Origin of the sequence: Aliivibrio finisterrensis (assembly GCF_008933155.1) — a bacterium.
GTDB lineage: Bacteria > Pseudomonadota > Gammaproteobacteria > Enterobacterales > Vibrionaceae > Aliivibrio > Aliivibrio finisterrensis.
In genome coordinates, this window is record NZ_WBVP01000003.1 from 173,015 (window position 1) to 288,357 (window position 115,343).

At 39.1% G+C, this 115,343-nt stretch carries 92 protein-coding genes, 1 tRNA gene and 2 pseudogenes (2 of these 95 running past the window's edge); 68 read left to right on the forward strand and 27 right to left on the reverse strand.

The features are described 5' to 3' along the window. On the forward strand, positions 1–80 hold the 3' portion of the coding sequence (locus tag F8B77_RS04030; protein ID WP_099047787.1) for a hypothetical protein. The gene continues 58 nt to the left of window position 1, outside the view; only the last 80 of its 138 coding nucleotides appear in the window; its start codon lies beyond the left edge, outside the window; its stop codon occupies positions 78–80. A 37-nt stretch (positions 81–117) separates the two neighbouring features. On the opposite strand, the gene F8B77_RS04035 is transcribed toward F8B77_RS04030, so the two are convergent. From F8B77_RS04035 to F8B77_RS04045, 3 genes are read right to left on the reverse strand one after another with little or no spacing between them, the layout of a single operon-like run. Beyond that, complete coding sequence (locus F8B77_RS04035) at positions 118–1,986, reverse strand: metallophosphoesterase family protein (RefSeq protein WP_151653933.1); 1,869 nt, start codon at positions 1,984–1,986, stop codon at positions 118–120. 52 nt (positions 1,987–2,038) lie between these two features. Continuing rightward, positions 2,039–3,478, reverse strand: a complete 1,440-nt coding sequence (gene phrB / locus F8B77_RS04040; RefSeq protein WP_151653935.1) for a deoxyribodipyrimidine photo-lyase — start codon at positions 3,476–3,478, stop codon at positions 2,039–2,041. Next, positions 3,468–4,412, reverse strand: coding sequence for a YbgA family protein (locus F8B77_RS04045; protein ID WP_151653937.1), 945 nt, complete (start codon positions 4,410–4,412; stop codon positions 3,468–3,470). Before F8B77_RS04045 ends, phrB begins: the two co-directional genes overlap by 11 nt. Before the next feature lie 149 nt (positions 4,413–4,561). Between F8B77_RS04045 and tyrR the strand changes: the two genes are divergently transcribed. From tyrR to F8B77_RS04060, 3 genes are all read left to right on the forward strand, one after another. Then, positions 4,562–6,109 carry a transcriptional regulator TyrR gene (gene tyrR / locus F8B77_RS04050; RefSeq protein ID WP_151653939.1) on the forward strand — a complete coding sequence of 516 codons (1,548 nt, stop codon included), beginning with the start codon at positions 4,562–4,564 and terminating at the stop codon, positions 6,107–6,109. A 9-nt stretch (positions 6,110–6,118) separates the two neighbouring features. Further along, the gene (gene rimJ, locus F8B77_RS04055; protein ID WP_151653941.1) at positions 6,119–6,676 is read left to right on the forward strand and encodes a ribosomal protein S5-alanine N-acetyltransferase; all 558 of its coding nucleotides are present in this window, start codon (positions 6,119–6,121) and stop codon (positions 6,674–6,676) included. Positions 6,677–6,804: 128 nt separating this feature from the next. Then, a complete protein-coding gene (locus F8B77_RS04060) occupies positions 6,805–7,014 on the forward strand; it encodes a hypothetical protein (protein WP_151653943.1) in 210 nt (69 codons plus the stop codon). Between the two features lie 81 nt (positions 7,015–7,095). Here F8B77_RS04060 and bioA read toward each other — a convergent pair whose 3' ends face one another. Next, a complete protein-coding gene (gene bioA / locus F8B77_RS04065; RefSeq protein ID WP_151653945.1) occupies positions 7,096–8,376 on the reverse strand; it encodes an adenosylmethionine--8-amino-7-oxononanoate transaminase in 1,281 nt (426 codons plus the stop codon). Between the two features lie 160 nt (positions 8,377–8,536). Between bioA and bioB the strand changes: the two genes are divergently transcribed. The 4 genes from bioB to bioD are packed head-to-tail and all read left to right on the forward strand — an operon-like array spanning position 8,537 to position 12,226. Next, positions 8,537–9,589: a biotin synthase BioB gene (gene bioB, locus F8B77_RS04070; protein WP_151653947.1), complete on the forward strand. Its 1,053-nt coding sequence runs from the start codon at positions 8,537–8,539 to the stop codon at positions 9,587–9,589. Beyond that, complete coding sequence (gene bioF, locus F8B77_RS04075) at positions 9,573–10,724, forward strand: 8-amino-7-oxononanoate synthase (protein ID WP_151653949.1); 1,152 nt, start codon at positions 9,573–9,575, stop codon at positions 10,722–10,724. Before bioB ends, bioF begins: the two co-directional genes overlap by 17 nt. Positions 10,725–10,731: 7 nt before the next feature. Next, the gene (bioC, locus tag F8B77_RS04080; RefSeq protein WP_151653951.1) at positions 10,732–11,553 is read left to right on the forward strand and encodes a malonyl-ACP O-methyltransferase BioC; all 822 of its coding nucleotides are present in this window, start codon (positions 10,732–10,734) and stop codon (positions 11,551–11,553) included. Then, positions 11,546–12,226 carry a dethiobiotin synthase gene (gene bioD, locus F8B77_RS04085; RefSeq protein ID WP_151653953.1) on the forward strand — a complete coding sequence of 227 codons (681 nt, stop codon included), beginning with the start codon at positions 11,546–11,548 and terminating at the stop codon, positions 12,224–12,226. Before bioC ends, bioD begins: the two co-directional genes overlap by 8 nt. Before the next feature lie 74 nt (positions 12,227–12,300). Here the strand turns inward: bioD and F8B77_RS04090 are convergent, their stop codons facing one another. Further along, positions 12,301–13,182 (reverse strand): LysR family transcriptional regulator, encoded by an 882-nt coding sequence (locus tag F8B77_RS04090; RefSeq protein WP_151653955.1) that lies wholly within the window; start codon positions 13,180–13,182, stop codon positions 12,301–12,303. Between the two features lie 115 nt (positions 13,183–13,297). On the opposite strand from F8B77_RS04090, the gene F8B77_RS04095 reads away from it, so the two are divergent. From F8B77_RS04095 to F8B77_RS04120, 6 genes are all read left to right on the forward strand, one after another. After that, on the forward strand, positions 13,298–14,365 hold the full coding sequence (locus F8B77_RS04095) for an HlyD family secretion protein (RefSeq protein ID WP_151653957.1): 1,068 nt from the start codon (positions 13,298–13,300) through the stop codon (positions 14,363–14,365). Positions 14,366–14,378: 13 nt separating this feature from the next. After that, a complete protein-coding gene (locus F8B77_RS04100; protein ID WP_151653959.1) occupies positions 14,379–15,386 on the forward strand; it encodes a DUF2955 domain-containing protein in 1,008 nt (335 codons plus the stop codon). A gap of 424 nt (positions 15,387–15,810) precedes the next feature. Continuing rightward, positions 15,811–17,070, forward strand: coding sequence for an outer membrane protein transport protein (locus tag F8B77_RS04105; RefSeq protein ID WP_151653961.1), 1,260 nt, complete (start codon positions 15,811–15,813; stop codon positions 17,068–17,070). Positions 17,071–17,084: 14 nt separating this feature from the next. Then, positions 17,085–19,541 (forward strand): VolA/Pla-1 family phospholipase, encoded by a 2,457-nt coding sequence (locus F8B77_RS04110; protein ID WP_151653963.1) that lies wholly within the window; start codon positions 17,085–17,087, stop codon positions 19,539–19,541. 123 nt (positions 19,542–19,664) lie between these two features. After that, positions 19,665–20,669, forward strand: coding sequence for a glycosyl transferase family protein (locus F8B77_RS04115; protein WP_151653971.1), 1,005 nt, complete (start codon positions 19,665–19,667; stop codon positions 20,667–20,669). A gap of 182 nt (positions 20,670–20,851) precedes the next feature. Further along, positions 20,852–21,121: a DksA/TraR family C4-type zinc finger protein gene (locus F8B77_RS04120; protein ID WP_005423103.1), complete on the forward strand. Its 270-nt coding sequence runs from the start codon at positions 20,852–20,854 to the stop codon at positions 21,119–21,121. 75 nt (positions 21,122–21,196) lie between these two features. Here the strand turns inward: F8B77_RS04120 and F8B77_RS04125 are convergent, their stop codons facing one another. Continuing rightward, entirely contained in the window at positions 21,197–21,691 is a 495-nt protein-coding gene (locus tag F8B77_RS04125; RefSeq protein ID WP_065640075.1) for a GNAT family N-acetyltransferase, read from the reverse strand. Positions 21,692–21,875: 184 nt separating this feature from the next. Between F8B77_RS04125 and F8B77_RS04130 the strand changes: the two genes are divergently transcribed. The 7 genes from F8B77_RS04130 to F8B77_RS04160 are packed head-to-tail and all read left to right on the forward strand — an operon-like array spanning position 21,876 to position 28,367. Further along, a complete protein-coding gene (locus F8B77_RS04130; protein ID WP_151653973.1) occupies positions 21,876–22,517 on the forward strand; it encodes a hypothetical protein in 642 nt (213 codons plus the stop codon). A gap of 9 nt (positions 22,518–22,526) precedes the next feature. After that, entirely contained in the window at positions 22,527–23,210 is a 684-nt protein-coding gene (locus tag F8B77_RS04135; protein WP_151654130.1) for an ABC transporter ATP-binding protein, read from the forward strand. Further along, on the forward strand, positions 23,198–24,466 hold the full coding sequence (locus F8B77_RS04140) for an ABC transporter permease (RefSeq protein ID WP_151653975.1): 1,269 nt from the start codon (positions 23,198–23,200) through the stop codon (positions 24,464–24,466). The genes F8B77_RS04135 and F8B77_RS04140 overlap by 13 nt, the downstream gene beginning before the upstream one ends. Next, on the forward strand, positions 24,459–25,256 hold the full coding sequence (locus F8B77_RS04145; RefSeq protein ID WP_151653977.1) for an outer membrane lipoprotein-sorting protein: 798 nt from the start codon (positions 24,459–24,461) through the stop codon (positions 25,254–25,256). Before F8B77_RS04140 ends, F8B77_RS04145 begins: the two co-directional genes overlap by 8 nt. Positions 25,257–25,258: 2 nt before the next feature. Then, positions 25,259–26,515: a hypothetical protein gene (locus F8B77_RS04150; RefSeq protein WP_151653979.1), complete on the forward strand. Its 1,257-nt coding sequence runs from the start codon at positions 25,259–25,261 to the stop codon at positions 26,513–26,515. Next, on the forward strand, positions 26,515–27,567 hold the full coding sequence (locus F8B77_RS04155; protein ID WP_151653981.1) for a sensor histidine kinase: 1,053 nt from the start codon (positions 26,515–26,517) through the stop codon (positions 27,565–27,567). Before F8B77_RS04150 ends, F8B77_RS04155 begins: the two co-directional genes overlap by 1 nt. Continuing rightward, positions 27,564–28,367 (forward strand): LytR/AlgR family response regulator transcription factor, encoded by an 804-nt coding sequence (locus tag F8B77_RS04160; protein WP_151653983.1) that lies wholly within the window; start codon positions 27,564–27,566, stop codon positions 28,365–28,367. The genes F8B77_RS04155 and F8B77_RS04160 overlap by 4 nt, the downstream gene beginning before the upstream one ends. Positions 28,368–28,436: 69 nt before the next feature. On the opposite strand, the gene F8B77_RS04165 is transcribed toward F8B77_RS04160, so the two are convergent. Further along, positions 28,437–30,068 carry a glycoside hydrolase family 13 protein gene (locus F8B77_RS04165; protein ID WP_151653985.1) on the reverse strand — a complete coding sequence of 544 codons (1,632 nt, stop codon included), beginning with the start codon at positions 30,066–30,068 and terminating at the stop codon, positions 28,437–28,439. A 143-nt stretch (positions 30,069–30,211) separates the two neighbouring features. On the opposite strand from F8B77_RS04165, the gene F8B77_RS04170 reads away from it, so the two are divergent. From F8B77_RS04170 to F8B77_RS04195, 6 genes are all read left to right on the forward strand, one after another. After that, complete coding sequence (locus F8B77_RS04170) at positions 30,212–31,099, forward strand: LysR family transcriptional regulator (protein WP_151653987.1); 888 nt, start codon at positions 30,212–30,214, stop codon at positions 31,097–31,099. Between the two features lie 84 nt (positions 31,100–31,183). Continuing rightward, positions 31,184–32,362: an MFS transporter gene (locus tag F8B77_RS04175; RefSeq protein ID WP_151653989.1), complete on the forward strand. Its 1,179-nt coding sequence runs from the start codon at positions 31,184–31,186 to the stop codon at positions 32,360–32,362. A gap of 40 nt (positions 32,363–32,402) precedes the next feature. Continuing rightward, positions 32,403–32,681, forward strand: a complete 279-nt coding sequence (locus F8B77_RS04180) for a GNAT family N-acetyltransferase (RefSeq protein ID WP_151653991.1) — start codon at positions 32,403–32,405, stop codon at positions 32,679–32,681. A 76-nt stretch (positions 32,682–32,757) separates the two neighbouring features. Continuing rightward, the gene (locus F8B77_RS04185; protein WP_151653993.1) at positions 32,758–33,105 is read left to right on the forward strand and encodes a HopJ type III effector protein; all 348 of its coding nucleotides are present in this window, start codon (positions 32,758–32,760) and stop codon (positions 33,103–33,105) included. A 30-nt stretch (positions 33,106–33,135) separates the two neighbouring features. Further along, positions 33,136–34,113 (forward strand): Gfo/Idh/MocA family protein, encoded by a 978-nt coding sequence (locus F8B77_RS04190; protein WP_151653995.1) that lies wholly within the window; start codon positions 33,136–33,138, stop codon positions 34,111–34,113. Between the two features lie 245 nt (positions 34,114–34,358). Beyond that, positions 34,359–34,433 (forward strand) — tRNA-Gly (locus tag F8B77_RS04195). Between the two features lie 217 nt (positions 34,434–34,650). On the opposite strand, the gene F8B77_RS04200 is transcribed toward F8B77_RS04195, so the two are convergent. Next, the gene (locus tag F8B77_RS04200) at positions 34,651–34,866 is read right to left on the reverse strand and encodes a helix-turn-helix domain-containing protein (protein ID WP_151653997.1); all 216 of its coding nucleotides are present in this window, start codon (positions 34,864–34,866) and stop codon (positions 34,651–34,653) included. Positions 34,867–34,983: 117 nt separating this feature from the next. On the opposite strand from F8B77_RS04200, the gene F8B77_RS04205 reads away from it, so the two are divergent. The 25 genes from F8B77_RS04205 (at position 34,984) to F8B77_RS04325 (ending at position 75,994) form a co-directional block, all read left to right on the forward strand. Continuing rightward, entirely contained in the window at positions 34,984–35,193 is a 210-nt protein-coding gene (locus tag F8B77_RS04205) for a hypothetical protein (protein ID WP_151653999.1), read from the forward strand. Between the two features lie 10 nt (positions 35,194–35,203). Next, positions 35,204–36,382 carry an Arm DNA-binding domain-containing protein gene (locus tag F8B77_RS04210; RefSeq protein ID WP_151654001.1) on the forward strand — a complete coding sequence of 393 codons (1,179 nt, stop codon included), beginning with the start codon at positions 35,204–35,206 and terminating at the stop codon, positions 36,380–36,382. Beyond that, positions 36,379–36,690 carry a hypothetical protein gene (locus F8B77_RS04215; RefSeq protein WP_151654003.1) on the forward strand — a complete coding sequence of 104 codons (312 nt, stop codon included), beginning with the start codon at positions 36,379–36,381 and terminating at the stop codon, positions 36,688–36,690. The genes F8B77_RS04210 and F8B77_RS04215 overlap by 4 nt, the downstream gene beginning before the upstream one ends. Positions 36,691–36,826: 136 nt before the next feature. Continuing rightward, positions 36,827–37,966: a CRISPR-associated ring nuclease Csm6 gene (csm6, locus tag F8B77_RS04220; RefSeq protein ID WP_151654005.1), complete on the forward strand. Its 1,140-nt coding sequence runs from the start codon at positions 36,827–36,829 to the stop codon at positions 37,964–37,966. A 104-nt stretch (positions 37,967–38,070) separates the two neighbouring features. Further along, positions 38,071–39,048, forward strand: a complete 978-nt coding sequence (locus tag F8B77_RS04225) for a hypothetical protein (RefSeq protein ID WP_151654007.1) — start codon at positions 38,071–38,073, stop codon at positions 39,046–39,048. Between the two features lie 161 nt (positions 39,049–39,209). After that, positions 39,210–40,979: a hypothetical protein gene (locus tag F8B77_RS04230; protein WP_151654009.1), complete on the forward strand. Its 1,770-nt coding sequence runs from the start codon at positions 39,210–39,212 to the stop codon at positions 40,977–40,979. A 2-nt stretch (positions 40,980–40,981) separates the two neighbouring features. After that, complete coding sequence (locus tag F8B77_RS04235; protein WP_151654011.1) at positions 40,982–41,692, forward strand: OmpA family protein; 711 nt, start codon at positions 40,982–40,984, stop codon at positions 41,690–41,692. Continuing rightward, positions 41,689–42,789 (forward strand): HNH endonuclease, encoded by a 1,101-nt coding sequence (locus F8B77_RS04240; RefSeq protein ID WP_061004446.1) that lies wholly within the window; start codon positions 41,689–41,691, stop codon positions 42,787–42,789. The genes F8B77_RS04235 and F8B77_RS04240 overlap by 4 nt, the downstream gene beginning before the upstream one ends. 6 nt (positions 42,790–42,795) lie before the next feature. Next, positions 42,796–43,134 carry a hypothetical protein gene (locus tag F8B77_RS04245; RefSeq protein ID WP_061004448.1) on the forward strand — a complete coding sequence of 113 codons (339 nt, stop codon included), beginning with the start codon at positions 42,796–42,798 and terminating at the stop codon, positions 43,132–43,134. Between the two features lie 7 nt (positions 43,135–43,141). Continuing rightward, positions 43,142–45,223: a chemotaxis protein gene (locus F8B77_RS04250; RefSeq protein ID WP_151654013.1), complete on the forward strand. Its 2,082-nt coding sequence runs from the start codon at positions 43,142–43,144 to the stop codon at positions 45,221–45,223. After that, positions 45,223–45,879 (forward strand): OmpA/MotB family protein, encoded by a 657-nt coding sequence (locus F8B77_RS04255; RefSeq protein ID WP_061004452.1) that lies wholly within the window; start codon positions 45,223–45,225, stop codon positions 45,877–45,879. The genes F8B77_RS04250 and F8B77_RS04255 overlap by 1 nt, the downstream gene beginning before the upstream one ends. Next, the gene (locus tag F8B77_RS04260) at positions 45,872–47,875 is read left to right on the forward strand and encodes an EH signature domain-containing protein (protein WP_151654015.1); all 2,004 of its coding nucleotides are present in this window, start codon (positions 45,872–45,874) and stop codon (positions 47,873–47,875) included. Before F8B77_RS04255 ends, F8B77_RS04260 begins: the two co-directional genes overlap by 8 nt. Positions 47,876–47,965: 90 nt before the next feature. Continuing rightward, complete coding sequence (hsdR, locus tag F8B77_RS04265; protein WP_151654017.1) at positions 47,966–51,502, forward strand: type I restriction-modification system endonuclease; 3,537 nt, start codon at positions 47,966–47,968, stop codon at positions 51,500–51,502. Between the two features lie 35 nt (positions 51,503–51,537). Beyond that, on the forward strand, positions 51,538–51,774 hold the full coding sequence (locus F8B77_RS04270; protein ID WP_151654019.1) for a hypothetical protein: 237 nt from the start codon (positions 51,538–51,540) through the stop codon (positions 51,772–51,774). Positions 51,775–51,859: 85 nt separating this feature from the next. Beyond that, entirely contained in the window at positions 51,860–53,506 is a 1,647-nt protein-coding gene (locus tag F8B77_RS04275) for an N-6 DNA methylase (RefSeq protein ID WP_151654021.1), read from the forward strand. Next, positions 53,503–54,819, forward strand: a complete 1,317-nt coding sequence (locus F8B77_RS04280) for a restriction endonuclease subunit S (RefSeq protein ID WP_151654023.1) — start codon at positions 53,503–53,505, stop codon at positions 54,817–54,819. Before F8B77_RS04275 ends, F8B77_RS04280 begins: the two co-directional genes overlap by 4 nt. Before the next feature lie 264 nt (positions 54,820–55,083). Continuing rightward, a complete protein-coding gene (locus tag F8B77_RS04285; protein WP_151654025.1) occupies positions 55,084–57,882 on the forward strand; it encodes an ATP-dependent DNA helicase in 2,799 nt (932 codons plus the stop codon). 50 nt (positions 57,883–57,932) lie between these two features. Beyond that, complete coding sequence (locus tag F8B77_RS04290; RefSeq protein WP_244298196.1) at positions 57,933–59,291, forward strand: tetratricopeptide repeat protein; 1,359 nt, start codon at positions 57,933–57,935, stop codon at positions 59,289–59,291. A 77-nt stretch (positions 59,292–59,368) separates the two neighbouring features. Next, on the forward strand, positions 59,369–61,630 hold the full coding sequence (locus F8B77_RS04295) for an AAA family ATPase (protein WP_151654029.1): 2,262 nt from the start codon (positions 59,369–59,371) through the stop codon (positions 61,628–61,630). Between the two features lie 2 nt (positions 61,631–61,632). Beyond that, a complete protein-coding gene (locus F8B77_RS04300; RefSeq protein WP_151654031.1) occupies positions 61,633–62,943 on the forward strand; it encodes an McrC family protein in 1,311 nt (436 codons plus the stop codon). A gap of 170 nt (positions 62,944–63,113) precedes the next feature. Then, complete coding sequence (locus F8B77_RS04305; RefSeq protein WP_208846065.1) at positions 63,114–66,434, forward strand: STY4851/ECs_5259 family protein; 3,321 nt, start codon at positions 63,114–63,116, stop codon at positions 66,432–66,434. A gap of 10 nt (positions 66,435–66,444) precedes the next feature. Beyond that, positions 66,445–72,732 carry a DEAD/DEAH box helicase gene (locus F8B77_RS04310; protein ID WP_151654033.1) on the forward strand — a complete coding sequence of 2,096 codons (6,288 nt, stop codon included), beginning with the start codon at positions 66,445–66,447 and terminating at the stop codon, positions 72,730–72,732. 441 nt (positions 72,733–73,173) lie between these two features. Continuing rightward, positions 73,174–73,566, forward strand: coding sequence for a hypothetical protein (locus F8B77_RS04315; protein ID WP_151654036.1), 393 nt, complete (start codon positions 73,174–73,176; stop codon positions 73,564–73,566). 29 nt (positions 73,567–73,595) lie between these two features. Further along, positions 73,596–74,678 (forward strand): ankyrin repeat domain-containing protein, encoded by a 1,083-nt coding sequence (locus tag F8B77_RS04320; protein WP_151654039.1) that lies wholly within the window; start codon positions 73,596–73,598, stop codon positions 74,676–74,678. Positions 74,679–75,244: 566 nt separating this feature from the next. Then, complete coding sequence (locus F8B77_RS04325) at positions 75,245–75,994, forward strand: hypothetical protein (RefSeq protein ID WP_151654042.1); 750 nt, start codon at positions 75,245–75,247, stop codon at positions 75,992–75,994. Here F8B77_RS04325 and F8B77_RS04330 read toward each other — a convergent pair. The 4 genes from F8B77_RS04330 to F8B77_RS04345 form a co-directional block, all read right to left on the reverse strand. Beyond that, on the reverse strand, positions 75,991–79,050 hold the full coding sequence (locus F8B77_RS04330; RefSeq protein ID WP_151654045.1) for a site-specific integrase: 3,060 nt from the start codon (positions 79,048–79,050) through the stop codon (positions 75,991–75,993). The genes F8B77_RS04325 and F8B77_RS04330 overlap by 4 nt on opposite strands. Continuing rightward, on the reverse strand, positions 79,043–81,271 hold the full coding sequence (locus F8B77_RS04335; RefSeq protein ID WP_151654048.1) for a hypothetical protein: 2,229 nt from the start codon (positions 81,269–81,271) through the stop codon (positions 79,043–79,045). Before F8B77_RS04335 ends, F8B77_RS04330 begins: the two co-directional genes overlap by 8 nt. After that, complete coding sequence (locus F8B77_RS04340; RefSeq protein ID WP_151654051.1) at positions 81,261–81,830, reverse strand: hypothetical protein; 570 nt, start codon at positions 81,828–81,830, stop codon at positions 81,261–81,263. Before F8B77_RS04340 ends, F8B77_RS04335 begins: the two co-directional genes overlap by 11 nt. Before the next feature lie 460 nt (positions 81,831–82,290). Beyond that, positions 82,291–82,488, reverse strand: a complete 198-nt coding sequence (locus F8B77_RS04345; RefSeq protein WP_151654054.1) for a helix-turn-helix domain-containing protein — start codon at positions 82,486–82,488, stop codon at positions 82,291–82,293. Positions 82,489–82,621: 133 nt separating this feature from the next. On the opposite strand from F8B77_RS04345, the gene F8B77_RS04350 reads away from it, so the two are divergent. The 3 genes and pseudogenes from F8B77_RS04350 to F8B77_RS04360 form a co-directional block, all read left to right on the forward strand. Continuing rightward, complete coding sequence (locus F8B77_RS04350; protein WP_061004432.1) at positions 82,622–82,834, forward strand: hypothetical protein; 213 nt, start codon at positions 82,622–82,624, stop codon at positions 82,832–82,834. A 10-nt stretch (positions 82,835–82,844) separates the two neighbouring features. Beyond that, positions 82,845–83,147, forward strand: a complete 303-nt coding sequence (locus F8B77_RS04355; protein WP_151654057.1) for an Arm DNA-binding domain-containing protein — start codon at positions 82,845–82,847, stop codon at positions 83,145–83,147. 25 nt (positions 83,148–83,172) lie between these two features. Then, positions 83,173–83,841 (forward strand): annotated as a pseudogene (locus F8B77_RS04360) (ISAs1 family transposase); the annotation flags it as partial. A gap of 102 nt (positions 83,842–83,943) precedes the next feature. Here the strand turns inward: F8B77_RS04360 and F8B77_RS04365 are convergent. From F8B77_RS04365 to F8B77_RS04375, 3 genes are all read right to left on the reverse strand, one after another. Further along, positions 83,944–87,285: an Ig-like domain-containing protein gene (locus tag F8B77_RS04365; RefSeq protein WP_167512757.1), complete on the reverse strand. Its 3,342-nt coding sequence runs from the start codon at positions 87,283–87,285 to the stop codon at positions 83,944–83,946. A gap of 769 nt (positions 87,286–88,054) precedes the next feature. After that, complete coding sequence (locus F8B77_RS04370; RefSeq protein ID WP_151654060.1) at positions 88,055–88,585, reverse strand: 4Fe-4S binding protein; 531 nt, start codon at positions 88,583–88,585, stop codon at positions 88,055–88,057. Then, positions 88,586–89,170 (reverse strand): TorD/DmsD family molecular chaperone, encoded by a 585-nt coding sequence (locus F8B77_RS04375; RefSeq protein WP_151654063.1) that lies wholly within the window; start codon positions 89,168–89,170, stop codon positions 88,586–88,588. Positions 89,171–89,455: 285 nt separating this feature from the next. Between F8B77_RS04375 and F8B77_RS04380 the strand changes: the two genes are divergently transcribed. The 4 genes from F8B77_RS04380 (at position 89,456) to F8B77_RS04395 (ending at position 94,535) form a co-directional block, all read left to right on the forward strand. After that, the gene (locus F8B77_RS04380; protein ID WP_130086371.1) at positions 89,456–91,900 is read left to right on the forward strand and encodes a DmsA/YnfE/YnfF family dimethyl sulfoxide reductase; all 2,445 of its coding nucleotides are present in this window, start codon (positions 89,456–89,458) and stop codon (positions 91,898–91,900) included. Positions 91,901–91,909: 9 nt separating this feature from the next. Beyond that, entirely contained in the window at positions 91,910–92,527 is a 618-nt protein-coding gene (locus tag F8B77_RS04385) for a DMSO/selenate family reductase complex B subunit (RefSeq protein ID WP_130043729.1), read from the forward strand. 1 nt (position 92,528) lies between these two features. Beyond that, complete coding sequence (locus tag F8B77_RS04390; RefSeq protein ID WP_151654065.1) at positions 92,529–93,374, forward strand: DmsC/YnfH family molybdoenzyme membrane anchor subunit; 846 nt, start codon at positions 92,529–92,531, stop codon at positions 93,372–93,374. Between the two features lie 288 nt (positions 93,375–93,662). After that, positions 93,663–94,535, forward strand: a complete 873-nt coding sequence (locus F8B77_RS04395; RefSeq protein WP_151654067.1) for a DMT family transporter — start codon at positions 93,663–93,665, stop codon at positions 94,533–94,535. A 30-nt stretch (positions 94,536–94,565) separates the two neighbouring features. Here F8B77_RS04395 and F8B77_RS04400 read toward each other — a convergent pair whose 3' ends face one another. The 3 genes from F8B77_RS04400 to gcvH form a co-directional block, all read right to left on the reverse strand. Continuing rightward, positions 94,566–96,650 (reverse strand): EAL domain-containing protein, encoded by a 2,085-nt coding sequence (locus F8B77_RS04400; protein WP_425277981.1) that lies wholly within the window; start codon positions 96,648–96,650, stop codon positions 94,566–94,568. Between the two features lie 312 nt (positions 96,651–96,962). Beyond that, entirely contained in the window at positions 96,963–99,830 is a 2,868-nt protein-coding gene (gene gcvP / locus F8B77_RS04405) for an aminomethyl-transferring glycine dehydrogenase (RefSeq protein ID WP_151654070.1), read from the reverse strand. Positions 99,831–99,853: 23 nt separating this feature from the next. Then, positions 99,854–100,234, reverse strand: a complete 381-nt coding sequence (gcvH, locus tag F8B77_RS04410) for a glycine cleavage system protein GcvH (RefSeq protein ID WP_151654072.1) — start codon at positions 100,232–100,234, stop codon at positions 99,854–99,856. A gap of 329 nt (positions 100,235–100,563) precedes the next feature. Here gcvH and F8B77_RS04415 point away from each other — a divergent pair, with 329 nt between their 5' ends. From F8B77_RS04415 to F8B77_RS04425, 3 genes are all read left to right on the forward strand, one after another. Next, on the forward strand, positions 100,564–101,172 hold the full coding sequence (locus F8B77_RS04415; RefSeq protein ID WP_151654138.1) for a helix-turn-helix domain-containing protein: 609 nt from the start codon (positions 100,564–100,566) through the stop codon (positions 101,170–101,172). A gap of 98 nt (positions 101,173–101,270) precedes the next feature. Further along, the gene (gcvT, locus tag F8B77_RS04420) at positions 101,271–102,389 is read left to right on the forward strand and encodes a glycine cleavage system aminomethyltransferase GcvT (protein WP_151654075.1); all 1,119 of its coding nucleotides are present in this window, start codon (positions 101,271–101,273) and stop codon (positions 102,387–102,389) included. 325 nt (positions 102,390–102,714) lie between these two features. After that, a complete protein-coding gene (locus F8B77_RS04425) occupies positions 102,715–103,398 on the forward strand; it encodes a MaoC family dehydratase (RefSeq protein ID WP_130043743.1) in 684 nt (227 codons plus the stop codon). A 120-nt stretch (positions 103,399–103,518) separates the two neighbouring features. On the opposite strand, the gene F8B77_RS04430 is transcribed toward F8B77_RS04425, so the two are convergent. Next, positions 103,519–104,418 (reverse strand): chemotaxis protein, encoded by a 900-nt coding sequence (locus tag F8B77_RS04430; RefSeq protein WP_151654077.1) that lies wholly within the window; start codon positions 104,416–104,418, stop codon positions 103,519–103,521. Positions 104,419–104,561: 143 nt separating this feature from the next. On the opposite strand from F8B77_RS04430, the gene F8B77_RS04435 reads away from it, so the two are divergent. Continuing rightward, on the forward strand, positions 104,562–104,840 hold the full coding sequence (locus tag F8B77_RS04435) for a peptidylprolyl isomerase (protein WP_045103769.1): 279 nt from the start codon (positions 104,562–104,564) through the stop codon (positions 104,838–104,840). Between the two features lie 84 nt (positions 104,841–104,924). Here the strand turns inward: F8B77_RS04435 and F8B77_RS04440 are convergent, their stop codons facing one another. Continuing rightward, positions 104,925–106,229 carry an inosine/guanosine kinase gene (locus F8B77_RS04440; RefSeq protein ID WP_130048821.1) on the reverse strand — a complete coding sequence of 435 codons (1,305 nt, stop codon included), beginning with the start codon at positions 106,227–106,229 and terminating at the stop codon, positions 104,925–104,927. Positions 106,230–106,690: 461 nt separating this feature from the next. On the opposite strand from F8B77_RS04440, the gene F8B77_RS04445 reads away from it, so the two are divergent. The 5 genes from F8B77_RS04445 to F8B77_RS18090 all read left to right on the forward strand — a co-directional run bounded on the left by F8B77_RS04445 (position 106,691) and on the right by F8B77_RS18090 (position 109,592). Continuing rightward, entirely contained in the window at positions 106,691–107,734 is a 1,044-nt protein-coding gene (locus F8B77_RS04445) for a GMP reductase (protein ID WP_151654079.1), read from the forward strand. A gap of 143 nt (positions 107,735–107,877) precedes the next feature. Next, positions 107,878–108,498 (forward strand): TnsA endonuclease N-terminal domain-containing protein, encoded by a 621-nt coding sequence (locus tag F8B77_RS04450; protein ID WP_102285906.1) that lies wholly within the window; start codon positions 107,878–107,880, stop codon positions 108,496–108,498. A gap of 2 nt (positions 108,499–108,500) precedes the next feature. Continuing rightward, on the forward strand, positions 108,501–109,061 hold the full coding sequence (locus tag F8B77_RS04455; protein WP_167512758.1) for a hypothetical protein: 561 nt from the start codon (positions 108,501–108,503) through the stop codon (positions 109,059–109,061). 47 nt (positions 109,062–109,108) lie between these two features. Beyond that, positions 109,109–109,369: a hypothetical protein gene (locus tag F8B77_RS17495; protein ID WP_167512759.1), complete on the forward strand. Its 261-nt coding sequence runs from the start codon at positions 109,109–109,111 to the stop codon at positions 109,367–109,369. A 13-nt stretch (positions 109,370–109,382) separates the two neighbouring features. After that, complete coding sequence (locus F8B77_RS18090; RefSeq protein WP_425277984.1) at positions 109,383–109,592, forward strand: Mu transposase C-terminal domain-containing protein; 210 nt, start codon at positions 109,383–109,385, stop codon at positions 109,590–109,592. On the opposite strand, the pseudogene F8B77_RS04465 reads toward F8B77_RS18090, so the two are convergent. From F8B77_RS04465 to F8B77_RS04495, 7 genes and pseudogenes are all read right to left on the reverse strand, one after another. Beyond that, positions 109,579–110,109, reverse strand: a pseudogene (locus tag F8B77_RS04465) (alkaline phosphatase family protein); the annotation flags it as partial. The gene F8B77_RS18090 and the pseudogene F8B77_RS04465 sit on opposite strands and share 14 nt — an antisense overlap. Positions 110,110–110,223: 114 nt before the next feature. After that, positions 110,224–110,601, reverse strand: a complete 378-nt coding sequence (locus F8B77_RS04470; RefSeq protein WP_151654081.1) for a hypothetical protein — start codon at positions 110,599–110,601, stop codon at positions 110,224–110,226. A gap of 100 nt (positions 110,602–110,701) precedes the next feature. Continuing rightward, on the reverse strand, positions 110,702–112,018 hold the full coding sequence (locus F8B77_RS04475) for a BatD family protein (RefSeq protein WP_151654083.1): 1,317 nt from the start codon (positions 112,016–112,018) through the stop codon (positions 110,702–110,704). Then, positions 112,015–113,601 (reverse strand): vWA domain-containing protein, encoded by a 1,587-nt coding sequence (locus F8B77_RS04480; RefSeq protein ID WP_151654085.1) that lies wholly within the window; start codon positions 113,599–113,601, stop codon positions 112,015–112,017. Before F8B77_RS04480 ends, F8B77_RS04475 begins: the two co-directional genes overlap by 4 nt. Then, positions 113,602–114,588, reverse strand: a complete 987-nt coding sequence (locus F8B77_RS04485) for a VWA domain-containing protein (RefSeq protein ID WP_244298198.1) — start codon at positions 114,586–114,588, stop codon at positions 113,602–113,604. Then, a complete protein-coding gene (locus tag F8B77_RS04490) occupies positions 114,582–115,058 on the reverse strand; it encodes a DUF4381 domain-containing protein (protein ID WP_135385537.1) in 477 nt (158 codons plus the stop codon). Before F8B77_RS04490 ends, F8B77_RS04485 begins: the two co-directional genes overlap by 7 nt. A gap of 7 nt (positions 115,059–115,065) precedes the next feature. Continuing rightward, positions 115,066–115,343, reverse strand: partial view of a DUF58 domain-containing protein gene (locus tag F8B77_RS04495; RefSeq protein WP_151654087.1) — the final stretch only. The gene runs 637 nt beyond the window's last position; 278 of the gene's 915 nt are visible here — the last part of the coding sequence; its start codon lies beyond the right edge, outside the window; its stop codon occupies positions 115,066–115,068.

Genomic DNA, 115,343 nt, shown 5'->3' on the forward strand with positions numbered 1-115,343 from the left:
TAGACGCTATTGAAGCAGGTCTATACTTCCATAATTCAATAGAAGTTGAGAGTGGCACTGATACCACTCTGAACGATTAATTTTTCAATTCTCATTATTTTCAATATAAAAAGTGATTCAGTCACTTGATTTAGGCAAGAAGGAAATAGATTGTCCTTCCGCGGTTAAAATCGAAATCTGCTCCGGCTTGCCTTTTTTATCTAACCTTAACTCCCCAATTGAACTTTGATTTATTAATTTATCTTGGTTGCTTACTGATGGGTCTCGTTTAGTGACTAATAAATTCTTACGCTTCGTAAACCAGTTTAGTGGAGAGTGCGGGCTATAAAGTACTCTGTCCATAAAATCACATACACGTAATAGCTTATTGGGAAACTCATTTTTAAACCCACTGCAGGTGATCTGATATATATCAGGGCTTGATTTGCTGTGACGTAATTTAATGTCATAGGCGAAAGAGTAATGCACATCACCAGACAGAATTACAAAATTTTGCGGCGTTTTGGGGTGAGTTAAAATACTCAGCAGGGTATTGGCTGAGCCTGGATGAGTCATCCAATTTTCGGCATCAACCATTAATGGTTTTCCAAGTATCGTCATGGTTTTTTGTAGGGCTTCAATAAACTTAACCCCAAATATTGGTGTTGCTGAGACAATAATGATCGATTCTTGATTAATTAGCTCATGTTGTAGATCGAGCAAAGCCTCCCAGTCCATCAAACCAGAAGGCTTATTGGTGTTGGATTCTGAGCGCCAGCGGCGAGTTCGAGTGTCTAACACCACCATTTTTGGTGTGGTATGAATGGAATAATGCCATTGTTCAAATCGCGTAAGTTGCCAAATTAATTTATGGTGTTGTGCGTTGTCGTAATTGGAAAATAACGCTCTGAATGATGTTAGGAACGCTTCATCAAACTGCTCTGGGTTATTTCCCCAACCTTGGCACAGGAAATAGCTGATTAAGCCATTGCCAATGACTTGAGAGGCAAGAGGATCACCATTCACAGCGTTTTCCCAGCCAATCGTTAAATTCCAATCATCGGTAATATCGTGATCATCAAAAATCATGTAAGTCGGCATATGCGCAAACAGTTGCTGTGCATCGTTTAAGCCTGCCACAAAAAGTTCGATCTGTTGTTTTTCTTCTTGCCACATTTTTTGCCATTTTGGTTCTAGGTTAGGCAATGAGTTTGGCAGAGTAATACGCTCCCATAAAGTAGGGGACCATACAAGTAAGTACATAACGAAAAACTCAGCAATACTCATTAAATGGTTTTCATGCTTTGTTGAGCTGAAAATAGGACGAGTTTGATACAGACTGCAGCGAGATAAAAAATTCTTCCTTTCGACATAGTGCGGCAAGATCTTATCTCTGCGGTATAAATTATATGGGTGGGCATATAACTCAGCATCTTTACTGAACTCTGAGTGAGCTAGCGTTTCTTCAAATAATCCTAATTGAGGGATAATCTGTTGAATGGCATGCAACATAGGCCCAGCCACATCATCGGCGTAGATCTGATCGCCACTCATCATCAACAAAGCAGCTCTTTCTTCAAGGGCTTGTGTTTTTAGGTGTTGGTTTGCGATAACCAAGCTGTCTTTACTTGCATAATGAGGGTTACGACAAGAACCATGTAAGACATAATCAGCCTTGTCTTTTATGAATAAGGTAAAAGAAGATTCATTTTCATATAATGCGTCGGGAACCAACTGTGACAATAAGCCATCTTGAGTGTCGATATCATATTCGATACGTTGATTAATCGGGAAATCAGCTTGGCAGCGTAGAAGATAAACCCAAGTGTATTGGCCTAATTGAATGCCTTGTTCTTGTGCGATTTCAAACTCGTACTCATCATTGTTGGTACTGATTTTCGTTCGACCATGTAATGGTTTAGAGGTAGATAACCATAGGTTAATCTCATGAGCAGTCGTTTTTCGAACCATAGGTCCAGCAAGAATAAAAGGCAGTGAATTAGACATCAATTAATACAACTCTTAATAGCAGATGAGACTATCATAATACTTGCTATGGTTAACTTACAATATCCTGAGCTTTGGCGTGTTTATAGATATCTAGTGTCTTTAACCGTTGTATAGCATGCTCAATAATAGGTTCTACGTAATTATCTGGCTTGAATAGTGGTTTGCTATTAGGGTGATGCAATAGTTTTCCGGTTAGCGTTGTTAACTCAGGTAACCAATGCTTGATGAAAACGCCTTTATTATCAAAGCGTTCACTTTGGGTGGTGGGGTTAAATATCCGAAAGTAAGGTGTGCTGTCACAACCTACTGATGCACACCACTGCCAACCGCCATTATTCGAGGCAAAGTCACCATCAATAAGTTTTGACATAAAATACCGCTCGCCCCAGCGCCAATTAATGTGTAAATCTTTAACTAAAAAACTGGCGGTGATCATCCGTAACCGGTTATGCATCCAACCCGTATTGTTGAGTTGTTTCATTGCGGCATCCACAATAGGAAATCCAGTCTCGCCTTTACACCATTGCTCAAATTTTTCGTGGTCGTTGTTCCATTGAATGTATTTGTCAAAACTCAAGAATGCGTGGTTTTTAGATAACAACGGATAAAAATGAAGTAGGTGAGTATAGAACTCACGCCAAATTAACTCATCAAGCCATATCTCTTGTCCCTGGGTTAATTGATTATTGGCTTCCAAATGCAAACGTAAAATGCACTGTTTTGCTGAAATTGCGCCAATAGCCAAATAAGGAGAGAGTTGACTTGTTCCCTCTATGGCTGGGTAATCTCGTTGGTCATTATATTGTTGTGATTTTTCACGGCAAAATTGACGCATCGCATTAAGTATCGTTTTATTTGAAACAGACCACGCCTTGCTCTCATTTGTTATAGAGCGAGTAAATTTAGGGTCATGATAACGTTTAAGTGACCTTAACTGTGTCGCCGATAATTCAACTGAAGCGGTCACTTGTTCAATGGTTGGAAAGTGTTGATAAAAGTATTCTCTCCACGCCTTTTTAAATGGCGTAAAAACTTTATAAGGTTGATGAGTTTTATTCAGTACTTTGCCAACTTGTACCGCACATTTGGCGTCATAAAAAGCACACTGAACATCAGAGAGTTGTGTTACAACATCAGCATCTCGGCTTAATTCGTCAGCCTCATATTCTTTATTGGCAAATAAATGTGATATATCAAAATCTTTACATAATGCGTGCAGTTGTGGTGCAACATCCTTGAACCAAGGGCAAGATAATACCAGTAAGGGAATATTTAATAGACTCAGTTCTTTTTCAAGCTCAAGCAAGCGTCTCTTTATCAAATCAATTTGAATTGAGGCTTTATTGTGTCGTTGCCATTGCGATTCACTGGCTATAAAAATAGCGACAGTAGGGGCTTGATTTGCAATAGCAGCAGATAACGCCGGGTTATCGGCCACTCTTAAATCAGTACGAAACCAAACGCATTGCATGGTTGGTTTATAATCCATAGCGTAATCTCAGTTCTTGAGGATACGGGTCTAGAAACGATTGTTGTCTTAAATAGTCGTTATTGTGCAAACTAAGATAATGCTTAATTAGTGTAATAGGAGACAGCAGAGGCAATATGCCTTGATTGTATTCTTGAATTAATTGAGCAAGCGCTTGCTTTTGAGGGGAATCAAGTTCTTTTTTGAAATATCCCTGTAAGTGCATCAGCACATTCGTGTTATTTTTTCTTGTTGCACGTATCGACATGGTTTGCATTAATTGCGTGCGATAAAGAGTAAAAAACTCGTCAATATCATATTCTGCTATCTTAGCGACAAGTCGTCCAAGTTCTTTATAGCCAGAGGTTGAATGAGACATTAAGGTGTACTTATAACGAGAGTGAAATGCTACAATTTTTCCTGCTGTTGGTTCCCCTTCCATCGATTGATAAAGATCGTGTAAGCAGAAAACTCGAGTAATAAAATTTTCTTTCAATACAGGATCATTAAGTCTACCATCTTCCTCAACGGGTAACCATGGCATTTGATCCATTAAAACACCAGTGTAAAGTCCGATTCCATCTTTAGAGGCATTATTTTTACTGTAAACCTTAACGCGCTCCATACCGCAACTAGGAGAGTTAGCGCATACAATGTAGCCACACATCTCAGTTTCTTTGAGGCGGTCGACGGTTTTTCGAGAAAACTCGATCATTGAATCTGTGTAGTCTAGAGACGAATCTTTTGAGTCAACGAGCGCAATCCTCTCTTCGTTTGAGATTAAACGTATTGTTGGCCTTGGTACAGACATACCGCTGCCAACTTCTGGACAGATAGGGACGTAAGTAAAATATGATGCAAGGACTTTAGAGGCAAATTTATTGCTTTTATGACCACCATCAAAACGAACACTTTCACCATTAACACAGGAACTTATACCAACTTTAATACCCATGATTGACTCTCCATTGCTAATTTTATTATCAATTACGAATTAAACGAATTAACTCTCTATTTGGATCACTTCAGCTTGACTCTTTTTTTCTACTCGCGCAAACTAACTGTAAACATATTGTGACACCTATCTTAGTTAAGGAAGCTTTTGTGCGTCTTGAAGTGCAATGTAAAGATCGATTAGGTCTAACCCGTGAATTATTAGATATTCTTGCGTCCCAGAATATTGATTTACGAGATATTGAGATTAATAAAGCCGGGTTAATCTATCTTAATTTTCCAGAAGTCGCTTTTGATGAGTTTAGTCAATTAATGGCAAAAATTCGAAGAATAGAGAGTGTTATTGATGTTCGTAAAATTCCATTCTTACCAAGTGAACGTCGTAATATGGAATTACTCGCCGTATTAAGTACCTTACCTGATCCGGTATTTGCGATTAACCTTAAAGGGAAAATCGATAATGCGAATCAGGCAGTCGCCTCTTTATTTAATGTAGATACAGAAGCACTCATTGGTGAGCTAGCGAGTGTGTTATTACCAAATTTCAATGTGATGTATTGGTTTGAAGAGTCCCGTGTTCGTCAGCGAGAGTCTATGGATATTGAAGGAATGAATTACGTAATGGAAATCATGCCTGTATACATTACTGATGATGATAACACCTCGATCTTAGCCAGCGCAGTGGTGATAATTAAGCCAGCTATGGATTCAACACTGGCTCGTCCATTCATTCCAGAGTCATCGAATCTGGGCTTTGAGCATTTTGTCGGTTCATCAACGAAATATAAAACGTTAATCTCGCAGGCAAAAAAATTGTCCGATATTGATCAATCTTTATTAATTCAGGGTGAAACGGGTACGGGTAAGGAAATGTTAGCTCGTGCTTGCCATAATGCGTCTATTCGTTCAGGTAAAGCCTTCATGGTGGTTAACTGTGCGGCCATGCCTGATGATGTCGCTGAAACCGAATTGTTTGGCTACGCTCCAGGTGCATTTCCCAATATGCCAGAAGGTAAAAAGGGGATCATTGAACAAGCGGATGGCGGTACGGTTTTCTTTGATGAGATCAGTGAAATGAGTCCGCTCTTGCAAATCAAGCTGTTACGCTTTATTCAAGATGGGAATTTCCGTAGAGTGGGTGAAGAAAAGGAGATTCACGTAGATGTTGGAATCATTGGCGCAAGTAAGAAAGAGCTACTAGAATTAGTGGAACAAGGAGTGTTCCGAGAGGATCTTTATTATCGTTTAAACGTATTATTTTTAGAAATTCCGCCGCTGCGTGAGCGCCCTTCTGACATCGCGACCTTATTTGAATTTTTTGTTGCTCAGTTATGCAAAGAGCTAAGCATTGTGAAACCCTCTATTTCAGAAGAGGTGTATGAGTATTTACGCAGTTATTCATGGCCGGGTAACGTTCGTCAGCTAAAAAGCTCTACCCTAAAAGCGTTAACTCAAATGGATAGAAACCAGTTAGAGACCTCTCACTTTATGCTGCCAATATCTGAAGCGAAAACAGTAAGTATGATGGATATCAATGTAGATGGGACATTGGATGAGATAATGAAATCGTATGAATCAATGATCCTAACTGGATTATACGGTGATTTTCCTTCAAGTCGTAAGTTAGCTAAGCGATTAGGCGTTTCGCATACCGCGATAGCGAATAAATTGCGAGATTATGGAATAGGGAAAAAATAGGGGAACGACATGGATGTGCATTTTGAGTTTGATCATTACCAAGTTCGTCTAATTAAAAGCAGTGATTCTGTGATGATTGCTAATTACTTCATGCGTAATCGTCACCATTTGGCGCCGTGGGAGCCCAAGCGTGCGAATTCTTTTTTTACTGCGGAAGGTTGGAAGCAACGTTTATTGCAATTGGTAGAGTTACATAAGCATAATTTGGCGTTTTATTTTGTGATCGTCGATACTCAGCAGAAGAAAATTATTGGTTCAGTGAGTTTTAGTAATATTACTCGTTTTCCATTCTACGCCGGTCATGTGGGCTATTCTCTCGATGAGCATTATCAAGGTAATGGGATTATGCAGCGAGCGCTAGAACATACCGTAGATTGGATGTTTTCAGTTCAGCATCTTCATCGAATTATGGCTGCGTATATTCCACACAATAAAAAAAGTGGCAATGTGTTATCGGCACTGGGGTTCGTTAAAGAAGGAGAGGCAAAAGACTACCTTTACATAAACGGCGCTTGGGAAGATCATATTCTGACTTCTAAGATAAATAGTCATTGGGTACCAGAATAACTCTATTTTTGTGGCATAAATATAAGAAAGAACGGTTTAAATTGAAAGTTAGCCATGGAGTGGTTACTAAATTGGTGTACTCTAGTAACAGTAATTTTTAAGACAATAATAATAAAGAAGGAATTTAGATGCTGAAGTTCATTAAGTTTTTACAATTGTTGATTTTAGGTATTGTTGGTGCATTTGTTTTTCAATCAACCGTGCTACATGGTATTGGTATTTTCAGTGAGCGCTACGTGATCATGAGCTTGGTACTGACCGTATTATTAGAACTGGCAATTTTCATTATCTACAAGCTAGTAGAAGATGATTTTACCAATGAGCCGAAAGTAAAATAACGACGAACTTGACGTTTAAAAGTAAATAAAACCGATACACTTTTATTTAAAGGTATCGGTTTTTTTATGTCGTTTTAACGATTAAAACAGATCGCTTAATGCGCTATCAATGGCATTAACTAACTTAGTAATGTGTTCAGGCTGCGAAATAAATGGCGGCATCATATAAATCAATTTACCAAATGGTCGTATCCAAACTCCTTGCTCGACAAAGTGTGCTTGGATTTTTTCCATCTCAACAGGTGTGGTTAGCTCTATCACACCTATTGCTCCAAGCCATCGAACATCTGCAACCACATCGTATTTTTTAAGTTGAGGCAGTAATTCTGAAAAGCAGGTTTCAATCTGTTTGGTTTGAGTCTGCCAATGATTTTGTTGGATCAGTTCTAAACTGGCATTCGCAACAGCACAAGCCAGTGGATTTCCCATAAAGGTCGGTCCGTGCATAAAGCAGCCGGCATCTCCACTGCATACAGTATCAGCAACAACTTTACTGGTGAGTGTTGCAGATAATGTCATGTAGCCACCTGTAAGTGCCTTACCAATACACATGATGTCAGGCTCAATGTCGGCGTGCTCACAAGCAAATAATTTTCCTGTTCGTCCAAAGCCGGTTGCTATCTCATCTAGAATCAGAAGTAAGCCATATTCATCACACAAGCGGCGTACTTCTTTTAAATATTGAGGGTGGTATAAACGCATTCCGCCTGCGCCCTGAACAATAGGCTCAAGGATCATTGCGGCGATCTCTTCATGGCGTTCAGCCAGCATCTTTTCTAAAGGAAGAATATCTTCAGAGTTCCATTCACCACCAAATTTGCTGGTCGGAGATTCAACAAACAGGTGTTCTGGTAAAAAACCTTTATATAGACCGTGCATTGAATTATCGGGATCAGTTACCGACATCGCGGCAAAGGTATCACCATGGTAACCATTTCGAACGGTAACGAATTTCGAGCGTGGTTGTCCTTTGGCGTGCCAATATTGCAGAGCCATTTTTAAACTGACTTCAACCGCTACTGAGCCAGAATCGGCCAAAAAGACCTGCTCTAATCGAGAAGGGCTTAGTTCAATTAACTTTTTACATAAATCGACCGCAGGCTGATGAGTAATACCACCAAACATCACGTGTGCCATTTTATCGGTTTGATCTTTAAGCGCTTGGTTAAGGTGAGGATGACAGTAACCGTGAATGGTAGACCACCAAGAAGACATTCCATCAACCAATGCTGTCCCATCTTCTAAATAGAGGTTAACCCCTTTAGCGTGAGTAATAGGGTAGCAAGAAAGCGGATTAATTGTAGATGTGTAGGGATGCCAAATGTGTTGACGGTCAAAATCCAAGTCGACGCTATTGTTCATTTATTCACCAGTTGTAAACTTTATCTATCCATTGAGGTTGACAGTGTATCGTTTAACCGTAGACTAGCCAAGTATAAATAGAGACCAAAAAGCACAATCAAAAGTGGTCGGATCTTAGCAATAGCAATGGTTATAGCATGTTAACGAAAGGAATTTACACGTGGAAGTGAGACATAACTGGACAGTAGCAGAAGTACAGGCGTTGATGGATAAGCCGTTTATGGATTTAATCTTTGATGCTCAATTAGTACATCGTAAATATCAACAAACAAACCATGTACAAGTGAGTACACTGCTATCAATTAAAACGGGCGCTTGTCCTGAAGATTGTAAATATTGCCCTCAAAGTGCTCATTACCGCACTGACGTTGACCGTGAACGTTTGATGGAAGTAGAAAGCGTTTTGGATGCTGCGAAAAAAGCGAAGAACTCTGGTTCAACCCGTTTCTGTATGGGTGCTGCTTGGAAAAATCCAAAAGAACGTGATATGCCTTATCTGTTAGATATGATCAAAGGCGTCAAAGAGATGGGTCTTGAGACGTGCATGACGCTAGGGATGATCACCTCAGATCAAGCGGGTGAATTATCAGAAGCGGGTCTCGATTACTATAATCACAATTTAGACACCTCTCCAGAGTTTTACGGCAACATCATTACTACTCGTACTTATCAAGATCGTTTAGATACATTATCTCACGTTCGTGATGCTGGAATGAAGATCTGTTCTGGTGGCATTATCGGCATGGGCGAAAGTGACAGTGATCGTGCGGGTCTATTTGTTGAATTAGCGAATCTTCCTCAGCATCCAGAATCTGTTCCTGTCAATATGCTGGTAAAAGTAAAAGGCACGCCATTAGAGGATGCTGAAGACGTTGACCCATTTGATTTTATCCGTTTGATCGCCGTTGCTCGTATCATGATGCCTGGATCGGCTGTGCGTTTGTCTGCAGGTCGTGAAAGCATGAATGAGCAGATGCAAGCCTTATGCTTTATGGCCGGTGCTAACTCGGTATTTTATGGGTGTAAACTACTGACAACGCCAAACCCAGATGAAGACAGCGACATGCAACTGTTTAAGAAACTGGGTGTGAATAGCCAACAAGTTGCGCAAAAACCAGATGTGGTCCAAGAGCATGAATTATTAGATCGCGTTGCTGAGCGTGTTGCTTCTCGTCCTGAAAAAGACGATCTATTTTATGAAGCGAGCGTTTAATCAACGTATTAGCTCCGCACTTACTCAGCGTAAGCAAGCGGGGCTGAATCGTTCTCGAACGGTAATAGAGCAAGGTAATCAATCTCGATTAGTGGTAGATGGTCAATCTTATATCAACTTTTCAGGTAACGATTATCTTGGTCTTGCTGGCAGTGCAGAGTTAACTCAAGCATGGCAACAAGGCTTATCTTTATATGGCAGTGGCAGTGGTGCTTCACCATTAGTGACAGGTTACTCAAAACCTCACGCCGATTTGGAATATCAATTGGCTGAATGGCTAGGGTTTGATTGCGCATTACTTTTTAACTCTGGCTTTAGTGCCAATCAAGCGGTACTTTTTTCATTATTAGAAAAAGGCGACACCTTGCTGCAAGACAAACTTAATCATGCCTCGTTAATGGAAGCGGGTATATTGTCACCAGCGATGATGAAACGCTTTAAACATAATGATATATCTCATCTAACCAAATTATTAACGGCGTCTGATCATTCACCTTCTTTGGTCGTCACCGAAGGGGTTTTTAGTATGGATGGGGATTTATCACCACTTTCAGATGTTGCTAAAGTAACCAAAGAAAATAATGCGTGGTTAATGGTAGATGATGCTCATGGATGTGGCGTGTTAGGTAACAATGGCCGGGGATGTTGTGATTTTTATCAAGTGACGCCAGACATTTTAGTCGTCACGTTTGGTAAAGGGTTTGGTTTATCGGGTGCTGCGGTGTTATGTAATCATGAATGTGGTGATTACTTAGCTCAATTCGCTCGTCATCATGTCTATTCAACGGCAATGCCTCCTGCTCAAGCTCATGCGTTATCTCATGCCTTATTGATGATCCAGCAACAAGAGTGGCGACGTGAAAAGCTCAAAGAATTAAATCAACAATTTGAATCAGAATTAACTGGTTTTTCAGGAGCGATGAAAACAGATACGCCGATAAAACCGATTATTATTGGTGAAGCCGATAAAGCAATGAATGTCTCTGCCGCACTTAAAAATCAAGGACTGTGGACAACTGCCATTCGTCCGCCGACCGTGCCAACAGGAACTGCGCGGTTAAGAATTACGTTAAGCGCTAATCACTCGCAACAAGACATTACACAGCTTACCCAAGCAATAACAGAATTAGGATGATGGAGTTATGGTTAATCAAGCTGTCGCCATAGAAACCTCGCATTGGACACCAAGCCAAGAGAAACAAGCCATTCAAGCCGCGTTTAGTAAGGCGGCAAATACGTATGATCGCTCGGCTGAATTTCAACGTCAGGTGGCGGATACTTTATTATCTTATTTACCTCAAGATCTGTCAGGGCAGCGTATATTAGATGTCGGCTGCGGAACGGGCTATTGCAGTGGACAGTTGTTGAAGCGTGGTGCAAAGGTTGTGGCGTTTGATCTGTCTCAATCGATGTTAGATAAAGCTAAAGAACGTTGTGGTGAACTTAATATTTGTTACGTTCAAGGGGATGCTGAGCATTTACCGTTTATTAATAGTGAATTTGACGCGGTTATTTCAAGTTTAGCGTTGCAATGGTGTCAGGATTTATCCGTTCCTCTGGCTGAAATGAATCGAGTTACTCATACTAAAAGCAAGGTTGTATTTTCAACTTTGTTAGATGGCTCACTGTTTGAGTTGAAAAATGCGTGGTCAAAGGTTGATTTATATCAACATGTTAACGATTTTATTACGCCATCTATGGTAAATCTTGCGTTAGCGCAATCTGAATGTAACAAGTTTACACTAGACTGCACGCCAGTTGAGATGACGTATTCTTCTGCTCTTGCTTTAATGAAAGATTTAAAAGGAATTGGAGCAACGCATTTACCTAATGGTCGCCACTCAGGTTTATTGAGTAAAGAAAAGCTATTAGCAGTAGAAGAAGCGTATCAAATTTTTAAGAACGAATTTAATAAGTTACCTGCTACTTATCAGGTAGGCTTTGGAGTTATAAGTAATGATTGATGCATTTTTTGTTGCAGGTACAGATACCGATGTAGGTAAAACCGTTTCTTCTAAAGCGATTTTAGATGCATTAAATATGAAAGGGCTAAATACAGCCGCATATAAACCTGTAGCAGCAGGATCTGAAGACAAAGGTGAAGGCGTTCAAAACTCTGATGCAATCCATTTACGCTCTGTAGCCAATGTTGAATTAAGTTACGAAGAAGTAAACCCTTATGCATTACTATTGCCTGCATCGCCACACATCGCGGCAGAAGCTGAGAGTGTTGTGATTGACTATTCTGTTCTTTCACAAGGCTTAGCGGCATTAAAAGCTAAGTCAGACGTAGTATTAGTTGAGGGCGCTGGTGGTTGGCGTGTCCCTGTTTCTAAAGATGATTGTCTATCAACTTGGGTGAAACAAGAGAAATTGCCAGTAGTATTAGTGGTAGGCATTAAATTGGGCTGTTTAAGTCATGCAATGTTAACGGCAGAAGCGATTCAACATGATGGTTTAGAGATCATTGGGTGGGTTGCGAACCGAGTAAACCCAGGCACTGAAAATTACGCTGAAATTATCAAGATGTTAGAAGATAAAATGCCAGCGCCAAAATTAGGCGAAATTCCATACATGCCAAGTGTTAAGCGTAAAAATATGGGTAAGTACATTAATTTAGATGTGTTAGAAGCTTAAATTCTATAGTTACAAAAAATAGTTAAGAGACAACAAAGCCAATATCTTTCATGATGTTGGCTTTTTTATTGACGTTAATTAGAAAACGTTTCTCTAAATAAGGTCACCATCGCCCGCGTTTTCTCAGCTAAATAACTGGGTGTTGGGTAAACCAAAGTAATGGTCAAATCAGTAAAAGAGGTTCTTGGTAAGACCTCAACGAGTTGACCATTTTTGATTTTATCTTCAATTAAGATCGAAGGCAGAAGGGCAATGCCTTTACCTGAAAGTGCTAATCGTTGAAGCAGATTCAGATCATCGCTAAATAATTGATAATCAAGCCCTTGAGGGAGCAAGCTTTTATTATAACGGCTAGCAAGCAGATGAAAGTCATTTAACTGAGCCACATTACCAGGGTGTCCATTTAGTGTTAAATACTCTGGAGAAGCAACCATACTATAAGGAATTTGAATTAAGCGTTGCTGAATATAGTCATCATGCAATGGTTCGATGTAGCTAGGTAGAATTTGTAGATCAACATTTTCACGGCGAAGATCTAACGATTGAACATGATGCTCAATCTCTAATTTAACCTCTGCATACTCCTTCATATACTGTTCAATTAACTGGGAGAAAATCTCGGTCATTCCAAGGGCTGGTGGGATAGCCACCTTTAATCTGCCTCTTGGTGTTAAGTGATGCTCTCTCATTAATCGACTCGCATCCACTAAGATATTGATTGGATTAGAGGTTTGCTCATATAGCCATTTCCCTTGCTGGGTTAATTCAATCGCTCTTGTCGTTCTGATGAGTAATTGATGGCCAAGGGCTTTTTCTAATTCTTGCAGTCGACGGCTGACTTTTGAACGCTGTAATCCTGCAAATTGTGCAGCAGAGCTAATGCCCTTATGCCTAACGATAAGAACAAATAGGTAAATATCATCAAAGGAAACGGAGCTATCTGGATGGTTGTTCATCTCTATTGTCCTGTTATTAGGTCATATACGAGCTATTTTGTCATCTATTCGAAATAAAATCACGCACTATAATGAAAACTAGATCACAGCAATTTTGACTTTATTGAGAACTTCTATGCAAGCTGCAGAGCAAAAATTCAAACAATGGATGCGTATCCTAATCGTATTATTTCTTATCGTTACTGCTTATTTAGTGATGGCAGATAGATTAACGCCGTTAACGACCCAAAGTAAGGTGCAAGGCTTTGTGGTTCAAATATCACCAGAAGTGTCTGGTCGAGTAGTTGAAGTTAATCACACAAATAACCAATTAGTTAAGCAGGGCGAGTTACTGTTTAAGATTGATGATGAAAAATATCAATTGGCCGTTCAAAAAGCCGAAATTGGATTAGCTCAAGCAAGAGAGCAAGAAGCGTCATTAGTGGCGGATATTGAAGCGGCACGTTCAAATGTTAAAACGACTCAAGTAACGGCAGATAATGCGAACCGTGAATATCACCGTATTAAGCGATTAGCAAAATCAGGGGCTGTCTCTGCATCAGGCTTAGATTCTGCTGTAACTAAGCGTGACCAAGCCGCTGCCAATTTTATGGCTTCAAAGCAAAAGTTACACGCATTGGAAGTTAAACTGGGTAAAGGAGATGGCCAAAGTAGTGCCGTACTTTCTGCAAAAAATGCCTTAAAACAAGCGTTGCTGAATTTAGAAAATACTCAAGTAATAGCGCAAAGTGAGGGGATAATTACCAATATGCAGTTGCATGTCGGTTTGTTTGCCAATGCTAATCAGCCATTACTGACGTTTATTCCAACCGATTCACTGTGGATCTCTGCAGATTATCGTGAGAAAGCGACCTCAGAGATGAATAAAGGAATGTATGCTGAAGTGGCTTATGATGCACTGCCGGGTGAAGTGTTTCCATTATTGGTAGAGAGCCGCGATTATGGGGTTGCTTCTGCCCAGCAAAAAGCCAATGGCCAATTGAGCATGGTAGAAGTGAGTAACCGTTGGGTTCGTGATGCCCAACGGGTACGAGTGAATTTAATTAGCGAAGAGGTTATTTCACCACGATTATTTGTTGGCTCGCGAGCAACCGTTATTATTTATACGTCAGGCAATAAAGTCATTGATTACATTGGTCATAGCTTAATTACCATGATCAGCTATTTACACTACATATACTAGTTGGAATGTTGATATGAAAGCATTACGGATATGGTTTGGTTGTGTTCTAGGCTTTGCAATGTGTACGGTATTTGGTTGGTCAAACGGCATGTTCGGAACTCTACTACCACTGTTTATTTTATCTAATCTGAATCGTTGGAATTGGGGAATGTTCATCCAGTTGGTTGTCAGTGTCGTTTGGGTGAGTATTCAAGTGGTATTAATTGTCGGTTTTTTACAACCATATCCACTATTGATGACCGTAGCTGTTGGCATTATGCTGCTATTTAAATGCCACGCAATGCACTATAAAGCGAGTTACTTATTCGGCTACACTGGCTTATTAGTCGGTTCAATTTTATTGAATTTTGGGTCGTATGTGACATTTGATTTAGAAAACTTTATTGTCGGGGCGTGGGTTGCAGCCATTATGGTGATCCCTATTTGCGCTTTAGCTTTCTATCTGTTTCCTGATCCTATTGACAGTAATGCACCGATTTTAAAAGTAGAAGGGCAGAGCAAAGATCCACGAGAGATGCTAGAACAAACGGCATTGGGCTGGATGGTTGCCATGATCGTATTTTTGATATTTGAAATCGGAACATTAAATGATTCATTATCAGCCCAAGCTTCAATGCTTATCATGCTCTCTCCAATGACACTCGTTGGCTCATTGATGATGGCTCGAATTCGTATCGTAGGGACTATCTTAGGCTGTTTAGCTGCGATGGCGATGCAATTGATACTTTATGATCTGTATGATAATCCAATTTTATACATTCTAAGTTTTGCAATTGCCTCAGGCTATTTCTGTAAATGGTTAGCCAGTGAAAACCCAATCATGAAGGGAGTTGGATTCTCAGCAATGGCGGCCTTAACCATTCCAATTACAGGCGTGATCCCCGGTCAAAAAGATGCATTTTTTGCTATTTTATATCGAGTATCTTCTATTATTATTGCTGTTATTATCACCAGTTTATTAATTTGGCTTTGCTATCGACTTATAAAAAAACATTTTAGTTACCCTCAAAGCATGGAGTAAGGGCAATTGCTATAATATCTGAGCAGTCTATAGATTAAATTATGTAATTACTGCGCCCCATCTCTACCATCAAGTAGACGGTAGAGGTGCAGTTACTATCAGTTAAAGACAACGCGTTAACTTTCTGTGCGAATTAATGTAAAATCCTTCTAGTTGATGAGCAATTTAAACGCCTTCCTAGATGAATTCACAATACTTTCATATAACATCTCTGGTCTTACCTCTATCACGTTCTAAATTATTAATTTCAATATGTTTTATAAACATTTACTATGCGCCCTCGAAAAATGATCCGTTCATTATTTGACGGTTTGTTATATATTTGATTAACATTTCATTTACATTAATGGTATTTTGTCTAAATGCAAAGAAATATAGTGTTTATTTAATAATAATAATGTTTGATATCCAAGGAGGGTCAAGGATGAGAATAATACAACGCTCGCTGTTAACGGTTTCGATTCTGTTTGCATGTAATATCCAAGCCGCAGGTTTTCAAGTTGCAGAACATTCAGCTTCAGGATTAGGACGTTCCTTTTCTGGTGAAGGTGCTGTAGCTGATAACGCCAGTGTTCTTGCTAGAAACCCAGCAGCAATGACATTATTTGATACAGCCCAGTTCTCTGGTGTTATTTCTATTGTTGATCCTGAGGTGAATGTTACTCAGCATAATGTTCCGGGCTCTGGTGGGCAAAGTCAATCATCTAATGATGTTGCGCCAATGCAAGTTGTACCGGCAACTTATTATATTAGCCCAATTAATGATAAATGGAGTTGGGGCATTGGTATTTTTACGACCTACGGTGTTGCTACTGACTACCCTGATGATATTTATGCAGGAGATTTAGCTGGAGATACTTCTCTTGTTTCAGTAAATATTAATCCTAATATAGCTTACCGCATTAATGAGAAATTTAGCATTGGTGGTGGGATTAACCTTGTTTATGCTGAGGCTGAGTTGACTCGACATGAAGGTGGTTTAAGCCAGTTTATATCAGCAAACCCAAATCCATCTAATAAATTAATTGGGATGACAGGAGAAACGATTTCATACGGTTGGAATATTGGTGCACTCTACGAGCTTGATGAAAATAACCGTTTTGGTTTTGGTTATCGCTCAGAAGTCGATCTTGATTTTGATGAAGGTAAATTTACAAGTTATAACTCAGGAATTGCAAATGCTCCAACTGTAGATGGCCGTTTGCAAATTACCTTACCTTCAATTATTGAGCTGTCTGCTTTTCACCAATTGAATGATGAATGGGCTGTTCATTACGGTTGGCAGCGCACAGGATGGGATTCTTTTACAGAATTGAAAGCAACTAGTGATGATTGTACTGGCGGCGTTTGTTTATATAAACCAGAGCATTATGAAGATAATAATCGATATTCTTTTGGTGCAACTTATCAAGTTAATAGTGAGTGGACATTAAGAGCAGGCCTTGCCTATGATGAGCAAGCTGGTGAAGCAACATTAAGCATTCCTGATAGTGCCCGCTACTGGTATAGCGCAGGTTTAACCTATTTAATCTCTCCTGACTTAAGCATTGATGCTGGTTTTGCCATTGTACAAAGTAAAGATGGTTCGTTTACAGAAACTAACGCTTTAGCTGAAGACCTCGAATTCACTTCTGATGCGATTGCTTATATTTCTGCTATTCAATTGAACTATACCTTTAATTAAGCGGGGAGCTAACAATGAACAATATTTTTAAAATATCACTAATCACTTCAGCTATTCTGCTTGCAGGGTGTGGTGACGATACAAACAGCTCAGGTGCATCAACAACACCTCAGTACGAAGATTACATTCAAGATTCTTTGGCGCAAGATACAAACATAAAGTTTAATTTAAGTGGAAAAAACATCTCTGTTCCTATCCCTAGTTTTGCTTTAATGGATGCTACGGATGGTACATTAGGCTTACCAACGGATGGAAATAATGATTTAACAAACCCTTATGCAGCAATGAATACTGTCGATGGTTGGTCAACAAGTATGCCAATCATTATGGAATTTGAAGGGGTTGGTTTGGCTGATGGGAATCCAAAATCAGGTGTTTATATTATTAAAATAGATAAATCATTAACATCAGCAGAGGCTCCGGGAATTAAGAAAATTCTGGTAGCAGGAACTGATTTTGATATCTATTCAAGTGCAATGACTGATTCATTTACTATCTCATTTAGAGACTCTTTAGATTCGGGAAGTGAATATATTTTAGCATTATCAAATGAGTTAACAGATGTCGATAATGATCCTGTAGGTATGTCATCAAGTTACGCCGCATTAAAATCAAAAACGACGACATATACTAAAGGAAGTCTTGCACAAGCTCAGCAAGTTACTCAAGGTGTAGAGCAAATATTTGCAGGTGCAAATGCAGAGGGTGCTATTAATTTAAATCATGAAAGTATTATTTACTCGACGTGGTTTTCTACTCAGTCTGTAGGGGCAAGTATTTATAGCACTAAAGCTGCATCAGCGGCTGGTATTGGTGCTAAAGATCTTTCTCTTGTATGGAAAGGCAGTGCAAATCCAAATAATGTAGATTTAGCTGCTGCATACACTATGTCATTTGGAACTGCGAAAGATTATGTTGTTGCTTTAACAGAAGATGATGATTACACCACTTTCTTTGGTCAATCCAATAAAGACTTTCTATTAGCCCAATATCAATCAAGTCCATATAATGGAACAGTGAATGTTACTCAAGGTTTTGTACAGCTGCCTTATTATTTAGAGACAAACCAAGCTGAGTGGAATTCACAACCTTTTGAATCTGCTATGCCAAGTTTGGCAAAGGTTTCGTCAGCGTTAAGCAGTGAAGTCGATGCGGCGACTATAGTGCAACAACTTATGGCTGCAAACATTGATCCAAGCTTATTAGCAACAGATCCAGCAGAGCAATTGAAATTAATTGGCGTTGATTTAACTAAGGCTGATGGTTCTGTTTTAGATGAAGAAAGAGTGATAACTCGTTACGCTCCAGTCCCGAAAATTAAAGATCTACATGCTGTTGAGTTCTTGTTATTTACACCAAAAACATTACCAACGGCAGGTACTATGCCAATTGTGATTTATCAACATGGGATTACAAGTGCGAAAGAAAATGCTTATCACTTTGCTGCTAATTTAGTGAATCAAGGTGTTGCTGTTATTGGTATTGATTTACCATTACACGGTACTCGTAGCTTGGATGGTATTTTGAATGAACGTTCAGCAAATGTAAATTTATTAGCTTATTTAAACCTATCAAATTTACCTGTCGCTCGTGATAATGTGAGACAAAGTATCCTTGATATTATGGGGTTACGTGCGTCATTATCTGTCTCTCAAGGTTTAGGTATTTTTAATCCTACAGAGCTAGCGACTGCTGCGAATACAACAGTAACAAATCCTAGATTTGTAGGACACTCATTAGGTGGGATCACAGGGGTTTCAGCTGTCGCACAAGCGAATAAAACCATTGGTGATGTTGCTGGCGATGCAATCTATAAATTCTCGTCAGCTGCATTTGAAAATGCTGGTGGACAAATCGCTACCTTGTTATTAGGTTCTGAGTCTTTTGGTTCGACTATTAAACATACTGTTGCAATTAGTGGTGATGCTAAATACGCCGCTTATGCATCAGATGTATGTCAAACTAATAACTATGATGCGGCAATGTGTTTAGGAAGTTATTTAACGACAAACCCTGATCAAGGAATGGTATTAGCTACCTTGTTTAATCAGTTTGCCTATGCAGGACAAACAGTATTAGATACGATTGACCCATTTACTAATGCTTCAGATTTATTAAATGATAGCGGTTTAGTGTTACCTGTTTATATGAGTCAAGCAAACAGTGATGCTACGGTTCCTAATGATGTTATTAATGACCCAATAATTGGAACTGCTCCTTTTGCAGGAACTGAGCCTCTTGCTAAAAAGCTTGGTTTGAATGCACTGACAGCATCATCAAATACTCCAACAGGCGTGTCTGATTTTGCTAAATTTAATGATGTAGCACAGCATTCAACATTCATTGCTCCACAAAGCACTGCAAATCCACAGGAAGACTACAATCATCATATGGAAATGCAAACGCAATTGGGAGACTTCCTTATTGATAATAAATTAGATAGCGTAACTAATAGTACTGTTCTTGAGTAATATTAATACGCTAGAACTTTAACCTATCGTAATGATAAACGCAGAGTGGGCTCGAAATCCCTCTGCGTTTTGTGCTTTAATGGTATGAATTAAAGTATTAAGAATAAGTTATTAAGGACAGTCATGAGCTCAATTATAGAATGCATTAGAACCGTAGGGCGTGGTGAACGTAGCCGTAAACCATTGACGTTTGAACAAGCGTATCAAGTAATGAAAGAATATCTTGCCGGTGAAGTCTCTAGTGACAAAATGGCAATGCTGATGATGCTTATCCGAGTTCAGAATGAAACGGTTGAGGAGATCAGCGGATTTACCACGGCTATCCGTGAATTTATTCGTAACGAACAAACGCCAGAGCTAAAAGAGCTTAACGTTGATATTGATTGGGCGTGTTTTGCCGGTAAGCGTCAGGTTCAAGGTCCATCATGGCAGTTATACGCAGCACAAATTCTTGCGAACAAAGGCTTTAGAGTGCTTATTCACGGACATTTGCAATTAGGCAGTACCCGAGAGCACGTATCTCAAGTGATTGATAAGCTAAATATTCCAAGTTGCACAAGTATTGCAGAGACACAAAAAGCACTAGATGAAGGCAATATCGCTTATTTGCCTCTATCGGTTTATGCACCGCAAGTAGAAACCATGCTGTTATGGCAACATGAATACGGTTTACGTACCCCTGCGAATACCTGTGCACGCATGTTAAACCCAGCATCTGCGCCTATTTCATTACGTGGCAGCTTCCACCCTGGCTTACCACAACTGCATGGTGAAGCAGAATCTCGCTTACAACAAGCAACTGATGACTGCTCTGAATTAGCACTGTGCTTTAAAGGCATGGGGGGAGAATCTGAATTTAACCCTAAAGTTAGCCAGTCTCTATGGTGTGCATCAAAAGGGGTATGTGAAGAGCTGTATTGGGAAGAAGCATTAATTGAAGATTTACCAGCCCCTCAATCTTGTTTGTTAGGTACTAAATCAGAACAATTACAGCTAATGGCGAACACCGTTGTTTTTAATGTTGCTAATGTATTATGGGCAAATAAACGAGCAGAAAACTACCCAAGAGCAGAGGCGATTAAGGTTGCTACTCAATATTGGGAAGAGTACGTAAAAACTATCGCTTAACTACACATTTAATGTTCTAGCTATGAATGAAAGCCGTAAGTTAATTTTGCGGCTTTTTTTATATCCCCTTAATTTGTTTATTACACAAATGTAATAGTAATTCACATTTAGCGCTATTATCAAAATACCGTTAATAATAGATAATGCTCTCCTAGTCGTTATTTCATTAACTGGAGACCATTATGGCTAATGGATTTACAAGAGATGGTGGCGTCCAAGAACAAATAGATGCCACCGTAATTGATGCAATTAACCGTGCTCGCTCGCATCTTCATCATGAGCACAATGATACAAACTATTGTTTAGAGTGTGGGGAATTAATTCCAGAAGCACGACGAAACATAATACCAGGTGTAGAGTTGTGTGTTGAGTGTCAGGCAAAAGAAGATGCACGTGAAAAAGCATTCAGTGCTTATAACCGCAGGGCAAGTAAAGACAGTCAATTACGTTAAGTATGGCGATTGCTTCTAATATTTAGAAACAGTCCGCCACGTTTAATTAAGTTTTGCTACTAAAGAAAGGAGAGGTTAGTTACGATTAATGCGAGCCAAATAATAGGTGTTAATGAATTCACCATTTCTAAACGCAGAATCAATAGCTTCTCCTTCAATAACAAACCCGAATTTTTTATATAACCTTAGGGCGGCGTGATTGTCGACAAACGCATCAATTTCAATGCGTCTCACATTGAGCCAATTGTCAGCAAGATCTAACACCGTTTCTAATAATTTACTTCCAACACCACGACCGTGATAGGCATCGTGAACCCCCATACCAAAGTGCGCAACATGTTGGGTTCTTGGGCGTGTTACTTGTTCAAAGCCAATATTACCGACAATTTTCCCATCAATAAGAGCGACATAGCTGTAAACATTATCAGGTATTGCTGAGAGTCGTTTTTCCCAGAGTGCACGTGATGGAATAGGAAGCTGGAGAGTTTGCGCCTGAGCTTGAGGTTGGCTGTATAATTCACACAACCCATCAATGTCTTTTACTTCTGTTCGGCGAATCACTATTTCCATTACACGCATCCTTGTTTAATTAGTAAGCATTAAACTTAACCAGAATAGGTATCGATGACAAGTATTTAAACTCATTATTACCATTCATCCTCTCTATTTACCGTTCGTCGCATTCAACGTTTTTTGTTTTTGTCTTAGTTAATCTGTGAACATCAAACAGGATCATGTAATTAAGGACAGACAGATGAAACGAATAACAGCAACGGTAAGTTTATTAATAAGTGTAATGACGTTTTCTACTCAAGCGGCGTTAACCGATGAAGACATTTCTGTATATAACCAAGCTGCGGCTGGAAATGAAGATCTTGTCGAGTCGGCTTATGAGCGTTTTGAGGAATTGATTCAAACAGATGGAGCAACACCACTGACACTTGTCTATTTAGGAAGTGCAGAAACCCTAAAAGGCCGAGATGCCATGATGCCATGGACCGCAGTGAAATACGTTGAGCAAGGACTAGCGAAAATAGGGAAAGGATTAAATTTACTCGAGACAGAAAGTGCACCAATTGAAGAACAGCCGATAGTTTCAGGTTTGCCTGAGTCTTATCTCACTCGTGCGCTAGCGGCGGCAACCTATTCACAACTTCCTGATATGTTTAATCACTTTGAGCGTGGTTATGATCTCTATTTAGCTCTACTTTCAGAGCCAACATTCCAACAACAGCCTTATGAAGCGACGGCTTGGATATACGGGTACGCTGTTCAAGCGGCACTTAGAGCAGAAGACCCAGCACAAGCCAATCAATGGCTCGCCGTGATGCTAAAACAAGATAAAACTCATCCAGAATCCCTAAATGCCCAATCACTTATTACCGCAAGTAATTAGGAGATAATGATGATCAGTTTTCAAGGAATAGAAAAAACCTATCAGCTTGGCTCTCAGCGCGTAGAAGCATTAAAAAAAGTAGATGGTTTTATCATAAAAGGCAGCATGGTGGCGTTATGCGGGCCGTCAGGTTCAGGTAAAAGTACCTTATTAAATATCTTAGGTTTACTTGATATGGATTATCAGGGAGAAATAAAAATGGATGGTGAGTTCTATCCTAAAGACCCTATTGAAGCCGCTAAGTTACGACGTCACCAACTGGGCTTTGTGTTTCAGCGTTTTAATTTAGTCCCCGTGATGACCGCATTAGAGAACGTAGCATACCCATTAGTGTTAAATGGATACAGCAGTAAAGATCAAACGATTTTAGCCACTGAGATGCTAGAAAAAGTGGGGCTAGGCGATTTTATTCACCATCGACCGGATAACCTTTCTGGTGGACAACAGCAACGTGTCGCCATTGCTCGCGCCTTAGTCCATAAGCCAAGTTTGGTTATTGCTGATGAGCCAACAGCCAGTCTAGATAGCCAAACAGCAGAGACCGTGATTGATATTATGAAAGCGCTCGGGAAGGAAATTGGCACCACCTTTATTGTTGCAACGCATGATTATCGAATGGCGCAACATTGCGATACGTGCATTAACTTATTGGATGGAACCATCAGCAAGGAGGCCGTGTCATGGGCAAGTTAATCTCACTATTACCTTATTCTCTGCGTTTAGCGTGGTTGAATTTATTGCGAAACGGCCGTCGTAGCGCACTTTCTATCTTAATTATTACGATTGCCGTATTTGCATTAACCAGTGCGGGTGGGTTTGGTTTATATACTTATGACTCATTGAAAGAATCGACAGCAAGAGATACGGGCCATCTTACATTAAGCCAACCGGGTTACTTTGAAAGCGATGAAGAGATGCCATTAAGTAATGGATTATCTGATACATCAGAATTAATTCGCACCATGATGAAATACGATGAAGTAAGAGGCATACAACCTCGCATTGATTTTACTGGGCTAATTTCTAATGGCGTAAAATCGACGATTTTCATGGGAACTGGGGTGAACGATCGAGAGTTCGATATGAAAGGCCCATTTTTAGACATGAGATCAGGAAAAACGTTAACCGACATTACCTCAAGTCGATACGATGTCATGGAGCCTGAAATCATGCTTGGGGTCGATTTAGCGAGAAACCTCAACGTCAGTGTGGGTGATTGGGTAACTTTACTGGCAACCACCAGCGAAGGGGCACTTAATGCGTTTGATTTTAAAGTGCATGGCACCTATTCAACGGGGGTTCCCGAGTTAGATAAACGTCAGCTTTATATTCATATCGATTCTGCACAAGAGTTACTGTTATCAGAGAAAGTAAGCACCTTATTGGTTTTTTTATTTGATACTGAAAAAACTGCCGAGTTACATCGACGATTAGCTCAAGAGTTAGAAACAATGCCACTTGATTACGACATTGAAATCACGCCATGGCAAGAGCGCGCATTTTTCTACAACAAAGTGAAAGATTTATATGATCTTATCTTTGGTGTGATGGGCTTTGTGATGGGGCTAGTCGTATTTGTAGCGTTATTTAATACCATGACTATGTCCGTAACAGAAAGAACGCGTGAGATCGGCACTTTATCCGCATTAGGCAGCTATCCTAACGAGATCATTCACTCATTCTTACGAGAAGCTGGCTTACTTGCAGTGATAGGAGTGGTTCTTGGTGCAGTAATAACAGCCTTAACGACAATACTGCTGTTGGTGGTTGATGTGCAGATGCCACCACCACCGGGAAGAACGGATGGGTACCCACTGAATATTTATTTCTCATTTGAATTAGTGGCTTATGCAGGCGTTGGTGTTGTGTGTATTTGTTTACTGGCAGCGTACTTATCGGCCAAAAAAGGCGTGAAAAAACCCATTACGGAGGCGCTTATTTATGTCTAAATTATCTCACTTATTTATTCTGTTTGTGCTTGTTGGCTTTCAATCGACCGCAACCGCAACAACGCAACATATGGATAACACGAACAGTCTAACTGAGGCTCAAGTGAAACAACTGGTGAAAAAGGCCGATGATTTTCGCTTAGGTGAAAGTTCAGCAAAAGTGGTTTCTGAGGTTAAGCTATACAAAAATGACGAGCTAGATAAAACTCGCCAATACACGGTATACACACGAGAAAATAGAGAATCCTTGGTGTTGTTTAATTCTCAAGTGGAAGCCGGACAAAAGATGTTGATGCTAGGGGATAACTATTGGTTACTCATGCCGAAAAGTCGCCGCCCAATCCGCATTACACCGATGCAAAAGTTACTCGGTGAAGCCTCAGTGGGTGACATTTCAACGTTAACGTGGAGTGAGGATTATCAAGGTGAGTGGGTCGAATCGACAACGTTCGAGCTAACCGATGGTCAAGCGATTCAAACTGAGAAGATTAAACTAAAAGCGACAACAAAAGGCGCGAGTTATTTCACTATCGATTTATGGTTAGAGCAAGGAACGGGTTTTCCGATTAAAGCCGATTTGTATTTGCGGTCAGGAAAAATGGCCAAAGAAGCGTGGTTTATTAAAGGGATAAGAGAAGGCGAAACCAAAGTGATTTCAATGGTGTTAAATGATCAAATTCAAACCAATCAAAAAACGGTGATTGAATATAAAGAAATTACACCAACAGAGATTGCCGATAAATATTATAACCCTGCTTATCTGTCACGCACCAAACAGTTGGATTTGTGATCATGAAACCTTGGCTAGAACGACTCGTGTATTGTAGTGCTTGGGTGGCTGCTTTAAGCGCTCAAGCCTCTGAGATGACTTTCGAGTGGGATTGGATGCTGAGTGCCGAAACGGTTCAACAGCGAGAGACGGTTTTTTCTCCAATGACAGACAATGAACACCAAGAGTCGTTTAATGGGCTATTGGATGTTCAAATCGGTTATCAGAACTGGAATGCGGTGGTGGCTCTTAAAGGTAATGATCTTTATTCCCAATCTAGCATGCAATCAGAAGATAAAAGTGCAGAATCTGAGTTAATTGTCAGTGAATTATTTTGGCAAAGTAGCATTGATATTGTCGATATACCATTGGATTTGCAGCTGGGTAAAGTAAGAGTCGATTGGGGCGTTGGTTATGGTTATCGCCCGCTGGATATTTTTACGCCTTATCGTCGAAACCCTGTTGGTATACAAGTAGAGGAAGGGGCCGGTGTCGCTTCGGTATCTTATTTTGATGACCAAGGTGAATGGTCGTTAATTTATACCGACTCATCATGGACGCAACAAAAAGGAAGTGAGTTAGAAGATCAAAGTGAACAGCAAGGAATTGGCATAAGACGCTATGCGTTAGTGGGAGATACAGAATACCAATGGGTCGCTTATTATGATGATGTTCGACAAGGGTTATTGGGCGCAAGTGTTGTTACTGTGCTAGATACCGCGTGGGAGTTTCATGGATCGGCAGTGTATCAATCTAAGTATCTTTCTTATCAGCAGCCAAGTATCACACGTTATCCTGTCACGTTAGAAAAAGAAGAAAATGCCTATCAAGCGCTACTAGGCTTAACTTGGGCAAATGAAATCGGAAGCAGTGTCGTTGTAGAGTATTGGTATGACAGTCGAGCATGGAGTAAAAACGAGTGGAATAATGCGCTTACTGTAGCAACACCGTCATATCAACAAGGCTTTAATCATGTCAATATGGTTCAGCATAACATGATGTTTCATTGGAGTTTGGATCCTAACGCATGGACAGCGTGGCAGTGGAGTAAAGACATCTCATGGTTAAGTCAGTTTACCCCAACATTTGATGTCTTGTATTCACCAGAAGATAACGGAGTGATAGCAACGCAATGGCTAAATTATTTGCTTCATGATTCAGGTGATTCAAGTGTGGAAATGGAACTTGCCGCGCGTTTTTTGACAGGAAAAAGCGACTCAGCGTATGCAAATTTATCCGATAAGCATATGCTGTTACTGAATATAAAAGGACGATTCTAATGAGTGAGCGAAAAGAAACGATAATGCAATTAGTGAAAAGTTTACTTATCACAACGGTATTCTGTGTAGTTATCGCCATGGTGACGAGCAATATTTGGCCATCACCATTTTATGAGCACATCATTATTAGTTTGGGTTATGGCTATAGTGCCGTTTTATGCTCATTTGTCTTAGAGAATAACTTTCCTACTTTAAAAAAAGCGTATTCCACCGTATTAGCTATGGTGCTTTCTATCACATTGGGTACATTTCACGCATCATTATGGCTAAATAAATATGACGATTTCGCCACCTTAGAAGCACTTCAGCCCATTGTAATATTAGGGTTAATCTTTACTGCTATTTGTTTCTATTACTTTCACGCAACTGAGAAAACCATGTTAGCAGAGCAAGCGTTAGCACTCTCTAAGCGTAAGCAGTTAGAGCAAGAAAAGGCGCTAATATTAAGCCAGTTAAGTCAGCTTCAAAGTCAAATTGAGCCACATTTTTTATTTAATACATTAGCGAATATCAGCGCGTTAATTGAGTTAGACAGCAATAAAGCAAAATTGATGCTAGAGAAGCTGACGGATTTACTCCGAGGATCGCTAAAAACAAACCGGAATCCATTAATTACCGTTGAGCAAGAAATTGAGCTATTAAATGCTTATTTATCGATTCAACAGATCCGCTTAGGGGATCGTTTAACGTATGACATCGATAATCAAATCATTGAGCCTATTTCTCTGCCACCTCTGTTAATTCAGCCTCTGGTTGAAAATGCCATTACTCACGGTATAGAGCCGAGTGCGCAGGGAGGACAGCTTATGGTTCAGTTTAAGCAAGAGAATAATCAGTTTATTGTTGTTATCTCTGATAATGGCATTGGATTGGAGTCAGTGTCACCAAGTAAAGGGCATGGGATGAGCATAAATAATATCAAACAGCGATTGCATGACTTGTTCGATGGCAGTGCTTCCGTTCGTATCACAGAAAATAAAGACGGTGGTGTAAATGCAGAGCTGACAATTCCATCGGATAAATTACTTCAATTAAATAGGGAGTATTTATGAGTCAATCCATTACCGCCGTTATTGCCGATGATGAGCCATTATTACGCTTTCATTTAGAAAAAATGTTATCTGATCTTTGGTTTGATTTAGATATTCTAGCGGTATGTGCTAACGGTAAAGAAGCGCTTGATGCAATAGAGCAACACCAACCGGATATCGCCTTTTTAGATATAAAAATGCCAGAATTAGATGGCATGGCATTGGCGGCAAAATTACAAAAAAGTACCGTAGCGCCGTTAATTGTGTTCATTACCGCTTACGACGAATTTGCGGTAAAAGCGTTTGAAACTAATGCGATTGATTACGTATTGAAACCCATATCTGAAACCAGACTTGAAGCTACCTGTGAAAAACTAAAACAAAGGTTAACTCAGCAAAATAAACATTCAGAGTCTAAACAAAATCAAGATGTATTGAGTGATCTTTTTGCTCAGATACAGCAACTGTCTGCACAGCAACAGCCAGAATATTTACGTTGGATTAAAGCGTACAAAGGTGAAGATCTACATCTAATTTCTGTTTCAGATATCTTGTATTTTAAAGCAGAAGATAAATACGTTTCGGTTTATGCCAAGCAAAATGATATCGATATAACGGAATACCTTATTCGCAGTTCGCTAAAAGAGTTACAGCAAAAGATCAATCCTGATCATTTTTGGCAAATCCATCGTTCAAGCATCGTTAATGTCGCTCAAATTAAAAAAGTGAAAAAGGATTTACTGGGGCATTTGTGTGTTCACATTGGTAGCGCGAAATTACCCGTGAGCAGAAGTGCTCAAAGTTTGTTTAAAGGGATGTGATAATACAAAAAGTAACGCCCTATACCAATGAAAGTAATAGAGCGTTACAAGGCAGTTCAAAACATAGGTTTAAAGCGCTAAAACCAAGCTTTGATAAGGTGCTAATATCAACTCAGAGCCTAATTGTGTTGTTGGTTCAAGGTTACTGATCAAGCACTCCACAGAGCGGTTAGCAATATGCTCAGGCAATGCTAATGTTTGTGGCTCTGCACTAAAGTTATTTAGCACGACTAAGTGTTGGTCTGCATCTTTACGCTCATAAGCAAACACGGCAGAGTGCGTTTCAAACAGAGGAATAAAATCACCATACACAATCACAGGGTTCTGCTTTCTTAGGGCGATCAGTTTTTGATAGTGATAGAAGATTGAGTTTTTATCTTCTAGCGCTGCGGCAACGTTGATCTCAGGGTAATTCGGGTTAAGTTTGATCCAAGGTGTACCTTGAGTAAATCCTGCATTATCAGAGTTATCCCAGTGCATTGGTGTGCGTGCATTGTCACGGCTATTGGCGTGGATCCCTTTCATCATGCTCTCATGACTTACACCTGATTCTGTTTTTACTCGATAGAAGTTCAACGTTTCAATGTCTTTGTACTCTTCTAACGTATCGAATGCGACGTTCGTCATACCGATCTCTTCACCTTGGAAAATATAAGGCGTGCCTTTCATCATATGCAGAGTGGTTGCCAGCATTTTTGCCGACTCAACACGATATTGGCCATCACAACCGTATTTAGAGACAACACGAGGTAAATCGTGGTTATTCCAAAATAGCGAGTTCCAACCTTTATTGTTTAGCTCTACTTGCCATTTGGTCATCACTTGTTTAAATAGGGCGAGATCAAGTGGTTTAGGTTTCCATTTATCGCCATCTTCCCAAAGTAGGGTAATGTGTTCAAACTGGAACACCATCGATAGCTCATGACGAGCAGGATCACTATAAAGTTGAGCGCTTTCAGGTGTTGCTCCCCATGTTTCGCCCACCGTAAGCAAGTATTTATCACCGAATGTCGCTTGGTTCATTTTTTGAAGAAGAGGGTGCAGACGCTCGCCATCACCTGTGATTTTCTTGTCGACTTCTTTGCCGATTAAATCGATAACATCTAGACGGAAGCCACCAATACCTTGGTCAATCCACCAGTTCATCATATCAAAGACTTTTTGGTGAACAGCTGGGTTCTCCCAGTTTAAATCTGGTTGGCGTTTAGAGAATAAATGGAAATAGTATTGTTGATTCTCTTCATCCCACTGCCATGCTGAACCACCAAAAATGGATCCAATGTCACTTGGTGCTTCGCCGTTTTCATCCGCATCACGCCAGATATAAAAATCACGGTATTGACTATTTTTATCGCTTTTTGCTTCAACAAACCAAGCGTGTTCGTCCGATGTGTGGTTAACCACTAAATCCATTACCACTTTAATGCCGCGATCTTCTGCTTGCTGCATTAAACGTTTCATGTCTTCCATGGTGCCAAATTCAGCCGCAATCGCTTGATAATCAGAGATATCGTAACCGTTATCATCCATTGGAGATTGATAAACAGGAGAAAGCCAAATGACATCAATACCAAGACCTTGCAAGTAATCCAGTTTACTAATAATACCTTGTAGATCACCAATACCATCATTATTTGAGTCACAGAAGCTACGAGGGTAAATTTGATATACAACACTGTTATGCCACCAACGCTTTTCCATATTTTTTATTCCACTAACTAAAATAAATTAAACGCAATATAGCGAAAAAAAACGGTGATGAATAATTGATAATTTGAACTCTGATATAGAAAAAATTTATATCATGGGTATTGTGAAGTCAGAATAATTACTGAGTGTTTATTATGGATAAATCATCACGCTATTTTTATGAAGTGGCTCGTCAAGGGAGCATTAAAGGCGCTTCTGAAAAACTGTTTATTAGTCAGCCGACATTAACGACAGCAATTAAGAAACTAGAAGAAAGTTTGGATGTGATTTTGTTTCATCGAAAATCCAAAGGGGTTGAACTGACAAGCTCTGGCTGGCTCTATTATCGTTATGTACAAGATTTGTTTGAAAAACACAGCCAAATGATGCATCAATTGACCGACATGAAAGCCAGAAGTCAGGGTAAGATAAAGTTAGGTATTGGTGAGGCGTGGTGGGAGTGTTTTGCCTCTGAAGTGATTAAAAAATTTGTAGAACAACATCCAAATAACTCAATGTATATCGAGTTTGGTAATGGGCTTTCTATGCTAAATCAATTACTCAATGGTGATATTGATCTTTTTATCGGCCATGAAATCGAAAATATCGATCCAAGACATCGTGTATTGTTTATGCCTTTATTTATCGAACAAGAAGCGTGGTTTGTAAGGGAAGGGCATCCATTGTTATCAAATGATCTAACATCAAATGAGTTGGATAATTACCCTTTAATAAAAGTCACTCCTGATCACATCAGACACACGAAGATTTTGAATGATGAAGGTATGGAAGCGTTCAATCTTAAACAGCAAAAAACAGGAGTTGTGTATGAACTTAACTCCTTAAAAGCCAGTATTGATATGCTAAAAACCAGTGATGCAATTATGCCATACACCAATCAAGTCAAAGATAAAATGGCAGAGCAGGGCATTGTGAACCTTCCACAAGAGTCAGAAAAAAAAGGCAATGTTGGGATTTATACCAAAACAGAACAAGTGTCAGAAAGTATTCAGTACTTAGTCTCATTATTAAAAGGTAAATAAAGTAAAGATAGCCATGGGCTAAGACGATGTTTCAACGAAATATGTTACAGTGTGTAAATCTAAATATTAATAAGAGTCACTATCATGCCGAGCCTAGCTCATTGGAAAAATCCAAAAACCTTTTTGATCTTAATTTCTATTGTTGTTCCTATTGCCTTCTCTACGTGGAATGCACTTTTAAATAACTTTGTAATAGAAAAAGCCGCTTTTACTGGTGCAGATATTGGGCTATTGCAAAGTGTGCGGGAGATCCCAGGTTTTCTAGCCTTTACTGCTGTTTTCGTCCTTCTTTTTATTCGTGAGCAGAAGTTCATGATCCTCTCTTTGGTGATGTTAGCGGTAGGTGTTGCGATTACTGGATTCTTCCCAAGCGTATATGGCTTATTATGCACAACATTATTGATGTCGGTAGGTTTCCACTATTTTGAAACCTTAAAACAGTCTTTATCGCTGCAATGGTTAACCAAAGAAGAAGCACCAGAGATGCTCGGTAAACTTATCTCTATCGGTGCACTTGCTTCTTTATGTACTTATGGCGTGTTATGGGTATTGCTTGAATTAGTGCAATTAGAGTTTAAATGGATTTACTTCATTGCAGGTTCAATTGCATTAATCGTGACGGTTTTTATGTGGTTATCGTTTCCAAATTTTGAAACCGAAACACAACAAACGAAGAAATTGGTACTACGTAAGCGTTATTGGTTGTATTACGCATTAACCTTTATGAGTGGTGCTCGTCGTCAGATCTTTATGGTGTTTGCTGGCTTCTTAATGGTTGAGAAGTTTGGTTATTCAGCTGCTGATATTACATTATTATTTTTAGCAAACTATGCATTTAACTGGTTATTTGCTAAGAAGATAGGGCGCTGGATTGGTGTAGTTGGTGAGCGCAAAGCGTTAATGCTGGAATACATTGGTCTGATTTTTGTTTTTGTTGGTTATGCATTGGTACAAACCTCAGAAATGGCGGCAGCACTGTACATTATCGATCATCTGTTTTTTGCTTTAGCATTAGCGATTAAAACCTATTTCCAAAAAATTGCCGATCCTGCAGATATGGCATCAACGGCGGGTGTGGCCTTTACTATCAACCATATTGCAGCCGTGGTTATCCCTGTGAGCTTTGGTGTGATATGGCTTGTGTCACCAGCCGCTGTGTTTTACGTAGGCGCAACAATGGCATTTATCTCATTTTTATTGTCACTCAATATTCCAGAAGCGCCACAAGAAGGAAACGAAACTCGCATTTTTAAGTGGAACTGATTAAAGTAGTTGTACTTAAGAAAGAAGAGGGAATGTAGGCATGAATATGATAACTCATGATCCTGATAATAAGTGTTATCACATTGCACTTGAGGGAGAAGCTGTTGCTAAAGTGTATTACGAAAAGAAAGGCAATATTCTTGATGTAATAAGCACGCGGATCCCTGATGAGCTACAAGGTAAAGGCTACGGTAAAGTGATGATGGAGTCGTTCTTACATGAGATGAGAGTATCCAATTTATTGATCGTGCCTGTCTGCTCTTATGTGGTTCATTACATGAATAAAAACCCACAGTGGCAAGATGTATTAGCGAAATAATTGAAACCTAGGTAGAACGTCTATCTAGGTTTTTTTGTATTGGATTCAGATAGAAACAAATTGATAAAAGGAAGTCATGATGACGTTAAACGCATTTATTGAAAAACTAAGCACACAGCCTGAATTGATTGAATTTACCGAAACCATGGCCGTGATTGAGTCTCACTATGATTTTACGCCAACAGAATTTGCGAATGGTAATACTATTAATTTGGCTGATCAAAATAATGGCTCATGTAAGATTTTTGCTTTCGCTTTATTAAATCAACTCAGTGTAGATCAAACATTAGCGTGTTTTGGGCAATATTATCGTGAAGATGTGCTGCAAAATCCAACGAATAATGATCATCAAAATATTCGCAATTTTATGGTAACCGGTTGGGCGGGTGTACAGTTTAAAACTAAAGCACTTCAAGCGAAATAAACAACAGAAAACCAATAAAGAGATTGAATCATGATAAAACTTGCTGTTATTGGAACCAATTGGATCACCGAACGATTTTTAGCGGCTGCACTAGAAAGTGGTAAATACCAACTATCTGCAGTGTATTCACGCTCACTTGAACAAGCTAAAGCATTTGCAGATAAATTTAGCGTCAATTTAACCTTTGATTGTTTAGATAAATTAGCGACGTGTGATGAAGTGGATGCGGTGTATATCGCAAGCCCGAATTCATTTCATGCCCCACAATCTATTAAGATGATGAAGCAGGGCAAACACGTCATCTGTGAAAAGCCAATCGCTTCAAATTACCAAGAAGCACAATTTGCTTATCAAACCGCACAAGAAAATAACGTGGTGTTGTTTGAAGCTTTTATGTCGCCATATTTACCTAACTTTCAGCAGATTAAGTCACACTTGCCAAGTTTAGGGGCGATTCGAAAAGTACACATCACTTATTGTCAGTACTCCTCTCGTTACCCTAAATACCTTAATGGTGAAAACCCAAATACTTTTAATCCTGAGTTTTCAAATGGCTCGATTATGGACATTGGTTTTTATTGTGTAGGCTCTATGGTTGAGTTATTTGGTGAGCCAACATCAATTCAAGCACAAGCACACCTGTTAGATTCCGGTGTTGATGGTAACGGCAGTATTATTTGTGGTTACGATGGCTTTGATGTTGTTGTCATGCACTCTAAGACCAGTGATTCTTATGTACCCAGTGAGATCCAAGGTGAAGAGGGAGCAATCTTAACTGAGATGATCTCTATTGGCCAAAAAGTAACGAAAGTAAACCGTGGTGGAGAAACAGAAGATTTGACCCTTGAACAAAATGCCAATCCAATGTTTTATGAAGCGTTTAAATTTGCCGAGCAAGTTGAATCTAATCAAATGGATATGCAAGCAGTTGAGCGTTCATTGCTTATTTCAAAAGTAACTACAGAGATCCGTAAGCAAACAGGTGTTGTTTTTCCTGCTGATAGTTAACTTTTATTTTATAGTAGTAACAAAGCCGAATGTATTATGCATTCGGCTTTGTTATTTAAACCAATGACATTATCTGATTTGCCTATCAAGGTGAGAAATTAGAGGCTGTATTTAGCGAAGAAAAAGCATTAATCGCGATTGAATTTGCAATTATGCTTAAATATCATGCAATCAATTAGTTAAGTATAAAAAAGTGCTTTACCTCTGCGCTCAGTATGGCATTATCTATCTCGTTCCAACGATGTGCGTACATCGTATAATGGCTATTACCTCAGCCTTCCAAGCTGATGATGCGGGTTCGATTCCCGCTGTACGCTCCAATCTCTTTTTCTCGCTTTTCCCTCCAACTTATTGAAAAATAAAGCGCTTAATCGCGTGCTCTGTCGTATCTGGCATTTGAGAAATAGCGATCATTGGTGGCCAAATATAAATTGAGACCATTTTGAGTCCACTTTGAGACCAAGTGGTATTTTCATCATTTTATACAGATTTTCTAATTTTGAGCTGAATCCTCAGCTCAAAATTAGAAAAATTAATCTATTCCTCATTGCTTTCATGTTTTACTTCTAAGAAATCCCCAACAGTACAGTCCAAATACGTACATATTTTTTCTAAAGTATCGAAGTCGATACGATTATTTGTTTCATGAAATAATCTATTTACCGTACTTCGATTTACTCCAGTATCCCTTACAACATCCGCAACTTTTAGTTTCTTCATTCCTAACAATGTTGATAAATGACATTTTATCATATCTTAAAAGACCTTAAATGTGTCGCTAGAGATACAAAATGTTATTGACAGGTTTCTTTTAATACATTAATGTATCTCTATAGCTACAAAGTGTAGCGCCATAGATAGGAATTCATTATGTCATATACATACCTAACAACAGAAGAGTTATCTTCATTAATTAAATATGATAAACGCGTTATTAGAGAGCAATTAAAGGATTCTGTTTTATTTGAAGGTGTACATTACATTCGTCCATTTGGTGGGCGAAAGATTCTTTTTATTTGGGAAAGAGTAGAAGAAGAAATGCTAAATGGGATTACGACAGAAGCGTTACTTTTAGGTTAAGGGGATTAGTATGGGTTCAGTTAATACAAGAGGCGGTTTAATCTATTTAGATTTTCGCTATAAAGGGCAACGCTGTAGAGAATACACGAAGTTGCAAGATTCAACGCGAAATAGAAGTCGAGCACAAAAATTACTGAAAGTTATTGAAGCTGAAATTACAATCGACAAGCTTGATTATGGTAAATATTTTCCAAACAGTAAATTAAAAGCTCACTTTGATAACATAAGTGAAAATACGCGACAATCAAAAGCGTATTTTGATGCACCTGACTCACCTAAGTTTGAAGAGTTTACTCAAACATGGTTAGCAGAAATGAAAATTGAGTGGAGCAAAGGGCATTACAATGACGTAGAAGGGGTGTTAAATAAGTATTTACTACCTACGTTTGGGAATAAGAAGATCAGCGCCATCAATAAAGGTCAAATACTGCAGTTTCGTTCCATCCTCGCCAAAGTACCGGGACGAACTGGTGGATTTTTAAGTCCATCACGCATTAACCATATCATGACTCCGCTAAGAGTACTGTTAAATGAAGCCGCTGATCGATATGACTTTACCTCACCATGGAAGAATATTAAAGCATTAAAAATTGGTCGAACAGAAGTTGATCCATTTTCACTAGGAGAAGTCGAAAAAGTCCTTAAAAATGTACCTGAAGAATTCTATGCCTATTACGTCACACGCTTTTTCACAGGAATGAAAACAGGTGAAATTGATGGATTAATGTGGGATTGCGTAGATTTAGTCAATAAAACCATTACGGTAAGCCAAAGTTACGTAAGAGGAGAAGTCACAGGGCTTAAAACAACGGGTTCGTATCGTGTCATTCACTTAATAGATCGCATAGTTGATGCATTAAAAGAGCACAAACGTACGGCATATATGAAGGACAAATTTGTATTTACTAATAGTAAAAGGAAGCCGTTAAATTATCAGGTTGTTTCTCGTTCAGTTTGGTACCCTGCATTAGTAAAAGCAAAACTGCGTCCAAGGAACCCATATCAAACTCGTCATTCATTCGCGACTTTATTATTAGCTTCAGGAGAGTCGCCAGAATGGATTGCAAATCAAATGGGACATACAACAACAACGATGTTATTTCGTGTTTATTCACGCTATGTACCCAATTTAACACGACGGGATGGTAGTGCGTTTGCCGCTTTTCTATCAATGGGAGGGGAAGTATGAATTATTCACCATTAGCAGTCCACTGTACGAGTTTGTGTTTTGATGTTATTCAAACTGAGCAATTTAAAACACTGACCCATAGTGAAATCGATGGTTTTCGTGAAGATGTGTATGAATTAGTAAAAGAACGAAGCTTATTATGTCCTAGCCAATATGGTAGAGAGCATCTGTTCATTAGTCATGTTACCGAAGGTATTATTGTAGTCTTAAAGCAATGTCAACGAAGTCGAAGTGCAAGAGATGCGATTTGGATTTTATCGGCATTAGAATCTAGGATTGATATTTCAATTAAAACTATATTTCATTGATCTCTTATTTGAATAGCAATGTGCATATTTTGCACATTGCTATAATTGGAAATAGAATTATTTAGCGTCTGTCACTATATGTAATTGATTTATGGTATGTTATGTATGTATCTGTAACTTTAGGTGAATTCGTAACATGGCAAATTACAAAAATATATTAATCGCTGTCACTGGCGCAAGCCCTCAAGTCTTAACTGAAACCATTTATGCCCTTCATGCTCAAGGGAAGCCCATTCCTGAAGAGGTCTATGTTATCACCACTGAAAACTCCAAACAGACCTTAATAAAAGGATTATTTGATGAAGGTCAGTGGAACCAGTTACTGCATGATTACGAACTACCTTCTATCGCATTTACCACTGAGCACATCTGGTTAATCGCAGACAGCGAAGGTAATCCCTTATATGACGCTAAAGGCATTGAAGACCAATCCATTATGGCAGATTTCATTACTGCTAAAATCGCCGCTCTTACTTCGAAAAAAGATATTGCTATTCATGCTTCTATTGCTGGTGGACGTAAAACTATGGCCTTTTATATGGGTTATGCGATGTCGCTTTATGGTCGAGAGCAAGATGTATTAAGCCATGTATTTGTTGATGATGTGTTTGAATTTGTCAGAGATTTTTATTACCCAACCCCAAGTGATCATTTCATTCAGGGTAAAGAAGGTAAAACGGTTAACGCCAAAGAAGCGAAGGTGACATTAGCTGAGATCCCATTTGTGCGAATGAGAACACAAATAGAGAGTAATTTACTTAATCAAGTAGACGAGCATTCCTTCTGTAAAACCGTTTCTGCCCTAAACAGCACCAATACCGAGCAGGTTAAAGTGCATATTTCAACAAAAGAGAAAGCCGTTGAAGTTGCTGGGATTAAAATGGAAATGACGGCTAAAAAGCTAGCGATCTTCTTATTTTTTCTTTTTCAAAAAGAGCGCAAAGCAACATTAGATCGAAGTTTTGAAGATAATAAAAATAACACGGTAAAATATCTAGAGATCTTAGACCATATGCCTGCCGATGTACGTCTTTATAAGACCATGGGTTTAGAGGATGAAGGCGAGTGGCGTCAACAGCCAATCGATGAGTTAAAAGAGCTAGATAAAGATTTCATTCGTCAATCCCTTCATGGATTACATACGACATTAAAGAAAAATCTTGTCCCTGAATTGTTCAATAAAATAAAAGTCCATTCTGATGGGGCAAAATCAGGTGCAACTTATCATATTGATAAAAATGTGGTTTTTATTTGTAATGGTGAAGAGCTGCAATAATTAGAATATTACTCTCATTTTCACAAGCTTATAAACCCCACTCAATTCAGCAACTCACCTACTATGTCTCTCAACGAAACGGATAATCATTGAGAGGCAATATCATGTGCAAGCAAACCAACTACAGCAAATACCAAAAGCGCGTTATTAAGTTTCTAAACGATCTGCTTGGCACTGATACGCCTTTTTCCTATGAAAGAGCCAAAAACAACCATCTAAAAGTTCTGATTGATGGTGTACCAAAGCCAATCTACACAGGCTCAACCCCATCGGATTGTAAATCCATCAACAACTTTATGGCAGAAGTAAAGCGAGAGCTTAAAGCAAGCAAACTAGAGTCAGAAGAAGTTCTTAAGCCAGCGAAAGTAAAATTAACAGACTTCATCAAGCAATCTAACGACAAGCTTATCCAAAGTAGCGTAAAGTCGTTACGAACACGTATTACGACACTTAAATCACAAGAAGAAACTTTAGTTTTAGAGACTAAAAGCATCGAGAGTGTGAGTACCAAACGCGTAGAAGTTGTAAAACACGCCATCAGTTATGCGTTACAGGCTCGTAAGCAAGGCGCATACATTAAAGCAAAAGAAATGAGTGAGATAGAAAAGACAGTGATCACTCATCTTAACTTTATGCTGCCAAACATGGCGTATTATGCCGAGTTGCTAGATAGCAAAACCAAATACCAAGAGAAACAGGAAGAGCAAATTACTAAATCAGCGCTTGTAGAAGAAAATGTATTATGCAACAACGTCGTACAGCTAGAAGACAAAGCAGCCAAAGAGCTGATTCAAGATAGTGAACCAATGGCTAAAACGAAAACCCCGCAACAACCAGTGAGTACAATGATGAAAACAACGAGTAAAAGCAGTGACTCGGCCACTGATTTAATGGCAATGTCGGCTAATAATCGGGTTAGTCTGTTACGCAACTTAACCAAAGCCCAGGCTTTACTGTTAATTGAGGATATTAATCAAGCCATGGCAGCAAACCGAGAAGAGGATATCGAAGCCGTTGTTAACCTAATTCGAAATAAAGATCTGCCACTAGAAGCGATTATTTCACGTATGGAAGCAGCATAAAAAATTAATTGTAAGGTGCTAGTTTATTAGTGCCTTTATATATTAATTGTTTTAATTGTCGCTTATTTGTTAATAATATAATTTATAAATTCATTCGTTGAGTATACTATACCATTAATGTACAATGTGCTCGAAAATTCATCTATATACCAAACGAGACTATGACTAATTTCCTTGCTTCTATTATCGCTTCATTCTCTGCTGAAACCATATCTAATGCTTTTATCTATCTAATTCTAGCCTTATTGGTTATTTCAGTTGTTTTAGCTATTTTAGGTAAAGCAGCTCGATTTACAGCTAGCACAACAAATATTCTTACCTCTTTAGGTATTCTAGGAACATTCGCCGGTATTGTTGTCGGGTTGATGGACTTTGACCCTCAAAATATTGATGGCAGTATCGAGTCTTTATTAGCGGGGCTTAAAACTGCATTTTTAACTAGTCTAGTAGGTATGGCTGGTTCAATTGCTTATAAAGCAATACTTGGTGCTATTCCACAAAGGCATTCAATAGAAGAAAAACAAGTTGGCCCTGAAGAAATTTTTACTGTCATGTCACAACAATTAAAAGCGTCCAATGAGCAACTCAATGCCTCAAATGAGCTTTTATCTGCAATTAAAGGAGATGAAGACTCATCTCTTACTTCACAAATTAAAAATTTAAGAACAGATATTAATGATGGTCAGCGCGCGTTAAACGATCATTTTAAACAAACTAATGAACGTAATGATGAATTTAAGAATACACTCTGGCAGAAGATGGATGAGTTTGGTGAGTTGTTGTCTAAATCTGCCACAGAACAAGTTATCAATGCATTAAAAGAAGTTATTGTTGATTTTAATAATAATCTTACAGAGCAGTTTGGTGAAAACTTTAAGCGACTTGATGAATCAGTAAAAAAATTAGTTGATTGGCAAGAAAACTATCGTCAACAGCTTGAAGATATGAGTTCAAAATATCAATTAGGTGTAGATGCTATTTCATCAACTGAAAAGTCAGTAGCAAGTATTAATGAGCGAGCTGAAGCAATTCCAGCCACAATGGAGAAACTACATCAAGTAATGGAACTTGGTCATGGTCAAGTGACTGAACTTGAACATCGTTTAGAAGCCTTCAAAGACCTGCGAGATAAAGCAGTTGAAGCAATGCCACAAATTCGAGAGCAGATGGATAACACAATGACTGTCATTGGTGATTCAGTGAAAGCGGCATCAAGCCATTATGAATCTATGCTTCAAGAATCACAAAATATCATCGATAATTTCAGTACCACAGCAAATCAAAGTGTAGAAAACATGCGAACCAACTTAGAAGCTGGTGCAGATCAAGTATCAAGTAAGTTGATTGAAAGCTCTCAAGAACTTGGCGGTAAGTTGGCTGAGGCATCTTCAGATATTCAAGATAATGTATCTACAGCATCAGGAGCATTACAAAATACAGCTTCATACCTAACAGATACAACAGAGCAAATAAGACAGCATCTAGAAGATTCAATAACTGAGCTAAATAGTCAACTTCGAGTTCTTGTAGCAGATATTAAAGACGACGTTAAAGAAACGGGCAGTGTTCTAAAAGAAGCTAACAAAGAGCTATTAACGAGTACTCGTGAAATTCAAACAGAAACAACAACAGCAATCACTAAACTGCACGATCGTTTGGAAACTACATTAGAAGATGTATTCCAAGTACAAGCTCAAGCTGTTCGACGCACCTTTGATAGTTTAGAAGATCAAATTACAGAAGCAGTAGGAAAAACAGGTAACGCAGTTGAAAAGCAAGTAGAAGTACTAGATCACCAAATGCAGCAAGAGATTAATCGAACCATGAATGAAATGGGTGAGGCATTAGCGACAATCACTCAGCAATTTACACGTGACTATCAGAAACTAGTTCGTGAAATGAATAATGTTGTCACTAACAGAGTTGCTTAATCATGGATAAACTATTTGGTTCTTCAAAACGTCCAAGTGACAGCGGCGAGCATTGGATGTCTGTATCAGATTTGATGGCAGGCTTAATGATGGTGTTTCTTTTTATCTCTGTTGCTTTAATGCGCGATGCAATGGTTGAACGTGACAAAATAAAAGAAGTAGCAGAAACTTATCAGCAAACCCAACAAGCAATTTATATTGCATTATTAGCAGAATTTGAAGTCGATCTTAAGCAATGGGGAGCAGAAATAGACCGAGAAACATTAAGTCTTAATTTTACAGCTCCTGACGTATTATTTGCTAACGGTAAATCTAGTCTTACGAGTGATTTTCAAATTATTTTAGATGATTTTTTTCCTCGTTATTTAGATGTTCTTGAAAGTTATAAACCAATAATCCAAGAAATTAAGATTGAAGGTCATACGTCAAGTCGTTGGAACCACGATTCAAGTGATTACGAAGCTTATTTTAAAAACATGCGACTATCGCAATCTAGAACGAGAGCTGTTTTAGGTTATGTAATGACATTAGATAGTGTTCGAATAGAACATTATTCTTGGGTTAAAGGAAATGTAGCCGCAGTGGGGTATTCGTCTTCAAAACCAGCCTTAAAAACAAATGGCGATGAAGATGAAAGTCGTTCACGTCGAGTGTCATTCCGAGTTATAACTAATGCGGAAGAGCAAATCCGTAAAATCTTGGATAATGTATGAAGCTGACTGTAACGTTTAGAGGCTTAAAATCTGCGATAAACTTAATGGAACCGGAAAAGAAAGGGGACTTTAATTTAGCTTATACAGAAACGAATATCGAAAAACTTGATTTAGAACTAGCATCAGGTAAAGACGTTGAGCTAAAAGATGTCGATATTGAATCTGGCTTATTAAGTTACAAGGGCAGGCATGTAACCTTATACATCAAAGCAAATGGTCCTAGTGCACGTTTTCACGTAGCAGATTGCTCTACATTAAAAAGCATGCGAGCAAATGGACGTTTTGAGCGCTACGTTGTAACAAATGATACCTCTGGTGAATTTTTAGTATCATCTGGTTATGGTGAAACTAAGGCAAAACTGAAAGTGTGCCAGAACTGTTTGAAACAGCTAAATTATAAAGGCTGTAAAACGGGTGAGTCAATATACCCTATTGTGCAACAGTTCGATATGAAGGAGTTTTTTACGACTTATAGTTCATTCTTTCCACACATGCCAAGTCGTTCGGCTGAAACTGCCAAAACAGATTACACCGAAGATTGGGCAAAAATTTCATCGCATTATCGTGTAGAAAAAAACTTTACTTGTGAAGAATGTAACGTAGAACTCCGCTCTCATCGTATGTTACTGCATGTACATCATGTTAGTGGTGTTAGATCGGATAATCGACCTAATAATCTAAAAGCGCTATGCATTGATTGCCATAGTAAGCAATATAACCACGATCATATGACCCCAAGTCATGGTGAAAGACAATTAATAAATAAATTGCGTCAAGAGCAAGGTTTGTTAGATGACTTAGGTGACTGGAAACAAGTATTTGATTTTGCAGATCCTGGTGTTCATGGTGTTTTGTATGCATGTCGCCAAGAGCGTTATCAATTACCTGAAGTTGGTTATTATATTGAAGATGATTTTGGTGATATCGGCGCGAAAGTTGAGCTTGCTTGGCCACATTTAAAGTTCGGTGTTGCTATTTCTCAAAATGACATCGACGATGCAATGGGGTGTGGGTGGCAAGTGTTGAATATAAATGAATTTCTTGAAGGTTATAAGCAAAATGCTCAAAACCTAAGAGTTCAGAACAATCGCTGGTAATTGATAATGAAATTACGCTTAGATGAAATAATAGAAAGAATAATTACAATCAACCATGCTTGGAAATTGTCACGAGATGAATTTGGCAATGATTTTGTTGCTACTAAATCATTTAGAGATACAAAGTCATCATTGCAAAGTACCTTGCTGCGAGAATTTCCAAACGATGTTTATTTAGTCCAAGCCACAGATAGTTCAGAGCATGGCGAATCAATGTATAGCGTTAGGTTAACTCAGCCAATAAATATCAATGGTGTAATACGAACTGACGTAGAACACTTACCAGCACGAATAGCAGAAGATTTATTTTCTTCACTTGAATTACAACAATTAATTAAAAATTAGGCCTATTATGATTCAATTTATAATCAATTTATTTAGCGATACAGTTACTGCAATCATCATAATAAGCATTTTGTCTTGTTTTTCCTTCTTTTTGTATCGAGAGTGGAGAACCAATGCGAATGAGAAAAAGCGTTTAAAAGAAATAGCAACAATTGCGTCTCGCCATAATAGTGAAAATATAATGGCTTCTGCATTATCAGAGAGTGAACTCGTTTGGGTTACTGACCACTTAGTTTATGAAATAGAAGAGGACTCTTTTATTATTGAACGCAAGAATGGGATGTGGCTTTCTAAGTCACCAATTACTCAAATGCTTCCTGCATATGACGTTAGTCGTTATAAATTAGTACCCGCACTATTAACCAGTATCGGTATTACCGGGACATTTTTGGGCATCACTTTAGGCTTAAGTGAATTCAATATGGCAGGAGAGTCAAAAGCCCTTCTTGCTTCAGCTGCTCAATTATTAGAGGGGATGAAAACGGCATTTTATACATCTTTAGCTGGCCTTTCTTTGTCTGCTGTATTTATGGCGGTAATGAAAATATCTTCAAGTTCAATAGCTAAAGCGCAAAACCAGTTTACAGTAGCGATAGCAAAGCAATACCTTGAAGCTAGTCCTATCATGTATTTAAAAAATATCTCCAATGAAAATCAACAAGAAGTGATAGATGCACAACTAAAATCAGCACAAGTAATGGAATCTCTAGGTGGTAGCATGAATGCTGTTGTTGGGCAGCTATCATCATTAAGCCAAACTTTTAATGGTGAAGTAATAGCAACAACCATTTCGCGAGCGGTAACAGAGTCACTTGAAACACAAATGACGCCAGCGTTAGAAGGAATTAGAACTGAGCTTGCCACGCTGAAAGAAATTAAAGAACAGAATCAAAAAGAGCTTGTCGAATTAATGATCGGTGAAATGAAAATCCAATTAATTGAGCCAGTTGTTAAAGAGCTAGAGAAAACCTCTAATGCAGTAGAAAGAAATAATGAAGTTTCAGAATTACTAAACAGAAACGTAGAAAATGTAATTACTCGTACAGCAGAAACCGTTGAAACCATAGATAAATTCCAACAAGAAACCATGGTCAAACTACAAAGCTTTGCTGAGTCGTTAAAAGATATCTTAAGTAGCTTTAAAGAAGATACTCAAGGAGCAATGGGAACGATTGCTCAAGAAATTCAATTAATGCTTAACAGCGCAACGGAAGGGATGGATAAACAGCGTATTGCTTTTGAAGATAGTTCAAAAACGGCAGCGTCAGCATTTGAAGGCATTAAAGAGTCTATGGATAATGCCCTGTCAGATCGCCAACAAGCAGAGCAGGCATTATTTAATAACGTAGAAAACCGCATTGCTTCATTATTAAAAGAATCTCAAGAGATATTTGATAAGCAAACAAAAGTGCTAGAAACCGTAGGTGAAGAAGCTAGCGGTTTAATGAGTAGCGCCAAAGATGAGTTGATTTCAGGCCTTGGTGATATCGATAAAAAAGTAATCTCAATGTCCCATACTGTTCAAACAGAACTAGAAGTATTCCGAGAGCAATATCAGCAGAATCTAACAAGTTACTTCACGCAACAGAATAACCTTTTAGAAGACAGCTTAGGTAAACAACGCGATGGTCTGAATGGAGTTGTAGATAACTTCCGTAAAGTATTTGAAAGCGAATATCAAACTCGCCACAACTTACTTCAAGAATTAACAGCGCAACACACTGAACTACAAAAATCGGCAAAAACAATTGAACAAGTTGCGAAAGCAATTGGGTTAAATGAAGCGTCTAAAATGGCAGAGCTACAAGATGCAGCCCAAACGATGGGACGTGAAATTGGTCAATTAAAGAAAGAGTATTCAAAAGCAGCGGCGACGTTTAACGATGTAACTGAAAATCTTCCTAAAGCAATGGATGAATACTTTACTCGCGCAAATCAAAGCTTCGAAGGCTTCTTTACTGATTTTGATACAGCAGCAAGTTCAATTCACAATAAACTCTCACAGGCAGCTGGTTACTTAATTAATTCGCAGGTACAGCGTCGTGAGTTTGAAGAGGATGATCGTAGAGCTAAAGAGGTTAATGCCTAATGCGCGGTTTACGAAGCGTTCCTCATAGTGCAGATGCTGAAGAGTCAGGAGTCTGGCTCTCTATCGGTGATTTGATGTCAGTGCTATTAATGATTTTTGCATTGCTATTAATCAGTGCATTAGTGCAAATATCAGAAGTGCATGAAAACAGTCAAAATACTCGAGTCGTTATTATCAAAGGAATAAATGATGCACTTCAAAGTTCGGGAATTGAAGTGCAAGCAGACAGTGAAACTGGAGATATCTCAATTCTTGATTCGATCTTGTTTGATCGAAATGAATATAAATTGAAAAAATCGGGTGAAGCTTTTTTAGAGCAATTTATCCCTATTTATTCAGATGTGATCTTTCAGTCACCAGAAACGACAAATGAAATATCTCGAATAGTGATTGAAGGACATTCAAGCTCTGAAGGCAGCTTTAATCGTAATATGGAACTGAGTGTATTACGAGCTAACAGTGTAACGGCATTTGTGAATAGTATGCGATTTGAGCATAAAAAAGCGTTCTTTAATAAAACTGTGATTTCAGGTCGTGGTCCTATTGAAGCTGATCAAACAAAAACAGATCCCTCAGATCGAAAAGTTAAATTCCGCTTTCAGTTTAAAGATGAGCAGTTTTTAGGCTATTTTTCAGAGGTAGAGAAAGTTGAGTAATAAAGGCTTTACGTTCAATCAACCATCGCTTCCGGGCTTAAATAGTATTGATAGAATGCCATTTGATGATTTCTTTAATATGGGAGAGGGGGTAAATAATTTACCGAGCTTCCCCCCTAAAAGCATACGAGAAATTGTTCGCTTAGTTGATATGGGGAAAAGTGATGAGATTTCCATTCTAGAATGGTTAGATGTTATTGAGAATAAACACCAATGGGAACTGCTTAATAAAAATGAAACTAATGATGCTTGTCGTGCTATATGGCTAGCAATTTGTACCAACGTTTCATTGGGTGATATCGCTTTCTTTAAAGTTGCGCTAGCATTGGATAATCGTCAAACTTCTTTGGTAACAGAACTGATTGATAGTATGGAAATTGTACGTCATGTGTCTAAACTCAATCAGCTTAGTAAAGATAAAATCGAATGGTTGGTACTTGTTGCAGAAAAAGACTACCGATTAATTGCGCAACAATGTTATTCAGCCAATATTACTCCTATGGGAATGATACGCAAATTGCGCCTGCCAAAAGCCAATACATACCTAAAACAATTATCGGAAAACTTAGTCAAAACAGTCTCTTCGCAGTTAATCACTCGTTCTGAACAATGGTTAGAGAAATGTTTTAATGAATTGATAACAACAAAAGAAAAAGAGATATTTTGTGAAGCCGCGATTCATCATTTTTCAGATTATAATTACGGAGTTGCGATCAAAACTCTCTTAGAAGAGCATTGTCTACCAATGAGTGAGGATACTTTTTGGTATGACTTAACTGAATCGAGTAAGAAGATCCTACGTAAGAAATTTGATATTTCTAGTTATTATGAATTGAAAATGATCTCGAGAACGTTAACCAGTGATGATGGGATAAAAGAACTTGAGTTTGAAGAACATGAAGCCCGTCAAATTCACAGTCGAACTATGTTTTGGTCAAATTATAGCTCTCGATTTAATCGCATAAGAGGGTTACTACCGCATACAACTTATGATTATATGCAGGTGTCAGGTCAGCAGTTATCAGCTCAAATAGAACCATTTGATTCAGACTGTGAAGTGTTAATCTTTGAATTAGATAAAATAATAGCAGTTGAGTTTTTACGCGGAGAGTTAAGTGAAACGCGTTTCTTTAAAAATAATGAATGGAATGCTAAGCGACTGTTTGAGTCAAAAGAACTGAGCATTGATGCAATTCGAGAAATATCGCAATTGGAAGTGCATGATCACATTACTTCTTGGCAATATTTTTGTGAGAAATTATTAAGAACTAAATTTAAGCTGCTACCAAATGATAATATTCCTTATTTCAAAGGATTACCTCCAGCAGTAAATAAATACAGCTCAATAACTGGTTTGCCAATGCCAGCTCAATCTTATTTAGATGAACGAGCGGCAAAGCTTGAACGCTGGGTAGAACTATTTTGGAATGCTGAATTTAAGACGTCAAAATACGGTGAACAATCAGGATTAGAACAAAAGAGTAATGTATATTTATCCAAGGCTCATGTTGCTCAACAATTAGGTAAATCTGAAGACCATGAGTTCTATATTAAAAAATCTGCAAATCAAGGTAACCCTGAGGCAATGAACCAACTCGGTCAAATACTACTGAAAAATGCGGATGTGAATTTACGACGTCATGGAGAGCGTTGGGTTGCAAAAGCTGCCATTAATGGTCATGAGAAAGCACAAAGTTTAGTAGAAAAATTTAATATCGAGATGGAACGTAATGCTGAGTATTTTACACAACGTCTGAATGTTCAAAAAAATAAGATGTCCCAAGGTCACTACAAGTTGGAGAAAACTCTACAATTGGCCTCTTTTAAAAAACTCAGTATTTTTGATTTGGAAAGAAAATTTCGTTTTATAGAGCATAATGTAGGAGATTTAATTGTTATGTTGGAAGAGTTAGAATCTCGCAGTGATAAAACAGCCATTGAATTTAGACGAACAGTTAGTGAGCGTCTTGACGATATTTTTAATTCATTTTATTAATTTGTAACTTATGTCAGTGAATTGCGTGGTTAATTCGTTGTATTATAGAGATAAATCATACAATGAATAATGAAGTGTTGGTTAGTATCTATGAAAAAATCAAATTTTGAGTTCTTAAAAGGCGTCAATGATTTCATGTTCACGATTGCTCGTGCAGCAGAGAAAAACTATCCTGATGATCCAAACACAACCTTAGTGAAAGCTCGAATTTTTGGTGAAGCAACAGCAAAGCACCTCGCCAAGCTGTTAGATATAGAAGCCCCTGATAACCAACATGATCTTTTACGTGAGCTTGGAAAAATTCCATTTGTTGATGACACCATCTTATCGGTTTTCCACAAGCTTCGTAAAATTGGTAACCAAGCGGTACATGAATACCATGATGACTTACAAGATGCAGAGATGTGTCTTCGTTTAGTCTTCCGCCTTGCTGTTTGGTATTACCGATTAGTTACCAAGCAATACGATTTCGCAGCACCACAATTTAATTTACCAAACGCCGAAAGCAGTGAACAATTTGAGCAAGAGCTGCTGTCATTAAAAGAAGCCTTAGCTGAAGCTCGTCAAAGCGAAACGCAAACTAAAGCAGAAGTCGCTGCACAAAATGCCAAGCTAACAGCATTAAATGGCTATATATCTGTTCTTGAAAGTAAGCAAGAAGAGACAGCAGAGCAAACCGAAGATCGAATTAAAGCACTGCAAGCTCAGCTAAAAGAAAAAGACGAAGAAATTGCCAAGAAAACAGAAGCAGAGCGTAAAGCGTACAAAAAGCAGATCACCGATCAAGCCGCCTCACGCTCGTTGGATCTCAGCGAAAGTGAAAGTCGCTACCTGATTGATAACCAACTGAGAAAAGCAGGGTGGGATGCCGACAGCAAATTACTTAGCTTCGCTAACGGTACTCGGCCACAAATCGGTCGAAATATAGCGATTGCCGAGTGGCCAACAGGCAAAGATGAAACGGGTAAAACAGGCTTTGCCGATTACGTTCTATTCATTGGTCTAAAGGCCATTGGGGTTATTGAAGCAAAAAAAGCCAATAAAGACGTAGTGGCAAAATTGAGTGAGGCTTATCGCTACAGCAAATATTTTGATAACGATTTTTTACGTAATGAATTACAGCACGCCGCCAATGATCAAACCGCACTTGATCTAATTGCCGAGTCATTACCAACCTATTTACCAACATGGTCTGACTCATCCAGTTCAGAGCCGTATAAAATTCCATTCTGTTTTTCTGCTAACGGTCGTGCTTATCGCTCAGCAATAAAAACCAAGAGTGGAATTTGGTATCGTGATGTTCGTCATGCCACAAATATGCCAAAAGCCCTACCAGAATGGCACAGCCCAGAAGAGCTACTTGCCAAACTAGAGAGCGATAACCAACACAACAACCGTTGGTTTAGTGATAATGCCGACATGAGCGATCTCGGTTTGCGTTATTACCAAGAAGAAGCCGTAAAAGCCACAGAAGAGGCAATAACCAAAGGCCAACAAGACATTTTACTTGCCATGGCAACAGGCACAGGTAAAACACGTACCGCCATTGCCTTAATGTATCGTTTAATTCAATCTCAACGCTTTAAACGCATCCTCTTTTTGGTCGATAGAACCTCATTGGGTAAACAAGCGTTAGGTTCGTTTGAAGACACTAACATCAAAGGCGACACGTTTAATAGCATTTTTAATGTAAAAGGGTTAACCGACCGTTTCCCTGAAGACAGCACCAAGATCCACGTAGCAACAGTTCAATCACTGGTAAAACGCACACTACAAAGTGACGAGACCATGCCTGTTGGCCGTTACGATTGCATTATTATTGATGAAGCCCACCGAGGGTATATTCTTGATAAAGAGCAGACCGAAGGTGAAGAAAAATTCCGTAATGAGTTAGATTTTATCTCCTCATATCGCCGCATTATCGATCATTTTGATGCAGTGAAAATTGCACTAACCGCAACGCCTGCACTGCATACCATTGATATCTTTGGTGGCGATAAGAAGCAGCCAGTGTACCGTTACAGCTATCGAAAAGCCGTGATTGATGGCTTCCTAACCGATCAAGAGCCACCAATCCGCATCATCACCAAATTGAGTGACGGTGGCGTGTATTTATCGCAAGGCAGCGAGGTTCAACGTTTATCAAACCAAGGCGAGTTAATTAACGACACCTTAAATGATGAACAAGGCTTTGAGGTTGCTGACTTTAACCGAGCCTTAATCGCCTCCAACTTCAATAAAGTGGTGTGCGAAGAGTTAGTGCACCATATTGACCCAACCAGCCCGCAAAAAACCTTAGTCTTTTGTGTGAACAACACCCATGCTGATGCGGTGGTGGAAGAGCTGCGCACCGCGTTTAAAGCCAAATACCCACAATTAGAGCACGATGCAATCATCAAAATCACGGGCGATTCAGATAAAGACGCAAACAAAGTGCAATCGATGATCACCCGTTTTAATAAAGAACGCCTACCTAACATAGTAGTTACGGTGGATTTATTAACCACAGGCATCGATATCCCAAGTATTTGTAATATCGTCTTTATGCGTAAAGTACGCAGCCGTATCTTGTATGAACAAATGAAAGGCCGAGCTACGCGTCTGTGTCCAGAAGTAGGTAAAACCTCATTTAAGATCTTCGATGCGGTTGACTTATATTCTACCCTGCAAAGCGTAGATACCATGCGTCCAGTGGTGATTCGTCCAACGGTGGATCTACAAACCTTAGTCAACGAAATTACCGATTCAGAAACCTATAAAACCATAGAGGCGGACGGACGCAGTTTTGCCGAGCACAGCCATGAGCAGTTGATAGCAAAATTGCAACGCATCACCAGTCATGCTCATTTTAACCGTGATAAATCCAAAGAGATCGAAGCACACATCAAACGCTTTGATGAATTGTGTATCGACAACGCAGGGTGTGGCTTCTTAGGGCTTGCCAAAACGCTCAAAGAAAAAGGGCCAAAATGGTCAGCGGAGATCTTCAATGCTTTGCCAAACATGGTAGGGCGTTTAGAGCAACTGAAACTAGACATTAATGAACTGCGTGATATGCCGATCTTCACAGATATAGAAGATGCGGTGATCAAAGTCGAAACCCTGTATGGCGAGCACAAAAACGCCGACGATTTTTTAGACGCGTTCGATGCCTTAGTCACACGTTCAGCCAATCAACAAGACGCGTTAGACATCATCATCAACCGTCCACGAGATTTAACACGAAAAGGCTTATTAGAGCTGCAAGAGTGGTTTGATGCCCAAAACTTCAATGAACCGACGCTAAAAACCGCATGGAAAGAGAGCAAAAACCAAGACATCGCCGCGCGATTAATTGGCCACATTCGTCGTGCCGCCATTGGGGATGCGTTATTGCCGTTTGAGCAGCGAGTCGAAATAGCGTTAGACAGAATAAAATCAAGCAAAGAATGGCAACCCGTTCAACTGCAATGGCTTGATCGCATCGCCAACTCAATAAAAGACAAAGTGGTGTTGGATGACGACACCTTCAAAACGGGTAATTACAAGCGTAGTGGTGGCAAACGTAAGCTAATGAGCGTCTTTAATGATGAATTAGACGGCATACTGCTCCAGTTTAATGAATATATGTGGGATGAGCCTGCGTAAAACTGTAGTATTTCAAAAAACGGAGATAACGAATAATGAGCACAGAAAACCTTGAGTATTTATTAGAAAGGCTGATTACAGTTAATGAACAAATACTAGAAACTGTTACAGATATAAAATCTGAAGTTCAAGAAATCAACAAAGAATTGAATTGGGTTGAAGAGCATTCATATGCGAAGGTTATCTATGATGGTTTGAACGCCATAGAGAGCAAGCTAGATACTATTGACTCAGGTATTTCAAATATCGATATCAATACAACAGGACTTTAGCCCCTGTTATTCAATCCCCTTTGAGAATATTGGGCTGATAGTTTCCATTGGTTTCTATTCGGCAAAACAAATTAAGAGAAATAACATGAACAATAATGATCTGGTCGCCAAACTGTGGAAATTGTGTGACAACCTGCGTGATGGCGGAGTGTCTTACCAAAACTACGTCAATGAATTGGCCTCGCTGCTGTTTCTTAAAATGTGTGAAGAAACAGGGCAAGAAGACGATCTATTGCCAGAGGGGTTTCGCTGGGCTGATCTAAAAGCAAAAATTGGTCAAGAGCAACACCAGTTTTACCGCAATATGTTGGTACAACTGGGTGCAGATGATCACGCCATTGTTCGTGCTATTTTCCAAAACGTAAACACCACCATTACTCAACCGGCACAGTTAACAGAGCTAGTGTCGAACATGGACAGCCTAGATTGGTACAGTGATGAAGATGGCGACAAAGGAAAAAGCCGTGATGACTTTGGTGATATGTACGAAGGCTTACTGCAAAAGAACGCCAACGAAACCAAATCAGGCGCAGGCCAATACTTTACGCCACGCGCATTAATCAGCACCATTGTGAGCGTTATACAACCACAACCGCGCGAGATCATTCAAGATCCGGCAGCAGGGACGGCAGGTTTCTTAATTGAAGCGGACAAATACATTAAATCAAATACCGACAACTTATTTGCACTCCCAGATGAAGATCAAGAGTTCCAAATGAAAAAAGCCTTTGTCGGTTTAGAGCTAGTGCCTGAAACGCGTCGTTTAGCCTTAATGAACTGCTTATTGCATGACATTGACGGTGATAAGAACGAAGGCGCAATCCGTTTAGGCAACACCCTAGGCAGCGCAGGTGAAAACCTACCTAAAGCCAACGTGATTTTAACCAACCCGCCATTTGGTAGTGCCTCAAGCACCAATATCACCCGTACGTTTGTTCACCCAACAGGCAACAAACAGCTTTGTTTTATGCAGCATATTTACGATGCGCTAGAGCCGGGCGGCCGTGCAGCGGTGGTTATTCCTGATAACGTCTTATTTGAAGGCGGTAAGGGCACAGAAATTCGCCGTGATTTAATGGACAAATGTAATCTACATACCATTTTGCGTTTGCCTACAGGTATCTTCTACGCGGCAGGAGTAAAAACCAACGTCTTGTTCTTCCAAAAAGGCACGCCAGAGAACCCGAACCAAGATAAAGGCTGCACTAAAGAGACATGGGTATTTGATATGCGTACCAACATGAATACCTTTGGTAAGCGCCGTCCATTAACTGAAAAGCACTTTGATGTGTTTGTGAACGCGTATGGCAGCGATGCCAACGGTTTATCTGCTCGTGAAGAAGGGATTTATGAGACGCTAGGCAACATCTTTGCTGAAGGGGAAGACTCTGTTGAGCACACTTTAGAGAACGCTCGCTTCCGCAAATTCAGCCGTGATTACATTCGTGATCAAAAAGGCGACTCGTTAGATATTTCGTGGTTGAAAGATTTAGAAGCCACCAGTGCAGAGAACTTGCCAGAGCCAGAAGTATTAGCAGGTGAAGCAATGGCAGAGTTGACTGAGGCGATGGCAGAGATTTATCAGCTGATGCAAGCGCTAGGGGCGGATGATGTGGCTGAGGGGCAGAAGTTGTTGGTGGCAGAGGCGTTTGGGTTGAGAGAGCAGGAAGAGCAGGTTTCAGGATTCAGGGGTGGGGAGCTGGGCGCTCAGGCGCAGGAAGGTGAGCTATGAGTTCGTTGCCGAAAGGGTGGGTTGAGATAAAGCTTGGCGAGTTAATTGAATTAAAATATGGAAAAGCTTTACCTGCGAAAGTTCGTGATGGTATTGGTTTTCCTGTTTATGGTTCAAATGGTATCGTTGGCTCGCATTCAGAGCCTTTAGTTTATGGAGGAGGTTTAATTATTGGACGAAAAGGCTCATTTGGGGAGGTACATATTTCGAATGATAATTTTTCACCGATAGATACAACTTATTATGTAGATACATTTCCAAGTGGAACAAAGAAATACTGGTATTATCAGTTAAAAAATCTACCTTTAACCAAGTTAAATCGTTCTACTGCAATTCCTGGTTTAAATAGAGACGATGCTTACGCGCAAATGATTTCTTTACCGCCAGATAATGAACAAAAACGCATCGTTGAAAAACTCGATGAGGTATTGGCACAGGTCGACACCATTAAAGCGCGTTTGGATGGTATACCTAGTTTGCTAAAACGCTTCCGCCAATCGGTACTCGCTTCTGCGGTTTCGGGGAAGTTGACGGAAGAATGGCGTGGAGAAAAACAATATGACGAAGAAGGTTATCCGAGTTATTGGTTACGTAAAGGTCTCGATGACTTGGGTGCATTAGCTAGAGGTAAATCAAAGCATCGTCCTCGAAATGATCCACGGTTATTCGGTGCTGAGTACCCATTTATCCAAACTGGAGAGGTTGCACAAAGTAATGGCATTATAACTAGCTGCTCCAAATGGTATAGTGAATTTGGTTTGGAGCAAGGAAAGCTCTTCTCTAAAGGAACGTTATGTATAACGATCGCTGCAAATATTGCGGACACTGCCATTCTAGGAATTGATGCATGTTTTCCTGATAGTGTTGTCGGATTTACCCCCAATAAAGACATTACATCAGCGTTGTTTGTTAAGTACTTAATTGATGTAAATAAAAATCGTCTTGAGCAGTTTGCGCCTGCTACAGCACAAAAAAATATTAACCTTAAAGTCTTAAAAAGTTTGAGTTTGCCTTACCCGAATCTCGATGAGCAAAAAGAAATTGTCCGCCTAGTCGAGCAATACTTCGCTTTTGCTGACACCATCGAAGCGCAAGTGAAAAAAGCGCAGGCGAGGGTGAATAACCTAACCCAAAGTATTTTAGCTAAGGCGTTTCGTGGTGAGTTGGTGCCGCAAGATCCAAACGATGAACCTGCGGATAAGCTACTAGAGCGCATTGCACAGGCTCGCATTGAGGCCGAAACTCTAGCCAAAGCAGCTAAAAAAGCTGAGACAGCAAGAAAGAAAGCAGAAAAAGCCATCGCTAAAGGCTAATTGATAATTTTATAAGCACGCTCCGGCGTGCTTTTTTGTGTCTACTCTTTTGTCATTCATTTCATGAGCAATTATTCTTGTCTTTATAAAATATTCTTTTAAATAGTTCTAAATCAAGAATTATGTTTCTTTTATTGGTATAATGTACCGATAAACCCAATTCGTGTTGCAATACATGAATTTAAGTCAAAGTTACAAATAATGTGATTATTTGGTATTTGCGATTTAGTTATGCATACCAATTTTCAATAGTGGAGTTAATGAGTGAAACGTTCGAATTTTTCTTTTCTTGGTTCTGATTATTCAAAGCTGCAAACACTTGGTGAGCAAGCTGAGAATAATGTTTATTGCGATCCACAGACAGCTGCATTTAAGCTTCGAGCGTATTCAGAGCTGTTGACCGAATATATATTTCACCATCTTCAGATAGAAGTAGATTCTAGCCATTCATTTCTTGAACGTTTGCGAACCCCAACTTTCATACAATCTGTTCCTCAAGAAATATTGAGTAAGTTACACGCTGTCAGAAAGCAAGGTAACAAAGCTGTCCATAATGAAATCGAGCTTATGACATCTGATGCTCTTTGGTTATTAGAGGAGTGTTATTTGGTCGGGCACTGGTTTATACAGACAATGCAAGGAAGTTATGTTTTTGTTCCTACTTTTGTTACGCCTGTTTGCCATGATAATACTCTTGAAAACTTGCGTTTAGATAACACAAAACTACAAAGTAAAGTACTTGAAAGAGCAGCTACGATTAAACAAACAGAAGCAGAGCTTGAACAGTTAAAAGAAGAATTAAAACAACGAAGGTCAGAGCGGTTATCAACAGAAGCTGCTGAGGAATCAATCAGAGAATTCCAACGTTCAGGTCGAGATGCTGCAAGTAGTATTGACCTAAAGATGGAGCAAACGCGAGCCAGAGTTTCTATTCATGATGAATTTGCGGATATCAAATTAACAAACGATCAGCAAAGGGCGCTTAATTCGATAGAGACCTTTATTAACAATCCTCAATCTGATGTATTTATTCTCCACGGTTATGCAGGTACAGGTAAAACCTTTATTACGAAAGGGGTTGTTAACTACCTAACTAATTTAGGTATGAATAGCGTTTTACTCTCACCAACGGGTAAAGCAGCAAAAGTACTTTCTGATAAAACGAATCAAAATGCATCGACTATTCATAGTGCAATTTATGATTTTCGGGATTGTTACCTTAAAGATGAGCATGATGATCGTTTACCTGTTGCTCCTGTGAAGCAGAATTTTAATAGTGATGATACGGTTTATATTGTCGATGAAGCATCGATGATTGCGGACATTTACTCCTGCACCGAAAGCGTGCAGTTTGGTTCTGGTTTCCTACTAAAAGATCTGGTCGATTTCAGTCAAAAAGTCATTGGAAACGTAGAAAATAATATTCGTAGAAAAATTATTTTTATAGGAGACAATGCTCAGTTACCTCCTGTCGGCATGAAATTTAGTCCTGCGTTATCTAATGAGTATTTAGCTGAAAACTACCAATTAAAAGTGATTGAAGAAACTCTTAAAGAGGTAGTAAGACAAGAGTCAGAAAGTGGTGTTTTGGATAATGCGACGATGCTGAGAAAGGCTATCGAAAAAAATGTGTTCAATCAGCTGGAGGTTAGCTCTGTTCAGTCAGATGTTGAATCCGTCGAATCAGAGCAGTTTATTGAGCAGTTTATGCAGTTGTGTAATGGAACGGTTGCTCAAACAAAACAAGTGATGCTAATTGGATCTTCAAATCGAATTGTTGCTGGTTATAACAAGCAGTGCCGTGAGCATTTTTTTCCAGGAGCATTAGAGCTATGCGCCGGAGATAAAATTATTTCGGTTGCCAATCATTATCGCAATGATATCGATGTCACAAATGGAGATTTTGGTTTAATTAGACAGATTCTTTCTGGTGTTGAAACTAAATGGATAACTTTCAACAAAAAGGTGGAAGGTAAAACCGAAAAAATTACAGTTGAGCTTGCCTTTCGTGATGTAGAGGTAGTGTTTAGGGATAAACTTAGCAAACCAAAGCTTATTAGAGCTAAGGTGATGGAAAAGCTACTGTATACCGAAGAGCCGTCTCTAAGTGCCGATGAATCAAGAGCACTTAATGTTGATTTTTTAAAGCGTCACCCAGAGTTAACTCGTAAAGGGAATGAAGAACAATTAAAAGCAGCTCGAAAATCTGATCCATACCTCAATGCCTTTAGAGTAAAATTTGGCTATGCGATTACTTGCCATAAAGCTCAAGGTAGTGAATGGGAACATGTTTTAGTCAACTGTAAATCTCATCAATCTCCGCTTTGCCAAGATTATTTTCGTTGGCTCTATACGGCCATTACTCGAACCTCTAAAGCATTATATGTGATTAATGAACCGAAGATAAAAATAGGTGGTAATACAACCATTGTTGGTGAAAATATCTTGAAAGCACCGATTAGTGAAGAGGTTTGTTCTATTGGTGCTTGTATTGAGGAGTTAAATCGGTACGGAATAGCTGAGAAGCAAGCGGTATTAGTTGGTTTATTAGGTAAAGTGAAAGGTTGCTTAGATGGTTCACAAATTGAAATCGTGAATATAGATCACTACCAATACCAAGAACGTTATACTTTGAAACGAGGAAATAGTACTGCTGAAGTTCAGTTTAACTATAACGGAAAAAATAAGATATCTTCAATGCAAGTAAAGAGCATCGATGATCTTTCATCTGAATTAGAAATGCGGCTTGGCAGTATTGTTGGTAGTACGTTCTTCGATAGTCTTATAACAACATCTAGAGATGAATTTCAATTTGATGAAGAGTTTCTATCTGATTTTTATCAGCGTGTGCGTGAGGTGTTTACCCCTCATGAAATAGATATTGCGAGCATTGACCAGAAACCATGGAATCAACGTTATGCATTTTCACATAGTAGCGAAGCCGCTGTTGTGGACTTCTATTACAATGGAAAGCAGCAATTTACAAAAGTTATACCAATGCCTCAACTTAGTGGTTCGAAAGCCTTATTAAGCAAAATAATAGAAATTTGGAGTGAGTCATAATGTCAGAGCAGCCATTTCGCACAGTAACTAATTTAAGGAAATCAGGCCAATTGCAAGAGGCATGGAATGTTGGCTTCCAAGCATTAGAAAGTACTCCTCAAGATTCCTATTTGAAAGGTGCTCTTTTCTGGGTTTGCTATGAATTTTTAAAACAACAGCAAGAAAAAATATCAAAGCGAGCTTCATCATCAGGAAACTTTAGGCCTAGTGACTATGAGTTTGAACAGATAGAAAATTTGCTTCAAACCGTTATGAATTTAGAAATAGAGACTGGTGGCCTAGAATACAAGATGTTGCTTGTTCAGTTTCGCAAAAATCTGGAATGGTTTCCAACATTAGTTCATTGCGTGCTTCGTCACCAAGGTGCTTTGTTTGATCACGAAACGATGCAACCGTTTCAAGCTGAAAAAGGTGAAGTACCGAGCTTAATGCTATCTTCTACAAGACAAATAGTGGCAGCTTGGCTACGTGCTAAAACGCAGTGGCAAATAGAATTTGAATCGGTGATTGCATTGATCAATTTAACTAAATCAAGCGTTACAGATACCAAGCATCTTATATGGTTAGATTATGATTATGCGAAGTGTTTAATTGTAACGGGGCAGTTGGAACAGGCGAGAGCATTGATCTTACCAATACTTAGAAAAAAACAAAAAGAGTCTTGGGCTTGGGGGGCGCTGGCAGCAACATATCGTTCAGAAAATCCAGAATTTGCGATTAAATTTTTTGCAAAAGGAATTGTTTCAGCACATGAGATAACGTTCAGCCTTCGCTTACTTAATGGGATCGTTCCATTACTAGTTGAAAAACAACGTTTTGCTGAGGCTTCAATGTGCGTAAAAACAGCGCTTTCGGTCTACCAATCAAATGGTTGGAAAGTTAAACCTGATTTAGAGCGACTTTCTCAAAATCAATGGTATGCCGCTACCGTCGATCAATCACAGCTAAATACTTATTTGAGTTCTATTTCTCTTGATGCTTCAGATTTCCTTAATGGTCCTGTTACTAAGGTAAAGGCCTTAGTTGAAAATATTCATAAATCAGAAAAAGGCTTTCATACTTTCGTTAATAAGTCCACATCATATTCAGTTCGTATGGGGGTTCACAAGGCTAAAGGTAGGCCAGAAGTCGGCAGTTACGTGGAACTCTCACTATCTCAAAAAGAGGGGGAGTTTGAAGTTGTGGCGTCAAAGCCCTGCCAAGACGGTAACATTGACGATGTGTCATACATCGAAGGGGAATTAAGGATTGCTCCCAAAGGTTTTGGGTTTGTAGAAGATACGTTTATTCCTCCTTTTGTTATTGATGAGACTCCTTCAGGAAGTCAGGTAAAAGCATTACGTGTAATGACATGGGATAAGGTTAAGTCGCGTTATAGTTGGAAGGCGATTAAGTTAACTATACTTTGAGCATTTCTATCTATGAGCCATATCGACATTAATCAATAAAGATGCAAGAACATCACTTGCTTTAAACGGACCTAGCAATGAACGAAAATAATGCACTTCAACAATTATGGGATGAGTTCTTAACTACTTGGCCGCTTGAGCGAATCGAAACGATGTCTTTATCAGAATATGTTTCAATTCAAAATAAAACGACGTTTACTTATTGGTTGGAAACCAAAACTCAACCATTGGCAAATATTAAAGGATCACCATCTCCAAAATTTGGCATTTATAAACGTAATAGTGACCCAAAAGAGCGTTCTGGAATGACGCATGGAAGTGAATACTCTTGGTGGAATAAATTTGGAAAGACTGAACAAGAAGCATTTGAGTCAGTTCGTTGTGAAATAATTAAGATAATTAAAGCGGCTGAAATAGGTGATCTAAAAAGTATTGATGACGTTACATTGGCTCCTGTATATAAATGGAAAATAGCATTTATGTATCAAAACCAAAATTCTCCGACTATCGTTAATATTTTTGCAAAAGATAAATTGGCAGAATTAACAGAGCTGCCTCAATCTTCTAGTTATCTTGATTTTTATCGTACATTGATAGCAAATTACTCAAGCAATGAGTATTTGAATATCGCAGAGTATGGACGTAAGTGCTGGAGCCTGCTTGATCATGAAATGGTTGATAGTGGTGATACATCATTTATGGAAGAAGTTGTCCTTTCAGAAGAGAAAAATACAATGTCACCCCTAAACCAAATCCTTTATGGCCCGCCAGGTACAGGTAAAACCTATCACACCATTGAGGCAGCAGTGAAAGCCGCTGAGCCAGAATATTACGCTTCATTGAATATTAATATTGAACTCGGTGCGACCGTTGAGCAACGAAAGTCACTTCAAGATAAATATAACGATCTTTCTAAAGACGGTCGAATTCGTTTTGTTACTTTTCATCAAAGCTATGGTTATGAAGAGTTTGTTGAGGGAATGAAGGCCATAACAAATGAAGATAATCAAATTGAATACCAAGTACAGTCAGGTGTATTTAAAGATATCTGCCTTGATGCCTTAGCAAGTATTAGCCACCAGCCTTCAACTCTTAAACGTGATGCTAGGATCTGGAAGCTTTCGATTGATGGAGTAAAACAGAGTAAAGCCAGAGATTATTGTTTTGCAAATGATCTCGCAGCAATTGGCTGGGGAAATGCGGGTGATATGTCGGATGAAGATCGCACTACAGATCAAATCGAGTATTTCGAGCAGCTTGGTGCATTGGCTAAATCGTCGGTAATGGAGTTCTCTGGTCGTATGGCAGAGGGGGACATTGTCGTCTGTGTTAAAGGTCAATGGTCTATTCAGGCAATTGGAGTTGTTTCTGGTGATTACCAATATCGTGAGCAGGGTATAGAAGGACGATCAGACTTTTGCCATACAATGCCAGTTAAGTGGTTAGCGAAGGACATTGACGTTAATTTATATGCACTAAATGATAATACGAGGCTGACACTTAAAACTTGTTATGAGCTCACGCGTTTTAATTCGACAGAGTTGTATGAGTTACTGAAGGGTGAAGGAGTGTCTCTAAATAACAACGAGCAATTAAACGATCAACCTCAGAATTACGTGCTAATCATTGATGAAATTAATCGTGGTAATATCTCTAAGATATTTGGTGAGTTAATTACCCTTATTGAACCTTCAAAGCGTAAAGGCTCAGATGAGTTTATTGAACTCACACTTCCTCAATCAAAGAAGCCTTTCTCTGTGCCTGATAACCTCCACATCATTGGCACCATGAATACCGCTGACCGCTCATTAGCGATGATGGATACCGCGCTGCGCCGTCGTTTTGATTTTATCGAAATGATGCCAAAACCAGAATTGTTGGCTAATACAGTCGTTGATGATATCGATCTTGAGGAACTTCTTACTGTTCTCAACGAGCGTATCGAAATCCTTTATGATCGAGAGCATACATTAGGCCATGCTTTCTTCATGCCAGTAAAAAAATTGGTTGATGCAAACCAGCAAGAAAAAGCATTTACAGCTTTAGTCTCGGTATTTCAAAACAAAATCATCCCGCTGCTAGAAGAATACTTCTTTGAAGATTGGGATAAAATTCGTTTGGTATTGGCAGATAATCAAAAAGAAGAAACACTGCAATTTGTAAGTGAAAAGCCGCTTAATAACAGCAAACTAAGCGCATTGTTTGGCAACAAGCACGGCTTAAACCAATACGGTGAAACCCAAAAACAATACATTTTGAAAAAGAAGTCGGATAGCGTTTGGAAAGATGCACAGGCATATAAAGAAATTTATGCAACAAGTGATAAGCAAGGCGAATAATCATGGCTTCGCATCCCGTTGTATTTGAGTTTGGTTATTTAACGTCTGAGAGTGACGCCGCTGATGAGAGCGGCTTTACGCTTATCTCCAAAGAGAACTTTCGCTACTTAGAGTCACTTTGTTTAACTCAGCAAGACACAGACGTTAACCAATTTTTACAGCTTAAAACACGTTATGGCTGCAAGGTGCTGCAAGTGAAAAACTATGTTGGCGTGATTTTTACGCCACATGGTGAGCATATTGAAGTGTTGCCAAAAATTGGAAAACGAGCCAGTGATAAAAAGCAGGCGATTACGGATGCTCGTAAAACGCTACTTATGATGCTCAAGCACCTTGGGGCCTTTCGTCATATATCAACCAATACGGCAAGCGTAGAAACCTTACAAATGCCATTGCTTGAAATCTTTATTGAAGAGTTCTTACAAAGCGTTAATCAATTGGTTAAGCGCGGTTTACGTAGTGATTATGTAAAAAGAGAAGATAACCTAGCCTTTCAAAAAGGAAAGTTATTAGTATCAAAACAAGTCCGCCACAATGTGGTAAATAAGCATAAATTCTATGTTGAATATGATGAGTTTTTGCAAGACAGACCTGCAAACCGTTTGCTTCGTGCTGCGCTTAAAAAAGTCTCTAATTTTACTTTTCGTCATAAAAATCAACGTTTACTGCGTGAGTTAGATTTTGCCTTTGACGGCATCCCACCAAGTACAAATCCGAAAGATGATTTTGCTCGTATTAAGCTCGATAGAGGGATGAGCTATTATCACTCGCCACTTGATTGGGCCAAACTAATTTTAGAAGGACTTTCACCATTAAGCATGAAAGGCACCGCAGAGGCTCAGTCGCTTCTATTCCCAATGGAAAGGGTATTTGAAAACTACGTTGCTTCGGTATTAGGCGAAAGTTTGCCTGAGGGCTCAACGTTAAGCACTCAGATAACGTCTAAATATTTAACTACGCACAATGGCAAAAACCAATTCCAACTCCGCCCTGATTTAATGATCACAAACTCAGACCAATCAAACATTGTGCTAGATACCAAGTGGAAGTTAATCGACCTAAATGCGTATCACTATGGCATTTCACAATCCGATCTTTACCAAATGTTCGCCTATGGACATAAATATCTAGATGGAACCGGGGATTTGTTTTTGATTTATCCAGCCCACGAGCATTTTAACACTGCCGTTGAGCACAGTTTTGAGTTTAGCGAATCGCTAAGATTATGGGTTGTTCCGTTTGTTCTGGATTTGGATGGAGAAAGTCGATTGATTTGGCCTGAAGGTTACAAATGTAGAGGTGTACTAAATTGAGAGTAGCATTAAATATTTAATAGGATCTGTTTTTCACAAGCTTATAAACACCAATGCAATCAGATGCATAGTAAGTTATTGGTATTAATAAAAGCTTAAACTCCCAATTTATCATAATGAAACTGAATTTAAATTCAGTCGTAAATGAAATTTTTAGGCAGGATACATAAATGAATACGTCAGTAGCAAATAAATCTCAATCTGCTGTAAATTGGCTTACTGGTTTTGTCGATGCAAGAAGTAATCGTACAAAACCAATTACAGCATTGTACGAATATCATATGACAAATGAAGAATATCGTTCACTTAATGAACTTTTACGTGCAAGTATGCAATTTGAAATTAAGCACTCTTTTTCTAAAGAGTGGTGTGGTGCATTTACTCTGTATTGTTCAGAATGGTTTAGGCGTGAATACAGCCAAGACTGGAGTTGGCAATCTATTTTCAAAACGCTTTCTTTTACTTTATCTCCAACCCAAATTAGTGATGTAGTAGTTAGAGGGTTAACTAATTATTGGAATAAACCAATATCCAAGTTTAGCGCGAGTCATTCAGATTATTTGGGTTCTGTATTTCTTGAAGGTGGTTTACCTTCAAATCTTTTGTCGAGCGATTCAAATCATTACCAGGCGGCATTTTTCTCTATTTTTGAACGTTATCAAGATGCTAAAGATATTGGTTCGGATGCAATATATAAGTTGATTCAAGGGCGTATATCTGGTTTTCCTGAAACACTTCAGGGTGAACGAACAGTTGAACTTATTGCCAGTATGATCGATAAACTAGATTCTCTCGCTTATCAATTTGAGTTAGATAAGGAATCTAAACCAGCAGAATATTTAGATATTCAATTCCCTCGTTGGCGCGAAAGCTTTCCTTTACCGCTAGAAAACTCAACAGGCTCGGCGTTTTTAAGTCAGTTATTATCAACAGCTTCGAAAGAGGTGAGTAAAGTAGCTAAAATTAGAAAAGCATTAGGGTGTAAGCATTATATCTCGTTTTCAAATCAAGCTGTTTTTACCGAAATCACATTACCTCATTCGTGTACTTTTGAATTATCAAAGGAGCAGTTGAGTAGCAGTCGAGTTGAGATCGCTATCTTCGAAGGCGATGTTCAAATAGCATCTTTAGGCGCAGGATTTGCTCAGTTTAATGATAATAACACCTCTATTCGAATGAGAAACGCACTTGTAGAAGTTCGCAGGCACCATTCAGAAAGTGAATTATATATCGTAGCAATGCAAGCTGGTTGTAAACTTGCTGAAATTCGAATTGAGGCGAGTGCTGTTGATATTGGAGAATCCCCAGTTACATTGATAGAAAAAATAGATAAATGGCAGGTTTTAAGCCAATCGTCAGTATTAACGAAGAAAACTAAAGTAGGGATATTATTACCAGAATCCGCTACTGTTGATTTGGTTTACGGCAATGTAAGTAAATCTGAATTAATGTTTGGTGAACTTTTGCTAACTATTCTGAATGGTAAATGTGAAGTTCACATGAACCAAGATGAAAAGTATGTAATCACAACAAATTCTGATAGTTTTCAAAACAATAACTTTGTCCTAAAAGGTGATCAGCTGCCTTGGAAATCAATACCTGCTTTGGTATTTAAAGGCATACCAACAGTACATAGATATTCGATTAATTCAGAACTTGATTATACGGATAATGTATCTATTTACTTGGATAAGACACCTCTTGGTTCCTTGAGTCAATCTGAATCAAACGGAAGACAATTATTAACGGCAAGAACTGAAGATGGATTAATTCAATTAAGAAAACGAATAGGTGTGTTGCCTAAAGATTTTGATATTCAACTATGTAATGGCGACAAGCCCAACCAAGGTATTATCAAAGTAAAAACGATGTCACCATGTGTGTGTAAAATTGTTTCAGACAAGGTAACTATTCGTTCTTCAAAGATTCTAGATGGAATAAAAGAATTTTGTGTAGATGCGGTAGGAAAACCACCCTCAACAATCACCGTTCATGTGATGGCAAATATTCTATCTGCCCCGATTTTAATTGAAGTTCCTTTCCCTGCTAAAGGTGCTGTTGCTTATAATCGTCATGGAAAAACATTGCCAGATAGGCTTACTGTTGATGATTTATTAGGTAGTCGCTTGCATTTATTCTCAACAAGAGGCATTCCTGCAAATTTTCAAGTTGAAGCTATTGTTTCGTCTAATAGAAGAGGAAATCACAATAATCCTTATTTTCGTTGGAACTACCGAGTTACTGATAAGCCAGTTGAAGTGAGTCTATATGCATTAAAAGAATCAATATTAGAGCTTCTTTCTTTAACTGAACAACTTGATAGTGAAGTTGATCTTCATGTAACGGGACCTGGGAAAACGCTGAATTTTACGATTAATCATTATTCAACAATCTTAGAGCATGATCGCGCTGCAAATACGGTTTCACTTCGTTCAAAGGCATTATTGGATGCTGAAAACGTAAAATTAATGCTGATGTCTTTATCTGCACCAGACCAAAAGCCAATTAATTTACTTAGTCGTCAAAGTGAAGGTGTTGATACTGGAGAGTATGAGTTACCTTCATGCGTAAAAGAAAATGGGCCGTGGTTAATCATTCCTGCTGAAAAATCAGATGTAACTTTCCGTGCTAAATTTTTATTTGGTGGAGAATCTAAATTAAATGATGGGGAGGTGAAGAGTTTACAAAAAGCATCGAAACTGTATCACCCTCAGTATAATTCGAATGTTATTTCTGATGTATTAAAGCAGATGAGCTCTGATTGGAGTCATAGTGGTTGGCAATATATGAAAGATACATTTGCTAATTATGGTTATTTACCTCTTTCTACGTTTGAAGTCTGGCGTCATTTAGTGAGAGACCAACGTGCTCTTGCTGTCGCTTTATTTATTTTTGAAAATGATGAAAAATTCATTACTCAGCTTGAAAGTGAGTTACCCATTTTGTGGGAGTTTATCTCTATTGATAACTGGCAACATGCAGTGACATTAATGAGAAATACATTGGATAGTGTAGGTTTACCTGAGCCATTGGTTGAACAGTTAAGTAAAAATCAAATAGATAAACTTGGGCAAGCAATTCCAGCCTTATCAGGTACGGTTGTTGATTATTTAATTAACGGAACTAAACCAATAAATATGCCAGTGCCTTTAATTCAGCATATGAGTGAGGGTTGGTTTCAAGAATTACTTCATTTGCATAGTGAGGATAATAGCTGGCCAACTGAATATAGTGCTGAGTTAAAACAATGTTGTACTAATTTAAATTTATTGCCTTTTGATTTAAAAGTAAATGTGAGTTTTCAAATGGGTGTTGTGTACTTACCATTATTTGCAGCGGCAATGACATCAGACTTGATTCCAAGTGTTGTATGTAACAGCTTGCCTACCGATTCAGTATTTCATTTACGGAAATTGCGTGATTTTGATCGTGAATGGTTTGAGTCAATGTACCGTTGTTTTATCAATTACTTTGCTAATAATTCTAAATAAGGGTTAATTTATGACACGTTATTTTTCTGAACTGGTAGAGCAATCAGTATCAAGAGCGAAAGAATCAACACTTAGTGTATTGGGTGTTGCTAATCCAGAATTAAGAACTCATTTAAGTGAGTTAATGTCTATGGATTGTGGTGATTCAAATGCTTTTTTAGCACCACCATTATTTGAGCATACGTTTGGGTGGGAATTTGCAGACTCTAAAATCTCAGAATTAAAAGGTAAACTACTTTCAAACGCCGTGGTTAATGCGTTAGATGATAAAGCAAATGACCGTTATCGCTTTGAAGCGAGTTTTAGCCCATTTAAGCACCAACTAGAGGCGTGGGAAACATTATTAGCGAATGAAGCCAAATCGGTGGTTGTAACATCAGGTACAGGTTCCGGTAAAACTGAATGTTTTATGGTTCCAGTGTTGGAAGATTTGTACCGAGAATATAAAGAAACTAAAAAACCATTAGTTGGGGTGAGAGCCCTGTTTCTATATCCTCTGAATGCATTGATTAATTCGCAGCAAGAGCGTTTAAATGCATGGACTCAACATTTTGGGCAGGGAGTTCGCTACTGCTTATATAACGGTAATACAGAAAATAGTGAAAAGAAGCTTCGTAAAGCTCAAGAGCAACGTCCTAATGAAGTACTGTCTCGTGAATTAATGCGTAAAGAGCCAGCACCGATCTTAGTTACGAACGGTACGATGCTAGAATATATGCTAGTGCGCCAAGTTGATTCACCAATAATTGAACGTTCTCGAGAAGAGAAATCATTGCGGTGGATTGTGTTAGATGAGGCTCATACGTATGTAGGTTCTCAAGCTGCTGAGCTTTCACTTCAGTTACGAAGAGTATTACAAGCTTTTGGTGTTGAAGCAAAGAATGTTCGTTTTGTTGCCACTTCAGCAACCATTGCTGGTGACGATGCCACTGAACAATTAAAAAGCTATTTATCTGATTTAGCTGGTGTTTCGAGGGATCAGATCAAAGTTATTGGTGGTCGACGAGTGATCCCTGAAGTGGACTTTCGTGAAGATGAGTATTTAAGTCTAGAGCAACTTGAAGATATCGAGTCTTTAGGTGAGGAGGGGCAAAAAAGTAAGAAGGGTGACCCTGAAGTTTCTAGACGTCGTTATGAGGCACTTGAAGCATCACCTTATGCTAGAAAATTGCGAGAAGTTGTTGTTGGCAGTAAAACACCATTAACACTCAAAGAAATCAACCAATATTCTGCAGCACAACTTAATCAAAGTACTTTGCCTCAAAGCGAGCTACTTTGCTGGTTGGACTTACTTACTGGAACCAAGAAGAGTGCCTCTTCGGAAGCATTTTTAAAACTGCGTGCTCATTTCTTTCAGCGAATGACAAACGGCCTTTGGGGTTGTATTGATAAGAACTGTAAGTGTAAAAAAGGAACGGCATTAGCGAAAAACTGGCCTTTTGGGTATGTGTATTCTGTTCAGAGACAGAGCTGTGATTGCGGAGCACCTGTTCTTGAACTGAGTTTTTGCATGGAGTGTAATGAACCTCATTTAATAGGGAGAGATAAAGGCGGAGTATTAACACAATGGAATAATAATGCAGGTGATGAGTTTTCTCTTCAACATGAGTCCATTGATGAAGAGGATAGTGTTATTCAGGACTTAGATTCAAGCTCTCACTATCCGGAAATTTTTGCTTCTAAATTAGATCAAGATGGAGTGTTTACATCAATTAAGATTGGTTTAGATGGAACGTTAGGCTCAACTGATGAGCAAGCTTATGACGTAACAATCATGGAAGCACAAAATACTCAAAGCTGCAGTGATTGTGGGTTTGATGGTTATAGCGGTAGCTCTCCTTTTAGACGAGCAATGTTAGGAGCGCCATTCTATATTGCTAACGTTGTTCCTACATTACTGGAATTCTGTCCAGATATAGCGGATAACACAGGGGCAGAAGGTCCTCAATCTTTGCCTGCTCGTGGCCGTAGACTTATTACGTTTACAGATAGCCGTCAAGGTACTGCAAGGCTGTCTGTGCGGATGCAACAAGAGGCTGAACGTTCTAAATTACGTGGAGCAGTTGTAGAGATCCTACGAGAGAAGCAACTTGATCAACCTAAAAGCAATGATTTGCCAAATGAAAACGTGTCAGCCGATGAATTATTAGATCAAGCTCAAAAATTACGATCTATGGGTATGGCAGATATGGCTGACCAATTGGAACTTAAAGCAAATGCCTTAAATTTGGGAGCAACAAAAGTTGAGTTAGCGTGTATTAGCTGGGACGACATGGTAACAGCATTGGCTAAAAAAGCAGATTTCAAAGGAGCTATGTTCCTTTATAACCAATATTTATCGCCTGAAATATTTAAGCAAAGTGATGGTAGTGAGAAACTTGCCGACATGTTGTTGTTTCGAGAATTTGCTCGTCGCCCTAAAAGACAGAATAACTCAGAAACCCAAGGTCTTGTTAAAGTTGGCTATTCGGGATTAGAGAAAATTAAACATTGCCCAGAGCATTGGGAAAGTTATGGTTTTACGTTAAGTGATTGGCGAGACCTTGCTAAAGTATCTTTAGATTTCTACGTGCGTGAAAATAACTATCTTCGATTAGAAGACGGTGGGTGGTTGAAATGGATTGGAAGTAAATTTGCTTCAAAAACATTGAGAAACCCTATGTCAGAAGAACAAGATGAAGGTCGTATTAAAAAGTGGCCTCAAATTCGTAGTGCTAATCATAATAGACTAACAAAATTACTTATTCTTACATCAAAAATAGATGCGAATACTGCATATGGAAAAGATGTGATTAATAGTTGGTTGACGGCTTTGTGGAAAGACTTAACAGACAACGCTCGAATTCTTTCAGTTGATAACAACCAGTTTGCACTTGATCGCAATAAGTTTACATTTTCATTTGTAGATAAGGTATTTATCTGCCCAATAACGAATAAGCTTATTGATACGACATTTAAGGGGATATCACCTTATCTACCTCGTAAGGTAACTGAAGCTGAAAAATATTTATGTACAGAGATTGAATTTCCTTATATTTGGGAGATTGAGGCGAAGCAATTAGATTATCAAAAGGGTCTGAAATCCGTCCGAGAGCAAGTAGAAAAAGACCCTAAGGTCGCGCCTTTACGTGAGCGAAACCTATGGACCGATATCAATGATAGAGCAGTTGAAGGTGGCTTATATTATCGTACAGCTGAGCACTCAGCGCAGCAAAGTTCGGAACGATTAAATGATTATGAAGATCTATTTAAGAAAGGTAAGATCAATGTTTTAAATTGTTCTACTACAATGGAAATGGGCGTTGATATTGGTGGTATCACAGCGGTTGTAATGAATAATGTACCACCACATCCAGCTAACTATTTACAACGAGCAGGCCGAGCTGGGCGTAGTAAAGAGTCTCGTGCGATTTCTTATACTTTATGTAAAGGTAACCCGCATGATCAACAAGTATTTACAAATCCTAAGTGGCCTTTTGTAACCGCAATACCAGCTCCTTATGTTGCATTTAATTCTGAGCGTCTTGTTCAACGCCACGTGAATTCTTTACTTCTATCGATATTTTTAAAAAATGCAGTGGGAATAACATTAAAAGAAAAAACCTCTTTGAATTTAGAATGGTTCTATCTACCAGATACGAATTCTATTGGTAACCAATTCCTTGCGTGGTTAGTAAGTGATGCTAATTCTTGGGATAAAGAGATAATTTCGTTAGTTAGAGGGACCGTTTTAGCTCATAGTCAGCCTGACATATTACGTGAAAATGCAGCAAGCGTAATTAAGGTACTCAAGGATAAGTGGTTTAAAGAATATAACTACTTAGAAACAGAGTTAAAAACAGCGGATAGTGATACGCCTTATGCTTATCGTCTTGAGATTGAAAAAATTCGTTTAGGACAAGAGTATTTATTAAGAGAGTTAGCATCTAAGGCGTTTTTACCTGGTTATGGTTTCCCTACTGATGTCGTGAATTTTGATAACAATAACATTGAAGATTTTATTAGAGAGCTTAATCGTAAAGATAAGAAAAAGAATGAACGAGAAGATAATGTGTCTCGTCATAGAGGGTTACCTAGTCGTAATTTAGCGGTAGCTATTCGTGAGTATGCTCCAGGTTCTGAAATTGTTTTAGATGGTCGAGTTTTTCGCTCTGGTGGGGTTGCTCTTCATTGGCATAATGTGTCAGGTTCAGGTGGGCCAGAAGCGCAAAAGTTTGACCTTGCATGGCGATGTGATTGTTGTGGTCAAACTGGTTATAAAACTGAAGTATCTATTTCAGCATTGAATATGGTCTGTTCGAATCCTGCTTGTAGTGCGCCAATTAAAAGTCGTCATATACGACAGGTTTTACAGCCAACAGGTTTTGCGACTGATTTTTATCATGCACCAACGAATGATATATCGATGCAGAAATTTATCCCTGTTGAGGATGCGTGGGTGTCATCGGGTAAGGCTGAATCGATAGTATTACCTAATGAACGTATGGGATATATGCTATCAACGTCAGAGGGCACTGTTTTTAATCATAGTTCAGGTGAGAACGGTAAGGGTTATGCATTATGTATGTCATGTGGTCGTGCTGAGTCATTAGATAAAAATGGTGATTATCCGAAATCATTAAATCCGACAACATCTCATCGACCATTAAAAGCAGTTAAAAAAGATAAAAAAGGAGATGGTAATGTCTTGTGTGATGGTTCTGCAACGCTTATGCAGGGTATTCACTTAGGCTGTCACTCTAAAACAGATGTTTTTGAATTGGTCTTAAAACATCCTGTTAGGAATGAACACATACCAGACAATAATGAAGGAAGAATAATTGCAACAACACTGTCTGTTGCCTTGAGGTCTGCGTTGGCTGAAAAATTAGGTATTTCAACGTCTGAATTAGGTTACTCAGTACGCCCTGCAATTATTGAGGGCCACTATCCAGCGATGGTTATTCAAATCTATGATTCAATTTCAGGTGGTGCGGGTTTTGCAAGTTCAGCAAATCTGTTTATTCAAAAATTATTGAATATGATGGTGGCTAATCTGTATTGCAAAAAATGCAGCAGTGGCTGTAGTGACTGTTTATTAGAGTCGGATACTCGCCATGATATAGATTCTATTGATAGCTCTTCCACACGTGAATGGTTGGGTTCAGATTTTACCTTATTTAATTCAGTACCTGATTCGCTTAAGACATTTACTGATGGTGTATATCAACCAGCTTCGGTCGCTGCAACTATTCGAAATCAATTAAATCACGGAGCAAAAGATCTAATTCTTTGGTTGAGTGAGGATATGTCGGAATGGGATTTAACACATCCAAAGTTTAAGCGTTCTATTATTAATTATTTATCTTCTGATAATGTAGGTGTAACACTCGTTATATCGGAGAATAAGCTTGATCTTGATACCCAAGAAGAACTTTGGCTATTACAAAAATTAGGTGCAAAAATTGCTGTAGGTACACCTGAAAAATCGCAAACGATGGCCCAGTTTGTTCTAGGGGACGAATTATTTACTATCGCTAGTTCCGAAAGAGCAAACCTGTTACCTGGTAATGATTGGCACTCTGCAAATGGTATCGTTATTTTATCGAAGCAAGAAGCATTACAAAGTATTACGGAAGTTAAAATAAACCTCCAGAATGAAGCTGAAGGAGTAAGCTCTTTAAATGATTCTGTAGAAATTGTTCAACAATTTAATGGCAGATTAACTTCATTTGGTGAGGCTTTTTGGAAAGGAATGTTTAATAGCAATCCGGGCTTACTTCAGTTTCTTTCGACTGAAAAAATTGAATCGGTCACATACAGTGACCGTTATATTCAAAGTCCGTCGTCAATGCTTATGATTACTCAATTATTAGGTTTTTTATGTAAGGGTAGTAAGACAATAACTTCCTTAATTATAGAAACGCTTTATCATGAAAAAGATCAAAGTGGTAAGTATCTTCACCATGATTGGCAGGATAAAGATGATTTTATAAGTGCTTATGAGGCATGGGGTGAGTACCAAACATCAATAAAACCTCAAGTTATATGTCATATGAATAGAAGCAATATTGCTCATAGAAGACTATTAACGTTAAGGCTTTCATCCGGTAAGGAATTAATATTTAAGCTTGATCAAGGTGTTGGTTATTGGAAGTTAAGTGAACTTGGGTCTAAGTTTAATACGATAAGGTATAGCTTTCAGTCTGATTTAGACCCTCAATTGAGATCGTTAAAAGAGTTAGAAGAAAAACTAATTGTTAAGAACAGCGAAGATTGGTCTACTGATGTAACTTATAAGGTGAGGTCACTGTCGTAAAGTAATAATAGGCGCATATTATTGTATGCGCCTTTTTAGCATTATTTTGGTTAAAGGTTGATATATCTCATAGCCTTGTATGTGCTTTCCACTCACTGGGATTTATAAATATCCAATTATGATAGAGTTGGATTTTGTTAAGCAATAAATAATGTAGAAGCAATCTAAATTTTTATAGTGATTTGGGTGCAGTATCAAGCGAACCTGAAGAGTGGAAACCCTTAATAGAAAAACACTCAATAAAGCTGATTAACTGTATGTCGATGAGTGATTATGTACTTAAAAGCGCTTATCGAGCAGGACTGTATGGGATCATACGCTAGCAGGTCATATGAATTTCAAGCAATAAGAACTTTCTCAACTTGAACAGGACAAACGGAACCAACTTTACTTAGCTTAGGGGAATAAATGCGATATGTTTTGACTCTATTTTTGATTATTATGAACAGCCAAGTTATGGCAAGTTCACTAGATTACTCAATCAAGAATGGTCAGTTTTCAACAAGCTCAGGGCTAATACCAAAAGGGTGCATTGCTCAACTTTCAACTGAATTAAATGGTGATGATGTGGTGGCTTCGGTATTTATTACTCGTACGTCATTGCGAGGTTGTCAGAATTCAAATATTCCCTACTGGCTTGATGAAGCATCACTAACTTATACAATTAACCAATCCCTTGGGAATAACCAGTATAAAGTGAGCGTTTGCCAGAATGTTGAGGGCAACATGAGGCGCTTCTGTGATGCCATTTTGGTTAAATTTGTCGTTAAGGAATACCACTGTAAAGACTCAATAAAATCCGTATTAACATTGGAAAAATTGGGTACATGGTAATTCATAATTTCTTTTATTGGAGTAATTAAATGCAGCAAAAACAAGCTAATTTTCATTTTAGTTATGGAGAGATTGTTGAGTTAGCACGGCAGGGAGATACTCATAATCTATTTTGGGCGCAGTTTGGTAGTGAGCAGCAGTTTTATTCGGTTTTAAAGGTTGTTGCTAGCGGTACTTATAAGCACCTGTTTAAATCTGTATTTTTTCCTGAGAATATTGAGTCCCTCAGTGTTGATGCTCAGTTTGCTATTTTGTACAGCATTATCAATATGGGAGATAAAGCCCTATATGATGATTATTTTAATGCTGAGTACTTTTTACGCTTAACCAAGATCCAACAGGATTCGATTTATCGTCGCGTCGTTAAAACGTTTGATGACCGTGAGTTATTTGAAACACTTGAAGGAATGGAAGCTCGTTTAGGTGATAGAGCGTTAGAGCTAATCATTCCAGAACACCGAAATTTCTCATACCTTTTATCGGTAATTGATGGCACTGAACTCACTCGTTGGTTAAATAAAAAATTAAGATTAGCGCTAGGTGCTTATAAACATGCTGCTAACTACACCCCAACTGCTCGTAAGCATTTAGCTCAAGGGTATGGCGCTTGGGAAGTTTCGGAATTCCCCGAATTGACTGCTTTTTATGAGCGGTATCGACATTACTCTAACCAAGTGAATTGCGCATCGAGTGTGGATTGGCTTGTGTTGGCTATCTTAATTAATGATGACACTTTGTTTAATGAAAGCTGTAAGAATAAAGCCTTGATTAATCAGTTAGCAAGTAATGGGATGTTACCATTTGTTGAAGCGTGTGGTCGTCAGCATGGAAGGTTATATTTCGATAAGCTCATTAAACTAGGTGTTGATATTAAAGGACGAGATGGAAATAATCACTCAGCATTATTTGCAGCTTTGGCACGAAGTAGCCACGATTACAGCTTACTTGGGCAGTTGATTATCAATGGCGCGAATGTAAATCATCGTGATTTTACGCATTCAACCATTTTATATTCGTTACAATCTAATTTACCTAAAGAGGTGAACCAGCTTATGTCTGAATCAGGAGCTCTAGCGTATGGGCCTTATGCTCATATTGATAGTGTGTATTAAATCACCAATAAGTAGGGGAACTTTATGTTAACTCAAGGCGATCTTTGTCCACATTGTGGGTTGATAATTATGCTTCCAACCGATATTGAACCGAAATGTTTGGGTTGTGGGGAAGAGATAAATGAAGATGGGTGAGTTTCTCTAATGACTATTGCCGGTTATTGTTATTTAATATGTTGTTTTTAAATGCTTAGGGTGGATTTTCATTAAAATTCATTAATAAATGATGAAAAGTGTGGCTAATGCAAAATTACATAATCATCCGTTGATTATGTCTTTAGTCCCGACTTTAATTTATTGATTTCACCGGCAACTAAATTCATGCATTAATAATTTATCGCAAATTGAATAAAAAGTTTGAGATTTCTATAGCTTATATTTGGTTTGCCCACAGTTATCATAAAGATATTAGTTAGTCTCTCATCTTGGCTGATGAATATCATTCTACTTAAATAGTGCTATATAATGATATTGTTATAGCCAATTATTATTGGGTTTAATTTAAAGAGTAGCTAAACTGGTTGGAAGATAATTTGCATTATTGAAATTTCAAAGAGGACAGGATTATGATTGATTGGTACTATCCAAGACGAGATTTAGCTGATTTAATCTATTATGATCTAATGTTATCAGAGCAAAAGGTTATGTTTTTGAAAAAGACAGAACTTAATGTGACGGAATCATTTCTTAAGCAGGATTTTTCTCAGGTTTGTATTAATAAATCGTTTTTACCTATTTTCCTTCCTTGTGTCACGATTACTGAATTTGTAGATGCTTTTAGTAAACAGATCTGGATGCTCTTTAAAAACGATAAGAAGGTGATAGAGCTGTTTTTATCTAATCAACCTAAATCAAGAGAAGCTGAACTTAGAACTGAAATCTCTCATATCGGTGATAGTAAAAAAATACCGACGATTGGGCTATATGATGCTTATCAGATATTATCTTTGTCAAAGCGCCAGATAATTCTTTTATCTGATGACATTGAACAAGTGATGCCTATGAAAGTGAACTCTGAATTATGGACCGCATTACAACTATTTTTTCAGAATGTGCCTAATGCTCGTGCTTTATTTGCTATTAAGGTCGAATCTACGAGGGTGAAAATATTTAATGATGTAATGAACATTATAGAATTACCCGAAATAGATGCAAATAAGCAAGTTGATCATTCATTGACGATGGTTAAACAGATAAGTCCACAGTTAGATATATCTAGATCTGACGCTCATGATTTTTACAAGCAATGTCAGCACCCAAAAGATTACCTTCATAGGTTGCAAAGTATGGTGTTACAACAGGAAGCTGTTTTTTAATTCATGTCATCTATATTAGCAACCATCACGAAAGTAAAATAGAGAATATAAACAAGAAGGTGAGATGAGTACTTTGTCATGTGATTATTTTGTATCATTTTTTGCTCTGTTGGGCTTATGAGCTCTAATCGAACAGATCCATGACCACTTCTTCCTGTTATGACTCCTTCTTTTTCGCTTATTGTTTTCAGTCCTTTTAATGATTCTTTCCATTCAGCCTTAATAGTACTTGATTTCATGTATAGCGTAATAGCTCTCCAATGAGACTTAGGAATGGCAAATGACAACTCAGAAATAAAGGTTGTTAATGCTTTTGGACTTGAGAATAATATCCCAGATTGATTTATGCTCCGATGAGTGAGTGCGTAAAGGATCTGCCCTTGTATTTCTTTAGTATGCTTTGGGTAGTAATCTCTCAATTTAATATTAAATTTCTTAATATATTCTTTTTCTTCTTTTGTTTTAAGTCGCCCTGGAGTTAATGCATTTTCGCGTGAGTGGTGAAAGTGTCGATGATACGTCTTTAACCCAGGATTATTAATAGAGGTATTGCTCTCTAGGGATTTTAGGTAGTTAGTATTTTTTAACCATTTATCAATAGTTTCTTGTTTCAGTCGATATTTATAAGCTAAGGTTTGTATATCAATACCTTGAGAAATCGACTCTAAAATAGAGTGACATAGCTCAATACTATAGCTTTCCTTATTAGCATTAATTAAGTTAACCGTAGGTTGATTCATAGGCTCTTTCATATCAACTACAGATTGAATATGTAACGAACGAATTAATCGTTTATAAGCGTGGGCAACAGTCACATTATTTACTTTACTGTTAATGTATTGAAATTGGCGACGAGAAAGAAATCCTTGTTTCATTGCATTTTCTAGTGTTAGTGATTGCTGGTAATAGTTTGCTGAGGGAGCTGCTAATAAATCACTAAAGTGAAAGTAATGTTTGAATGTCATTTCCGGACTTTCATGGCCAGCAAATTGTGCAATCTCCCAGTACCCTTGGGTTAAGGTTTTCTTGAATATAAGTGAGTGGATCCGAGCATGTTGCTCCTCAGCATAGGAATAAAAATAGGGAAATACTTTATTTGCATCTTTTAGCTCTAACATAAGTTGAAGCCTTGTTAGACAGCTATGTCTTAGGTGATGAAAAACCAAGTGTGATAACCCGGAGGCAGCCTTAAGAAATGCACCAACGTAACTAGATACAGAAAACTTATCAAACGGCTTATGGATGTCATCACCAATATTAAATAATGGTGTTACAGTATTTTTAGCAATTTCGCGTTTATATCTGAGATATTCAGAAACGATAGATTCCTCATGTTTGAGTAATAAAGGAAATAAAGGTACCTTTCTTAAACTACTTGCTGATTTGTTATCACCAAACTGATTTGGTCGAACTTCTATCCAACCAACAGAGCAGGAATGAATATTGCGCATTTGAAGCTTATAGATCTCATTAATTCTTAATCCACATCGGTAACTAATAATACAAATAGATTGTAATGCTAATTTATCGAACGCATTAATATCAGTTAAAGTATTAATGTGAGTAAGTAGCTGAGTAAATAATGGGTCACTTATTAATCCAGAGCGAGTGTGCTTTTGATTGTGATTTACGTGGAAGAATTCATCCCCTAAAGGGGGAAGGTTTAAATTCGAAGAACAAAATCCATGCAGATCCTGTAGTCGTTTGGTGAAAAAAACTTTCGATTTTTCAGTCTTATGTCTATCTATTTGTTGCTGGTATAATGCTTCAATTGCTTCACTGTCCGTTTGTAATGTTAGATTATGAATAGTGTTGAGTAAGTTCCAATCTTTAATGAGTATCTGGAAGTAGTTTTTGGTTGTTGATACCTTACAGCCTTGAAGTTTGTAAATGAGCCATTCAACGAAAATTACTTGCCATGATTCAAGTTGGTACATATCTAAAAAATGAATCAGGAATTCAGTCATTTTTGATGGGCTTATTTTATGTTTTGAATTACTTTTTTGGAATATTGTTTTGAGTTCATCATAGAATTGAGAGCTTATTAAGCTAATTGTTGAAAGAGAAGTGCGTAGTGGTTTGTTAGGTAATTTTACATTTATATCAGATTTGAAATGATAGAATGAAGCAGACTCTACCGGTGAAATCTTGGGGCTAAGTAAAGCGATTAGATTGTCACTAGGTAAGGAGTAAGATACCGTTCTTCCTACTCTGAATTCAAGTAAAGCTTCTGATAAGTTATTGTTAACCTTATTTTCATACCAAAACATGGCACAACCACACCAGCGCTTTAGAGTTGTAGGGGTGTGTTTGTGTTTAATAATATTTTTTGTAAGTAGGTTAAATACAGCATCAACCCCAACAGGGGCTTTCCATGCTTTGGTGTCGATCTTATCCCATAGTCTTAATTGAGCAAGGGTTTGAATAGATAAGAAGCACTGAAACTGTGTTATTCGTTCATCATTAATTGTTGCATTGGTGTTTAATTGTTCATTATCAAGAGTTAGGGTTAGATAACTATAGCAATTAAAGCGTTTTAAATTATCTATACCTTTTTCTGTTACCTGTTTGTGAAAGGACATTACAACATCAATATTTCCCTGCCCTGATTCAAAAATAAGAGATAAAAGTAATGTTTGGTATCTTGAATTTATATCATCAATGCTATTGTTTAAGTGTGAATTTCGCCATTCTTGATAGGCATCATAGAGTGCCCAGGCTTGATTTAACCATTGAGTATCACGGTATTGCTTTGCTGGGGTATTGGTTATAATTGTTGTTGTTGGAGAGTAGCTCCAACCGTATTTTTCTTTGTATTTTTTAAGTAGATTCTCACCATGCTTAAAAGATAGGCGAAAGTCTTTCTGTTGACCAAATGTATTAAACAGACGCTCTTCAAATTTATCCCATCTTTCTGAAAATTGTTCACTATTAGTGATCTTTTCGGCGTTAGAAAAAGCATCTTTAAAAAGTTGTTCGGTTTTCAATGTTACTCTTGCAATATGTTTGCAGCGTGTTTTATGCCTTTTCTCTTCACCGATAGGAGTATTATTCATGAGTTCCTCCCTGAATTAGCATTGTTATATGAGAATGGAGTAGATCTCGAATGATAATTAAATCCTTACGCTTCAATTGACTGTATTGTTCAAAAGGGAGCTGGTTCCCGTGTGAATGTCCAAGCCACGCCGCTATTAATTCGTCTGGAATGTTATTATCAAATAAAAATGATCGAATGTAGTGACGAGTCCAATTGGCCGGTAGTGGGAAAATTGGGTCGATATGGCGCATGTAGGTTGAAGGTAATGTTTCTTCATAGCTATCATGATAGCGATAAAAGCAGAAAGGAAGCTCCCCATTAAGTACCTGCTCATAGCGAGCAAATAATGAGGGTGTAGTGTTAGAGAAGTGCATGAGTGCGTGGTTACAATATTTTTTATAGGTTTCGATTGCTTCTATAGCTACTAGTGGTAGTAGTACAACTCTGCCACGATAGCCAACTGCTCGTTCTTTTTCTGCTATTCGATATTCACCAGTCGAAATATGTATGTCATTTAATGTACCAAACCATCCTTCTACTGGACGATATCCAGAGCTGAGTCCCAGTATTAATTGAAGGTAAAGTACTTTTAAATTATGGGTCAGCTCTGAAAAATAGAATTTATCCTTAGTTTGATAAGTCGTACTAAGCTGCTTTAATTGAAGTAGTAATTGAGCTAATAAGGCATTAGGAAAATAAAAAGGTGAGCCAAGCGAAGCGTTACTGCTTATAACTTCTGTAGTATCACTTAAAAAGTCATTGTCACTGACCTTCGTGAGATACTTTAGATATCTTAAATAGGTACTGTGTAGGCGTTGTGGTGAAACTGACGTATAAAACCGTGCTGGTTGATTTTGGGGATCATGACCTGATATTAATTCAATTAAGCTAATATCAATGCCATTTTTTTTCATGGTTTTAACTAAAAAAGAGGACACTTTTGTCAATGATACTGATATGTCATGTCTTTTATTGATTATTGAGAGAAACTCTGTGATATCACTTATGTTTAAGTGTTTAAAGCGAAAGTTTTTTAATCCAGCAAGAATGTTTAGGGGGAGTGGTAATACGTAATTCTGTATTATCTCAGGCATTATATCTTGAAGCTCTTCGCGAATTTTTTGAGTAGGAAGTATAAACTCACGTCTGATTCCAATAATACTTCCTGTTTTTTGGCTCTTTTCTGCTTTCCACTTTTTGATATTATCAAAAGCACTTCCAGTGATTAACATGAGTAGAATTACTTTTGCAGCATCACTGTGTTCACTGGAGTGTTGGATAGCTTGAGAGCTGTCATTAATTATACATTTTACATGATCAATCGTGAGGGATTGTACATCGCAAGTGAGATCCATTGAGCGTTTTTTGATATGTTGATTAATTGCTTGGGCTTGAAGTACATTAATGAACTTGTCTTTGGTTGCAAACTTTGAAGAGGAGACTAAAGAAAGGGTACGTGACACTGCCGCTTGTTCTTCTTCATTCTCCCATGCTTGATTTTTTTGTGAGGATTGCAGAGAAAGCTCTTTTACCTCAAGTAAAGAAGTATCATTATCAAACATTATTTTAGGTTTTATAGATAATGTGCCTGAGCGCTTAAACTCTCTAGTACCAGACTTTCTGTGGATCCCTTCATTACCATAATAACTGTCTCGGTAAGGTACTTTGTATTTATTCAGGCATCTGCTAATTGGTGTATTTTCAATGGAATCATCATCAGTTATTTCTTCAAAGTACTCAATTAATTCCAAAAAAGATGACTGCTTTAGTGATGGTAAATAACTTGATAGACGCTCTCTATAACCGAGAGAATATTGTCTGATCTCATTACAAATACTATCAACTTTTGATTTGTGTTCACCTCTTAGACTCAGCCTCATGATCACAATTAAAGTGACTGCTTTATAATGATCAAATTTAGTTTTGTTATAAGAAGTAAGCGTTAATTCTGATGCTACAAAAGCAGCAATCTTACATTTTGTGATCAGTTTTTTTTCTTTTAAACTATTATGAACAGCCGAAAGGGCCACTGATTTTTCATTTAAATAACGTGTAGCGATAGAGGATAATTGTTGGATTTCTTCAAAATCATCACGAAACTGAGATGGAAAAAGATCACAGAGTCGAATTACTTCTTTTGCTAATGCCGCTTTTTGTTCCTTATTTCCATAAAATAATTCTTCAAAAAAGTACTGTTGGTTTTTATCAGCATAACTATTTAACCATTGATTATCGTTCATCATATACGCCTTTTAAACTTTCAAAAATATCGACAATTTGAATGTTTGAAATGTCTTCTATTTCTTTGTTTTGTTTTTTTAAGCCAGAAATAGATAGATGGGTATGTTCTGAAAGTAATGATTGAGTTAGTGGACTAGAGTTGAATAATGAGTGAATGACTTCTTTTGGTGCAGATTGATTCAGTGCAATTCTGAAGATCTCAAGCCGTTTATTTTGGAGTGATGAAAGGAAAGTTCTACATACTGATAGCCATGCAATTTCTTTGATTTCAGAGTCAGATAAATTGCTATAAGTTAAGACTGTTGCATCTTTAATATTAAATGTATTGAGTGAAAAGTTGAGTGTAGTAAAGCCAGAAAATATAAAATATTGCGTTTCAGAAGGGTGAGTCCCCTGAAATATTTGATGCTTATTCATCAAGGAAAGAGCGGCTGGAGATAAAATGTTTGGATCGAATAAGAATGATTGCTCTTGATAAAATTCGAAAGCGGGGAGGGCGCTTGGGTGAATGTTCACAGATAAGTTTTTCTTCTTTCTTTGAGACAATACTCGAGCCATCTAAGATCCTTTTATAATACATAAGGTACCAAAAGTAGCTATTTATTGGTGCCCAATATTTAATCACTTAAGTTTAATATGTCATTAAATGGCGTTAAGCTCAATATATAATTAGCACATTAGATGTTGATATATAAGGAATTGTGATGCATAGTGCAATTTCTATTCACTTGGCTGTAAGCCTTCCAAGCTGATGATTGCGGGTTCGATTCCCGCTGTACGCTCCAATCTCTTTTTATCCTCCTCAAGAGATTGTTCCTGTTTTAAAATTCCAACTTATTGAAAATTAAGCGCTTAATGGCGTGTTTTTTTGTATCTGACGTTTGAGGATCTTTTGATCTTATTTATGATGAAATGATGCGGTGGCTAAATCGGTGTCTACGATGTCATCGTATCTATATGGCCTTAAATGGGCTAATAGAAAAAATCCTCAGCCCATTATTAACTTTTCTAATCTGAACTACTGTTGTTCAAGTAACTCACCCACACTTATATTTAAGTAAGTACATAGCGTATCAATCACCTCAAGTTCTACACGCGTTGCTGTTTCGTTATAAAGGCGCGTAACTGTACCTCTATTAATCCCTGTATCTCTTGCAACATCAGAAACTTTTAATCTCTTTTCACCCATAATTTTGGAAAGGTGGCACTTCAGCATGTTCTTCTCCTGTTTAAAATGTTCTCCTGTGGGTTAAAAATGCTTGCAAAAGATAATTCTCATGATACATTTTGTTCTGTAGGAGATAATTAAGTTCTTTTAAGAGTAAATAATATTTGTAGGAGATTGTACGATGGATAATACCTATTTGACAACAGCTGAACTGGCAGGTCGTATTAAATATGATGCGAGAGTCATTCGTGAGCAATTAAAAGATTCAGTTTTGTTTGAGGGAATTCATTATATTCGTCCATTTGGAGGCCGAAAAATCCTTTTTATCTGGGAGCGAGTAGAAGAAGAAATGTTAATGGGCATATCAAGCCAGTCATTGTTGGTAGGATATTAAGGAAAAAATCATGGGGGTTGTAAATGTAAGAAATGGAAAGCTTGTGATTCAGTTCCGATTTAAAGGGCAACGTTGTCGGGAGCAAACTCAACTTTTAGATAATTCTGTAAATAGAAAACGTTTAGATCGTATGCTTCAACGCATTGAAGCTGAGATAATATTAGACGCTTTTGATTATCAAAATATTTTCCAAACAGCACTCGGATACCATCAAGTATTAAAGAAAGTAAAGTCAGGGGATAATCTACAGTTCAATGTCAACGCATTATGTGGTCAAACATCCTCACTGACTTTAGAGCTTCGAGATAGCTAATCATCAAATGCTTCGAGATACTCACCTTACGGCAATACCTGAACTGATAAAGATGCTCGACATAAAGGGAGCATTGATAACTATCGATGCAATGGCATGTCAAACCAAGATAGCAAAAGTCATTACTGACATGGGCGGAGACTACTTACTTGCAGTAAAAAGCAATCAAGGAAAGCTTCGTAAAGCAGCAGAAAAAGCATTTTCAAAAGAACGAGCAAATCTAGCAGATACTGTTGTTTTTAAAGAAAGTCATGGACACATCGAATCACGTCAATGTTATGTAGTAGGGACTAACAAACTTGAGGGTGACTTCAGTCATTGGGCTAGCCTAAAAAGCATAGTAATGGTTGAAAATTGTCGTTTTGAGAAAGGAAAGAAACTAGATTTAGAGTACCGTTATTACATTAGCTCAAAGGAGCTGAGTGCAGAGCAGGCTGCTAATGCGGTTAGAGAGCATTGGGGTATTGAATCTATGCATTGGGTACTTTATTGTGAGTATGAATGAAGATGCGAGTCAGATATACAAGGATCATGGCGCAGAAAATGTAGCCTGCTTGCGCCATATGAGTCTGAATATGCTTCGAGAAGAGCCAACTAAACTTAGTATTGTCGGAAAGCAGAAACGCTGCATGATGAGTACTTCTATGTTAGAGGCGTATTGAACGCTGGTTTTACTAGTATGGCTAAAATCTAAACACTCATGCGGTCGCCCTGAAAAAGAACCCCACTTCGAAAAGTAGGGTTCTTATTCATTTAGATATGTTAGATAACGAATTATCTAGATAACGTAACCAAATTATTGTGGGTTTAGACCTAGTTGCTCTAGAACCAGTTTAAAGTTAGCACGACGTTCTTTAACGTTATGAACTTCACCAGTAGAACACACTAAATCAGGACAACCACGGTTTACGATACCAGAAACATCATCGATAAACTCAGTACCTTTCATACCGCTATCAACATATTTCTTAAGTTCGTTGTGGTAGTTCCAGTTACCGTATTGACCAGACTCATCAGGGTATGCTTGTACTGAAGTAACCCAGTAGAATAGACCTGCAATCCACTTGATTTCTTTATTCTCTTCAGAGCTACAAATTAAGCCTGGGTTTGAACAGAAATCTAACTCAGCGTATAACGGGTTCTCTGGTGGCGCTTCAACAACAACACCATCAATTGTTTTACCAATTGTCTCAGGGTCAACGTGTGAACGACCTAAGTAGTGGTTAAGTGTACCGAAGTTTTGACGACCAGTAGTTTGAATTACACCACGGCCCCACCAGCCACAACCTTCAACGTCAGCTTGGCTGCTGCCATCCCAAATAAAGCTACCTGCTTTTTGATCTACGTATGTTTTACATGTATCACGTTCCCATACTTGCTTAGATGTATCTACAGAAGTAGGTACGTCATTACAGTGACCGCTGTTAGTCCAACGACCAACGCTACCGTTAACAAGCAGACCACGCTCTTCTAGTACTGCATTTGGAGCAGCAAATACTGGAGCTGGAGCACCGTACCATTTAGCGTGAGTTAGTGCACTTACTTCCATTTTGTTATCACGAGGACAAGAGTAAGCGTGATCTAAACCAGTAACAGGGTTTACACCGTAATCTGCATATTTTTGACCAAGTTGACCACAGCTCGCTGACATTGGGTAATCTGTTGCAGCACCGTATCTAATTTCAGCCCAGTTGTTCTCATCACATGCGTTGTAACGAATCGTTTCTTGCATACTCTGTGCTAAGAACGCAGCAATCGCTACTTTCGCGTATTTGATGTTAGTTGCATCATCAACGTTTTCATCTAGTAGCCAGAACTTGTTACCAGCAACACCAACATTATGCATTGCGTTCAGACCAGTCATGAAATCAGCCCACTTATAAACAGTAGACGGAACCCATTGTGATTGAGGTGTTTCGTACAAGAATGCCGTGTTGTTCATTGTATCTTCAGCGTCAGCCAATTCACGGTTTAACGCATCAATGATAGTTAATTGGCCATTTTCTGTTGATTCACCAACATAGTACAGTGGCATTTTAGCTTTTTTGTATTCTTCGATTTCAGCCGTTAATTTTGCTGTATCTTTATCAAATACGATAGCAAATACGTTGCTGAATGCTGCTTTACGCACTTGTGGTTTGCTTGCATTATCACCCATAAAATAAGCAGAAGCTTGATCTGTAGGGATATTGTTTAGCATTACAGGTGTTTTAACAAAATCAGAAACTTGCTTAACGTACTCTAGAGCATTATGCCACTGGTCGCTAGTTAGAGCTGCTGTTGAGCTTGACTTAGTGAACGCAATGAAATCAGCTTTAGTTGCAACATCTGCTTTGAACAACTCTAGTTTGTGTAGTAGATCAGCGCTGTAGTTAGATGCTTCATCCCAAACAGATTGTCTGCCAGAGTGAGTATCAAACGCGAAATCACCAATGTTTAGAGACCAACCGTAGTTTGCTTCTGGTGCTAGCGTAGAGATGATTAGGTGGTGCGCAGTAGCCCAGCCTTTCAAGTCATTGCTAAGCGCGTTGATAGCGTCGATGTCAATCTTGTTGCCAGTGATGTCCATCGCTTTAGTTAGCGCTTCTTTAACCGCAATGCTGTTTGAAGATACTGCTTTATCTTGCGTTGCTTGATCAAGAACATCAGTGTTGATGATGATTGATGCAGAGCCAGCTTGTGCAGCTTCATTAATGATAGATACAAACGTACTTGTTAGCTTATCAATATCAGCTAAATCAGCACTGTTGCTTGCTTCAATAGTTAGCATTGCAGGTGCCGCAGACGATGGGCTAGCAACTACTAACGTGTTTGGCCAACCAGCGACTTCTAGACGAACTGGATCCATTGGGTTTGGTAGAGAAAGAAGCGGTGCTGTACCCGGTTCTGTACCATCACAATTCAGGTGAAGCGCCCATGTATCATCGCTACCAGGAACTGATGAAGTCCAGTAGTTCGCAGAGTATGCGATGTTATTATGAACCATAATGTCACCACCAGTAGCGTGATCGCCATTTGTCCAATCAGGGTAAACATTAAAGTCTTTACATAAGTCACCTGGAGTTACAGGTGGCTCTACAGGTGGCTCAACCACATCTTCTTCAACAGTGATTGTTACACTTGTTGTAGATGAAAGATCTTGAGCATCAGTAGCGATAGCACTAAAAGTTAAGCTACCTGCTTGAGTAGGCTGAAAATCACACGCAAATGTGTTGGTATTAGCAGCGTCAAACGAACAGATCTCTTTGTTGTTTGCGATAACAACCAGTGTCGTTAAGTCGTTATCTGCATCTGTTGCATTAACAGAGATAGCAACGCTTTCAGTTACGTTGATTGCAGAGCCATTAGTTGGCGTAACAAATTTAACTACAGGCGCAACGAAATCTTCAGTTACTTCAGCTTCTACAACAACAGATACTGATTTTTGTTCGATTTTTTGGTTATTTTTATCGAATACAAATACGTTAACTACCGCATTGCCTTCTTTACTTGGAGTCCAAGCGTGAGAGTACTGAGTGTTGTTCTCGTTAACTGCTTTTTCAGCTAGTTTTGTGTTGTTTACCCAAAACTCAACTTTAGCTGCTTGGTTACCATCAACATGTGCATTGATAGCAATCATCTCATTTGCTTGAACAACTTGACCAGCTGTTGGTGCAAGAATAGACAGTTCTGTTTCTTCTGGTTCTGGCTCGCCTGGTTCGTCAGAACATTCAGTTAGTGACCAGAACCACGAACTTGCGCTTGGCGTTTCCCAAACACCTGGGTTGTTTTGAGCGATAAAACATTGGTTCTCGTATGAAACCACATCGCCATTTGAAACTTGAGTTTTACCAGGGATAAATGGAATAACATCGCCTAAATCTGGATCTGGCGTTGGATCAGGATCTGGACCCGGTTCGCCTGAGCATACAGCGACATCCCAGAACCATGAATCTGCAGTTGGAGATTCCCACACGCCAGGGTTGTTTTTAGCAACAAAACAGTCGCCATTAAAAGAAACCATATCTCCATTTTTAACTTTTGTCTCACCAGGAACAAAAGTAACAATGTTAGACGTTAAATTTACATCAGCGGCGTATAGATACCCACTGAACATAACGCTAGTAATAGCGGCTGTTATTTTATTTATTTTTATCACTGCTTTTTCTTCTTTTTATTTATCTTATCTAGATAATTTATTAATTATAAAGGTGTGCGATGGATAGATTTCATCATTCGCTTCCTTGCCTATGATTGAATGAACCTTTTAATAAGAGTTCATTCTGTTACAAAAAGGTTAATTCCTAAACCACTATAATTAGGCAAAAACCTCGAATCGAACCACGCAAAATTCATTTATTAATATCAAATTAATAGCTGAATTGAATTTCGAGCATTCTAACCAGAAGAATTTTTAAGGATATTTATAATTCTCAAAAATGTGACATCGCTTCTAAAGTAATTCTTGAAATTGTAGTATAAATATGTATTTGTATGTTTTTTTGACATGAAAGTCAGTTTTTTGTTGTTATCTTGACTTTTTAAATAGAGATGATTTTTAATGTCAAATATACAGATGGGTTTATTTTGATTTTGGTGCGTAAACTTATATTCCAAAAATGAGACGTAGATGTTAATAAGATAAATAAGTTCTATCTGTAGCCATGTTTACTCAACGTGAAGGGTTTATGCACTGCGGCATATTATTAGCAGATGTCGGTTATCGAGTATGTTAACCAGTTAGGATGATCAGTTATTCACTACAATTGGTATTCATAACGATATACGAAGTCTAGAGGAGGGGTTATAAAATAGGTGGGAAGTGTATTTTGATTAAGAGTTGAACAAAAATAAAGCAAGCTTAATTGAGTGGGCAGATCAGCGGCTTGCTCTGATTTTTTGTTTATCCTACTTATAATGGTCAACAATCAATTAGTATTTGCGATTAAAGAAATTGCACCAATATAACAACTAGCAACGCATTCACCACACCCATTGCAGGAATTGTTAAGTGTTGGTAGATGATTGGTTTCTATCATGATGGCATTATTAGGGCAATCGTCTTTGCATTCTTGGCAGTTACCAAATAATCTCGCATTGCAACTATGGCTAAACTTGGGTCTCCATCCTGTATCTTTGTTATTGAGTAGATTAAGAGCCTGCGTTGGACAGGCTTCAATGCATGCTTGGCAGAAGGTACAATGATTTAGACTTAAATCCATTTGTGGTCCATTCGCCGTCATTGCAATAATACCTTGTGGACAAATAGTCACACATTCAGAACAATGGTTGCACATGCGTTCAAACAGAGATGATTCAACAGCACCAAGAGGGCGTCCAGCATTTACTTTAAAAGATCCCGTTTCTTCTATTGATTGTGTCACCCCTCGAGAAACCGCCTTAAAAAAACCGCGACGACGGTTATCAACCTCTGTCAATTCATCACGATGCAACTTCATTTATATTGTCTCTTGCCAATAATTACGACGCTCTAGCACCGTGAGATGTTGTTCTTCGCAATAGCACTCTAGCCACCCTAGTGATATTTCAGCTAATTGGCGATAAAAATCCGTTTCAGCGTGAATCCGCATCAGATTTAGCATCGTTGGGGCAAATGGCATTAAGTGATCACTCAATAATTGGTTAGCGCCATTAATGTCTTCTTGCTCTAACAGTAAAGAGACAAGCATAAACATTAGCCCAATGTGGTCTTCTGGCTCTCGTACACCAGTATCACAGGCCAATGCTTTGCTGCGCATGAATTCACGAAGTTCCAGAGTCGAAGTACCAAATAAGGCATTTTCTTTATCCAAATAAGCAGAGCCCCAAGGTGGTGATGGCATATCACCGCTGCCTTGTAATAATTGGAAAAAATCAGCATCCAGCATATCAATATCACTGCTCTTTATCAGAGCTAACAAATTATTAAAAACAGTGTTGTCGAGTGTAGATGTCGAATTTAAAGGCTTTTGTACTGTTTCTGAGCTCGGAGAGTTAAAAAGTAGCCCGCCAAGTAGTCGAAAAACGGTTAGTTCATTTTGCATTGGATTGTTTCATTGTGTTTGTAATTTAAGGCGCATAAATAACACAATTACAGAGTATGAGCCAATAAAAATGAATAATAAAAGTTATATAAATTTCTTTTATAAATTGTGTGTTTAATGTGAAAAATGTCATTTAGTTCGTATTTTTTATTAATTAATGAGAAATAAAACAGAGGAATGACTAAAAAATTGATTAAAAGCAATGTTTTGTATATCACTTAAGGGGTAAAAAGTGTGCAACAAAAGCAGGTGCTTATTTTTTACTATCTTATAGAAGTTATTTTGATGAAAAAAACACTAAAAACTTTGATTTCTACAGGGCTAACAAGGCGTGATTTTATTAAATCATCTGGTGCCGTTGGCGGATTAGCAGCAACAGCAAGCGCGATCACATTACCTTTTAAATCGTCTCCTGTTGCAGCAGCAACAAAGCAAGCTACAGATGAAAAAATTGTCTGGAGTGCTTGTACGGTAAACTGTGGCAGCCGTTGCCCTTTACGTATGCATGTTGTAGATGGTGAAATAAAATGGGTTGAAACCGACAACACCGGTGATGATGAATACGGAAATCATCAAGTGCGTGCATGTTTGCGTGGTCGTTCAATGCGTCGCCGAGTGTACAATCCTGACCGATTAAAATACCCAATGAAGCGTGTTGGGGCTCGTGGAGAAGGCAAATTTAAGCGTATTTCGTGGGAAGAAGCTTATGACGAAATTGCCAATAACATGAAGCGAATCATTAAAGAACATGGTAATGAAGCGATTTACTTAAACTATGGCACGGGGACATTAGGTGGCACAGTAACCAAATCGTGGCCACCAGCGGGTTCTCTTATTGCCCGAATGATGAATTTAAGTGGCGGTTATTTAAATCACTACGGCGACTACTCAACCGCACAAATCAAAGAAGGGTTGAATTACACCTATGGTGGTTGGGGTGCAGGTAACTCATTCTCAGATTTAGAAAATACCAAGCTTATTGTTCAATTTGGTAACAACCCAGCAGAAACTCGTATGTCAGGTGGTGGGCAGATCCATCACTTAATGGAGTCAAAAGCGCGTTCTAATGCAAGAATGATCATGATTGACCCTCGCTACACAGATACAGCGGGAGGACGAGAAGATCAATGGATCCCAATTCGTCCAGGTACTGATGCGGCATTTATAGCAGCAATGGCCCATGTCATGATCAAAGAAGACTTAGTTGATCAGCCGTTTCTTGATACCTACTGTGTAGGCTACGATGAGAAAACACTGCCAGCCTCTGCGCCAGCAAAAAGTGATTACAAATCGTACATTCTTGGTGATGGCCCTGATGGCATTGAAAAAACACCAGAGTGGGCAGCTCAGATAACAGGCATTCCAACGGACATTATCATTAAAGCCGCGCGTGAAATTGGCTCAACTAAACCTTGTGCTGTATTCCAGGGCTGGGGTTTGCAGCGTACGGCTAATGGCGAAATCGCATCACGTGCTATTGCAATGCTAGCGTTACTTACCGGAAATGTTGGTATTAATGGTGGTGGTACAGGCGCTCGTGAATCAGATTACAACATCCCTTTTGTGCGCTTCCCAACATTGTCTAACCCGATAGCGGCATCTATTCCAATGTTTTTATGGACAGATGCGATTGTACGCGGCACAGAAATGACGGATCTTCGTGATGGTGTTCGAGGCGTAGAAAAACTGCGTTCACCAATCAAAATGATCTGGAACTACGCAGGTAACTGTCTAATAAACCAACACTCAGACATCAATAAAACACATGAAGTTCTGCAAGATGACAGTGCATGTGAGCTTATTGTCGTTATAGATAACCACATGACGTCTTCTGCGAAATACGCCGATATCGTACTGCCAGATCTAACAACTTCAGAGCAGGCTGATTTCTGTATGGACACTAAGGCTGCAAATATGCCTTACTTTATTTTTGCAGATAAAGCGATTGAGCCACAGTTTGAAGCCAAAGGCATTTATGAGATTTGTTCTGAGATCTCAGCACGTATGGGCGTTGGTGAGCAGTTTACAGAAGGTCGAGATCAAGAAGGTTGGCTGCGTCACTTATACGCCTTAACTCGTGAGCAAGATCCAACGCTGCCAGATTTTGAAACCATGCGTAAAATGGGTATCTACAAGCGTCGTGATCCAAATGATCACTTTGTCGCATATAAAGATTTCCGTGAAAACCCAGAGAAAAACCCGCTGACAACGCCATCAGGGAAAATTGAAATTTATTCTGAGCGTTTAGCGCACTTAGCTGCGACATGGGAACTGCAAGAAGATGAAGTGATTCACCCATTACCAATTTATGTATCAACATTTGATGGTTGGGATTCGAAAAAACGTGAGCAATACCCACTTCAACTAACAGGGTTCCACTATAAAGCACGTTGCCACTCCACTTATGGAAACGTGGATATTATTAAAGAAGCGGCTCGTCAAGAAATGTGGATTAACCCAATTGATGCACAATCTCGAGATATTAAAAACGGTGATTTAATCCGTATTTTCAACGAACGTGGTGAAATGCACATCCCAGCCAAAGTGACCCCGCGTATTTTACCAGGTGTTGTCGCATTGGGTGAAGGTGCATGGTACGCACCAGATAAACATAAAGTAGATAAAGGCGGTTGTATCAACGTATTAACCTCACAACGTCCAAGTCCACTGGCTAAGGGTAACCCTCAGCATACTAACTTAGTTGAAGTACAACCGGTAAAGAAGGCATAAAGGTAAAACATGAAACAATACGGATTTTATATTGATTCGAGCAAGTGTACTGGTTGTAAAACTTGTCAGCTTTCTTGTAAAGACAACAAAGACTTAGATGTTGGTGTTAACTTTCGTCGAGTATATGAATACGCCGGTGGCAACTGGGTAGAAGATAACGGCACATGGCGCCAAGATGTATTTTCTTATTACGTATCAATGGCGTGTAATCATTGTACAAAACCTGCGTGTACTAAAGTGTGCCCAAGTGGGGCAATGCATAAGCGTGAAGAAGATGGCTTTGTTGTTGTTGATACTGAAAAATGCATCGGCTGTCAGTATTGTGGTATGGCGTGTCCTTACGGCGCACCACAATACAACGCAGAAAAAGGCCACATGACCAAGTGTGATGGCTGTTATGAGCGAGTGGCTGAAGGCCTACAACCAATCTGTGTTGACTCTTGCCCATTACGAGCTCTTGAATTTGGTCCAATGGACGAGTTGCGTGAAAAATATGGTGAAGTTTCTGAAGTTGCCCCATTACCAAAGGCATCACTGACTCAACCTAACATTATCATCAAACCAAACCGCCATGCTCGTCCTTGTGGAGATACCACAGGCTACTTGGCAAACCCAAAGGAAGTGTAATATGGCATGGCATGAATGGCCGCTAATTGTATTTACAGTTTTAGCGCAAACCTCTGTTGGTGCATTTTTAGTGCTAGCAACATTATTGTTAACAAAGCAACTGTCTTCGGACGCTGAAGATCGTCTTCATAAAGCCATGTTTGGACTTTGGGCTATCATGGGATTGGGTTTTCTTGCCTCTGTGATGCACTTAGGCAGCCCTTTTCGAGCAATGAACGCGCTTAACATGCTGGGTAGCTCATGGCTATCAAATGAAATAGCATCAGGCAGCGGATTCTTTGCATTGGGGGGATTATTTTGGTTACTGTCTGTATTAAACAAAGGCAATCAAGCCCTGCGTAAAGGTTTACTTATTGGCGCAATGATCATTGGTGTCGTCTTTATGTACTCAATGATCATGGTTTACATGATTGATACCGTGCCAACGTGGTACACAAGCTTAACTCCTGCGGCCTTTATTTTAACAATGATCGTCAGTGGTTTTGCTTTAGCGCACACACTGCTTGCGCTATCGAATAACAATAAAGCATGCACAGACAAAGCATTGTCAGTCATGGGGCTTGTTGGTTTATTTGCTGTGGTTATTAGCGTAATGCTACTGTCTGTACATCTTGGTGAAGTGCAAACAAGCGCAACATCAGCATTGGCTGTTGTCCCTGAGTATGCGTCTATTCAAACGACACGTTTAGTGCTTTTATCATTAGGCCTCCTATTATGGATTGCACCTGTTATTCGTAATAAAGCGATAACGGCGGGACCAATGAGCATTGCCTTCGTATTAATTTTGTTATCAGAATTAATGGGACGCGGCGTGTTTTATGGAATGCACATGACCGCAGGTGTGTGATGTAATAACCACGAATTCTGAATAATAAAATACTGTTATTCAGTAACGATTTAAGCCTGATACTCAATGGTTAGTATCAGGCTTTTTTTATAATTTCAGGTGTCAGAAACGATCGCAATAACACTAAATATTTGACGCGTTATACTAGATTATTGATAAAATAAGTTGGGTTTAATGTGCTTGAGAGTGGGTAATAGGCAGCAATAAATAATCAATACTTGAAACATAAGAACATTAACGAAAGCTAAGGTACTATGTAGTCACAAGGATGGTTTATAAAGGATTATTGTGAGCTGGATATTATTTACGTTATTGGCAGCATTTAGCCAATCATGGCGCAATGCGTTTCAAAGTCGATTAAGCAAAGAAATGAACGTGACTGGCGTTACCTTGTCACGTTTCTTGTGGGCAGGTCCGTTAGCGGTGCTCTATTTGTTTGCTCTGTATTATTATGATCCTGTCTCTATTCCGACGTTTACTGCTTATTCTTATCTCTACATTATTGGTGCATCCATCATGCAAATAGTCGCGACGGGGCTAATGGTGGTGTTGTTTAAACAGAAAAACTTTGCGATTGGTGCTGGTCTTGCAAAAAGTGAAGCGCCTGTTGCTGCGTTTTTAGGCGTTCTTTTCTTTGGTACCTCATTATCACTATTAGGCTGGGCTGGCGTAGCTGTTGGAGCCATTGCGGTCTTTATGTTGAGTTGTCCAAATGGTATTAAAAGTATTTCTCTAAAAACCGCATTAATTGGGCTTGCGTGCAGTACTTCTTTTGCCCTTACATCACTCTGGGTACGTGAGGCGAGCCTTACCATCGACTTGCCGTTTCCACATCGTGCAGCTTGGGTGTTGTTGCTGGTGATTTGTTTACAAACAATATTACTTGTGGGTTACATGTTAGCTAAAGATCGTAAGACATTACTAACGATGTTTACTAAACCTAAATTGGTGGTAATGACTAGCATAGCAAGCTTTATTGGCTCCCTTGGCTGGTTTAGCGCTATGTCACTGCAAACCGTTCCTCTAGTTAAAACACTAGGCCAAGTGGAAGTATTCTTTACTATGTTGATTTCTTTCTTTTGGTTAAAAGAGGGGATTAAGCGTAAAGATATGCTGGCGTTACTTTTAATTGCTATCGCGGCAGTGTTGGTGATGTGGTAAAGGGGACTTTCCTTATCCCCTTTATCAGCTCTATGACTGAATTCGGTCTTGTAGTTTTAATAATTTCTGAACATCTGATAGGGGCATAGGTCTTGAGATAAGGAAGCCCTGGATTTTATCAACCCCACAGTCGGCAACAAACTTAAACTCTTCTTCTGTTTCAATGCCTTCAGCAACAACGTCACACTCAGCAATATGTCCCATCTTGGTAATTAATTGATAAAGCTGCTTTCCTTTTGGCGTAGTTGCGTCTAGTAATAAAGAGCGATCTAATTTGATCTTATCAAATGGGTATTTTAATAGATGAGGAAACGAGGCGTAACCCGTTCCAAAGTCATCCATAGCAATCTTTATTCCGTACGATCTTAAAATTTCTAAGGTACTCAGTAGATTATCACTGTTATTTAAAATAGCTTCTTCGGTAATTTCAACTTCTAACCATTGTGGCGGGATAGAAAAGTACTCTAATCTGCTGATCAAATGCTCTGCAAATCCCTCTTCTTCTATTGAAGCAACAGAAATATTGATGGCAATACGTTGATTTTGAGAAAGGGGCATTTTTTGCATATCTGCCAAGACTTTATCAATAACTAACTTGTCTAGTGTAGGCATCATTTTTAGCAGTTGAAAATCACTAATAAAGGTTGGAGGACAGAGTTTTCCAGCACTGTCTTGATAGCGTAATAAGGCTTCAAATGAAATGGCGTCTTTTTTCACAATCGGTTGTAATAACTGGTAGTACATTACAAAGCCATCTTTATGAAGCATTTGAGATAAACGTTTTTGAGCAGATGAGTGCACTAAGCTGCTTGCTGCAGACGTTCTTACATTGGTTAATAAGTGCTGAAATATTGATTTCTCTACTGAGGCATTTGTAATCGAAGATTTATTATGCAGCGCATATTTACCCGCAAACGCAAGGTAGAATGGGCGGTAAACAAATATACCAGTAATAATAATGACAAGCTGTAGTAGGGTGCCTTCAATATTATCTCCCATAGCAATATAGCCACTAAATAATGGAGGAGTCATCCAGTCAACGATATTGGTAACCGGTGAGACAATACCTGAAAATATGGCTAAGTAAGTTATAAAAAAACTGAGGATAGGCAGAGCGACAAATGGCACAATGAGTAATGGATTAAAGATAATAGGTAAGCCGAATAAGAGAACTTCGTTGATATTGAACATAACCAAAGGCAAGGCGGCGAGGGCAAGCATGATATGGTTTTTCTCTTTAGAAAATAGCAAAATACAGAACAGTAAGCTTATCGTATTACCTGATCCTCCCATCGATAAAAAAGCATCGTAAAAGCCCTGGTTAATAATATTAAGGGAAGCTTCACCTGCAGCCCAGTCCGCCATGTTTTGTTGTGTATCGGCATAAATAGTCTGTTTAATCGTAAACAGCATATTATGACCATTAATACCAATTGCCCCCAGTAGTCCGAGTATCGTTTGATATACGATCCCGCCAGAGAAAGTTAAAGGATCCGCATTCATACTGCTAATCAATGCAGTAAAATAAGTGACTAATTTAGCGATTATTTTAGACAAAAATAAGGCTGAACTAATAAAGAGAAAGAAATGGAAAACATGCTTGAATAAACGGGATGAAAAATCGAGAGATTGTGGTTCAAGCTGCTGTAAATTGAAACGATAGCAATATAAATAGGTAATCGAGGCGCTTAGTAATGCCAGTAATGGATTATTCGGAAAGTTAAAAGACGCCGATAAGCTACCACTTTCTATTGAGAGTAGATAAAAAAGAGTAACGGAATAAATAATAAATGATGCGCTACTAAAGGTTGTCTTATGAGATAAATAATACCCTGCAATAACACAAAATGAGAGCGGATAAATATTGATCAATAGGTTAGACAAATGAAAAAATAAATTTGAAGCGGCAGCATAGTCGAGTTGATTAAAAGTGTGGCTCAAAAGTACGGCGATTGCATTAGAGAGTGTTAAGGGAAGTAATAATAGTGCAATAGCAGAAAGATCATAAATATAAGAATGAGAAGCTAAGTGGCTAGCTTTAAATTTTTGATGTGATGATCTGATAAACGCTAAGAATGCGGAACTAAACAGTTTTGAGTTCAGGTTTGTTTTCAAATGAAACTATTCCCATAGGTGATGGTTTTACAAGCTCGAATTTAGTCGGTGAGTCATGCTATGCCATCAGTAGCCAATAAAAGAGAGAAACGCTTAATTTTAATTATATGTGCTTTTTAAAAGCGGCAAATTCTTACACAGAGATTATCAGGTTACTAGCTTTTGTTTGTGCTCTTAGTCATTTTTATTAATAAATTTTTTAATATATTTTTCATTCTAACCATTTGATTAATAAATTTTTTAGGTATAAAAAAAGGCGAACCAAGTGGCCCGCCATTTATTTGTACTGGTTTTGCTTATAACGGCAGAATATTATTCTGCATAATTATCAATACTTGGACAAGAACAAATCAAGTTTCGATCACCAAATACGTTATCTACACGGTTAACTGTTGGCCAGTATTTAGAGGCTTTTGCTTGAGTTGATGGAAAACACGCCACTTCACGAGTGTATGGGTGATCCCACTCATTAGACATTAGATCCACTTGAGTATGCGGTGCATTGACAAGTGGGTTATTGTCTAGTGGCCATTCGCCTTGTTGAACTTTATTCATCTCTTCACGAATCGCAATCATTGCCTCACAGAAGCGATCAAGCTCTGCTAAGTCTTCAGATTCGGTTGGCTCAATCATTAACGTACCCGCCACTGGGAACGACATGGTTGGCGCATGGAAACCAAAGTCCATCAAACGTTTTGCAATGTCTTCTTCACTGATACCTGTAGCGTCTTTAAGCGGACGGATATCAATAATACATTCATGAGCAATGCGACCATTGGTACCACGGTACAGAACAGGGTAGTGCGGACGTAGACGCTCCATTACGTAGTTGGCATTTAAGATCGCCACTTTAGTTGCTTCAGTTAGGCCGACTTCACCCATCATAGCAATGTACGCCCATGAGATAGGAAGAATAGAGGCACTGCCTAGATCCGCAGCAGAAACAGCATAATCCGTTCCTTGAACGCCGTTTTCAGAGTGACCCGGTAGGAAAGGTGCTAGGTGAGATTTAACACCAATAGGCCCCATACCCGGACCACCGCCACCGTGTGGAATACAGAAGGTTTTATGCAAGTTTAGGTGAGATACATCAGAACCAATAAAACCAGGGCTTGTTAAACCAACCTGCGCATTCATGTTGGCACCATCAAGGTACACTTGACCGCCTGCTTCATGAACCATGTCGCATACTTCGCGTACTTGCTCTTCGTATACACCATGTGTAGAAGGGTAAGTGATCATGATGCTAGATAGATTTTCTTGATGTTTTGCGATTTTTTCAGCTAAATCGATCATGTCGATGTTGCCGTTGTCATCACATTTCACCACAACCACTTTCATAGATACCATTGAAGCTGTTGCTGGGTTAGTTCCGTGTGCAGAGCTTGGGATTAAGCAAACATTTCGATGAGCTTCATCACGGCTTTGATGATAACGCTGAATGGCAATTAGACCTGCGTATTCACCAGAAGCACCAGAGTTTGGCTGTAGAGAAAATTCATCGTAGCCTGTAACTTCACATAGCATTGATTTTAGTGATGTTGCTAACGTTGTGTAGCCTGCGGCTTGGTTTAATGGGGCGAATGGGTGGATACCACCAAATTCAGGCCATGTTACCGGAAGCATTTCAGCCACAGCGTTTAACTTCATCGTACAAGATCCCAGTGGGATCATACCGTGAGTTAATGAGAAGTCTTTGTTTTCCAGTTTTTTCAAGTAACGCAGCATTTGTGTTTCGCTGTGGTGCGTGTTGAACACTGGGTGGGTTAAAAATGAAGAAGTACGACGACACGCTTCAGGGATAGCAGCAAACTCATCTGCACCGACTTCACTTGAAAGCGTATCACACTCTGCATTATCAACACCAAATACTGTTAGTAGTGCAACTAAATCAGAAACCGTGGTGGTTTCATCAAAGCTAATACCAAGCTGAGTATCAAATTTACGTAAATTGATGCTTGCCGCTAATGCTTTAGTGTAAAGAATGTCTGTTTGTTGCTCAGTTTTAACCGTTAACGTATCAAAGAAGCTTTGATGCGCTAGCTCAAACCCTGCTGATTGCAATGCTTTTGCAACGATAGCCGTGAAGTGGTGTACACGACGAGCAATGGTTTTTAAGCCTTCTGGTCCGTGATATACCGCGTAGAAAGAAGCCATGTTTGCAAGCAGTGCTTGTGCAGTACAAATGTTTGATGTCGCTTTCTCACGACGAATGTGTTGCTCACGTGTTTGCATTGCCATACGCAGTGCTTGGTTGCCTTTTAAATCAACCGATACACCAATAATTCGGCCTGGCATTGAGCGTTTTAGCTTTTCGCGCGTAGCCATGAATGCTGCGTGTGGGCCACCGTATCCCATTGGGACACCAAATCGCTGCGAACTACCAATCGCAATATCTGCACCCATTTCACCAACAGGTTTAAGAACCACTGAAGCAAGAAGGTCAGTGGCTACAACAACTAAGGTTTTTTTCGCTTGAGCTTGTTCAATCAGTGTTGATAAATCTCTTACTTCCCCCGTTGTTCCTGGGTATTGAAGTAGGGCACCAAACACATCATGTGAATCTAAGTTTGAATCAGCATCAACAGCAACGTCAAAGCCGATAAATTCGGCACGCGTTTTAATTACCGCTAATGTTTGTGGGTGAACATTGTCTGCCACAAAGAAGGTATTACTTTTGCTCTTTCCACCGCGTTTACACAGCGTCATTGCTTCTGCAGCCGCCGTTGCTTCATCAAGTAAAGAGGCGTTGGCAATATCAAGGCCAGTTAAATCCATCACCATTTGTTGATAATTTAGTAGCGCTTCTAAACGACCTTGAGAGATCTCAGGTTGGTAAGGCGTATACGCGGTATACCAACCTGGATTTTCTAATACATTACGCAAAATCACATTTGGGGTGTGTGTATTGTAATAGCCTTGGCCGATGTAGCTTGTATTGAGCGTGTTTTGTTGAGCGATCTGTTTTAACTCAGCAAGCATGGCATTTTCAGAAAGGCCGTGAGGTAATTGCATTGGCTGAGGTAAACGAATTGAGCTTGGTACAGTTTCTTCAATTAATTTTTCTAGTGTTTCAGCGCCAACCGTATTGAGCATATGTTGATGCTGTGAAGAAGCGGGACCATTGTGGCGGCGAATAAACTCGTTATCCGTACCTAATTGTTGAAGGAGCTGACTCATGATCTTAATCCTTTAAATTATTTTTATTCTTCTTCAATGCTTTCAAGGTATTGATCGCCCGGAATTAGGCTTTCTAATTGACCTTCATCAGACAGTTTAATTTTAGCAATCCAACCACCTTCATACGGTTCTTCATTAACAAGCTCTGGACTGTCTTCTAGCTCTTCATTGATTTCAACAATCACACCAGAAACAGGTGCATAGATATCAGACGCTGCTTTTACAGATTCAACTAAAGAGAAGTTTTCTTCTGCCGTTACTTCGTCATCTACATCAGGTAGGTCAACAAATACAACATCGCCAAGTAGTTCTTGAGCGTGGTTTGAGATACCAACGGTTACTGTACCATCACCATTATCACGTACCCATTCGTGGCTTGCTGTAAATTTAAGATCTTTTTCCATGATACTTCTCCAGTGTGAATTGTCTTTAGCAAATGGTTTTTAGCCCAATGCAGGTAGAAAAATTAGTATTAAGTGGAACTCAATAAAGTGTTATCTGTATTAATAACGACCATTAGATTACATCTGGTAAACATACAAGTGTGAAATGCAACATTCAACCGTCAAGTTTCCAATAAGAAACTTTGTTTCCCATTTTGCTACCTAGCGCACTTTTTCAGCATTCTTGTTGCTTTTTATCTCGCAATTTTCTCTTGATAAGATGAGTATTACAAAGGTAGATTGAATACTTAATGAGCAAGGAGCGCCGCTTGAGTAATCCTCAACATGTTATGGCAGAAGCAAAAGTCGTTAAAATTGAGAAAAATAACGAAGAGCAATCGATTGCACCGCTTGATCTTGGTAAGCGATTAAAAGACATCCGAATTCAACTTGGATTAACATTAGAAGAGGCGAGTAAGCGAACTGGACTTGCTCGCTCTACGTTATCAAAAATTGAAAACGAACAGATTTCACCGACATTTCAAGCCCTGCAAAAATTGGCGAGCGGCTTGGATATCGATATTCCTCAAATATTTGAGCCGCCGAAACAAAAAGGGGCAGTAGGGCGTCGAGATATTACGCTTTCGCAGCAAGGTAAGCCTCACCCAACGGCGACCTATGAGCATGAATTATTGGCAACACAATTATCCAATAAAAGGATGATGCCATTTAAAAGTCGTATTCGTGCAAGAGACTTTGATGCTTATGCCGAATGGGTCCGCCATGACGGAGAAGAATTTTTATTGGTTCTAGAAGGTGAGGTTTGTTTTTACAGCGAATTTTACGAGCCAGTCAATTTAGCGGTAGGGGACAGTGTTTATTACGATGCCAGTATGGGACACATATTGGTATCGATCAGTGAGGAAGACGCTCATATCCTCTGGGTTACCGCTAAGTAACCTGCAATTGATGAATCATAATCCACTATTTATTAGAAACCTAGATCCCAAGAATAACCGACACACTTAGCCAATATCAGACAAATGGAGAAAGAAGAATGTCAGAACAACTAAATAAAACGGCACTTTTTGATATACACGTCGCTGCTGGCGCAAAAATGGTTCCTTTTGCAGGATATGAAATGCCTGTCCAGTATCCATTAGGCGTAAAAAAAGAACATCTTCATACTCGTGATGCCGTTGGTCTGTTTGATGTATCACATATGGGGCAGCTTCGCTTAAAAGGTGACGGTGCAGCTGCAGCGTTAGAAGCCTTAGTGCCTGTTGATATTATTGACCTTCCTTCTCAGAAGCAACGTTATGCATTTTTTACTAATGATGCAGGCGGTATTATGGATGATTTGATGGTGGCTAATTTTGGCGATCACTTGTTTGTTGTTGTGAATGCCGCGAGCAAAGAACAAGATATTGCGCATCTGCACGCGAACCTTCCTGAAGGTGTTGAGCTTGAAGTAATTGAAGATCGTTCTTTATTGGCACTACAAGGCCCTCAAGCGGCTGATGTGTTATCACGACTTCAACCGTCAGTGGCTTCTATGTTGTTTATGGATACGGCTGTTATTGAGATCAATGGCATTGAGTGCTACATCAGTCGATCTGGGTATACAGGTGAAGATGGTTACGAAATCTCCGTGCCAAATGATAAAGCGGCAGAGCTTGCAGACGCATTGACCTCTTTTGAAGAAGTCGAGTGGATCGGACTTGGTGCCCGTGATTCACTGCGTCTTGAATGTGGATTATGTCTATACGGTCATGATTTAGATACAACAACGACGCCAGTAGAAGCAAGCTTGCTATGGGGTATCAGCAAAAATCGTCGTTCAGACGGCGAGCGTGCTGGAGGGTTCCCAGGAGCGGATATCATCTTAAAGCAAATCGAAACGAAAGATGTGAATCGTAAACGTGTTGGTTTAGTGGGGCAAAGCAAAGCGCCAGTGCGTGAAGGCTGCAAGTTATTTGATGCAGCTGATAATGAGATTGGTATTGTGACCTCAGGTACCGCAGGTCCAACAGCAGGAAAGCCAGTTTCTATGGGGTATGTAAGAGTAGATCTAGCCATTATTGGTACAGAAGTATTCGCTGAGGTTCGTGGTAAAAAACTCGCAATGACCGTAGAAAAAATGCCGTTTGTACCGCAACGCTATTATAGAGGTTAGTTTATTAGAGCTAGAGACTCATAATCACGCTAATCGAAATGAATGAATAGATCAAAAAGAGCATATAACTATGCTCTTTTTTTTGGTTGTAAAAAAAGTGCAAGTAAAGATTCCTCGTTATGAAAGTAAAAGATATGTCTGATTTTTGAAATTAATTGCACACTGTGCATATTTAGTTATCTATTTGAATTAAATTAATTAATCACAATTCGGCGAACGCTTGTATGCTCGGAAAGTGTTTGCAAAAAATTGTGACCTGTAACACAATTATAAACATTGAACTTAAGCATTGTTTTTACGATTAGATATCAAATAAGGTCTCTCTATGAAGGTTGTCGATTTTCTAAAGCATAAGCGTGAATATCTGGCCAAACATCCCTTTGAATTAAAAGATTGGATGTCACCAACCATTAAAGATTACTGGATTGAATTTTTAAATAAAGCTAACAATATTCACATTATTTCGTGGGTTAAAGAGCATAAGCGCGCTGTTAATGAGCAGCAAAGCGCAGCTGTTCAACCTGAGCCAATTGAAATGAACTTAGATACTCAAGCTGTATTTGAAGAGTTAACCGCTCGTTTGGGCGAAGAAATCCATATTGGCGATTGGTCAATGATGGATCAAGAACGCATTAATAGTTTTGGTGCAGTGACAGAAGATATGCAATGGATCCATACCGATCCAGAAAGAGCATCAGCAGAATCACCATTTAAAACACCGATTGCACATGGATTTTTAACTTTGTCTATGTTGTCAAAACTGACGGATAACGTAGGCAGTGATAATTTACTGTTCCCTACGGCTAAAATGACCGTAAACTACGGTTTAAACAAGGTACGTTTTCCATATCCTGTAAAAGCAGGTAAGCGAATTCGCGCAAGAAGCACATTAATGTCGGTAACACCGATTAAGCGTGGCTTAGAAATTGAAACAGAAGTTAAAGTTGAAATCGAAAAATGTCGCCGCCCAGGTTGTGTTGCGGTTTCTGTAATACGTTTATACTTTTAAGTTTGTCGATTAGCTTATTTTAAAGATAGCTTATAGTAGAAAATAAAAACGCGTTAACCTAGCTGAGGTAACGCGTTTTTTTGTATCTGTAATTCTTGTTCACTACTGGCATTGGTATAATTAAGCAACTTGTCGATTGTTATGATTTGCACCGCGTAGCATGGCTTGAACTAATTCCGTAGCTTCAAATTTCGTTAACGCTTCATGAGCACCAACTTGGTGTGCTTGCTCAACACAGATCTCACTTGAGAGTGAGGTATGAAGGATCACATACGCATCTTTCAATCTTGTATCGTTCTGAATTTCAAATGCCAATTCATAGCCGTCTAAACCGGGCATCTCAATATCACTGACCACAATATTATATGGGCGACCTGCATCTGAGGCTTGTTTTAGCATTTCATAGGCCTCTAATCCGTTTGTAGCGACTTGATAAGGGATATTAATACTGTCTAAAGCCGTTGAAAGTTGTTTACGCGCTACAAACGAATCATCAACTAATAGAATGTTAAGAGGTTTTAATTTCTCTCTTTCTACATCAGATAATATAGGGTACAAGTTAGAGGCATCTTCTGGATAGATTTTTGATAATAGAAGCTCAACATCAAGCAGTTGAACAATATTATCTTCAACGCGGGTGATCCCAGTAACAAAGACATTAGAGCCCGCTGTTTTTGGTGAGGCTTCAATTGCCTTCCAGTCACACTCAATAATTTTATCTATTGCTCTTACTGCAAAGCCAACTACAGTGCGCATACAGTCGGTGATGATAATATAGCAATCTTTTAATTCGTCTTGGTGAAGCGCTCTAAAGCCAACAGCTGCAGACATATCAATAATTGGAATTGCCATATCACGAATGGTTGCTGTCCCTAATACGTGGTGATGAGAGTAGGGAATGGAAGTCAATGCTTGAAAAGGTACGATCTCACGGACCTTCAGCGTGCCGATGGCAAAACGTTGAGTTAGTGTGAGTTTAAATAGCAGCATACCTTGTGATTGGTTCGCTTTGCTTTTCATAAGTGATAGCCTTCTGAAAATGATTATTTTTATGAATCTAATTGTAGGTTTTTTGAGACGGTTTTTAAAGGTGAGACTATCAATTGATGATCAATAAACGATATAATTAAGTTTAATTTATCCAGAATCATTTTGAGGTATTCATGGCTAGCACTGCAGCTGCGCTACACATTCTTGTTAAACATAAAGAACAAGCAGAAGACATTATCCAACAGCTTAAAAAAGGCGCAAAATTTCACGTATTAGCGAAAAAATACTCTAGCTGTCCTTCTGGTAAAAAAGGCGGCGATTTAGGTGAATTTAAGAAAGGCCAAATGGTACCGCAGTTTGATAAAGTGTGCTTTAGTGGTGAAACTCTTGTCCCGCACCTAGTAAAAACTAAATTTGGTTGGCATGTAGTAAAGGTTCTTTACCGTACATAAATAGCCAGTTAAAAGTTGTATTACAGAGACAAAAAATCCGACGTTTGCGTCGGATTTTTTATGAAGGAACAGTAAGGTTTTAGCTTAACGCTCCCAGTATGCTTCTTCTAAACAATCTTCACGTTCAGGCATTGATTTAGATAAACGTGGTGAGTGTTGAGTTAAGACTTCGTAGCTTGCACGGTTTGAGTACTTGCAAATTTGAGAGAAAGAAGAGTAAGTTAAATATTCTGCATCGTGCTTGCTTGAATTTGGCACATTCTCTTTATGGTAGTAGTTAGCCGCCATATCATGAAGAAGAGCAGATAATGCAGCATCGCCAGCGCCATTAGTATTTTTAATCTCCATTGGACCACCCATGTAAGGGGCAATGTGAGAAGATACTTTAATTGGCTTAGTACATTGTGCTTTCATCATTGGGCGACTGTATTCAAAACGGTTGAATTCAGGAATGTTACCAGGAAGAAGTGGCTTATCAGTTTCGCGTTTAATGCTTTCTTCTGTAAAGCCTGCCATGTATAAACCAACTGGACCAGCAGTACAAAGCACTAAATCAACCCACTCTAACGCTTTATCTGCGGCTAGTAGGGGATCTTTCTCACCAGTAAGGGCTTCTGCTTCTTCTTCATTCATTGCAACAACCGTTACATTTTCTTTTAAGAAAGCTTGCCACCACTCTGCTTTGCCTTCAATAACGTACTTAGTGCCTAAAGTAAGAACAACAGGGACGTTATGAGATTTTGCACAATCAATCGCTTTTTGAACCGCATCCATCATTGGATCGCCTTCTTTACCACGAACAAGGTAAGAAGAAATCACTAATGCAGAGGCTTTTTCAAAAATATGCTCAGGAACGTGAGCAGGACATAGTTGGTTCATGTCACCTTCATTAATCGCAAACGTACGCTCGCCATCTTCAGAAATCAAGGTGTAACAACGACCAATAGGGCCTTGAACTGGTTGTAGGTGATCTAAGTCCATACGGCTTGTTGTATTACATAAGTAACGATAAGCGTAAGAGCCGATTTTGATGTTTTCACTCATAACGCCAAGCAGAATAGACTTGCTGTCTGCTAATACTGAGTAGTTATGGAGGGTGTTACCAATGGTATCGCCAGGATACTCATGACTGATCAAGTTTCTTTCAAACAGTTCTTTATATAAAGCTTCTGCTTTTGACTCTTCAAGAACCAGTGAATGACCTTTACTTAACTGGTGACGGGCTAAGAAATCATCATCAACTTTTGCTTCAATATCGACGATGGTTTGACCTACACCGATAAGGTGGGTGCGTTCTAGTTTAGGGGTTTGTTTGATTTGATTCACTAATGGATCGCGAGTGTGAACAGGAAAATAGTGTTTAGACTTACGTTGGCCAGGAAACTTCATGAATTAAAGATCAGTTAATAAGTGAATTTTCCGAGATTATATCACAAGTTTTTTCATTAACATTCATCAATCGATTAAATAATTGCGGGCTAGGTCACTTTATTTTTGGGGTGAAATAGCAAACGTTTACTTTAGAAGGAAAAGTAAGAAAATCCCCTAGAATGACACTCCGTATAAAATATAGATAAAATGGCATAACTTGGTTTTATGTGCTAATTATGGTGTAAATTTGGTTAGATTATTTTGGAGGTTATGTTTTGTTTGCAGATTTATCAATAATATCACAAAAAAAAGTGAATTATCAGACTTGCAGAATTAGTTTCCGGCCCTATAATACTGAAAACCGGAGCGCCTGCCAGCGCCCCGGTTTTTTTGTGCCTGCCATCTTGGTTTGTTAACTGCCTTCTGCCAAAGGCAACAAGAGATAGTAGAGCCATTATCGATAATACGAGGAATTTATCATGCGTATCGAACAAGAATTAAAGTTAGGCTTCAAAGATGTACTGTTTCGTCCTAAGCGTTCAACACTGAAAAGTCGCTCTCAAGTCGAATTAACCCGCGAGTTTACATTTAAGCACAGCGGTCGTCAATGGTCTGGTACACCTGTAATTGCAGCTAATATGGATTCTGTTGGTAGTTTTGCTATGGCAAAAGCACTTTCTGAGCACGGTGTAATGACTGCGATTCATAAGCACTACACAGTTGAAGACTGGGCTGGCTTTGTTAAAGAGAACGATGCATCTGTTCTTAAAAACGCAATGGTTTCTACTGGTACTTCTGAAGCGGATTTCCAAAAGACAAAAGACATCATGGCATTAACAGATGACTTGATCTTTATTTGTGTTGATATCGCAAACGGTTACTCTGAGCATTTAGTTCAATACGTAGAAAAAGTACGTGCTGAATTCCCAGACAAAGTGATCTCTGCTGGTAACGTTGTTACTGGTGATATGGTTGAAGAGCTTATCCTAGCTGGTGCTGACATCGTTAAAGTAGGTATTGGCCCAGGCTCTGTATGTACTACTCGTGTTAAAACTGGTGTGGGTTACCCACAACTTTCTGCAATCATTGAATGTGCTGACGCAGCGCACGGCCTTGGTGGTCGTATCATTGGTGATGGCGGTTGTTCATGTGCTGGTGACGTTTCTAAAGCGTTCGGTGGCGGTGCTGATTTCGTAATGCTTGGTGGTATGCTAGCTGGTCACGAAGAGTCAGGCGGTGAAGTTATCGAGCAAGACGGTAAGCAGTTCATGAAATTCTACGGAATGTCTTCACAAAGCGCGATGGACAAGCACTCAGGTGGTGTTGCTAAGTACCGTGCAGCTGAAGGAAAAACCGTACTATTACCATACCGTGGTTCAGTTCATAATACGATTTCTGACATCCTTGGCGGTGTACGTTCAACTTGTACATACGTAGGCGCGGCGCAGCTTAAAGAGCTAACTAAGCGTACTACTTTCATTCGAGTACAAGAGCAAGAGAACAACGTATTTGGTAAAGAGTGATAACTCAATACTTCGGAAATTGTAAAAAAAACCATACGTTGATTTTACGAAACTATACGCTGAAATAAAAACAACCATACCTTGAAGTTGCTTATAAAGTGTACAACACTTGAGGAAGTTTACTACAGGTATGGTTGTTTATTATGAAAAAACGGATTCTTAGAAACTCGTCAGTAAAAAACATCTCACGCTTTGTCAGCCTCAAAACGAACTCTATCCATACAGTCGAATCCGACTTGGAGTTTGACGCATGTTTCCACTTCGAATTTTCGCCACAGATTATAACTTTCGAAGCGCAGCCTATCGGTTTTGAATATTTTATCGAAGGTAAGCTGCATAGGTATACGCCCGATTTTTTAGTCACATACAAAGATTCATACCAATCATTTTATGAGATAAAGCCCAAGCACATTGCAGAAAAAGATGAGTTTAAAGAAAAGTTTAGAGCTCAGAAAGAACAAGCATTGGGCGGCGGTAAAGACCTGCACGTATTGACAGATGATGATATTCAAATATACCCATTGCTCGATAATTTAAGGATCATTCATCGTTATGCTTGCGATGAGCGTCTTAACTCCATTCAGAGAAATATATTGAATCTATTTAAGAAATATGGAGAGCTCAGGATAGAGCAGGTTGTTCAATATTCTTCAGTTCATTCTTCTCAGTTATTACCCTCACTTTATGATTTGATTGCCAGACAGTTGTTAAGTATTGATATGCACCAGCCTATTGGTTGGCAAAGCCCTATTTGGAGCTCTTAGGCATGCCAAGTGAAGGTTCTAAGCGATTTGGCGAGCTATTTCCAAGTACTAACTTCGATAAAGAATCGAAACCAAAGGAAACGCTATCACTCCCCTTATGGAAAGATGTTGATCTGACGTTTAAGGATGTCTTTTCTGTTGATGAAGACCGAAGAAATGAGGCCATACATAGATATAACATTCTAGAATTCCTTATAGATCAATATGGTACCGATTTTTCCAAAAAGCAAATAGATGAGTCACTTACTGCTTTAATAGATAAATTTGGTTCAAGTACACCATCAGCAATCAGCATTTATAGGTACTGGAGAGGTTTTAAAAAATCAAATTTTCAGCTTAACTCCCTAATTCCGAAAGTCTCTGCTGGCAATACAAAAAGAAATACTCCCGATGAACTTGAACCTTTAATTCAAGGTGCAATAAGAGATTACTTCTCTGAAGAATGCCCGACAGCAACATCGGCATACGTAACTCTTGACTTGAGGTTGAAATTGATCGGCATAATGAAATCAATGGGACTCAATTTGAACCGTTCTCAATACAGGCATTTAGGAAGAGACTAAGGAAGCACTCTGAGTACGAAAAAATACTACTTAGAAAGGGAAAAAGTGTGGCTGATTCTACTTTCAGAAAAGTGGGGAAAAGGCCAGCAACAACACGAGTATTGGAACGTGTAGAAGCAGACCATACTAGGCTTGATTTATTTATTATTGATGAAAAAAACGGGCTAGAAAACAATATCCCAAATCTAAGTTGGATCGATGCTGTTAATTCTTCAATTCCTCCACGTCCTTTCAAAGGGTCTAGAGATGAATTGAAGTTTAACCTAGGAAAAAACCGCGAGGTAGTTCTCGATAAGAAATGGGGTTAGGTTAGGCACAACAATACGCTACTCTAGTGTTCGTCTAGCAAGATATTTTGGGCACAAAACGTGTAAAGACATGAAAAGTGTACGTGTGAGAATCAAGTATGATCCTAGTTGTCTTGGTAGGGTTTATGTACTTGATGAAACGAAAGAAGAGTTTTTTGCTGTAGACGCAATTGATGCTGATTACGCCTATTCTGTTTCTGAGTGGTCACCCCTCTGTCTTTAAATGAGATAGAAAAGGCGCGAGACTTACCATGATAGGCTTTAACCATTTCGTCTCCAATTGTAGATGTGTGGATATTTAACGGTGACCGACCATCGCCTTGTGCTGCACGTTGGGTAGAATCGATCTCTGTTGATTGATCGATATCAGCATCGCTTGCCAATAAGTTGTAGTTAGTATCCTCGATATTGTACACCACACGTTCTTGAGTTCGGTCGTACCATACATTACCAATCATGCCGTTTACTGCGGGAGGTACACCTGTAGCAAGGGCTGCGTGTCCTACAATCGTTTCTGTGTTCGCATGTTGGTAATGTACATTCGTATAGTGAACTCCCTCATCTAAGAGTAGCCTAAAACCACCTTCACCAAAATTGTTTTTAAATCAATTGGGTAAGTCACCACGCAGCGCGTCAACGGTAAGCTGCAGAATGAGTTTTGGCTGGGTTTCGTTTGCGATGACAGCACCTGAAGAAAATAACATGCTGAGTGCAAGGGTACTAACGGCAAGGTTCTTCATATTGTTAATCCAGTTTTCGATATGGTTACGCTCCAAAACGAGCTTTTTTCTCTACGTTCAGATTCATCACTGCATGCTGTAATCGTGTCCAATCACTAACAGCTTTGGTGCATTCTAAGTATCATGACGAATGTAGTCTTTGGCTAGATCCTCCGAGCGGGTACTGGTGATCCAACATTTTACTTCCTCGATCTTGCCATCGTCTTCTCGTATATACATATCAGACACAGAAAAAGGCGGAATCACAGCGATAGAATCGATTGCGACGGCTTGTTCGCTTTCATCAAATGCGACGCAACGAACTTTGACGGCTTCAGCGTACGAGACTTTCACTCGCCAATGAGTATCCGAGAGTGGTTGAATCTCATCCCCAGTAATAACGAATGGCTTGTTTGGCCGCTTTTCTTCTGTTTCAGACGTAGCGGTATCTTTTGCAAGTGCATTCGTGCAGGTTAATGCAGCAAGCAAAAATAGGATTTTGTTAAATTTCATATTAACAACCCTCAGTGGTTGACCGTGTAAGTAACTGAAACATTACATGGGTTTCCCAAAGAGATTAACTAGGACTTTCCCTAGTCCTAGTTTTGCGAATTTACTTAGGGTTGATCGGCTTTAATCGGTATTTTGCTAGCCATTCTTGTTTTACTTCCTTGATTAATACCCATACAACCATGCTGCGTTTTAAATACCAGTGACCTTGTTTATTGGTGTGGATGCCGTTTTTCAGTGTTGGGTAATGGTTTAGGTCATGAATACCACGATGGTCTAGCCAGTGATAGAGTGTTTGGCGAGAGCGTTTTTTTGTACCAATAGCAACCCAAAAAATAGTTGTTAGACGTTGTACTGCAGAAGAGTGAATGGCAATTTGAATCTTCACTTTTAACGCTTTCCACAAGTGAAAAAACTTAAAACGTAAACGCCATAAGCCAATCACAAGTAACAAGCCTAAAATGAGATTTTGGCGTTGTGCTTCCAGCCACTGCTTTATATTTGAAGTCCAGAGCTCAATGCGCTGATCTAAAGGTAAAGGAGGTGCCGAGCTAACCATCACCGTAATGGCTGGCAGCGTTATGTCTTCTGGTGTATTTGTTGTTGTGTTCCACCACTGGAAAGACAGTTCGGGCAGGGTGTATTGCCCTTTGTGAACAAAACGATAGTGAATATCAGTGTTGCGGGTTCCCGTCAAATCCGCGCGGAATGATTGGGTTGTCGTTTGGCTGTTGCCGGTGCGAATTTCTACACCTTCAATCTGATTGAGAAACGGCAGCTCTGAAATATACCGCCCCGGTAGATCAGTCACATTGAGCGAGACCGAACGGGTTACCGCGCCACCTTCGGTGATTTCTGCGTCACTGACAGTTTGGTTTACTGTGACCTTCGGAGAGGCAATCTTACCCTTTGCCGCCTCAGGAAGTGCGTTAACCGTTATCTTTAAGGGCTGTGTCGGAATATATATTTTGTTGTCACCACGGCCAAGGGTGATGTTGATACTTGGTAAAGTGAATTCTCCAGGTTTGGCTGGAAATAGCTCTAACTTTAATGCCGCTTGTTCAACACGTTTGCCATTTTCTATAGGTCTGGTGTATTGCCAAAATGTGGTGGTTTGCTCAAAAAAGAGATCTTTGGCTGAAATATCGTCAACGTTGATAACGTCAGTAATCGCTGTGTCACTCAAAAGCTCAAGGAAAACGGTGTGGCGTCGCCTCTCTGTTAAGGTCTCGTTACCCAGCGCCCAGCGGGCATGATACTGTGTGTTCACGGTGCTTAGTTGCTGTGAGGGGGTAACAGAGAGAGGATCATCTGTAGTGATTGATGCTTTCGCATTTAAACTTGCCATGAGTACCATGCTAAATGCAATGGCGGTACCTACATGACTGATTAGGCGTGTATTGCGAAATAACGTGCTCATTGTTTCACCTCCTGTGAAGAGTGTTCGCTGTGCAGCTCTGGTTCGGCCATTTGCTGAAGTTGGATGGAGAACTTATTGCGAAGGAACACTTCAGGGTTGGATTTAACTTGCTCCAGCCAAATTTTGGTTAAATGCTCTTCTGCCATTAAATCTGCACTATTGATGACTTCAATTTTGTCTTCAGGTTCTTCAATTCCCATATCTTCTTCTAGGGTGGAAATAACATCGGCAGTCATGTCTTCTCCTGCAGTGCCTTGGCCTTGCGCACGATCAGCCATGAGGTCGAAAATCTCTTGAAGTAGAGCTAGGTTGTGCAAAGCTTGCGGGTGCTGTGGTTCTAATTCCAGCACTTGTTCGAACCAACGCTCTGATGAACGAAAGCGGTCAATATGCAAGTAGCTCAGAGCCACCTTGAAGCGTTTTTCGATCGAGTCTGGCTGATTGTTGAGCATAGTGAGTGCCCATTCCCACTGCTGATTGCGCATGAGGGATTCAATTTTCCAATCAGGATCGATAAAGGCTTGCGCCGCGCATGCATAATTGCCTTGATTATAAAACCATTGCCCTTGTTGATCTGGAGTGAGGAAGAGCCTCATCGACAATGAATCACAGGTAGCGAGATCCGTTGATGCCTTTGCTAAAGCGGGGCTTGGTTGAAAGGCACTGAGTGCAACAACGCCGACCAATACGCTAGGAGCCCAACGGATACTCCAACCTCGACGAAACCAAAGTAAACTCAACAGCAGTGCAGGGAAAACAAGAAAGAACCCGGCTTCTTGCCACTGTATATCTTCATCCAGTGGGTCGAAATAACTGAAACTGTCGATCCAATGGGTAATGCTTTGTACATCGCTGTTGTCTGGCGTATTTTGAATGAGGCGGACACCCGAAGGAGAATCGACAGTCTCGTTGTAACCAAACTTCCAAATGATCATTTGATCACTGTAGGTACGCTCATAATTCTCTATGGCTTGTACAGCACTGTTATCGAGACTGTCTGTTACAACGACAATGCTTGCGGGAATCCGACTCTCTGTATGTTGCTGGGCAATTTGATCCAAGACAGCAGGCAGGTTTTTCCCTTGTCTAGGAACGAGGTTTGTTGATAAAGAAGACAGATACAGCTCAAGCACTTCGCGGTCTTCTGTCGGTGGAATAAGCATATGAGCGCTGCCAGCATAGACATATGCACCAATAATCCCATCAGATTTGTACTCTAATAGGTCTGATAACTTGAGTTTGGCATTTTCAAGGCGACTTGGCGCGATGTCGGACTCACTCATTGATCGTGACAAATCCACCACAAATAGAATTGGTGATTGGTTTTTTGCATGCGCATCGGGTTCAGGCTGCCAAGTTGGGCCAGCCACAATCATAATCAACAGACCTAGGAAAAGTGGTAGCAAGTTCTGAGGAGAAAACCAACGTGTTTGGCTTTCTCCCGTATTCAGAAATGGCAACAGGTGAGAAGCGATAGGAAGCTGTTTGTTGTTGTCTGCTTTTCGCTTGAGCGCATAGACCAAAATGCCTAAAGGAATGGCTAATAAAAGTAACCATGGTCGAATGAAATGAAATTCAGCCATTTATATCTCCTTATTCGTATTACTTTGCCCGCGCAGCGCAGCAATAACTAACGCCAATAGGCTGAGCGATAAACTAACAATAAGTGGCCAGTAATAGAGTTCTACTTTTGGTCGAATGGTGTAGCTATCAAAAAGCGTTTCTTCAAGCTCGTTAAGTGCTTTATACACGTCTACTAAATCTTGCCCATTGAGTGCTTCAAATACCTGCCCACCGGTATAATTGGCAATACGATCTAACATATCGAGATCTATACCATCTTCACCCACGTTGGTTGCATCACCGATGGCAATGGGGTAGATAGTAATGTCGTTTTCACCCGCAAAATGGGCAGCGTCAATTGGAGGGTAGTTGCTGGTGGTATCGCGGCCATCCGTCATGAGGATTAGAACTTTATTGGCACTGTCTGAATGTTCGAAGTGATTAACGGCCACACCAATCGCATCACCGAGGGCAGTGCCAGATCCAGCCATTCGAACATCCATTTCATTGAGCAACTGTGTGATAATAGAGAAATCGTCAGTAAATGGTGCTTGTAAATACGCATCATCACCAAAAGCGATAAGGCCGATTCGATCGCCTTCACGTTGAACTAGAAAATCGTCGAGCAGAAGTTTTACACCATCAATACGGCGAACATTGATGCCATCTGGATCGACAAAGTCACGAGCTTCCATTGAGCCAGACAGATCCACCGCCACCATCATTTCACGACCACTTTTTTCTATTGAAACGGGCTCACCTAGCCAAACTGGTTTTGTTGCAGCGATAACCAAACTAAGGTAGGTCACCACAATAAGAAGACGTTGCCACCAAATAGGTGACATCACCACAGCGCCAGAAGTTGGTTTAGAACCTGTGACTTTAACTAACTTATCGAAGTGACTAAAACGCAGTGCGGTCTGACGAGTGAAGTGTATGGGACTCAGAAAAATCACTAAAGGTAGCAAAATCAGCAGACTGAATAGAGGGTAAGTGAGAGTTAACATGTCACCTCCTTAAACCAACGTCTGATCGCTTGTCGCTCGAGATCTGTAAGAGTGGGTGATGCGCGATAGCTGCTTTCCATTAATTGAGAGATCTGCACTGAATGTAGTTTGGTAGCACTGCTTTGACATATGAATTGAGCAAACTCCTGGTTGGTCATTGTACCGATATCGGACTTAGGCCAGTGTTGATGTGCTAGCTGCTTCATTAACTGCGCAATAGCGGCAATGTTCTGTTCGTGTTCGTATTTCTGAAACAACGCCCAAGCTTCGCGTAAGTAGGTACGCTTAAGATATTGGTGATAACGATGAGCAATATAGCCGAATACCACAACGATGCTTGTGAGCCCAATGAACAGCCACGTGATCGTTTGTGGATACCACGAAATAGCTTGAGGCGGAGAAATCCATTCCGCTCGCTTTACTAGATGACTACCAAACTCGACAATTTGGCCTTGTGTAACATTACCCATAAAATGCCTATTGTTTGGTCAGTGAAAGTAATTGTGTCCAAGCATCGTGTTGCGTGGACATATCAAGTAATGCCAAGCGATGGCGCATAAAGTGCTCAGAAAGCGATTGTTTTTGCTCTTGGACGTAGTGTTCATAACGCTCTCTGGTGGATTGATCACTCTTCTTCAGTTCGACTTGATAGCTTTCATTGCCCATAACTAGATTCTGCTTAGGGAATTGTTCTTCCAGCGGATCGGTAATTCGGATACCCACTAGGCTATTTTGACGAGCTAACTTATCAATCA

Coding starts and splice junctions, on each gene's coding strand:
- F8B77_RS04035 (WP_151653933.1), bottom strand. CDS start 1,986: ATGTCTAATTCACTGCCTTTTATTCTTGCTGGACCTATGGTTCGAAAA.
- phrB (WP_151653935.1), bottom strand. CDS start 3,478: ATGGATTATAAACCAACCATGCAATGCGTTTGGTTTCGTACTGATTTA.
- F8B77_RS04045 (WP_151653937.1), bottom strand. CDS start 4,412: ATGGGTATTAAAGTTGGTATAAGTTCCTGTGTTAATGGTGAAAGTGTT.
- rimJ (WP_151653941.1), top strand. CDS start 6,119: ATGGATGTGCATTTTGAGTTTGATCATTACCAAGTTCGTCTAATTAAA.
- F8B77_RS04060 (WP_151653943.1), top strand. CDS start 6,805: ATGCTGAAGTTCATTAAGTTTTTACAATTGTTGATTTTAGGTATTGTT.
- bioA (WP_151653945.1), bottom strand. CDS start 8,376: ATGAACAATAGCGTCGACTTGGATTTTGACCGTCAACACATTTGGCAT.
- bioF (WP_151653949.1), top strand. CDS start 9,573: ATGAAGCGAGCGTTTAATCAACGTATTAGCTCCGCACTTACTCAGCGT.
- bioC (WP_151653951.1), top strand. CDS start 10,732: ATGGTTAATCAAGCTGTCGCCATAGAAACCTCGCATTGGACACCAAGC.
- bioD (WP_151653953.1), top strand. CDS start 11,546: ATGATTGATGCATTTTTTGTTGCAGGTACAGATACCGATGTAGGTAAA.
- F8B77_RS04090 (WP_151653955.1), bottom strand. CDS start 13,182: ATGAACAACCATCCAGATAGCTCCGTTTCCTTTGATGATATTTACCTA.
- F8B77_RS04095 (WP_151653957.1), top strand. CDS start 13,298: ATGCAAGCTGCAGAGCAAAAATTCAAACAATGGATGCGTATCCTAATC.
- F8B77_RS04100 (WP_151653959.1), top strand. CDS start 14,379: ATGAAAGCATTACGGATATGGTTTGGTTGTGTTCTAGGCTTTGCAATG.
- F8B77_RS04105 (WP_151653961.1), top strand. CDS start 15,811: ATGAGAATAATACAACGCTCGCTGTTAACGGTTTCGATTCTGTTTGCA.
- F8B77_RS04110 (WP_151653963.1), top strand. CDS start 17,085: ATGAACAATATTTTTAAAATATCACTAATCACTTCAGCTATTCTGCTT.
- F8B77_RS04115 (WP_151653971.1), top strand. CDS start 19,665: ATGAGCTCAATTATAGAATGCATTAGAACCGTAGGGCGTGGTGAACGT.
- F8B77_RS04120 (WP_005423103.1), top strand. CDS start 20,852: ATGGCTAATGGATTTACAAGAGATGGTGGCGTCCAAGAACAAATAGAT.
- F8B77_RS04125 (WP_065640075.1), bottom strand. CDS start 21,691: ATGGAAATAGTGATTCGCCGAACAGAAGTAAAAGACATTGATGGGTTG.
- F8B77_RS04130 (WP_151653973.1), top strand. CDS start 21,876: ATGAAACGAATAACAGCAACGGTAAGTTTATTAATAAGTGTAATGACG.
- F8B77_RS04135 (WP_151654130.1), top strand. CDS start 22,527: ATGATCAGTTTTCAAGGAATAGAAAAAACCTATCAGCTTGGCTCTCAG.
- F8B77_RS04140 (WP_151653975.1), top strand. CDS start 23,198: ATGGGCAAGTTAATCTCACTATTACCTTATTCTCTGCGTTTAGCGTGG.
- F8B77_RS04145 (WP_151653977.1), top strand. CDS start 24,459: ATGTCTAAATTATCTCACTTATTTATTCTGTTTGTGCTTGTTGGCTTT.
- F8B77_RS04150 (WP_151653979.1), top strand. CDS start 25,259: ATGAAACCTTGGCTAGAACGACTCGTGTATTGTAGTGCTTGGGTGGCT.
- F8B77_RS04155 (WP_151653981.1), top strand. CDS start 26,515: ATGAGTGAGCGAAAAGAAACGATAATGCAATTAGTGAAAAGTTTACTT.
- F8B77_RS04160 (WP_151653983.1), top strand. CDS start 27,564: ATGAGTCAATCCATTACCGCCGTTATTGCCGATGATGAGCCATTATTA.
- F8B77_RS04165 (WP_151653985.1), bottom strand. CDS start 30,068: ATGGAAAAGCGTTGGTGGCATAACAGTGTTGTATATCAAATTTACCCT.
- F8B77_RS04170 (WP_151653987.1), top strand. CDS start 30,212: ATGGATAAATCATCACGCTATTTTTATGAAGTGGCTCGTCAAGGGAGC.
- F8B77_RS04175 (WP_151653989.1), top strand. CDS start 31,184: ATGCCGAGCCTAGCTCATTGGAAAAATCCAAAAACCTTTTTGATCTTA.
- F8B77_RS04180 (WP_151653991.1), top strand. CDS start 32,403: ATGAATATGATAACTCATGATCCTGATAATAAGTGTTATCACATTGCA.
- F8B77_RS04185 (WP_151653993.1), top strand. CDS start 32,758: ATGATGACGTTAAACGCATTTATTGAAAAACTAAGCACACAGCCTGAA.
- F8B77_RS04190 (WP_151653995.1), top strand. CDS start 33,136: ATGATAAAACTTGCTGTTATTGGAACCAATTGGATCACCGAACGATTT.
- F8B77_RS04200 (WP_151653997.1), bottom strand. CDS start 34,866: ATGATAAAATGTCATTTATCAACATTGTTAGGAATGAAGAAACTAAAA.
- F8B77_RS04205 (WP_151653999.1), top strand. CDS start 34,984: ATGTCATATACATACCTAACAACAGAAGAGTTATCTTCATTAATTAAA.
- F8B77_RS04210 (WP_151654001.1), top strand. CDS start 35,204: ATGGGTTCAGTTAATACAAGAGGCGGTTTAATCTATTTAGATTTTCGC.
- F8B77_RS04215 (WP_151654003.1), top strand. CDS start 36,379: ATGAATTATTCACCATTAGCAGTCCACTGTACGAGTTTGTGTTTTGAT.
- csm6 (WP_151654005.1), top strand. CDS start 36,827: ATGGCAAATTACAAAAATATATTAATCGCTGTCACTGGCGCAAGCCCT.
- F8B77_RS04225 (WP_151654007.1), top strand. CDS start 38,071: ATGTGCAAGCAAACCAACTACAGCAAATACCAAAAGCGCGTTATTAAG.
- F8B77_RS04230 (WP_151654009.1), top strand. CDS start 39,210: ATGACTAATTTCCTTGCTTCTATTATCGCTTCATTCTCTGCTGAAACC.
- F8B77_RS04235 (WP_151654011.1), top strand. CDS start 40,982: ATGGATAAACTATTTGGTTCTTCAAAACGTCCAAGTGACAGCGGCGAG.
- F8B77_RS04240 (WP_061004446.1), top strand. CDS start 41,689: ATGAAGCTGACTGTAACGTTTAGAGGCTTAAAATCTGCGATAAACTTA.
- F8B77_RS04245 (WP_061004448.1), top strand. CDS start 42,796: ATGAAATTACGCTTAGATGAAATAATAGAAAGAATAATTACAATCAAC.
- F8B77_RS04250 (WP_151654013.1), top strand. CDS start 43,142: ATGATTCAATTTATAATCAATTTATTTAGCGATACAGTTACTGCAATC.
- F8B77_RS04255 (WP_061004452.1), top strand. CDS start 45,223: ATGCGCGGTTTACGAAGCGTTCCTCATAGTGCAGATGCTGAAGAGTCA.
- hsdR (WP_151654017.1), top strand. CDS start 47,966: ATGAAAAAATCAAATTTTGAGTTCTTAAAAGGCGTCAATGATTTCATG.
- F8B77_RS04270 (WP_151654019.1), top strand. CDS start 51,538: ATGAGCACAGAAAACCTTGAGTATTTATTAGAAAGGCTGATTACAGTT.
- F8B77_RS04275 (WP_151654021.1), top strand. CDS start 51,860: ATGAACAATAATGATCTGGTCGCCAAACTGTGGAAATTGTGTGACAAC.
- F8B77_RS04280 (WP_151654023.1), top strand. CDS start 53,503: ATGAGTTCGTTGCCGAAAGGGTGGGTTGAGATAAAGCTTGGCGAGTTA.
- F8B77_RS04295 (WP_151654029.1), top strand. CDS start 59,369: ATGAACGAAAATAATGCACTTCAACAATTATGGGATGAGTTCTTAACT.
- F8B77_RS04300 (WP_151654031.1), top strand. CDS start 61,633: ATGGCTTCGCATCCCGTTGTATTTGAGTTTGGTTATTTAACGTCTGAG.
- F8B77_RS04305 (WP_208846065.1), top strand. CDS start 63,114: ATGAATACGTCAGTAGCAAATAAATCTCAATCTGCTGTAAATTGGCTT.
- F8B77_RS04310 (WP_151654033.1), top strand. CDS start 66,445: ATGACACGTTATTTTTCTGAACTGGTAGAGCAATCAGTATCAAGAGCG.
- F8B77_RS04315 (WP_151654036.1), top strand. CDS start 73,174: ATGAACAGCCAAGTTATGGCAAGTTCACTAGATTACTCAATCAAGAAT.
- F8B77_RS04320 (WP_151654039.1), top strand. CDS start 73,596: ATGCAGCAAAAACAAGCTAATTTTCATTTTAGTTATGGAGAGATTGTT.
- F8B77_RS04325 (WP_151654042.1), top strand. CDS start 75,245: ATGATTGATTGGTACTATCCAAGACGAGATTTAGCTGATTTAATCTAT.
- F8B77_RS04330 (WP_151654045.1), bottom strand. CDS start 79,050: ATGAATAATACTCCTATCGGTGAAGAGAAAAGGCATAAAACACGCTGC.
- F8B77_RS04335 (WP_151654048.1), bottom strand. CDS start 81,271: ATGAACGATAATCAATGGTTAAATAGTTATGCTGATAAAAACCAACAG.
- F8B77_RS04340 (WP_151654051.1), bottom strand. CDS start 81,830: ATGGCTCGAGTATTGTCTCAAAGAAAGAAGAAAAACTTATCTGTGAAC.
- F8B77_RS04345 (WP_151654054.1), bottom strand. CDS start 82,488: ATGCTGAAGTGCCACCTTTCCAAAATTATGGGTGAAAAGAGATTAAAA.
- F8B77_RS04350 (WP_061004432.1), top strand. CDS start 82,622: ATGGATAATACCTATTTGACAACAGCTGAACTGGCAGGTCGTATTAAA.
- F8B77_RS04355 (WP_151654057.1), top strand. CDS start 82,845: ATGGGGGTTGTAAATGTAAGAAATGGAAAGCTTGTGATTCAGTTCCGA.
- F8B77_RS04370 (WP_151654060.1), bottom strand. CDS start 88,585: ATGAAGTTGCATCGTGATGAATTGACAGAGGTTGATAACCGTCGTCGC.
- F8B77_RS04375 (WP_151654063.1), bottom strand. CDS start 89,170: ATGCAAAATGAACTAACCGTTTTTCGACTACTTGGCGGGCTACTTTTT.
- F8B77_RS04380 (WP_130086371.1), top strand. CDS start 89,456: ATGAAAAAAACACTAAAAACTTTGATTTCTACAGGGCTAACAAGGCGT.
- F8B77_RS04385 (WP_130043729.1), top strand. CDS start 91,910: ATGAAACAATACGGATTTTATATTGATTCGAGCAAGTGTACTGGTTGT.
- F8B77_RS04390 (WP_151654065.1), top strand. CDS start 92,529: ATGGCATGGCATGAATGGCCGCTAATTGTATTTACAGTTTTAGCGCAA.
- gcvP (WP_151654070.1), bottom strand. CDS start 99,830: ATGAGTCAGCTCCTTCAACAATTAGGTACGGATAACGAGTTTATTCGC.
- gcvH (WP_151654072.1), bottom strand. CDS start 100,234: ATGGAAAAAGATCTTAAATTTACAGCAAGCCACGAATGGGTACGTGAT.
- F8B77_RS04415 (WP_151654138.1), top strand. CDS start 100,564: ATGGCAGAAGCAAAAGTCGTTAAAATTGAGAAAAATAACGAAGAGCAA.
- gcvT (WP_151654075.1), top strand. CDS start 101,271: ATGTCAGAACAACTAAATAAAACGGCACTTTTTGATATACACGTCGCT.
- F8B77_RS04425 (WP_130043743.1), top strand. CDS start 102,715: ATGAAGGTTGTCGATTTTCTAAAGCATAAGCGTGAATATCTGGCCAAA.
- F8B77_RS04430 (WP_151654077.1), bottom strand. CDS start 104,418: ATGAAAAGCAAAGCGAACCAATCACAAGGTATGCTGCTATTTAAACTC.
- F8B77_RS04435 (WP_045103769.1), top strand. CDS start 104,562: ATGGCTAGCACTGCAGCTGCGCTACACATTCTTGTTAAACATAAAGAA.
- F8B77_RS04440 (WP_130048821.1), bottom strand. CDS start 106,229: ATGAAGTTTCCTGGCCAACGTAAGTCTAAACACTATTTTCCTGTTCAC.
- F8B77_RS04445 (WP_151654079.1), top strand. CDS start 106,691: ATGCGTATCGAACAAGAATTAAAGTTAGGCTTCAAAGATGTACTGTTT.
- F8B77_RS04450 (WP_102285906.1), top strand. CDS start 107,878: ATGAAAAAACGGATTCTTAGAAACTCGTCAGTAAAAAACATCTCACGC.
- F8B77_RS04455 (WP_167512758.1), top strand. CDS start 108,501: ATGCCAAGTGAAGGTTCTAAGCGATTTGGCGAGCTATTTCCAAGTACT.
- F8B77_RS04470 (WP_151654081.1), bottom strand. CDS start 110,601: ATGAAATTTAACAAAATCCTATTTTTGCTTGCTGCATTAACCTGCACG.
- F8B77_RS04475 (WP_151654083.1), bottom strand. CDS start 112,018: ATGAGCACGTTATTTCGCAATACACGCCTAATCAGTCATGTAGGTACC.
- F8B77_RS04480 (WP_151654085.1), bottom strand. CDS start 113,601: ATGGCTGAATTTCATTTCATTCGACCATGGTTACTTTTATTAGCCATT.
- F8B77_RS04485 (WP_244298198.1), bottom strand. CDS start 114,588: ATGTTAACTCTCACTTACCCTCTATTCAGTCTGCTGATTTTGCTACCT.
- F8B77_RS04490 (WP_135385537.1), bottom strand. CDS start 115,058: ATGGGTAATGTTACACAAGGCCAAATTGTCGAGTTTGGTAGTCATCTA.